Here is a 115343-nt window from a genome sequence, read left to right on the forward strand (position 1 = left end):
CATAAAGCGTCGGGTCATCAACCATGCTTGCCACCGCGAGGTAGCCACCAAAACCACCACCCGAGATCGCCACCCGCTTCTCGTCGATCATGCCCGTGCGCAGCACCGTCTTGACCGCGCGCGACACGTCGAGGCGCATCATCGCAAAGTCCGCACGCGCCTTCTCGGCGAAGAGCCAGTCGTAGCCGGTCGAGCCGCGATAGTTCGGTTGCAACACCGCGTAGCCGCGGGCCGCCAGCACCTGCACCTCGGCGTCAAAACCCCAGGAGTTGCGCGCCCACGGGCCACCATGCGGCAGCACCACGAGCGGAGCCGGGTTGTCCTTCGACGCGCCTTCGGGCAGCGTCACGTAGGCGTCGAGCTTCTTGCCGTCGGCCGTGGTGTATTTGATCACGCTGGTCGGACGCAGGTCGTCTTCGTTGATCCAGGGACGCTCGCTGGCCAGCAGGCCCACCGTGCGCTTCGTGAGGTTGACCGTGTAGTAGGCCGGCGGATTGCGGTCAGAGGACACGGCCACAAGCAGCAGGTCACCCGAGTTGCTGCCATCCAACAGCTGCACGAGTTTGCCCGGGAAGAAGGCACTCAGCACGCCCTGCAGTTTGCGGTAGCTCTCGTTGAACCACACCGAGGTCGGCGCCGCCCGGTCATAGATCGCGCCCACAATCGTGTGGGACGCCGGGTCGCGGTAGATCGCGCCATTGAAGTCGTAGTTCTCGTCGCGCAGCACCAGCTCACCCACTTCGCCCGTGAGCGAATCCATCAGGAACAAGCCCGCCGGCTCACCGTCGCCACTGCGCAGCCGCACCAGCAACTCGCCGATCTGTTGGCCGACATCGACGATGTCGATCTCCTCGAGATCGAGCGCCGACGGGATCCAGCCGGTGCCGTCCCACACGTGCAACACCACGCGGCCATTCTCGTCGGCCGTGTAAGCGAAACCGAGGTTGCCCTCCGCATCGGCGAGGTAACCGAGCTGGGTGCGACCGGCCGGCGTCGGGACCACACGCAGCACGTGGGCGTCATTAAATTCCGCCACCTGCGCCCAGGCCTCCTCGTTTTCTTCGCCCCGCACATCGATGAAACCGCCCTGGTTCAGCGCGGCGTCGAGTTCGACCACCGCGGGTTGGCCGTCCGGGCCGCCGACCGAAACCCACACCAGGGGCTTCATCGGCGAGCCCGCCGGCACGCCCACCACAGTGGCGGCGCCGTATTGGAAAACCGGATAAGCCCCGGCCGGATCGTTGACGTCCACCACCAGCAGACCGAGTTGCGCGCCGCCGAGATTGGCGAGCGTGTAGGCGATATGTTGATCATCGAGCCACCAAAACCCGGTCACCTGCACACCGTTGCCGCCGCCGATGAAGACCTCGCTGCCATCCACGCCGATTTCCTTCACCATCAGCTGGTAGGTCTCGCCGCCGCCCGAAAAGAGCGCCGCGACGTGGGTGCCCGCGCGGTTGAGCGCAGGAACCTGGATGAGCGGAGACCGCAAAAAGGCTTCGACCGGAGTCGGGCCGGCGACGGTGGCTTCGGCCGCCGTCGGGGCGGGAGAGGAAGAGTCCTGGGCGACCACCGGCGCGACGAGCGCGGGCAGCAGCAACCACAGGGACCAACGACAAAAACGCGGGAGTTTCATGGCAGAATGCAAGGGACAGACAGAAGGGGTTGGGTCGGGAAAACGGGAGCGGAACCGCGCCCCCCCCGACACGAGTTCGGGCGCAGGGTTTCCGCCAAGGGAACGTTCACCTCAACAAACCCCGCCCCCCAGCGCACGCCGATTTTTTCAGCAGCGAGCGCCGTTGAGGGTGAGTTGCCGGGCAGCCGGGACGAGCCGGTTACAGGTGCTTAGCGAGGAAGGCCTCGATCTTTTCGTAGAGCTCCACCTGATTTTCGAGATGCTGCATGCCGTGCGACTCGCGGGACACGAAGTGCGTCTCGTGCGGCACACCGTGCTTCTCCAACTGGCTCACCAGCCGCTTTGATTCGAGCCAGGAGGCGACTTTGTCGTCCTTACCGTGGGCGACAAACATCGGCACCTTCATGTTCTCCACAAAATGGATCGGCGAGATTGCCCGGAATTTCTCCGGTTCATCGTCGGGGTTGCCCAGCTTCAGCTGCAACCGGCCGAACTGCGGCGAAAAGTGCTGATTAAACGCCTCGTCGCGGAACACCTCCACCCAGTCATACACCCCGGCGTTGCCCACCGCGCACTTGTAGAGGTCGGGCTCGTGCACCACCCCCGACAGCGCCAGGTAAGCCCCGAACGACCCCCCCATGATGGCCACGCGTTTGGGATCCACGAAGCCGGTTTTGAGAATCGCCTTCGTCGCCGCCGTCACATCGGCGTGCATTTTCAAAAAGTCCCACTGGTCGGATTCCGGAAACATCCAGTCGTAGCCGGGTGAGCCCCGATAGTTGGGCTGCAATACGGCGTAGCCTCGACTCGCCAGAAACTGCGCCTCGCCATCAAACCCAAAGGTGTCGCGCACCCACGGCCCGCCGTGCGGCAACACCACCATCGGCACAGGGGACTCCTTTGAGGCGCCCTGCGGCAGGGTCAGGTAGGCGTCGAGCCGTTTGCCATCATCCGTCTTGAATTTCACAATGCTCACGCCCGCCATCCGCGCCGGATCGATCCACGGCAGCGCCGCCTTTAACGGCCCCAACGACTTTTTCTCCAGGTCTACGATGTAATAGGTGACCGGCTCCCGATCCGAATAAACCGAGAGCACAAACACCGTGTTCGCCTCGTTCGTGCTGTAGATTCGCACAACTTTCTTCGGGAAGCTGCTTTTGAAAATCTTGTCGAGCGACGCATACCCTTCATCGAACCACACCGACGCCGGAATCGCGCGATGGTATTGGAACCCCACGACCCGTCGGGAACCACGATCACGGAGCGGCCCGGACGTCACATCATACCCCTTGTCGCGCAAAATCTCCGCCCCGTATTCCCCGGTCTGCGCGTCCACAAACCGCACCGCGCTCGGCTGACCGTCGTAAAGCTTCTGACTCACGATCAATTGCCCCGGCTCGTCCGCTGTCGCCAGCACCTCGTTGGCCTCCATGTCGATCGGCGAGGGTTCCCAATCCTCCCCATCATAATGATGCAGGGTGAACACGCCCTGCCGGCCGGTGTAGCTGTAGGCCAGGTGCCCCATGCGGTCGGAGAAGTAGCCCGCGATCAAACCACCTTCCGGCACCGGAAAACGCCGGCGCACCACCCGGCGGTTCTGATCCTCCGCCACGCTGTAGAGGTTAAAATTGTTCGGATCGAGACTCACCCAGCGCCCGTTCTTGATATCCGTATTCACCGTTACGATACCACCGTCACGCCCGGCCCCCTCACCCGAAACCCAGACATAGGGCGAGAGCGGATCGTCCTCCGGCCGGCTGATAAAACGGTGCATGCCGTATTGTATCACCGGATACGGTCGCGACATGCTCTTGATCTCCACCGCGCCCAGCGCCACACCCCAGTATTTCTCCGCCGAGACCGAATAGATCAGCCGTTCGTCGTTCAGCCACCGCACGCCGCCCACATCGGAGTCGCCCAACCCGGTCATGACCTTGGTTTCATTGGTCTTCAGATCGATCACCATCAGGCGCGAGACATCCAAACCGCCCGACACGATCGCGGCCACATGCGTGCCGGAGGGGTTGAGCTGCGGGCTGCTGAAATAGGCCGGGCGGAAAAAATCCTGAATCGGCACCGGCTCATTCGCCGGCACGGGGTCCGTGCGCTCGAGGTCAAGTTTGTCGGCCGCCGCGGCGACCAGACAGGCAGACAGATACAGGGCGGCAAAGCGACCGCCGCGGGAAGACGCGAATCGAAACATGGCAACTTCGGTTTTGGGGTGGGCTGAGGGGGTAGTGACGGCCAGTCGGGGCCATCACGCCGGATCTCACCTCCCCGCGCAAGCCTCCGCCGTTAACTTCGAACAACTCACCCCTTCCCCTTCGCGCCGACTTCGCCACCGTGTTCATCGTTCTACCCCTCTCCGCTCATGAAATCCTTTCGACTCTCCGTTCTGCTCGGCCTGTCTGCCCTGCTCGCCTTGCCCTCCCAAGCCGCCGATGCGGACAAGCCCGCCGCGCCGACCGTGCCGGAATATGAACTCGCCCTGCCCATGTATGACAACGGCCTGCCCGGCCGCGGCCCGCTTCGCCGTCACACTTGGTTTCAAAACCTCTGGCAAAGTCGCCGCGCCAAATGGGCCAAGCAGGTCGAGGCCGACCAGGGCGCCGTCGTCTTCTTCGGCGACTCCATCACCCAGGGCTGGGAGGACGACATGGCGACCGCCTTCCCCGGCCTGAAACTCGCCAACCGCGGCATCTCCGGCGACACCACCCGCGGCCTGCTCCTGCGCCTCCAACACGACGTGCTCGCGCTCAACCCCAGCGCCATCGTCCTGCTCATCGGCACCAACGACATCGAGGAAGGCGCCCGCAACGACACCATCACCAAAAACGTCGAGCTGCTGGTCGAGCGCATCCAGGCCCACAGCCGCGCCGTGCCCATCATCCTCAACCTCGTCTTCCCCAGCTCGCCCAAAAAGGAACGCCCGCCCCACTACATCACCGATCTCAACGCCCGCTACCAAGGCGCCTTCAAGGGCGACCCGCAGGTCATCATCCTCGACACCTGGACCCTCTTCGCCGACGCCGAGGGCAACGCCAAACTCGCCGAGATGCCCGACCTCCTTCACCCCAACGAGATCGGTTACGCCAAGTGGCGCGACGCCCTCTGGCCCATCTTCGCCACGCTCGGCCTCGTTGAAACCACCACCGATCTCGACTGGCAACCCGACCCCGGTTTCACCGCCCTCTTCAACGGCCACGACCTCACCGGCTGGGGCTACCGTCCGACCTCCGCGGCAGACCGAGAAGCCGCGCGCGGTTGGCAAGCCGCCGATCCCAATGCCGCCCCCTGGCCGTTCGTCGAGGAAGCGGTCAACTTCGACGGCCTGCGCGAATCGCCCGACGGTCGCTACCGCGCCGTCAATGGTCGGCTCGTGGTCACCACCCCCGCCGAAGGTCGCCTCATTCAACAGCTCTGGACCCAAGCGGAGTTCGGCACCGACTTCGAACTGCGCCTCGAATTCCGCGCCACCCCCAACGCCGACAGCGGCGTCTACGTGCGCGCCCCCCAACTCCAATGCCGCGACTACCAGCTCGCCGGTCCGTGGAAGGACCTCCCGCACTACCGGCCCGGCGATTGGAACGAGCTCATCATCACCGTGCGCGGCAACACGCTTCACGCGACCTGCAACGGTGACGAACTTGATGCCGGCCTCACCCTGCCCGACACCGGCCCCATCGGCCTCGAAGGCGACCGCGGCCAGATGGAATACCGCCGCATCCAACTGCGCCCGCTTTGAAATTTCAGCCGCGCCGCTTTCCACTTTCGCGATGCGGCGCACGTGAAATTTCAACCCGCGCGTAAATCCGTTTGAAGGGTTCCGCGCCACCCCGGGGTTCTCGCGCCGGATGCCTGCAATGTTTTTTTGAATACATCCGCTCACCCCGTATTCGCGTGCGATTTAACGTTCGTCTAATTGACATCGTTGGCGCACTGCGGATTCATCACTCCCTCTTCGGCTCGCCTCACCACTACCCTGTTCGTTCATGCCCGCTTTACCCCGACTGCGACATAACGTCGGTCTCGCGTTGGCCTGCGTCATTCCTTGCACGCTGCTGACTCCCGCCTTCGCCGACACCGCCCTTAATGATGTGCAAAAAGCCGCGACCGAATGGGCGCGACTCCGATCCGAGACCACCCGTCTCGAAAAAGCCTGGGACTCCGAGCGCGACCTGCTGACCGCGTCACTCGCCGGTCTCGGCGTGCAGGCCGATCAACTCGCCGGCCAGCGCGACACCCTCGCCGCCCAGACCGAATCCGCCCGCACCGAGATCGACGCGCTCACCGCCACCAATCGCGAGACCGCCGCTCGCATCGAAGAAGCCGGCACCCGCATCGACGCGCTCTCCGCCCAACTCATCGCGCTGCGCCCCGCGCTCCCGCCACGCCTCTCCGCCGCGCTCGAGTTGCCCTACCGCAGCCTCGCCAGTCCCGACCTCACGCCGGCCGAACGCATGCGGCACACGATGACGATTCTCAACCAGTGCAATCGCTTCAACCAGACCTTCGTCCTCTCCGAGGAAATCCTCGCCGTCACACCCGGCGGTGAAGAGCGCCTTCTCGAGGTGCTCTATTGGGGCCTCGCCCAAGGTTGCGCGCTCGACCGCTCCGGCGGCGAAGCGTTCGTCGGCCGCGCCGTCGATGGCATCTGGTCCTGGCAACCCGCACCTGATCTCGTCGGCGAACTGACCGACCTGATCGACATCCATCAGGACAAGGAAGCCCCCGCCTTCGTCACCATCCCCGCGCAGATCACGGAGGGCGCCCAATGAGCCGCACGCACCTCACCGCCGCGACCACGTTCGCCGGCCTCCTCCTCGCGACCGCCGCCTCCGCCCAGACCGCCGAGTCCATCGCGCGCTACGACGCCATTCTCCGCCAGGCCGCCACCGCTTACACCGCCCGCATCGAACAGGCGACCCAGACGCTCAACGACACCCGCGTCCGCATCGGCGAAGAAAAGATCCCACTCCTAAACGACCTCCGCGCCCTCGAAGACCGCATCCTTAATCTCCGCGCCGAGATCACCACCTTCCAAACCAACACCGCCAACTTCGCCAACGACAAGGCGCGTCGCGAACAGGAAGCCGAGGCCCAACGCCTCAACATCTCCTACTTCGCCGGCACCGCCGCCGAAGGCCTCTCCACCCTCACCAGCTCGCTCGGCAACGTGGAAGCCGAACACTGGGCCGAGCAGGTTGGCACGCTCCGCAATCGCCTCGATCCCGTTGGCGGCATTCCCGACATCTCTGCCGCCGTCGAAACCGCCGAGATGCTCTACGCCCGCGTCGAGTCGCTCATCGGCGGCCACGCCCGCGCCGGCGTTGCCGTCTCTGCCGAGGCCCACGAACTCGTCAACGGCACCTTCGCCTTCTTCGGCCCCGAAACCTTCTTCGTCGGCGACAACGGCATCGCCGGCACCGTGCGCGCTCGCGACGAAGGCGCCGCGCCGATGGTCTATCCGCTCGCCGGTTGGGACGCCGCCGACGCCGCCGCGTTTGCCGCCGGTCAACCCGCCGCCATCCCCGCCGACGTTTCCGGCGGCAAAGCCCTGCAACTCGCCGAGAGCCAGGGTAACTGGATCGATCACATCAACAAGGGCGGCATCGTCGGCTACTCCATCCTCGGCCTCGGCGCCTTTGCCCTGCTCACCGCCTTCGTCAAGATGGTCGACCTGCGCAACCTCTCGGTCGACGCCCCCGCCGCTACCCTGCCTGTGCTCACCAGCGTGACCGAGGAGAGCCCCGCCGCCGCTGAGGGCAAATTGAGCGGCCTGCGCATAACCAGTCGCGAGCTCTTCGCCACCGGCATCCGCCACGCCGCCAAACCCAAAGACGTGATCGAGGAGCACCTCCACGCCTTCATCCTCCGCGAGCGTCTGCACCACGAGCGTTGGTTGCCCATGCTCGCCGTCATCGCCGCCGCCTCACCCCTCCTCGGCCTGCTCGGCACCGTCGTCGGCATGGTGAAGACCTTCACCCTCATCACCGTCTTCGGCACTGGCAACGCCGCCAAACTTTCCAGTGGTATCTCCGAAGCCCTCGTCACCACCGAGCTCGGCCTCACCGTCGCCATCCCGACCCTCGTCCTCCACGGTCTGCTCTCCTACCGCACGCAGAAAAACCTGTCGCTGCTGGAACGCTACGGCGTCGAGTTCATCACCGCCAACGAGGACCGCAAGGTCACCCACCCAACGAAGTCCTGATGGCTACCTCCGCTACACCCATCGCTGTAGCCGGGGTCGGTGCCCCCGGTCCCCACCCCGTTTCGACCTGACTCATGGAAGCCCTCCGCGATCTCCTGCAGCAAGGTGGCCCCGTCATGGTGCCGCTCATCCTGCTGTCGATCGTGCTCTACGAGCGCTGCTTCGGACTCTACTTCAGCGTGCGCCGCGCCAGCCGCCTGCTCACCCAGGATCGCGCCGCCGGGCTCGATTCGCTCACCGCGGTGCGCATGACCCGACTCGATCTGCAGGAGACCTTTCGGCAGCAACGTTTCATCATCAGCACGCTCATCGCCGCCGCGCCGCTCATGGGTCTGCTCGGCACCGTCACCGGCATGATCTCGACCTTCGAGAGCCTCATCGATCGCAGCGGTCAAAAGTCCTTCGAAGGCCTCGCCGACGGCATCTCCGTCGCCCTCATCACCACCGAGACCGGCCTGGCGATCGCCATCCCCGCCGTGATCCTCCTCCACTTCGCCCACCGCCATGTGCAGCACGGCGAACAATCCCTCGTCAAACGCGAGAGCGACCTCATGGCCACCGCCGCCTGACCCTTTCACCGCCGTTTGCCTCACGTTCACCCCGCTTCCGGATGCTCAAAACCACTCGCTCCGATTCCCGTTACCAGGCCGTCGCCATCGATCTCGCCCCCATGATCGACTGCGTGTTCATCCTGCTCATCTTCTTCATCGTCACTTCGGTTTTTGTCGAAGACCCCGGCGTCGAAGTGGAACGCCCCGACACCCGCGGCGAAGCCGTCACCGATCGCAACGCCCTGCTCCTCGCCATCTCCGCCGACGACGGCATCTACTTCGACGGCCAGCAAATCCGGATGGACCAAGTCGCCGCCACCCTGCGCCAGGCGTCGTTCTCCGATGAGGCCACGGTGATCATCCGCGCCGACCGTCATGCCAGCCACGGCACCTTTGCCGGCGTCTACTCCGAAGCCAAACGCGCCGGCCTCGCCCACGTCCAATTCGCCACCGCCCGCCTAGGCTCCGCCCAACCCTGAATACATGTCAGATGTAGGATGTAAGATGTAAACCATCACACACCCTACATCTTACATCCTACATCACACATCTTACATCTCCCGCCCGCCATGCCTTCCTCCCCCGTCCCCCTCGATCTTGATCCCGCCAGCGGGCTGGGTCGTCAGGTCGCCAAATGGGGCGCCGGGTTGGGCATGAGTCTGGTCATTCTCTTCGTCCTCGCTCACGTGCAGCGCACCGAGATCGTGCCGCCGCCCGCCCCCATCGCCGATCTGCAGACCATGGTGCTGGAAGACCCGCCCCCACCGCCGCCCGAGATCGCCACCCGCGAGCCCCCACCGCCCACCGTGCTCGACCTCGAACCGATCGCTTCCGACAACGTCGTCAAAGTCGCCGTCGCCCCGCTCACCTACGAGATCCCGCTGCCCGAAGCCACGCCCCTGCTCGAGTTCAACCTGGCCGACTTCAAACCCGACATGGATTCGGGCGAGAACAACCCCGACCACATTTTCCAATTCCGCGACGTCGACCAGCGCCCCGTCATCGTTCATCGCAAAAAACCCGACGTATCGAACGACTTGATACGCAAGGTTCCCGACCCTCGCGTGGTCGTGAGCATGGTCGTCACCCGTGGTGGCTCCGTGCGCAACATCAGCATGGTCCAGTCCTCCGGTAACAAGGAGCTGGACCGCATCGTCGCCGACGCCCTCGCCGAATGGCGTTTCCGTCCCGCCATCCGCAATGGCGTCGCGGTCAACTGCCTCGTTATCCAATCCATCGTCATCAAACAGTCCCGCGGTGGTTCACCCTTCAGCATCTGATCCCCCGCTCCCCTTACCCGCTCTCATGACTGCCCGCCGCCTGCTGCCCCTGCTCGTCGCCCTCACTGTCTACCCCGGTCTCACTCACGCCCAGCTCGCGGGCAGCGCCGACGCCGCCACCCCGGAACTGTCCCCACAGGAACAGCTCGCCCAGATTCTCGGCGAACACGCCAGCCAGCCCGACGTCGACCCCGGCCGGGTCATCAACGAGTCGATGAACTTCCGCAAAGAGCGGGAGCCCGATATGACCTCGGCCGAATACGCCCTCTACGAACGCATCTCCAGCATGGTGGAAACCAACGCCGCCTTTGCCCTCCAGTTGCTCGAGACCATGCTCGGCGACGACCAGGAGGACAGCGCCGCCTTCGACCTCGCCCTCGGCAACCTCTACTTCGCCGAAGAACGCATCGACGACGCCCTCGAGCGCTACGAAAGCGCCGTCGGAAAATACCCCGAATTTCTCCGCGCCTGGACCAACATCGGCATGATCCACTACCAGCGCGAAAACTGGCCCGAAGCCGCCAAAGCTTTTGCCAAAGCCGTCAACCTCGGCGACCGCGATGCCCAGACCTTCGGCCTGCTCGCCTTCGCCATGCGCCAGACCGGCAACACTCTCGGCGCCGAGATGGCCTTCATGCAGGCCATGACCGCCAACCCCGAAGACACCAACTGGATCGGCGGTCTGCTCGAGCTCTACTTCATCAACGGCCGCCACGCCCAATCCGAATCCCTCGTGCGCGAGCTCGTGCGCCTCGAGCCCGGCAAAGCCGAGAACTGGATGCTCTACGCCTCCCTGCTCGTCCAACTCGAGCGCCCGCTCGAAGCCGCCACCCAGCTTGAGATCGCCCGCCAAATCGGCGCCGTGAACAAGGACTCCCTCGGCCTGCTCGGTGACCTCTACGTCGGCCTCGGTTTCATCCCCGAAGCCATCTCCGCCTACGAAGCCATCCCGGGCGATACCGACCAACTCGCCTCCGCGCGCCTGCTCACCTACGCCCGTTCCATGATCAACGAGGGCAAACTCGACATTGCCCGCGACATCCTCGGCAAGGTGCCGACCTCCACCGAATGGGAGATTGCCAAACCTCGCCACTTTGCCGTCGCCGAACTCGCCGTCGCCGAGAGCGACTGGGCCGCCGCGCAGGAATCCTACGAAGCCATCATCCAAACCGAGCCGATGAACCCCTACGCACTGCTCGGACTCGGCAACGCCCTCAACGAAGCCGGCGAAACCGCCCGCGCCGAGTTCACCTTTGAGCACGCCCTGCAAGTTCCTCAGGCCGAAGCCCGCGCCTGCCTGGAGCTGGCCAACATCGCCCTCGTCGACCGCCGCTTCCAACGCGCCATCGAGATGCTCAACCGCGCTGACCGCCTCGAGCCCTCCTCCGCCGTCCGCGCCCAAATCGCCCGCATCAACCACCTCGCCGCGCAATAGGTCCTCCTCGCCAACTGTAGGCTGCGAGCTTGCTCGCGCTACGCTGCCTCTCAGCGCCCCCCGCTGTAGCCGGGCTCCTTGAGCCCGGTCCCTATCTGCCCCTCCGCCGCCCGGGGTCACCGCACCGCCGCCGCGTCGCGTTCGCGCAACCACCGCCGCACGCGCCAACGCTGATGCCGGGCCACGATGTAACCGACACACGAGGGCGCGCCACACCGACACGGATGCCCCAAACCGTCGCGAAAGGTATAGCCGTAATCGAAGCTCAGTTCCTCACCCGCCTCGATATCCCGCGACGCCACGATCCACACCCGGTCATCCCAAATATCCGACGCGCAATTCGGCTCACAGTGGTGATTGATCAAGCGCGCCACATTGCCGTCCCCCCGCCCGTCGATGGCCCAGGCATCATCCAGAATATACAAATAGTCGCACACTACATCGCCGGTCTCGCCAGCCGCCTCCCGGGCTTGCCGCAGCTGCTCCCGCCGCACCGCCTCGCCAAGCGGAATCCGTTCGCCGGTGTATTCCATCACGACCTCCCCTTCCGCGATGAAACCGCGGGCATACACCCCGCGGCCGTGAATCACCGACCCACGGGCTTCGATCAGATCATCCGGCACCGTAACCATCCCCGAACCACCGTCACAGCGCCTAACTGGCGTCAAGCTCAGGCAGAACCGACTGCTACAGCACCAGCACCGACCACAGGACACCGGCCGCAATCGCCGAGCCGATCACCCCTGCCACATTCGGCGCCATCGCCTGCATGAGCAGGTGATTGTCGGGATCCGCCTGGCGCCCGATCATCTGCACCACCCTCGCCGAATCCGGCACCGCCGACACTCCGGCCGCGCCCACCAGCGGGTTGATCTTATCCTTCAGGAACAGATTCATGAACTTCGCAAACAAGACCCCGCTGGCCGTCGCGATCATGAAGCTCAACGCCCCCAAACCGAAGATGAGCAACGACTGCGGCGTGAGGAAGGTGTCGGCCTGGGTGCTCGCGCCCACGGACACGCCCAGCAGAATCGTCACGATGTCGATCATGGCATTGCGGGCCGAGTTCGCCAATCGCTCGGTCACGCCGCTTTCCTTGAGCAGGTTGCCCAGGAAAAGCATGCCCAGCAACGCGATCGAACCCGGCGCGATGAGCGCGCAGATCAGGAACGCCGTAATAGGAAACAGAATACGCTCCCGCTTCGACACCCGCCGCGGCGCCTTCATCCGGATCTTACGCTCCGCCGGCGTGGTGAGCAGTTTCATGATCGGCGGCTGAATCACCGGCACCAGCGCCATGTAGGAATAAGCCGCCACCGCAATCGCACCCAACAGATGCGGCGCCAGTTTCGCCGAGAGGAAGATCGCCGTCGGTCCGTCCGCACCACCGATGATGCCGATCGCGCCTGCCTCCATCGGCGTAAAACCGAGACCCAGCGCGCCGATCAACGTGAGGAAAATGCCCATCTGCGCCGCGCCGCCCAGCAGGATGAGTTTCGGATTCGACAACATCGTCGAGAAGTCGGTCATCGCGCCGATACCCATAAAAATGAGCGGCGGGAAAATGCCCTGCTTCACGCCGAAGTAGAGGTAGTAGAGCACGCTGCCTTCGTCATACACGCCCAACGGCATGCCGTCGGCATAAGGGATGTTGCCGAGCACGATGCCAAAGCCGATCGGCACCAGCAGCAGCGGCTCGTAATCCTTCACAATCGCAAGCGTCACAAACACCAGCCCCACCACGATCATCACCGCGTGCCCGAAATCCAGCCCGGCAAACCCGGTCGTCGGCAGGAACTGTTGAAACGTATCCATTGTCCGGTGACGCGTCGCCCGCTACTCGATGGTCAGAAGTTCGCCGCCTTGCTCGACGACCGAGTCCTTGGCCACGTCGACCTTGGTGACCTTGCCGGCCACCGGGGCGGAGATGGTGTTCTCCATTTTCATCGCCTCCATCTTGAGCAGCGCCTGCCCCGCCTTCACCGCGTCGCCCACGCGCACAAACACATCCAGCACCGCACCTGGGATCGGCGCCCGCACCACGCCGGGCGCATCCTTGCCCTTCATGGTCGGGACGGGTTTCCCTCCCGGAGTGGTCACCGGGCGAGCCGCCGCCGCGCCCGGTGACCCGACCCCGGCCGAGGTCGCTTCACTCGGCAGAACCTCTTGCCGGGTGAGTCTGACCGCATACTCCACCCCATCCACCTCGAGCCGGCTTTCGTTGGGGCAGAGCGATTTGACCGTGACCGTCAGGGGTTGGTCGTTGATGACGAGTTGGTATCGGCGCATGGGGCAGCGGGGTCGTTGTAACGCGAGGTGTTGAGGATCGACCACAGGCCGGCGGATCGCACCGGCTTGAAGGTGAGACGCGTCTGATCACCCAATCGAAAAACTTCCAACTCCCGCAGCGCCACCCACGCCAGCGCCGCCCGCACTTCCGGCGAGGGCAGGCCGTCGTCCTCCTCCGCCCCAGCGGCCGCGGCATCCGCTGGCTGGCCTTTACTCCGCCACGCATCCCACCGCTCCAATACCCGTGGTAACACCGTGATGTAGGCCGCGATCAACACCAGCCCGCCAAAGACGATGGAGATGCCCGTGATGGCCAACGGTATGCCGTCGCCATCGACGATGTTCTGCCAGTTGAAGGCGAGCAGGAGCGGAGTCATCGGAGCGGCGCCTCCTCTTCACAGCGGCATGTTGCCGTGCTTCTTGCGGGGGTTGCTGTCCTGTTTGTTCTCGAGCATCGTCAGCGCCTTGATGACGCGCAGGCGGGTGCGGCCGGGCGTGATGATGTCGTCGATGTAGCCGCGACGGGCGGCCACGAGCGGTGTGGTGAAGCGCTCGTTGTAGTCCTTTTCCTTTTCCGCCAGCAGCGCCTTCGGATCCTCCGCCTTGGCGGCTTCGCGGGCGTGCAGAATTTCGACCGCGCCCCGCGCGCCCATCACCGCGATCTCCGCGGTGGGCCAGGCGTAGTTGATGTCGCCGCGCAAATGTTTAGAGCTCATCACGCAATACGCCCCGCCATAGGCCTTCCTCGTAATGACGGTGACTTTCGGAACAGTGGCTTCGGCGTAGGCGTATAACATCTTCGCACCCTCGCGGATAATTCCACGATGTTCCTGCGCGGTTCCCGGCAGGAACCCGGGCACGTCGACTAACGTGATGAGCGGAAGGTTAAAACAATCGCAGAAGCGCACGAAGCGCGCCCCTTTGATTGATGAGTCGCAATCGAGCACGCCCGCGAGATGCGTCGGCTGATTTGCCACAATGCCGACCGGCTTTCCGCCCATGCGGGCGAAGCCAGTGACCAGGCTCGGGCCGAAGCCCGCCTGCGACTCCATGAAGTCACCATTGTCCACGATCGCCCCGATCACTGCCGTGATGTCGTAGGGGTGGTTGGGGTTCTCCGGCACGATCGCATCGAGGCCGGCATCGTAACGGTCCGGCGGATCCTGCGTCGCGCGTTGCGGCGGCATCTCCAGATGATTGGAGGGCAGAAACGCCACCAGCCGCTTGATTTGTTCGAGCGTCGTCAGCTCGTCCGGACAGGCAAAGTGCGCCACGCCACTACGGGTCGTGTGCACCGCCGCGCCACCGAGATCTTCGGTGGTGACGTCCTCATGTGTGACCGTTTTGACCACCTTGGGTCCGGTCAGGAACATGTTGCTCTGTCCCTCCACCATGAAGGTGAAGTCCGTCAAAGCCGGCGAGTAAACCGCCCCGCCGGCGCACGGCCCGAAGATGGCCGAGATCTGCGGCACCACGCCCGAAGTGAGCACGTTGCGCAGAAAGATGTCGGTGTAACCCGCGAGGCTTTCGATGCCTTCCTGAATGCGGGCGCCACCGCTGTCGTTGAGGCCGATGACCGGCGCGCCGTTCTTGAGCGCCATGTCCATGACCTTGCAGATCTTTTCGGCAAAGGTCTCCGACAGCGAACCGCCGAAGACGGTGAAGTCCTGCGAAAACACATACACCAGACGCCCTTCAATCGTGCCGTAGCCCGTCACGACGCCGTCGCCGGCGAAGTGTTTGTCGCCCATGCCGAAGTCGCCGCAGCGATGCTCTTTGAAGAGGTCAAATTCCTCAAAACTGCCCTCGTCCAAAAGGACGGCGAGGCGTTCGCGGGCGGTGAGGCGGCCCTTTGCCTTGTGCTTGGCGATGCGGTCGGCGCCGCCGCCGAGCCGAGCGGTTTGTTTCAACTCGGCCAGCTCCTGCAAACGTTGGAGGGGTGACGGCATGGCGCCGCGGGGGTTGGGGTGGGGGTAAACTAAACGTGCTGATAAACCTGATACAGCGTGGTCTCCCCCAACAGCTCGTCGATCTTGGCTTGGATCGCCGCCCGCTCGGGTTTGTTGAGCCACTCTGTCCATTGCGCGAGAGTCGCCCAGGTGCTGATCACCAGATACTCTCCCGGCGCTTCAATATTCAAAAAAGTCTCTCCTGAGACGTAGCCCGGTTGGGCGAGTGCCATCGCCCGCAAGCGCTGTAAGAGCGGCTTGAGTTCCTCGAAGCACCGGGGCGTGCCTCTGCGGACAATGAGCACTTTGACGGCCATTTTCGTTGGGGTAGGACGAAATTTACCTGACGCTGCCATGCATAGCCGATCCGCCGCCAGACTGCTCATCGTTTCTTGCCAAAACCTTCGCCCTTCGTGGCACGTGCGCCCGATGAACAAGTCGGCCCGCCTCCGGTCTTATCTCCTCATCATGAAGTCGCCCCTGCGCTCCCTCGCCCTGCTCTCGCTCCTCCCCCTGTTGTTCGGAGGTTGCCTGGCCGTCGGCACCGGCGTGACCGAACGCCAATGGAACGCCGCCCTGAAAGCCCTCGAACCCGGCCTCACTCAGGCTCAGCTCCTGCGCATGATGGGCGAACCGCGCGAACGCGTCCCCGCCGAGACGGACGACAACTTCGACACCGTGTGGATCTACTCGCGTCCCGAAGTCATCGGCACACGCCCTGAGCTCGTCGGGGAGCACGACATCATGCTGCCCAACGGCAAACACACCATGAGCGTCCCCGACTACGAGGACACCGACATCACCGTCATCGCCGAATACCACCTCCACTGGCGCGGCGAAACCCTCGTGGACTGGGAACGCGTCGAGCTGAAGTAAACGCACCGGCCCCACGCCTCCCTCGTGGCCACGGCATCCTGCCGTGGTGCGTTGCCTCTCCGCCACCGCCCCGTCTTCCCGCGGACGGCCCGGCGGTCCGTCCCTACCTACAACGTCACCATCAAAATGTAGCAGCGGCCGTCTCGGCCGCTCCACTGTCGCCCCTCAGCCCTCTGCGCCCATCAGCGATCTCTGCGGTTGTATCCAATCCGCGTCCCTACTCTTCCGCCGTATTCACCTCGATGGTCACATGCGGAAACCGCGCCGCATCCAACCGCGCCCGATACCCATCCGGCGACTCCGGAGTCGGGCTGGCCACGGCTACCACCACACTCACGGCATTCGGTGCGATCGACCACACATGCAGATCCGTCACCTGCGTATGACCGTCGCCCTCCAACGCCGCCCGCACCTCGCTCGTCTCTCGCTCCGAAGCCTGGCGATCGAGCAACACTCCGCCGGTTTGTTTCAACAGTCCGATTGACCAATGCGCGACCAGCACGGAACCGGCGATGCCCATCACCGGATCCATCCAAATCCAACCGAAGAACTTGGCCGCCAACAACGCCACGATGGCCGTCACCGATGTCAGCGCATCCGCCAATACGTGCAGGTAAGCCGAGCGCAGGTTGTGATCATGATGGGCATGTCCGTGCCCATGCCTGTGCCCGTGGTCGTGATCATGGTCATGCGCGTGGTGGTTCTCATGCCCGTGGTCATGGTCATGCTCCTCCTCGCCGTGGTCATGATGATGGTGGTGGTGATGGTCGTGATTGTCGCCCAGCACGAAGACCGAAATGCCGTTCACCACGAGCCCGACCACCGCAACCAGGATAGCCTGGTTGAACGCGATCGCCGTCGGCGAGAGCAGCCGCTCCACGCTTTCCCACGCCATCAACAGGGCGAAGAGCGCCAGCACCACCGCCCCGCAGAAACCGCCCAACGCATTCACCTTTCCGGTGCCAAACGAGAACGCCGGATCATTCGCATGCCGCCGCGCATACACGTAGGCAAAGGCCGTGATGCCCAGCGCCACCGCATGGGAGCCCATATGCATGCCATCGGCCAACAGCGCCATGGAGCCGAAACCAATGCCGGCGGTGATCTCGATCACCATCATCACCACCGTGATCGCGATAACGATCAGCGTGCGTGCTTCACCGGGCTTTTTCTCATCCTGGCCAAAAGTATGGCCATGTTTCCAACGACTCAGGTCCATGGTCTGGTTCTCCGCAGGGTGGTTATTTCAAATAGCTGCCGACGATCTGCCGCAGCTCCTCCGCCGCCTGTTGCACCGGCGCACTCGCACTCGGCTCCCGCACCAGGTGGTGTTCGATGTGATCGGAAATCAACTCCCGGGTAAGCGCATCAAACGCGCCCCGACACGCCGCCGCATTCTGCAACACCTTGTAGCAGTCCGCCCCCTCCTCGAGCATACGCTCGATCCCCTCGATCTGCCCCTTCAGCCGTTTCACCCGGTTGACCAGCTTCTTGTTATGATGATGCAAGTGCGACATATACTATACCCCGGTATAGTATTTGAATCCGACCGCAAGCCTATTGCGCCAGCCCACCTAGGCCCGACCCCATCTCCCCACAGCGTGCGGAAATCAACCACCTCCCGGCGCGCGCAGCGACTCCCGCAAGCGCTGCGGCGAGACACCGTGCACGTGCCGAAACACGCGCGAGAAGTGCAGCGGATCATCGAAGCCGACCCGTGCCGCCACTTCCTTCACCATGAGGTCCGTGTCGATCAACGCGTGCGCGGCTTCATTCATCTTTCGCCGCGTCAGGTATTGGTAGGGCGTCACGCCTTGGTAACGCCGAAACAGCCGATGCAGCGTGGGCAGACTCACATGCGCCACCGCCGCCAGCTCACCAAGTGACCCAAACCGCTCCGGCCCGGCATCGATCAAGCGCTTGCAGCGCGTGAACGTCTCGAGCTGCGGATCCCGCGTCTGCTCGCCGCGGAGCTGCGCCTGCTCCAGCTTGAGCAGGAGCCGACAAAACGAGTTCCAACACAGCGCCTCGGTGCGGGGCCCGTGCTCCTTTCCCTCCTGCAGGATCAGGTCAAAAATCTCGCGCAATTCCGCGTGTCCGCCGAAGTGCTGCATCCGCCCCATCAACGCCACCGGCTCCTCCAAGACCCGCCGCGCCTTGTTCCCCACCAGACAGAGGAAGTATTTCGTCATGGCTTTCCCCGCCGTCGACATACTCACCGGCATTCCGGGGCCATAAGCAAACACACACCCCGCTCGCAGGGACTGCACCGGCCCGTCGCCCAAGCGCAGCTCCCCCGCGCCCTCCGCCACGAACTCCAGCGTTGTGAACGGATAGGTGCGGCGCTGCACGCTGTATTCACCTTTACAATACTCCCGCCCGCCCAGCGCCACCGCCATGGGGCCATGGTGACGCTCCGCCAACTCCCGGAAAAAGAAATCCCCTGGCACTTTGCCGTGCAGCAAATCCTGCTTCGTCAGCGTCGAACCCCGCCGGACCGTGTTAGAAATATCCATGCCTTCTGACATCAATGTCCATTCATCCCGCCGCTGGCAAATGGTATGATCGAGCCCCCCCTCCTCCCCTTCCGCTGTTGCGGTTAATGCTTTATATCCATGTCTACCCAATCCCCCACCCGTCCCGCCGTCACCCTGATTGCCAATGGTGACCTGCGCGTCTCCGCCAACCAAGCCTGCTGGGCCGCCCAGCAGGAGATGGAACGCCAACTGACCCAAACCCTCGCCGATCTCGGCTGGGACGTCCGCCGCGCCCATCCCTACAAGGCCGCCCAAAAACACGGCTTCATCGGCTCGCAGAAGGAGGGCATGGAGGTGTTTGCCACCATCGATCCCACCGCGCCGCTCATCGTCGCGGAGAGCGTCTGGCAATACTCCCACCACATCCTCCACGGCCTGATCACCCACCGCGGCCCGATCCTCACCATCGCCAATTGGTCCGGCACCTGGCCGGGCCTTGTCGGCATGCTCAACCTCAACGGCTCTCTCACCAAAGCCGGCGTCAAATACTCGACCTTGTGGTCGAAGGATTTCACCGACGACTTCTTCCTCACCGCCCTCCGCCGTTGGCTGGAGAAGGGCAAGGTCACGCACCCGACCCGGCACGTGCAAAAGCTCGCCAAGGCCAAGGTTCCCGCCCGCGCCCAAAAGGTCGCGCAACAACTCGCCGACGAACTGCGCACGCGCAAAGCCATCATGGGCGTCTTCGACGAGGGCTGCATGGGCATGTTCAACGCCATCATCCCCGACCACCTCTTGTTCCCCACCGGCGTCTTCAAAGAACGCCTCTCCCAATCCGCCCTCTACTACGCGGCCTCCCAAGTGACCGAGGCCGAAGCCCGCGCCGTTCTCGACTGGTTGCTGGCCAAGGGCATGACCTTCCACTTCGGTCAGGACGAAGCCACCGAACTCACCGAAGCCCAGGTGCTCGCCCAGTGCCGCACCTACATCGCCGCCCTGCGCATCGCCGACGAGTTCGGCTGCGACACCATCGGTATCCAATACCAACAGGGCCTCAAAGACCTGCTCCCCGCCTCCGACCTCACCGAGGGCCTGCTCAACAACTCCGAGCGCCCGCCGGTCAAAAACGACCGCGGCCGCATCATCCGCCGCGGCCAACCGTTGCCGCACTTCAACGAGGTCGACGAATGCGCCGGCCTCGACGGCCTGCTCACCTACCGCGTGCATCAGGCCCTCGGGCAACCGGTCGAAAACACGCTGCATGACCTGCGCTGGGGCGATCACGATCAGAGCGGCACCGTCGACGATTTTGTCTGGGTCTTCCTCATCTCCGGCGCCGCGCCGCCCGCGCATCACATTGGTGGATACAAGGGCACCGACTCCCTGCGACAGCCCCCGATGTATTTCCGTCTCGGCGGCGGCACCGTGCGCGGCATCGCCAAACCCGGCGAGATCGTCTGGAGCCGCATCTTCATCGCGAACGGCAAACTCAAGATGGACCTCGGACGCGCCAAGGTCATCGAGTTGCCCCGCGAAGAAACCGAACGCCGCTGGCAGGAAACCACCCCCGAGTGGCCCATCATGCATGCCGTCACCTACGGCGTTTCCCGCGACCAAATGATGGCCCGCCATCAGGCCAATCACATTCAGGTCGCCTACGCCAACTCCGCCCGCGAAGCCGACCTCGCCATGTATGCCAAAGCCGCCCTCGCCGCGGAACTCGGACTCGAGGTCAACCTCTGCGGCACCCGCGCCAACGGCAAACCGTTCTGAGCATGGCCGACGCCCCCGCCCCGGACGCCATCGTCGCCCAACTGGTTGAACTCTCCCACGAGCTCGGCCAGGAGGCCCGCGACTTCGCCCTCCTGGGCGAGGGCAACACCTCCGCCCGCGTCGATGAAACCACCTTTCTCGTCAAAGCCAGCGGCTCTTCCCTCGGCACGCTCACGCCCAAGGGTGTGACGCATTGTGCGCTCCAGCCCCTCGTGGAGCTGCTGGATCAGGACCACCTGAAGGACGCCGCCGTCGAGACCGCCCTGATGGACTCACGCGTGAGTGCCGACAGCGCCAAGCCCTCCGTCGAAGCCATGTTTCACGCCTGGCTGCTCACCCTACCGGGCGTCGACTTCGTCGGTCACGTGCACCCCGTGCACGTCAACGCCCTCCTCGCCTCCCCGCACGCAGCCGCCTTTGCCCACCGCCGACTCTTTCCGGATCAAATCGTCTGCTGCGGCGCCAAGTCCGTCCTCGTGCCCTACTGCGATCCGGGACTGACCCTCGCCAAAGCAATACGTGAGGCCGTCGAAGAGCACCTCGCCACCGAGGGCCACACACCTCGCCTTATCCTGCTGGAAAACCACGGCCTCATCGCCCTCGGTTCATCCCCCGCCGCCGTCCTCGCCACCACTCTGATGGCGGAAAAATCCGCTCGCATCATGATCGGTGCCATCGCCGCCGCCGGCCCCCGCTACCTCAGCGACCAAGACGTCGCCCGCATCGCCGGCCGCGCCGACGAACACTACCGCCAAAAAGCACTCGGACTCTGATCGCCCAAAGCAGCCTCTCGCCCCTCCGGGATTCGCCTCCCCGTCGGCGTTCCGGAATGCAAAAAGCCCTCCGACTTTTGATCGTCAGAGGGCTTTTCGAAAGTGGCGTCCCCACGGGGATTCGAACCCCGGTTTGGCCCAGTGCCATTTTGGCACAAGGCCATGTGTTGATTTTCAATAACTTAACTTTCGGCGACATCCCCGTTTTTCGACGTCATTGTCACTTTCATTGTCACTGACCCTAAAATCGAGGGGGGATTCGAAGTCATTTTTAGGGTTCGTGCTAAGATCGAGCTTGACGGTTTAGACTGGGTGACCGGCGAACACCAGACGGTGAATCGTCTAAGCTGAGGCAGGCCGACTAGTCTGCCTTGTCTCCGGCGGTTGGTTCGCCCTCTGACCTGATCCCCCGAAGCTGGAGTGGCGAAATGGCAGAAACCGGGTAAACCGAAAGGACCCGAACGCCACGTTTTACAGGTTAGGGGGCATTCGCCGAGGCGGTATGCTCGCCCTCGAAAGACTCCGAATTACGAAGACCAAATTTTCGCCCTCCCACGCTTCGTTGGTCCCCGATACCGAAATCCAAACTCAATCGGCAGAATGCTCGCTGCTGCCCGCGGGCACCGCCACGCAGTCTATTTCGAAGTGCAGCGTCTCCGGCAGACAATTTGTGATGGTCGTGCGGGCGGGATGCGGGGCGCTGAAATACTCGCGATAAAGCTTGTTGAACTCCGCCACATTCGCCGGATCGCGCACGTAGTTGCGGGTTTGCACCACGTGAGCCAGATCACTGCCGGCCGACTCCAGCACCGCCCGCAGGTTTTCGATCGATCGACGCACCTCCCCTTCGAAGGTATCCGGCACGATCGTGCCCTTCGCATCGACCGAGGCTTGCCCGGAAATAAAGATCAGGTCGCCGACCTGCACCGCCGGACTAAACGGCAGATGCGAAACCGGAGTGGACTCATCACGTGGATAACTGACTGCAGGATGGTTCATAAAAACGAAAAATGTGGATGGCTGATCGGATCCAGCGGGAAGACGGGTCGTCGCAGGTGCTGCCAGTCGAATCGTGCCAAACGACTGCTGCAGGGCCCTGGCGTTTCCACCCAGAAGGAGGTGCCGCCCAAGCGGTCATAGGCCCGGCGATGCGCGACCGCCGCTTTAACCCCAATCACGTCGAAATCCTGTGGTTCCAACCCCTGACTGCGCAGTTGGCCCAGATCAAAGGGCGGCGTCTTGCGACTGGTCAGAAGCACCGTCACGCCTCCCGTCGTCACGACCGCGCTCGGTCCCATATCGATGTTTTCTCCCAACATGGAAGCGAGGTGGCTTTGTTTGTCCTCCAAGGCAAAACGACCGTCACTGCGAGAGCGCAAAATCACCTCCACCGCCACCGGCCCCTCATCCAATCGCGAGGTCTTGCCGCCAATGCACAAGGAACAGGGTTCCCCCGGATTCACCGCTCGCAACTGCTCGACCGAGGTCGGGTCATTGATCACCACCAAGGCATTCTGAACGTCGGCCCGCAGCAGCGCGCGCAGGACTCCGGTGCCATCGCCCGGAGCACCACCACCGATGTTATCGGAAGGCTCCACCAACAACACCGGCTTTTTCAGCCCATCCAGACCGGCGTCGAGAACATCATTCACGTCCTGATACTCCACGCACCCTTGCTCGCGCAGCGCCCAGGCCAACTCCGCGCCTTCCCGCAACACCGCCCGCACGCCGGCATCGTTGCCATCGTGAATGATACCGAGCGACACGCCGGTATCGCCTGTGTCGGCAAAAGCGTAGCCGCCAACCACATTGGCCGCCCACACGCCCTCGACCTTCTGTTCCCACTCGCGGGCCCGCTGCTCCAGCTCAAGCATCGGCGACGACGCTGTGCCGGTTCCCGGCGGTGGCCATACCATCGGCAACTGGCACACCGTCATTCGGGGCACCGTGCCGTCCCTCAGGCAACGCTCCAGCAGATGCGCCGCCCGCACCGCCGCTGCCCGCGCATCACTGTGCGGATTTTCCTGATACGCCACCAGGCCTTGCGTCAGTTTGGCCATGCGGAAGCTGAAGTTGGCGTGCAGGTCAAACACGCCGAAGATCGGCTTCGCCTCCGCGCCGGACAGGCTGCGCAGTCGCGACAAAAACTCGCCTTCGGCATCGCGATGTCGACCCGTGACCATCGCCCCGTGCAGGACGAGATAGATCGCATCCACGCCCTCTGCCAACGCGGGCTGCGCTCGTTCTTCAAAGGCCCGCCAATAGTCCTCAAAAGCCGCGTCTTCCACCATGCCCGAGGGCATGGCGCGCGCGTCGATGGTCGGGATCACTTCCCAGCCGGCGGCGTCCGCCACTTCCAGAAAGCCGTCGGTCGGCGAGGCGTCACCTCGCTTGGCGAAGATCGCCTCGCCCATCGCGACATCAAAGTCACGCCAAGCGGTGCGCTCCTCCAGAAACGTGTGCGTCTCATGGAACAGGCCGGCAAAAAGAACACGCGCAGACATGGGCAGGGGCGTCAGGTCGGGATGCTTAGGCCGGTGCCTGCCACTCGGCCGCGTGGCGGGCAAAGGCACGAGCCGCTCGTTCGAGCGCGTCACTGATATCCTGTTCGGTGTGCACCAAACTGATCGACCAGAGCCCACGTTCGATCGCCCGCACTCCTTCCTCCAGCAGGCAACGCCGCAGATGCGCCCAGCGCGGTGCGTCGTGCCGCAGGACATAGTCGCGATAGTCGAGCACTTTACCTTCCTTCGCACCGGGTTTCAGCATGACCGTATGGAAGGCAAGCCCGGGTCCCTGCGGGCGCAGCGGCACGCCATGTTGGTCGGCCAACTCTCGCAAACCTGCCATCATTTGCTGCCCGAGCCGATTGGTCGTCCGCGGATGCTCCTCCCCCAGCGCAATCACTTCGTCCAGACACCAACGGCTGGCGGCCAGACACAGTGGATTGGCGTTCAAGGTGCCAGCGTGAATCGACTCGCCGGAGATGATCTTGGCCATCGCCGCCTTGGTTCCCGCCAACGCCGCGAACGGTGTGCCTCCGCCGATCGCTTTGCCAAAAATCGTCAGGTCCGGCCGCACGTCGTAATAGGCCTGCGCGCCACCCGCGCCAAAACGGAATCCGGTGATCGTCTCATCCGCGATCATCATGATGCCGTCTTCATCACAGACCTCGCGGATGGCCTGCAGGAATCCGTCCTCGGGCTCAATGCAGCAGGTGTTGCACACCGCCGGCTCAAAGATGATCGCCGCGATTTGACCACGGTATTCCGCCACGCGCCGACGCAGGTGCTCGGCGTCATTCCACCGCGCCACCACAAAGTGCTCCGGCACCTCCGGAATGATGCCTTTGCTCGGATGCGTGCGCGCCGGGTTCTCGTCATCGCCCCAGGCTCCGGGGGGATTGGCAAAACCCACCAGACCTTCGTCGCTCCAGCCGTGATAGTGGCCCTCAAAACGCAGCACCAGCTGACGTCCGGTGTGGGTGCGAGCCAAGCGCAACGCCGCCATCACGGCCTCCGTCGCCGAGTTGTTGAAACGCACCAGCTCGACCGATGGCACCATCTGCTGCAGGCGCTCCGCCACCTCGATCTCGAGTTCACATTGCGCCGCCCAGTGCAGCCCCAGTCGAGCCTGCTTGGCCAATTCAGCCGCCAAACCGCTCGGAGCATGCCCATAGAGCAGCGCGCCCTGACCGAGCTGGAAATCGATGTATTCGTTGCCATCGACGTCCCACACGCGGGCCCCCTCACCTTTCTCAAAATAAAGCGGCACCGGCTGCTCGAGCTTGCGAATGCCGCTGTTGATACCACCGGCGATGCTGTTCTGCGCGCGGGTGAAGAGTTCGGTGGAACGAGGGAAAGTGTAGGCCATGGAAAATTCTGGGAGTTGCGATTGATGGAAACGAAGGCGGGCTGCGCTCAGGCGCGGGCGCCACCTTCCGCGAGATCAGCAGCGGTCGCCGTTTGGCAAAGGGCACTGCTCAAAGCTTGTCGGCGCTTGGCCGGAAAACGGGTTACCGGCACCGCCACACTGATACCGGCCAGAGGTTCAGCATGGGCTGCCAACGAGATCGCCATACACGCCACGCCCTCCACGGTTTCCTCTTCTTCGAGCGCATAACCGCGCTCACGGGTCGCCTCCAATTCCGCCTCCAGCCGTTTACGGGCCGCTGACCGCCCGCGCGCTGGCATATCAGCACACACCTTGGCCACCAATCGCGCCTGCCGCTCTTCTGGCAGGTGCGCCACGATCGCCCGCCCCAACGCCGTGGTGTAAAACAGATCGCGCGCGCCGGGCTTCACAATCCAACGCAAAGCCTGATCGGTCTCCACCACATGGGCGTAACGCACATAAACCCCTTCGAGCAGCCCCAGATTGACCGTCTCATCAAAGGCATCGCGCAGACGCTCCATCGCCGGGTTGACCTTGGTGCGCAACGCCGCATCCCGCCCATGCTCCCGCAACGACGACAAACGCTCCGACAGGATAAAACTCCCCCGCGCAATCCCCGGCTCCAGATAACCGAGCTCGCGCAGACTATGCAGAATACGATGCACCGTCGGCTTCGGCAACCGGCTCTCTTCCGCCAGCTCCGCCAAGCTCAAAGGCCGCCCGCTGCGGGCCATGACCTCTAGAATGGAAAATGCTCTGTCCAGGACGGCGATACTCATCGTTTTTCGCTTTACACCCCGTTTCACAATGTGGAACTAAAGTTCCGTCAAACAAAATATCTGACATGGTTATCGACTGCCACAATCATCTCGGGGTTGACCTTCTGTTCTACCTCAACGCCCACCAGCCCTATGCTCAGGACCTCCCCACTCTGGTGGAAATCGGGCGCTCCCACGGGGTCGATCGTTGGCTGGTCTTTCCGATGGTGAGCAACCTCACCTTTGACCTCCAACGCATGCGCCAGGGCGAGCTGGCTCCGGGCGGCTTCGAAGCCATCCCTTACGCGTTTGAAAACGCCCGCATGATGACCGAGCTCTACGACCGTTACCCCGATCTGGGGCGCGACACGATTCCCTTCGCCATCATCGATCCCTTGCGTGAACCCGCCGCCCAGATCGAGCACCTCCGCCGCCTCCACGCCCAACATCCGTTCCGCGGGCTCAAGCTACAGGCCACCATCATCAAATCCGATGTGCGGGCTTTGCTCACCACTGGACGCAGCTTCCTGGAATTTGCGGCCGAGTTCAACCTACCCTTCATCATCCACTCCAGCATCGCGCCCGAAGATACGTGGTCCCAGGCCTCCAGCATTCTGGAGGTGGCTGCCGCCACGCCGGAAGTCCGTTTCTGCCTCGCCCACTCCTGCCGCTTCGACCGTCCTTCCCTCGATCGGGTGGCCGAGCTGCCCAACACGTGGTTCGACTGCTCCGCCCACCGCATCCATTGCCAAGCCGTCGAGCAGGGTCTGCCGATCATCGCCCGCCCTGAAAATCGCCTCGCGGCCGACTACCGCGACCCGGCCGCCGTGCTCCAATGCCTCGCCGAAACCTACCCGACGAAGTTGATCTGGGGCACGGACTCGCCGTTCCAGTCCTACATCGATGACGAGATCGCCCTGCGCTCGACCTACGCGGAGGAGGTCGCCTGCCTCAACGCCCTTTCGCCCACCCTGCACCGTGCCGCCACCTGCGACAACCTGCTCGCCCTGCTCCAACTCCCCGATGAAACGCTTCTCTCTGGCAACTGATTCCGCCCTCGTCACCGGCTCCTCCCAAGGCATCGGCAGTGCCATCGCCCACGGGTTGGAGTGCGCCGGCGCGCACACCGTCGTCCGCCACGGCCACATGCCGCGTCCCGCCGATTTGGCCGAAGCACTCCCCTACCTGCAGGCCGACCTCTTCGACGCCGCCGCCCCCGCCCAACTCGTAGCTGAAGCCTTCACCGCCGCGCCCGACCTGAACCTCCTTGTGTGCAACGCTGGCAGCTTCTTCGACCTGCCGTTCCTCGACAACGATCTCAACGCCTGGGAGCGCACCCAAAACCTCAACGTGCGCGCTGTTTACTTTACGGTGCAGGCCTTCGCCCGCGGTTTGATCGAACGAAAACGCCCCGGTGCCGTGGTGATCGTATCATCCACCAACGGCTTTCAATCCGAGGAGGATTCCACCGCCTACGACACCGCCAAGGGCGCCCTCGTCATGATGACGCGCACCCTCGCTCAGGCGCTCGCCCCCCAAGGCATACGCGTCAATGGACTCGCCCCCGGCCTCATCCGCACCCCTCTCACCTCCTCTTGGCTCGACGGCGACGACGGTGTCCGCGCCCACTACGAAAAGAAGGTTCTGCTCGGCCGGATCGGCGAACCCGAGGACTGCGCCGGCGTCGCCGCCTTCCTGCTGTCACCAGCCGCCAACTACATCACCGGCCAAACCCTCATCGTCGATGGCGGCCTGACCGTCGGTCAAATCGGCCGTCCCTGATTTATGATGCTCAATCTCGACGACCTTCGCACGCCCAGCCTGCTGGTCCACCGCGATCGCCTCGAAGCCAACCTTCGCAGCATGCAGTCCGCCTGCGATGCCGCCGGCTTCGCCCTGCGCCCCCATATCAAGACGCACAAACTCGTGCCCATCGCCCGCCGTCAGCTTGAGCTGGGCGCCGCCGGACTCACCTGCGCGAAGTTGAGCGAAGCCGAAGCCATGTTGCCCAGCGGAGTGCGCGAGATGTTTGTCGCCCACTCCCTGGTCGACCCGCGTCAGGCACCACGCATCGATGCCCTCGCCGGCCAACTCGATGAGCTGCGCCTCGCCGTCACCAGCGAGGCCCACGCCACCGCACTGATCGAGCTGGTCGCGCGCACCGGCCGCCGCCTCCCCGTCATGCTGGCCATCGACACGGGCCTGGACCGCGAGGGCGTCCGCTCCATCGAATCCGCGCAACGCACCGCCGCCTTGCTCGCCAAATCCGACGCCGTCGACCTCGCCGGATTCTACACCCACGAGGGTTTCTTTTACACGACCGACCCCGCCGACCAGACGGCTGCAATCGACCGCATGTTGGAACAACTCCACGCCGTTCGCGATGCGGTCGACCCCAGCCTGCCGTTGTGGCCGGGCTGCAGCGTGACCGCCCGCGCCCTCGCCCAACGCTCCGACACCGGCATTCAAGCCGTTCGCCCCGGCGCTTACGTTTTTGGCGACCTCTCGCTCTCCACCTCCACCCACGTGATGCCCTTCGCCGATGTGGCGCTCGAGGTGCTGGCCACCGTGGTCGATCGACCGGCGCCGGACCTGGCGCTCATCGACGCCGGTTCCAAAACCTTTTCCTCCGACCGCACCGCCGCGGGCATCAGTGCCATCGACGCGGCCGGGCGCGACCTTGCCGTCGTGCGCACCAACGAAGAACACGGCTACGTGCGCGGTGCCGATGTGGACCAACTTCAAATCGGCGAACGCCTGCGCCTGGTGCCCGCCCACGTTTGCACCGTCGTGAACCTCGCCAATGAGGTCTGCGTGCTCGAGGCCGACTCCAGCATCCACGCGGTGTGGTCCATTGAGGCACGCGGCTGCACCCAATAACATCGCATTCGTCCGCCCCCCGCTCTCCCCTCCCAACCTTTTTGCACCCAGTTCCATGAAAATCATCCGCTACCGAGACTCCCAAAACACCATCCAATACGGCTGCCATCAGGATGATGGTTCCGTCTTCCGCGCTGAGGGCGATCCCTACACCGGAATCACCGTCACCACCGAGACGGCCGACATCGCCAAACTCCTCGCCCCCATTGAGCCCACGCAGATCCTCTGCATCGGCCTCAACTACAAGCACCACGCCGCCGAGTCCGGCATGGCCGCCCCGGAGCGTCCCGTTCTCTTCGTCAAGGGCATCAACACCCTGCAACACCCCGGCGATCCGATCGAGATTCCGACTCACCTCGCCAGCCACGAAGTCGACTACGAATGCGAACTCGCCGTCGTCATCGGCAAACCCTGCAAGAACGTCAGCCGCGAGGAGGCCTTGTCCTATGTAGCTGGATACACCTGCGCCAACGACGTCTCCGCCCGCGATCATCAGATCAAACTCGGCGGCGGCCAGTGGTGCCGCGGCAAGTTCTTCGACACCTTCGCCCCCCTCGGCCCGTGGCTCGTCACCACCGACGAGATCACCAATCCGAACAACCTGAAGATCGCCACCATCCTCAACGGCGAGCGCGTCCAGGATTGGAACACCAACGACATGATCTTCGATGTCGCCACCATCATCTCCTATCTCAGCGGCAGCACCACGCTCGTGCCCGGCACGGTCATCATGACCGGCACGCCCCACGGCGTCGGCATGGCCGCCAAGCCCTCCCCGCGCTGGCTCCGCCCGGGCGACAAGGTGGCCATCGAGATCGAGGGCATCGGCACTCTGCACAACCCGGTTGCCTACGAATCGGTCAAGGCCTGAGCCCTGTCGCGTCTAACCCATGTCCTCCGGCGCGCCTCCTGCTTCGCCTCTTGATGCCGAGTTGCTGGCCGAGCTCCGCCAACTCGTCCCCTCCGATGCGCTGCTCACCGCGCCCGAGGACCTGATTCCCTACGCCTTCGACGGCACCGCCGCCCACCGCGCACGGCCGGCCGCCGTCGTCATCCCCACCGATCGCGATCAACTCATCGCGGTCGTCCGCGCCGCCTTGCGCCGTGAGGTGCCCATCGTCACCCGCGGCAACGGCACCGGCCTCAGCGCCGGCAGCCTGCCCTCCACCGGCTCGCTCGTGGTCTGCCTCAACCGTCTCGACCGCATCCTCGAGCTCGATCCGGCCAACCTCACCATGATGGTGGAACCCGGCGTGGTCACCCAGACCATCAGCTCCGCCGCCGAGGCCGCCGACCTGTTTTATCCGCCCGATCCGGGCTCCATGAAAATCAGCACCATCGGCGGCAACGTGGCGGAGAACTCCGGCGGACTGCGCGGACTCAAATACGGCGTCACCCGCGACTACGTCATGGGCCTCGAAGTCATTCTCGCCGATGGCTCCGTCTGCTGGCTGGGCGGCAAATGCGTGAAAGACGTCGCCGGTTTCTCCCTCCGCGACCTCTTCATCGGCAGCGAGGGCACCCTCGGGGTCATCACCAAGATCCTGCTCAAGCTCGTGCCCAAACCCGCCGCTCGCCGCACACTGCTCGCCACCTTCGCCAGCATGGAAGACGCGGCGTCCGCGGTCTCCGGCATCATCGCCGCCAAGGTCGTGCCCTGCACTCTCGAGTTTCTCGACCAGAAAACCATTCGTTGCGTCGAGGATTTCGCTCACGTCGGCCTGCCTGTATCCGCCGGGGCCCTACTGCTGATCGAAGCCGACGGCAACCCGGCCGCCGTCGATGCCGAGATTGCCGTCGTCGAAGCCACCTGCCGCGCTCACCACGCGACCGACATTCGGGCCGCCGCCGATGCTGCCGAAGCGACGCGCCTCGCCACCGCCCGCCGCAGCGCGTTCTCGGCACTCGCCCGGATGCGCCCCACCACGATTCTCGAAGACGTCACTGTGCCGCGCAGCGAACTCGCCCGCATGGTGCGCTTCATCGAAACCGTTGCGACCAAACACGACCTGCAGATCGCCACCTTCGGCCACTTCGGCGACGGCAACCTGCACCCCACCTTTTTGACCGACGAACGCGACGAAGCTGAGATGGTCCGTGTGCACACCGCCATGCAGGAGATTGTGACCATGACCCTCGAACTCGGCGGCACCATCACCGGCGAACACGGCGTAGGCCTAGCCAAGCGCGAGTTCCTGCCGCAGCAACTCGGCGACGCCAGCTACCAGCTGCATCGCCAGATCAAGCGCACCCTCGATCCCGCCGGTTTGTTCAACCCGGGCAAGGTCCTGGCGCCATGAAGACCGGCCCCGGATCCTTGGCGGAGATGGACTACTCCGTCCTGCAGCAATGCATGCACTGCGGCATGTGTTTGCCGACCTGCCCGACCTACGAGGAGACCAAACGCGAACGCCATTCCCCGCGCGGCCGCATCGCACTCATGCGCGCCATCGCCGATGGTGAGATGGAAGTGTCCAAGGCTTTCGGCGAGGAGATGTATTATTGCCTCGGCTGCCTTGCCTGCACCACCGCCTGCCCCGCTGGCGTCGATTATCCGCAACTCTTCGAAGCGGCCCGTGCCGAGGTGGAGGAAGCCGGCGTGCTCGAGTCCCCCAAACGCAACGCCATTCGCGCCAGCGTGCTGCGTGGACTCTTCACCCGCCCCCGCCTCCTGCGCCTCATCGGTCGCCTGCTCTGGATCTGGCAGGCCAGCGGCGGCCAGTCGCTCTTTCGTCGACTCAAACTCAACCGCCTGCTGCCCGCCAACCTGCGCCGCCTCGAGCCCCAGGCCCCGGCCATCAACCGGCAGTTTTCGCACCAACTCATCCGCCCCGTCGAACGCCCCGCTGCCCCCACCCGCCGCCGCGTCGCGGTGCTCACCGGCTGCGTGCAGGACCTCGCCTTCAGCGACATCAACCGCGCCACCGTCGACGTGCTCCTGGCCAACGACTGCGAAGTGCACACCCCGCCGGTTCAACCCTGCTGTGGTTCGCTGCACGCGCACAACGGCGACCTCGCCACCGCGCGTGAGCTGGCTCGCCGCCAACTCGACCTGATCGATCCGGATCAGTTCGACGCCATCATTTCCAACGCCGGCGGCTGCGGCTCGCACTTGCGGCACTACGACCACCTCTTGACCGACGACGTGCGCTACGCCGCCAAGGCCATCGCCTGGTCGGCCAAACTCCGCGACATTCACGAATACCTCGTCGAGATCAGCTTCCGCGCACCCACGGCACCAGCCGATGCGCAGACGGTGACTTACCACGAGTCCTGCCACCTTTGCCACGGCCAGAAAGTCAGCGCGCAACCCCGCGCTATTCTCCAAGCCATTCCCGGTGTCGAACTGCGCGAATGCGCAGAGTCCACCTGGTGCTGCGGCAGCGCCGGCATTTACAACATCACTCAACCGGAGACCTCCGCCCGCCTGCAGGAGCGCAAGCTCGGCCACCTCGCCGCCACCGGTGCCGGCACTGTCGCCACCGCCAACCCCGGTTGCCACCTCCAGATCGCCAACGGCCTCAGCGCCGGCGGTGACACGACCACCACCGTCGAACACCCCATCGTCCTCCTCGCCCGCGCCTACGCCGCAGAGCATTCTCGGCCGTAAACCGTGTGACCGAGCCATCGCGGTCTTACCGCCGTTCCATCAGCCCGCCGCTGAACGGTTGCGCCCCCCACCGGCCAATGCCGTAAGCCCCAACGCCATGGCCACCGTGACCACCGCCGAGACGGCCGACACCCACAGGTTCGCGACGTCCGAGTAGGCGACCGCAAAGCCGGCAAGGCTGCCGATGAAGAGCGACGCAATCAGCGCCCCCGGGCGCACCGCCAGCGGCGCAACCGCACACACCATGCAGCCGAGCAGCGGTCCGAGGAAGATGCCGTAGAACGCGTTCATGATGTCGAACAAGGTGCCCATGTCCTCGATGAGACCGGCCACCATCGTTGCCAGCACGCCGATCACCGCACTCGTCAGCCGAGCATAGCGCAACAGGGTGCGCGGCTGCACCCGTTTCGAGAAGGGATAAAAATCACTCAGCAGCGAACCGGAGAGCGCGTTGATGCCACTGGTGATGCTGCTCATCGTCGCGGCCAGAATCGCCGCGATCACCACGCCCATGAATCCGACCGGCAACTGCGTCGCCACGAAGTAGGGAAACACTTTGTCGGCGTCCGCCGGCAGCCCGGCATCCGGATGCAGACTATACCAGGTGCCCACCGTGAGCCCCACCGCCGCGAGCATGGTGAGCACCATCACCATCGACAGCATGCTGGCGCCAAAGGCCCGCGAGGCCGACTTCACCCCGCCCGCCGCCAGGTAACGCTGCAGCGACATCTGATCGGCCGTGAAAGTGCTCATGTTCTGCAAGGTCGCGCCAATCGCCATGCCCCACACCGTAATCGTCACCATCGGACTCAGCGACCAGTTGAGCTGCAGCAGATCCGTTTCCTGCGTGAGGTAGTGGCCGACTTCGTCCATCGTCAGCGGAACCTTCAACATCACGTAAAGAATCGTCCCCGCCAGCACCGCGATGATCAGCAGGAACTGGATCGCATCGGTGATGATCACCCCCCGAATGCCGCCCACCACGGTGTAGGCCGTGCTCACCAACCCGATGGTCAACACCAGCGGCCAGAACCAGCGATCGTCCAATTGGCAACTCGCCATCACCACCAACACCGGCGCGTAGATCAGCGCCGACATCCAGCACAGCCGCAGCAGCACAAACAGGCCCGAGGCCACCAAGCGTGTCGGCGTGCCGAAGCGCCGCTCAATGATGTCGTAAGGGGAGCTCGACTTCGTCGCCAGATACCGGGGTAAAAACCAATAACGCAGCACCACGTAGGCGACCGGAAAACCCACCATCGACATCAGCACCGTCGCGCCGTGCGTGATCACGATGCTGGGATAAGCCACAAAGCTAAGCGCACTGAACACCGTTGCCCCCAGACTCAGGCCCACCAGCAGCGTGCCGAGCCAACCACCAAACCCACTCTGCGCCGTGAAGTAGTCGTTGATGTCGTCCTGCCGACCCCGGAAACGAATGCCCACTGCCACGATGCCGGACAAATAAACGATGACGATGATGCTGTCGGTGATACTCATAGGCAGGAGGCGCGGCCCGTCGTTGGGCTCGGTGTCACGATTCCACGACCGGCCGAAGGCGCAACCGGTCGAGAGTGGTCATAGCTTTTGCCCACCGGGGAAAGTTCGCCACCGGTGGCGGGTTGGCCAGAGTCGATTCCGTGTCATCCCGTCCCCTCAAAGTGTTGATCATCGGTTGTGGTTCCATCGGCACCCGCCACGCCCGCACCTTTCACGCCACGCAGCGCGCAGAAGTGATCGCCTGCGACAATCGTCCGGAACTTACCGCCGCCGTGGCCGAGTCCCTCGGCCTCGCCACCACCGACAACTGGGAAGCCGCGCTGACCGACGAGACGCTCACGCACGTGCTCATCGCCACCCCCGCTCCCCTCCACGTGCGCATGGCTCAAGCCAGCCTGGCCGCGGGGAAACAGGTGCTGATCGAAAAGCCGCTCGCGCTGGACCTGACCGGCATCGACGAGCTCATCGCCACCCGTGACCGCTCCGGCTGTTTCGCCGGCGTCGCCTACGTGCAACACTTCGCGCCGGCCCTGCAGGGCGCCCGCGCCTTTCTGGCCGACCGGCCTTTCGGCCCCGTCCGCCATGTCACCGTCACCGCGGGTCAGCACTTCCCAACCTTCCGTCCCGCGTATCGGGAAATTTATTACAACAACCACGCGCAGGGCGGCGGCGCCATCCAGGATGCCCTCACCCACTTGGCCAACGCGGTGGAGTGGATCATTGGACCCGCCACGCGCTTGTATTGCGACGCCGCCCACCAAGTGCTGGAAGGCGTGGAGGTGGAGGACACTGTCAACCTCGTCGCCCGCCACGGCGCCACCCAGGCGGTTTACGCCCTCAACCAGTTTCAGGCGCCCAACGAGATCACCTGCGACTTCCATGCGGCCGGCGGTTCCGTGCGGGTGGAACTCCACCGGCAGCGCTGGGGCGTGCTGCCGCTGGGCGCCGACGCCTGGGTCTGGCACGACGCTCCGATGGTCGACCGCGACCAGCAGTTTATCGCCCAGGCCCACGCCTTTCTCGATGCCGCTCCGGGGGACACTCAGCCGCTCTGCACCCTCGAGGAGGGCGCGCAAAGCATCCGGTTCAATCTTGCCGCCCTGCAATCCGCGCGCGAGGGGCGCGCTGTCGACCTGTCATCGTGAGCCTCACCTTCAGCCCGATCTGCCTCGGCACCTCCACCTTCGGCCGCGAGATCGATCAAACCGCGGCGTTTGCCCTGATGGATCACGCCGCCGCTCGCGGTATCACGGTTTTTGATACCGCCGCACTTTACGCCGACGGTGAATCGGAGCGGATCGTGGGCGCCTGGCTCGCTTCGCGTCAGACTGCCCCCGGCGCACCCGCCATCGCCACCAAGATCTACCCACCCTACACGCCCGATGCGATCCGCTCCGCGGTCACCGCAAGCCTGGAGCGCCTGGGCCGCCCGTCGGTCGACCTGCTCTACCTCCACAAATGGGACCCGTCCGTCGAGGACACGTCCGGGTTGACCGCCCTCCACGAACTGGTGGTTGCAGGCACCGTCGGCGCGCTTGGTGCCAGCAACTTCGATGCGGCTCAACTTCAGGCCGCTTTGGCGCTGCAACACGCCCACCAGCTCACACCTTTTTCTGTCCTGCAGAACAACCACAACTTTGCCGTGCGTCACGTTGATCGGCCGTTGATCGACCTCTGCGCGCAGCACGGCATCGCGCTCGTCACCTACAGCCCCTTGGGCGCGGGTTTCCTCACCGGCAAACACCGCCAAGGGGTCGCCGCCGGATCGCGTTTCGCCGTCTCTCCCGCGCACCAGGACATCTATTTCAACGACCGCGCGCTCGCCCGTCTCGACCAACTCGACGCCGTCGCCCAACGCCACGACGTCCCGCTCGTCCGCCTCGCCCTGGCGTGGGCACTGCACCGTCCGGGCATCACCTCCGTGTTGGTCGGCGGCCGGCATACCGGTCACCTCGACCAAGCCTTTGCCGCCCTCGCCTTCGACGATCCCGCCGTATGGCGCGAGTTGGACTCCGTCTGATCTCCGTCCCCACTCCGTTTCGATGCACGTTGCCCTGCTCGGCCTCACTCACCCCCACGCCAGCCCGCTGCTGCGCACCCTTGAGCTGCTGCCCGAGGTGAGCCGGATATCCCTGTGGGATGCCGCCAACGATCCCGCTTCGCTCGCCGCCCTGCCGCCCAGCGCCAAGGCCACGCCGGCCACCACCAACCTCGATGCCGTGCTCGCTCAACCGGACCTGCGCGCCGTCGTGTTGTGCGAGCGCCACGACAAACTCGCCGCGCTGGCGCTGCAGGTGATCGCTGCCGGCAAACACCTGCTGGTGGAGAAGCCGGTCGGGCTGACCGCGGCGGAAGTCGATCAGGTTGCCCAAGCCGCCGAGCGTCAGGGCGTCGCAGCCTCCGTCCTCTATGTGCGCCGCCACCATCCCTGTGTGCTCGCCGCCCGCGATCGAGTGCGCTCCGGGGTGCTTGGCGCACCGCTCTGCATCGAGTCGCGTTTTCTGACGACCCAGGTTCAGTTTCGCCGCCCGGAATCCTGGTTGTTTAAACGCGCCCAATCCGGCGGTGGCATCCTGCTGTGGTTGGGCTGCCACTGCCTCGACTTGATGCAGTATGTCGCGGGCGAGGACATCGTTGAACTCAGCGCCATGCTGACCACCCGCTCCGGGGCCGACATCGACGTCGAGGATCTCGCTGCACTCACCCTGCGCTTTCGCTCCGGCGCGATCGGCACCTTTCATGCCGGTTACACCCTCGCCTACAGCGGCGCCGGCTACGTCAACATGGCAGGCTACGATTCCTACTTTGGCTACAATGCCCGTCAGGGTCGCATCGTCTGGCCCGATCTCGAACCGCGCCTCTACATCGAACAACCACGCCCGGCCGGCGAAAACCCGGGGCAGGAGGAAACGTTCCCCCTGCCCGCCTCAGCTGCCTACGGCGGCGCCGGCGGCGAACAGTTTTTCCGCCAGTTTTTTGCCGCCATGGAGGGTCAGGCCACCCCACCCGCTCCACTCTCCGCGGCGGTGCAGACCGCGCGTCTGGTTGAGGCGGCCCTCACCTCCTCTCAGGAAAGCCGCTTCGTGAAAATCGGTTCCACCGCCTCCGTGCCCCATATGCCGCCCTTCGCCGGGGAAGGTTACGCCCTGCGTGAGGTGCGTCGCCACCTGCGCCCGTCATGACTTCGACGCACCGAGCTCGATCCAACGACGCTCGGCCGACGAGCTCAGGATAGCGTCACACACCCTCACGCCCGCCTGCCCATCGAGCCATCGCCCGATGTCCGAGGGACGCCCTTCGATTGCGGCAATCATCGCCGCATTCTGATCCGCATAGGCCTGCATACGCACGTCGCCAAACGCGGTCTCGGCGCCCTCGTATCCAATCGCTGGTTGCGTGGAAATCGTGCGCTGCCCGTCCTCGTCCGCCACCTGCACCTCGCCCATCGGGTCGAGATCCATCATGCCCTTGGATCCCATCAGCCGGAAGCGAAAGTCCTCCCCCGGAAACGCCGGCGCCGGCAGGGCTCGACTGGAATACAACGAGGCGATGGCGCCACCCGAAAACGCAAAGGTCGCCAGCGTGGAATCCTCCACCGTGAGCTCCGGCAAATAGCTGCGGCAAAACGCCGAGACGGTTTCCACCTCCTCCCCGGTGAACCAGCGCAACAAGTCCACCGCATGCGGCGCGCTGTTGAAGATGTGGCCGCGACTCGCCGGATCATTCCACCAGCTCCAGTCCCCGCCAAACCCTCCCGCCTGCAGGTTGCGCGCAAAGGTCGGCATCGACACCTGCGCCATCTGCAACGCTCCCAGACGCCCTTCGCGCAACCATGCCCGCGCCGCACGATTGTTGCGTCGAAAACGCTGATGATAGCCGACCGCCAGCACCCGCTCGCATTCGGCGGCCACCCGCGCCAGGCGAACACTGTCCCCCACCGTCGTCGCCAGCGGTTTTTCCACCAACACATGCTTCCCGGCGCGCATCGCCGCTTCGGCCTCCTCGAGGTGCAGATGATGCGGCGTGGTGATGATCACGACCTCGATGTCGGCCCGATTCACCAGCGCCGTCAGGTCAGGCTCGCACGCCACGCCACAGCGTTGAGCCAAACCTTCCGCCCGCCGCCCCAACGCGACCGCCCGCAACTCGGCCCCCGCGGTGCGTTGCACGGCCTCGGCATGGGTGCGGCCCATGAAGCCCGATCCCAGCACCCCAAAACGCCACGTCTTCAACGCGCCACCTCCAGGTCCGGCGGGATCACGCCCAACGTCTTCGCTTCGTCGCTCAATCGATTCCATAATTGCCGCGGCACGCGGAAGCCCTGCGCCGCTCGCTCGCGCGCGCAGCGCTGCTCCGGCTCTCCGGCCACCAACACCTCCTCGACGCCCAACGCCGGCGCACAGGCCTTGACCAAGCTCACCAGCCGGTCGAGCTGTTGCTCGAAGTCTCCCGGCGGCAGGAACCGCCGCGGGTCCAGCGCGATAAAGGTATGACTGATGCCCAACGGATCTCCGCCGGTGCGGTAGACGGGCAGATCGGTCGCCATGTTGCCGCCACTCAGACCCGCGGTGAGCAGCTCCACCATCATGGCGAGGCCGGTGCCCTTGTATCCACCAAGTGGAGTCGGCGCCCCGCGTTGAGCTTCGGCCGCGTCGGTGGTGGGATGGCCTTCTCGGTCCAGAAATCCCCACGACGGCGGAATGGTCGTTTCGCCGCGATGCAGCGCGTCCGAAACCTTGCCGAGCGCCACCGTGGTCGTCGCCATGTCGAGCACCCAACGCACCTCGCCACCACTCCCCGGCACGGCCACACACCAGGGATTGGTGCCCAGCGTCGGCGTGCGTCCCGCCCACGGCGCAACCGCCGGACAGGCATTGCTCATTACGATACCGATGAATCCCGCACGGGCCAGCTTCTCGCCCCACCACGCGCCCGTGCCGAAGTGGTTGGAGTTGCCCGCCACCACCACCGCCACGCCATGTTCTGCGGCCAACTCGCCCGCCAGTTCCGTGCAGCGATGCGCGACGACCTGACCGAGCCCGTTGCCGCCATCAAAACGCAAACATCCTCCGTTCACCCCAAGCACCCGCCCGCCGGCCCGCGGATCCATGCCGCCCGCCCGCAGTTGCTGCAGATACACCAACAGCATCTGCAGTCCGTGCGAATCGACACCGCGCAGGTTGGCCGCCAGCAGGGACTCCATCACGATCTCGCCAAACGCCGTCGGCACGTCCCGCGCCTCCAGCAGCGCCACCCCAAACCGCCGCACCACCATCGGGTCGCGACAAAGCAAGGGGAGCAGTTCGGGCGAGGTGGGCATCATGTCTCCGGCGGCGGTCACGCGGAAGCTCCTCCACGTTCGTCGGTCGGCTCCGCCGCACTCAACCGCCGGCAACTGGTCACAACCCCTGACCGGTGCGTCGGGATGGTCATCAGCACCACGATGCTCCAACGTCACGCCAGCCCTGCCGCCCTCCCCCGATTCACCTTCCCCGTCCCATCCCCACCGACCTATGCGCCCTTCTTTGGCTCGTGCCCGACTTCTGCAGCAGCGTCCCGTTCGCATCGTCTGCATGTATTACCCCACCGCCATGCTGCCCGCCCACGCCGCCAAAGCCGGCTACGATGCGGTCTGGCTCGATACGGAGCACAACACCTGGGATCCCGGCGAACTCCGCCGCGTGATCCAGCTCCACCATCTCGCCAACATCGACTGCATCGTCCGCACCGGCAGCCGTGACCCTGCCACGCTTTACCACCTCCTCGAAGACGGCGCGACCGGCCTCATGGTGCCATTCGTGAACACCGCCGCCGATGCGGCCGCGCTGGTGCGGGCCACCCGCTTCCCGCCACTCGGGGAACGCGGCCTCGATGGCGCCAGCCTCGACAACCACTTTTATCTCAACGGCACCACCGACTATCCGGCTCAGGCCAACGCGCAGACCCTGCTCATCGCCCAAATCGAAACCCCCGAAGCCGTCGCCAACGTCGACGCCATTGCCGCCACCCCCGGCATCGACGGCCTCTTCATCGGCCCCGGTGATCTGTCGCTACGACTGGGCTGCCCGCTCGATTGGAACGAACCCGCCATGATCGCCGCCGAGGACGCCGTGGCTGCCGCCGCCAAGCAACACGGCATCGCGTGGGGCCGACCCGCTGGCAGCGCTGAGCAGATCACCGCCATCGCGGCCAAGGGCGCTCAACTCATCGCCCACGGCAGCGACTTCGGATCCGTGTTGGTGGGCCTGCAGCAAGGCGGCGCCACCCTGCAGTCGGCCTTGCCCGCATCATGAATCGGCGTCGCTTCGTCTGCACCGCTTTCGCGCTCGCTTGTGCTGTGTCCGCCATCCGCGCCACCCCATCACCGGAGCCAGCCTCGGCCGACCTTCCGGTCCTACAGGCTCGCCTCGCCGACACCACGTCCCCGCTCACCTGGGTCATCACCGGCGACTCCATCACCCAAGGTGCCAAGTGGCTCGGCCCGGCCCGCTCCTACGGGGAGTTGTTCTCCGAATTCGTGCGTTGGGATCTCGGCCGCCGTCGCGATTTTTTCATTAACACCGCCATCTCCGGCGAACGCACCGGCGGTTTGCTCGCCGACTTCGATTGGCGGGTCCGTCGCTTCCAACCCGATGTCGTCTCCCTGATGATCGGCATGAATGACGCCGTCGCCGGCGAGGCGGGCCGAGCCGACTTCGAGGCCAACCTGCGGACGCTGCTGACGCGTGTCCGTGACCTTGGCGCCATCCCGATTCTCCATCGCACCAACCCGATCGACGACGCCGCCGAGGGTGCCCGCACCCGCGCCGACTTGCCGGCCTACAACGCCATCATCGCCCGCGTCGCGGAGGATACCGACACGATCCTGATCGACCATTGGACGGACTGGATGCAACGCCGCCCCACCCTCGTCGAACGGCGCGCCTGGCTGGCGGATCCGATTCACCCGAACGCTGCCGGGCACGCTGCGTTTGCAGACGCTATGCGCTCCGAGCTCGGTCTCAACGAGTAGCGCCGACGCGATCCGCCCAGTGCTCCCACACCGCAGCCAGCGCCGCCGCTCGCGCGGGATAATGCTCCGCGAGATCCTTTGTCTCCGCACGGTCAGTATCTAAATCGTAGAGTTCCCAGCGCTGCTTACCGGCACCCCACACGAGCTTCCAGCGACCATCCCGCACCGCGCGATTACCCATCAGCTCCCAGCACAAAGGCTCCGCCCGCACGTCCGACTCCTCTCCCCGCCAAACCGGTAGGAGATCGCGTCCTGCCAACGGCGGAGCATCACGCTGCTCGGCCAATGAGCCGTAATCCGCCTGCGCCGCTGCCAGCAGCGTGGGCATGAGATCCACCACATGACCGAGGGTGGAACTTATGGTCCCCGGCACCAACTGCCCCGGCCAACGCACAATCATCGGGGTGCCGATGCCGCCTTCGTAGGTCCATACCTTGTGACGGCGAAACGGCGCGTTCTGCGCCCAACCCCAGGCTGGTCCCACAAACTCATAGCTGTCGACCGCGCCGATGCTGGAAGCCGCCGCATTGTAGGCCCGATAATCCGCCATGCGGGTCGCTTCCGGTAGACTGGCGCAGCCGCCGTTGTCGGAAAAGAACAGCACAATGGTGTTTTCTGCCTGCCCGGTTTCCTCCAACGCCGCCAGCACCTCCCCCACGCCGTGATCAAGCCGCTCGACCATCGCCGCATAGACTTCCATGCGCCGTTCCTCCAACTCGCGCTCCGCTGCGCTCAGTTCGGCCCAGGGCGTCACGGCGTAGTCGTAGCGAAAATCGCTGGTCTGCGGATCCGGGGCCGTGAGCGTCGTCGTATCCGGATCAACGATACCGAGTTCAACCTGCCGCGCAAAACGTCGCTCGCGCAACACCGCATATCCCGCGGCATAACGGCCGCGCTGCCGGGCAATGTCCGCCGCCGGTGCCTGCAGCGGAAAATGAGGCGCGGTATAGGCCAGGTTGACGAAAAACGGTCGTCCGGCCGCCACCGCCGCCCGGATCTGATCCGCCGCCTCCGCGGCAAAAGCGTCGGTCGTATAGAAGCCCTCCGGGAATTCCGTGATGGGCTGACCGTCGCGCACGAAGGGACGGAAATGACCGGGATGGCCGGTATAGAATTCCGGGTCCGGTTGCGCCGGGTCGAAGAAGTTGCAGGCCCCGCTGAGCACGCCGTAACTGTGCTCAAATCCACGGTCGATCGGCCTTCGCGGGGCTTCGTCGCCAAGATGCCATTTGCCGATCAGGCTGGTGGCGTAACCGGCGGCGCGCAGGGCTTCGGCCAAGGTCACCGTATTGGGCTGCAGCAACGGTCGCGTCGATTGCCGGGGATACTGTCCGGTGTAGACGGAGATGCGGGTGACGTTGCAGACCGCGTTGTTGTAGAACTGCGTGAAGCGCGTGCCGTCAGCGGCAAGTTGATCGAGATGCGGGGTCGCGATTTCGCCGCCGTAGGAACCGAGATCCGAGTAGCCCAGATCATCCGCGATGATCATGACAATGTTGGGCCGGGTCGGCTCAGCAGCCCGGGTCGTCAGCGCCGCGATTAGGAAACCGATCAGGAGGCACAGGGGTTTCATCGCGACGGTTTCGGCAGCTACGGCCTACGGTTGAAACTGATACGCGTAGAGGTCGGCATCGCTCAGCGCGAAGACGAGCCGCACCGACTGACCGGCCAACGCCGAGACATCACTCGAACCATTCCAACGCACCGCCCGATCCACCGTGTCGCCGAAGAGCGGTTCACAGTCTGCGAGCGCATAACCGGGCAGCGGCTTGCCGTCGGCATCTTGAATCTCGACCCGCACCGCACCGGCGGCCGAAGTCGCATAGTTCAGGGACAAGGAAGCGCCCGCAAACGTGATCGGCTTGGTGGTCAGGCTGCCGCCCGCCAAGGGCGCATGCAGCGACACAAACCCGTCGAGGCGCAGGGTGTAGCGGCGAAGCTCGCTGGAGTTGTCCGTCCAATAACTTTCGACCGCGTAGAGGGAGAGCTCGTTGGGCGCACCGGCGACAGCGGAGGCCGTTTCGACGACGTGCCAGGCCAGGTATTGCTGGCCATAGTGCCAGGTGCCCGGGCGCTCGATGCCGGGGCGCAGGAAGGCCTCGTCCCAACGTTTGAAGGAGACACCGTCGCGACCCGCGATGAGCAAACTGTCCGTGATCGCCGAGCCGTAGCGTTGCGATGCCATCGCCCGCATCACGCGGTGTTCCGCTTCCGGCAAATCGCGCAGGGCCGGTGTCCAGTTCTCGATCAGCGTCGCGTTGTCGACTTCGGCGGCATCCTGCCCCTCCGGCTGCTTGTATCCACGATCGATATACCGCGCGGGAAACCCGATCAGGATGTGCGGCGCACGGTAGTAGGGTTTGATCTGGTTGGTGTAGAGCTGCATCCGCGCGGTGTCGTCGTAGGCGAGATTCTGCTGGTTCTCCCAATGGATGAAATCGGTCGAGGTGGCGGTGCGGATTCCCCGCACGCCGCTGTAGCGGTGTTCGGCCGACTCTTCGTCGAAATAACGCCAGTAAGCGCGGTAGACCTCGTGCTCCGGATCCCAGAAAGCGAGGTTCTGCGAATCGAAGGCTCCGTCGGTCAGCACCGGCTCGGCGCTCATCGGCGACCAGTCCAAGCCGTCGGGTGACTGGTAGGCCAGCAAGCCGTGCGGTTCCTTGGTGAGGAAGAAGGCCTTGTAGCGGGCTTCCGGCGGAGCGGCCGGGTTCTCGTCTTTAAACACCGCGACATGGCCGGCGTTCACGTTCACGCCATCCTGCGGTCCGCTGACCATCACGATGCTGTTGGCGGTGGAGCCCTTGAACTCGTGCAGCCCGAGTGCCGGTTTGCGCCAGTGAATGCCGTCATCACTTTCTGCATACGCGGTGAACAAGGGATTGCGGGGCGCGTCACGGTGGGCTTCACCGAGCGGATTGATCTGCCAGGACTTGTAATACATCCGGTAGAGCTCCCCGTCCTGAAAGACGCTGTGGTAGCCACTGCCACTGCCCTCCCAGGGAGCGTCATGCACAATTGCGATCCCGCGGGGTTGCGGTTGATGCAGGCGGAGTGAAGCCTCGCCTTCCATCTGCGCAATGAGTGTGTCGTCCACAAACAACTCGCGCCGACCGCCGATATCCGTGGGTTCGGCGGCCTCAAGGGCCGGGGCGAAACCCGCTGCCAGCGTCAACGCGAAGGCCAGTGTGCCGTGGGCTCGCATCATTTGAATTGGTAAGCGTAGAGATCGGCGTCCTCGACGACGAAACGCAGGCGCACCGCCTTTCCGGCCAAGGTGGAAAGGTCGGCCCCTTCGCCCCAGGTGACGCGCCGTTCGATGGTGTCACCGAAGAGCGGTTCACAATCCTCGAGGGTAAAGCCGGGGATCGGCTCGCCGTTAGCATCCTGCAGCTCGACCCAGACCGTGCCGGCCGCGGAGGTGGAGTAGTTGAGCACCAGTTCACTGCCGCTGAAGGTGACGGACTTGGTGGTGAGTTCGCCGCCGGCCAAGGGTGCGTGCAGCGATACAAATCCGTCGAGGCGCAGGGTGTAGCGGCGAATCGCGCTGCCCTTGGCGCCGGTCCAATAAAACTCGGTGACGTAGAACGAGAGATCGTTCGGCGCACCGGCGATCGGCGACTTGGTTTCAACCATGTGCCAAGCGATCTCCTGCTGACCGTAACTCCAAGTGCCATCGCGTTCCATGCCCGGACGCAGGAACGCTTCGTTCCAGCGCTTGAAGGTCACCCCATCGCGGCTGGCCATGAAGAGTGAGTCAGTGAGCGCGGTGCCGAGCCGGGTGGCGCGGGAGGCGCGCCACTCGCGGTGCTCGGGATTGGGCAGCTCTCGCATATTGTCCGACCAACCGCGGTCGACGTAACGCATGGGGAATCCCATGAGGATGTGCGGGGCGCGATGGTAAGGCTTGATCGCGTTGGTGTAGAGGGCCTCTTCCGGGGAATCGACGTAGACCAGATCCTCCTGCTTTTCCCAATGAATGAAGTCTTGGGAAACGGCCGTGCGAATGGCACGCGTGCCGATGGGATTCATATCGCGATGCACGTAGGGATCCCCATCGTGGAAGAATCGCCAATAGGCGCGATATTCACCTTTGGCGGCATCCCAGAACGCTAGGTTTTGCGAATCAAAAGCACCGTCGGTGATCACCGGCTCATCGGCCATGGGCTCCCAGTGAATTGCATCGGCGGACTTGAAGGCGAGCAGACCACGCGGATCGCGGGAGCGCAGGATGGCTTTGTAGCGGGCGTCGGGCGTGGCGTCGGGATTATCGTCTTTGAAGAAGGCCGGATGGCCGGCATCGGCGTCGACCGCCCCCACGATGCCGCTCACGAGGACGATGTTGTTGGCCTTGGTGCCGGCGATCTCATGCAGGCCGAGGGCCGGCTTGCGCCAGTGAATGCCATCGTCGCTTTCGGCGTAGGCGGTGAGCAGCGGATTGCTGTCGGTGTTGGGCTCGTCGGGTCCGATCCACCGCTGCCATGCTTTGTAATACATGCGGTAGAGGTCCCCGTCCTGAAAGACGCTGTGGTAACCACTGCCCGCGCCTTCCCAAGGCTCGTCGTGCACAATCGAAATTTCCTGCGGCTGCGGCTGGTGGAGGCGGAGCTGCGCTTCACCGGAGACAGACTCGATCAGCGAGGTCTCCACAAAAAGCTCCCGCCGGGAACCGATGTCGGTGGCGGCGGAAACGCCGGTGGCCGCGATGGCCAAGGCAAAAGTGGGAGTCAGCCAGGAACGAAAACGTGAGTGCGACGAGGAACGGGTCATGAGCGAAGGATCAAAAGGTTGGCAGGGCGGAGAGATGCCGTGGCACGCCTCCAGAAGGTGACTAAAAAAGGGGGCGGACGGACCCTCTCCGTCCGCCCCCATCGCTTACTAACTACAGCACGACTACCAGCGGTAGGAAACCGTCAGTTTGGCGCGAAAGGTATCGGATGCCTGGACCAGACCGTTGGCCGCAGTTTGCACAATGTAGCGCTCGTCGGTCAGGTTGTTCAGGTTGAGTTGGGCGTCCCAGGTTTCGTTGAACGTGTAGCCCACGAAGGCATCGGCCAGCAGCGGACGATCAAGGATGAAGGCGCCGTAGCGCTTCTTGGATTCATCTTCGATACCGAGACCGGCGCGTAACCCGGAGAGCGGTCCTTCGGTCCAGGAATACTTGGCCAACAGGCTGATCTTTTCCGGCACGAAGGCGTTGGTCTGGCGAACGTAGTCCTCGCCTTCGTCATCGGCGATGGCGGAGTCACCGTTGAAATAGGTCAGGATGATGTCGGCGCGACCACCGGCGGTGTCCAACTGGAAGCCGAGGTCGGTTTCCCAACCGTCCGCAGAGTCTTTGGCCGACTGGATGAGGCCCATGTTGCCCGATTCCGGCAGAATGCCGAAGGTGCGGATGTTGGTCTGCTCCATTTCAAACGCGACCAGCGAACCGTAGATGCGCAGGTTCTCGGTGAGCTCGTGGTTAAACTTGAGACCCACTTCGCGCAGCTTGCCTTCGGAGTCCCGGAACGGTTCACCCAGCTGGTCGGATTGGTCGAAACGGTCGGTGAAACCCGGAGCGGCGGGGAAGACGTTCTGTGCATCGGTGGCGTAGATCGAGAGACTCGGGGTGATTTTGAAAACGACACCATACTTGTGCACCTTGAAGTTGGTGGGATCTGCGTGGGTCGTTTCACCCGTGATGAAGTTATCGGTGTAACCATCGGTCTCAAACCAACGCAGGCCGCCAACAAACGTCAGACGCTCGTCGAGGAACGAGATGTTTTCCTGGAAATAGTAGGAGAGATTGGTGTTGTGCGACTTGCGGCGCGTCGGCGAGCCCGTGACGCCAGCCGGCAGGTTAACGAAGTAGGCATCGTCGTTCGGGAACTGGGCGAACCAGGCGGCATCGGCCGTATAATCGGGATTCCGCGTGTCGAGGGTCGGCATGGTGAGCACGACCTGGTAGAACAAACCGTCGTTCACACTGCCATCGACACCCAGCGTGGAGTTGATCGTAACCCAATCGAGTTCGAACTCGTGCAGGTAGTCGATCTGGTAGCTGTGACTGTTGCTGGTGTTGTTGTTGCGCACGTCCTGCCGGTTCAACGTGTAGTTGTCGGCCTGCACGGAAATGCCACGGTTGTTGCGGCGACGGTCATCGTGGTGGGCGTAGTAGTAAGCCGCGCGCAAGTTGCTGTTCTCCGTCAACTGCGTCAGGAAAGTCACATCGATCGTCGAACTCTCCAACGGCCAAAAGGCATCCTGCGCGCGACCGGGTCGGAAGTCCGGCGTGGAGTTTTGATTGAACACGGCCGGAATCAGTCCGGAGACCGGATCGGGGGTCTGGGTGATATCGAGGAAGTCGTGCAGGTAGAGGTAGTCGTTGTTCTCCCAGTAGTAGCCATTGATGGTGAGGCTGGTGCCGTTCTTGTTATAAAAAGCGAGCGCACCACCGTAGAACTTCTGGTCCTCCCACTCCATCGCCTTGCCCCGAGGTTCGTCCGAATCGAGGTAGCCCAGAGTGACGCGATAGTTGACATCGAGATCGTCAAAACGGAGGAGCGGCCCGGAAACGTTGGTCTCCATGCGCACCGCTGACTGATCCGTGAACGATAGCTGGACCTCTCCCTGCGGCGTGGCGGTCGGTTGGCGGGTCACATAGTTCACCGTGCCACCGATACCGCCGTTGGAGCCGTTGAGCATCGCACCCGGTCCCTTCAGGACTTCCACCCGTTCCACATCGAAGAGCGGTGCTCCTTTGTTGGTGGCATTACGGAGGGCGCCATTGCGCAGCGGAGTCCCGGCGCGAAAGCCGCGGATGTTGACGTCGTCGTTGAAAGACTGGTTTTGGGTCACGCCGCTCACGCCATAACGCAGCACGTCGTGCACCGAGGTTGCGGCCAGATCCTCGATTTGTTGCAGGTTGATGATGCCCACGCTGGCGGGCAAATCGATGAGGTCCTGCGCCGAGCGGCTGCCGACCACCGTTTGTTGCGCCTGATAACCTTCGTCGTCACTGGTCGAGGTGACGAAGGGTGACATTTGAACCACATCGTCCGAGGTCTCGGAGGACGTGTTCGAGGAAGAGACCGCTTGAGCCTGGCCGTGATGAGCCGCGAGGAGGGATAGTGAAAGCACCCCCAGCTTGAGTCGTTTATTCATAGTTAGAACTACAGATGAGTATTCTTTGGTAGCAGATGAGTTGCGACGGAGGGGTTACGACGCCGTCGATGCCGCAGCAGACGGGAGCGCATGGTCACCGTCAAAGGGCACCGTCTGGTAACATTTCTTGCCCATCGCCGCTGCCGACGAAACCGCCCCGTCACCCCAACTCACTCCGAATTCGTCACTTTGGCTACGAAGTCCATCCAACCGCCCACCGTGGGCGTCTCGTCGACGCCAGTCATTCGCAATACCGAGCGTTCATCTTTGAACCCCGACCCTGTCACCAGGCAAACCACCGGCGCATGTGTATCCACATCCTCGTTACGAACGGCCTCGACCAGTCCCGTCAGCGCCACCGCGCCAGCCGGCTCACAAAAGACCCCCTCTTCCCGCGCCAACCGGGCCTGCATCGCCCACACCGCTACGTCACGGACCACATGTCCCTGCCCACCCGAAGCACGACAGGCTGCGATGACTTCGTTGCCATCCAGCACCGCACCAACCTGCAGACCACTGATCTGGGTCAACGAGTCCTGAGCTATCGCCTTAGTTTCGCCGCGACGCAAAGGCCCGGCAATGGTGTCGTTGCCTTCGGGTTGAACACAATGGACGGCCGCCCGCGCGCCCGCCGTCCGCAAACCACGGGCCACCGCGAGGGTCAGACCACCGCCGCCTGCCGGACTGAAAACTTCAAAGTTCCGATCCTGAAGCGCTGCCGCCAGTTCATGCCCCAGCGACTCCACCCCCGCCATGCCGTGTGGCGACAGGGCGTAGGCACTGACCTCCACCCCGCCATTCAAATCAGCGGCCAACTTCGCCAGCCCCTGCATCACCTCCTGCGTGACCGCCGGCGAGGTGCCGAAGCCGCGGATGCGCAAAAGGTCCGCCCCATAGGCCCGCATTTGCCGCAGTTTGCCTTCGGGGGCCCCCTCCACGATCGCCAGGTGGCAGCTGATTCCGGCCCGTGCGCAGTAGGCCGCGACAGCCGCACCGGTATTGCCGCTGGACGTGCCAAGACAGAGTCGTTTGCCCTGCTCTACCAGCCGGGAAACGGCCGCCACTGCAAAACGATCTTTGTAAGAGCCGGTGGGATTCGCGCCTTCGTATTTAAACCAAAGCTCCCGCAATCCCAAGGCCGGACCGATACTACGCGAGCGGATCAAAGGCGTATTGCCCTCCCCCATGGATAGAGCCGCCGGATTCCGTGCAGCTGATGCGATAGGTGGGTGTGATGAGTTCGTCATGTGGAATAGCGATCAATGCGGGCGTCACTCTCCCGCGAGACGAATGCAGTGGTAAGAGTTGTTGCGATGCTCTCGCCTCCATCAACAAACAGCACCTCATTCCCAGCGACCAGGTCATCAAATCGCCCCACCGGCGAGGTGCTCGGCTGTAAGGTAAGAATATGGCCTTCTCCCCACAGCGGGTAAGTGGGAATGCCGCCTGCTGAATTCCAGGACCAAGCATACGGAAAGCGTTCCGCATCCCACTCGAGCGCAAACCCCAGATTGCGGGCTTCGTTCCACACGCAGCCCCAACCCTCGCTCAAATGCGTCAGCTGCACCGAATGATCTCCGCCCGATCCGGCTGCCGGGACGACGCTGCAATCCCGCAGTGTGCCGTCCGCCCGCTCCGGCACCCAGGGCCATGCCCCACTGTATCCGGATTCCAATTGCAGAGCGTCAGGATCATCCGCCGCAAATACCCGCACGGTTTCCGCTGGGACCAGCAGCCGCGCTCCGTCCACCAGAGGTCCACCGAAGGTCGGATGTTGCAGCCACGCTACCGGCAAACGCAGCGAGGACCGGTTGTGGATCCGTTCCTCCCAGTGCATCCGCGGATCATCTCGCCGCACCGTAAGCTTGCGATGATAGGCGAGCGGCGTGCGCACCGAACGCCCGACCAGATGCACCCGCACCGCGTCCGTTTCGACCTCCAGCCCCACCACCTCCCACGGCAGACTGCGCAGTTCACCGTGGGTTCCAAGAGGAGCACCGAAGTAGGACCCGGCAAAAAAACCGTTCGGCAAGGATACATACCAACTACCGTCCATCACGTCGTAGAGATCACTGCCGCCAGCCATGGGCTGGTCCAGCGGACGCAGCCGCGGCGGGTGGCCATAGGGGTTGCGCCAGATCACATCGATCCCAGTCGCGCGATGCTCATAGCGCGTGATCGCGCCTCCTTTTTCCGGCCAGATTTCGACTTCAAAAAGTCCGTTCCGGAGCACCAGACGACGAGCCGCGCCATCGCCACTCCAAGTGGCCACTGGTTCGGCCCCCTGCCCAGTTCTCACACGTTGTCCTGCCGCGCTCGCGGCGGTCTGCTCAAGGTCAGCTTTGTTTTCGTCGTTTTTCATCATGTCCAATGTCGCTTCCAAAATTGGCTATTCCTTCAAGTCCCTCGGGCCCGGGTTCCATCACCATCGCTTCACCTCCGGCGACGTGGGGTTCGATGCCTGGATCTGGCGTGGCCAACCCGGCCCCGTCCTGGTGCTGAACGGCGGCACTCACGGCGACGAATACGAGGGGCCCACCCTGCTCCGCCAATGGATCGACAATTGGCGTCCCGGCGACCTGCGCGGCACGGTGGTCATGATTCCGGTGCTCAACGAGGGCGCATTCTTTGCCGGGGCCCGTTGCCACCCATTTGACAGTGCCAATCTCGCCCGCGCGTTTCCCGGTTCCGCCACCGGCACCGAAACCGCGCGTCTGGCCCACCTCTTCGAGTCCGCGGTGCTCGCGCAGGCGACGCACTACGTCGACCTGCACAGCGGTGGCAACGCCTACGAGCTGCATCCATGGGTTGGATACATGATTGCCGCCGGCAAGATCGACCGCGAACAGCGCGCCATGTCCGCGTGCTTTGATCGTTTCTGGTGTTGGGCCGCGCCCTTTCTGCCGGGCCGCACCTTGAGTGCCACCCACAAGCGCCGCATTCCCTCCATTTACGTCGAGTGTCGCGGGGCTGGCGGCGTTCGCCCGGAAGACTTGTCGGCGCTGGATCACGGATTGCACAACCTGCTCCGCCATCTGGGCTGCGTGGCCGGAGAAATCGGCCCGCTGGCCAAACAACGCTTCCGGAGTTCGCGGGATGCAGGTGAGGCTCACCTGCAGATTCACCATCCCGCCCCACACGACGGTCTGTTCGCATGCAACATCAACCTCGGTGAGTCGGTGCGGGCCGATCAACCGATCGGCTTGGTCTGGCCGTTGTCGGAAGGAGATCCGAGCGTCATTCGCGCCGAGCGGGCGGGCACCGTGGTCGCATGCCGCCGTCAACGCTCGGTGCGTCGGGGTGACGCGTTGTTCACCTTGGCCCCACTTTGAAACCATCGGCAGCCTTTCAACCGATCCAGCCGCCATCCACCAGCCAAGTGGTGGCGGTCACATACTTTGCCTGAGGACTACAGAGAAACGCGACCACCTCGCCGACGTCGCCGGGCTCGCCACTCCCCAACGGTGCACTGCCTGGTGCACCACCCGCCATTTGCTCGGATTCCGGGGTGCGAATGTCTCCCGGTGCCACCGCCACCACCCGGATCCCGTCCGCCGCCAATTCGGCCCCCATCGACTGAGCCAGCGACGAGACACCGGCTTTGGTCGCCGCATACAGCATGGCACCGCGCTGCGGCCTTATCGCGTTGACCGACGAAATGTGAATGATGACGCCTCCACCGGCGGCACGCAGGTGCGGTGCGGCGGCTTGGGAACAAAATACCGCTCCGCCCAAATTCACCCGCACCAGACGGTCGAAATCTGCGGCCCTTACCCCCTCCAGGGAACCAACCACCGCAGGCCCCGTGATTGCTGCGTTGTTCACGAGCACATCCAGCCCCCCGAGCTTCGCGACCGCCGCGTCGACAAAGTTTCGACACTGCTCTGGATCCCCCACATCGACCGGCAATGCCGCCACCCGCTCACCGTAGCGCTCAATCAACGGACGCGCGACCGCTGGCTCCGGCTGCCCGATCACGACTCGCGCACCACGTTTCAAAAACGTCTCGGTTATCGCACGGCCGATGTTCGTGGCACCGCCCGTGACGATGATGCGTTGGTCCGGGGAATTCATGGGGAAATGCAGGATCCGGTGCCAGGTTGAGGCAGCTCAACCGTGGTGTTGCACTCGAGTATGGCAGCATGCCGCTGATTCGGACCACCAAACAAAATTGGACAACTGGTCATATTATTTTACCAGCTTGGGGAGGTTCCCCTGTTCCGCCACCTGCCGCATCAAGGCGCAACTGACCCGCTCAGCCATGAATTTTTCGCTGCCGCAGTTTCGTCCGATCGATTCACGCCGACTCAGCAGTCAGCTGCTCGATAAACGCACGGCAATCATCGGTCAGCGGATAGCCCAGAAAAGAGGCCTCCGACGTAAAGAGCCCTCGACGCACCAAATAGTGTTTCAAGCCGGTCAACCAACACGTGATGGCGGAGCCGCCGTAGATGCCAAACAGCACCTGACGCATGGCTTCATCCTCGGCTCGCGCGGTCTCCAAGTCCCCCTCGACCCAGCGGGAGGCGATGCGGTGCATTTGCGCGGCAATCGCAATGGCACCACCAAACATCATGCCGGTGTAACCCGCTTCAAGGTATTCAAGACAGCGAAACTCGTCACCGTTGAAGAGCTGCAAATCGGGTCGCTCGCGGGCCACGGCCAACGCTTGTGCCCGTCGCTCCACGTTGCCCGAACTGTCTTTGACCAAACACACCTTCGGCAGGCGGTAGATCTCAGCCAATCGATCCACCGGCAGATGCACCGGCCGATGTTCGCCAAGGTCATAAACCCCCACCGGCAGTTCGCTGGCATCCACGGCACCCGCAAAAAAGTCGACGATGCGATCCGCCGTCGCATTCAGAAAGGTGGCCGGCGAACTTACGATCGCCACATCGGCTCCGGCGTCCGCCATCTGCCGGATATTGTCTCGCACTCGCGGAACGGAGTTATCCGAAACCTGCGCCGCCAGACACAACCGCCCGTTGGCCGCCTTGGCGGCCGTCTCGACCAAGCGACGACGCTCGACGTCGGGCAACCACGGTCCCTCACCGCACGTTCCACCGAGGAAAAGGCCGGCCATGCCCGACTGCACTGCGTCGTCAATCACGCGCGAAACCGCATCGGGGTCTACAGTCAGATCATTCGTCAACGGAGTGGGCACCGCGGACCAAAAAACGGGACGGGGGTTTTCAGGCATCACACATCAAGGTGCGCATTCACTTCTCTCAAACTAGCCGCAAGCACTGGTAACATATTATGATAAGCTCCCGCGTTCCGATCGAGATCCCGACCCGCCGCTCACTGTCTTCGCAAGCTGCAGCGGCGATTCGGAAAGCCATTCAAGAAGGAACCTGGGAGGAATTTCTACCGAGCGAGCGGCGCCTCTGCACCTTGTTTCAGGTGAGTCGACCAACGGTTCGCACCGCCCTGCACCTGCTGGCCAAGGAGGGGCTGATCGACATTCGCCAAGGACGTCGCAACCGACTGCTCAGCAAGCCCGCGCCGGAGGAGCGTTCCCGCAGTCAGCTGGTTGGATTCATTACGCATGAGCCTCTTTCGCACATGGGCACGCCTTTGCAACTCAGCATCGGCACCTTGCGGGCCCACCTCGCGGAACAGGGATTCCTCACCGAGGTGTTGGTTTGCCCGAGCGGCAGTGGGAAAAGTCAGCAGCGGAAGCTCGAGAGCTTTATCCGCCAGAACCGCATCTTCTGCTGTGTCATCATGTCGGTGAGCCGCGACCTGCAGGAATGGTTGGCGGAGAAAAACGTGCCCACGCTCGTGCTCGGCTCATGTCATCCTGAGGTCAGCCTGCCATCACTCGATATCGACTACCGCTCCGTCTGCCGCCATGCGGCCGGCGTGCTACTGAGCAAGGGCCATCGTCGCATGGCGTTGATCGTCCCCAACAGCGGCGTGGCTGGCGACCTCGCAAGCGAAGAGGGATTTAAGGAGGCGGTCGCCCAGCGCCCCAACGCCCAAAACGCCACCGCCTTGGTGGTGCGACACAACGGCTCCACCGCCAACATCATCACCAAACTCAACGGCCTGTTTAAATCCACCCGACCGCCCACGGCCCTATTGGTCGCCAAACCCCAGCATGTGTGGGTGGTCATCATCTACCTGCTCAAACGGGGGCTCGCCGTGCCGCAGGACGTCTCTCTGGTAGCACGCGACTACGACCGTATATTCGAAACCGTGAGCCCGCCGATCACCCACTACGGTTTTGCCGAAGCCACCTACGCGGAGCGACTCTCACGCCTCATGTTACAAATGGTGACCCAGGGCTACCTCTCCTCCGAACCCCTGCTCATCTTCCCCAAGTTCTTCCCCGGCCAAACCGTGCGCCGGCTGGACTGACTGTGTCCCCCCACTGCGCCTACGTCACGGAGTGCCCTCAGGCGAAACCGGGTTAGGGGCATCGCGGTCGTTCCGCCAGGCCTTCATCCCCTTGCCGAGGGCAAGAAGGTGCGGAATTTTTCGTAGTCTGCGTCGGTCGCACCGACATAGGGCGGCAGCAGGCGCAGCGGAAACTCGGGCAACGCACACCGCGCGATCATTTTGTCGAACGCACCATCGATATGCATCCCACCGGCCGCGATTTCACGAATCCCTCCACTGAGGAACTCCAAAGCCGGCAGCATCTGTTTTCGCCGGAAGGCATCGGCGCTGACGAAGTCCCGCGCGAAAGCAAAATCGACGGCAGCCAAGGATATCAGCAGTCCGACCTGCGGAGTGATTCGACGCGCGAGCTCGTAGCCAAATTCGGTGAAAAAGAACTTCAATCGCGGAGACATCGTCAGCAGATCCGCCACCACCGCCGGGTCCCGGGTGCTGGCCTTCACTCCAACCAAATTGGAATGCGCGTCCGCCACGCGGCGATACTCCACCGAGGTCAACAACCGACCACTTCGGCGCAGGTTGTAATGATGAAACTCGCAGTCGGGAAACCGCCCGCAGGTCTCCGCAAAAAACCGATCCAACTCGACATCGTTCAAAACGCCCCAAGCCGGCAGCGATAGTTGAAAGGTCCTACAGCCCAAATCCCGACCTTGCTCAATGCGTCCCTGAATGGTGGGCAGCGACAGCGAAATGATCCCAATCATGGGTTCCGCTCTGTGCTCCCGGCAGGCGCCCAAAAAGGTCTGCGATATCCGAGCATATTGCTGATCCGAAACCGCGTAACCTTCACCCGCGGTGCCGAAGATGTAGAGCTGCTTTGTCAGCCCCTTGGCCAACGTGGCCACCAGCTGGCGAAAACAGCCTTCGTCAAATTCTCCGTCACGGTTCCATGGAACCACCGCCGTGCCCAAGATGCCCCAAGTGTCGTCCGCGTTTTTCACTGCAGTTGTAGTCATAAGAATTCTCGCATGAGCTAGTCTCCCAGCAATCTCCCACCAAACGTGATCACGAAGTAGGCGCCCAACAGCAGCAGGAAGCCGTAGACCGCGTTTTTCATCTGATCGCTGTTCACTTTACGGGAGAGGAAAAACCCACCCGAAAAGCCGACCAGCACCGCGCCACATAGACCCGCCAAAGCCCCCCATCCCACGGGCAGGTGCAGCCCCGCCGGACCACTCAGCACGAGTCGGTAGACCGACATCAGAAACACCATCGCGGCAAAACGCTTCTTACATTCGAAGAAGGGCTCATCACCGCGAAAGCAGTGATTCACCAACGGAGGTCCGCCGGCATTAAACCCACCCCCAAAAAAGCCCGACAGGCCACCCGCCAACCACGCGTTGCCCACCCCCGGGACCGGTCCGCCCCGCAATTTCCGCCATAGGAACGTGCCCGCCGCATAGACCAGAAAAACACCCAACAGAACGAAGAGGATGCGTTCATCCAGAAGCGTCACCAAAAACATGCCTGCCGGCACCCCCACCGCCAGACCACCGATCACGCCGCCGGTCCCCTGCCAGGAGAAGCGCAGACCGTGAAAGGCCAAGTTGCAGAAGTTGATGAAGAGGTTGAGGACCACCAACAGCGCCAGCGCATCGCGGTATCCAATCACAGGAGACAGCAACGCCATCCCCAACATCCCAAACCCAAACCCGCTAAGCCCCTGCACCAACGCGCTGAGGGCCACCAGCACCAAAAGAAGGGTCATTCCGACAGTCCTCCCCGCCCGGTGCCACTGGGCACAGAGCATGTTACCAAAGGGAGCTCGAACGGGGGTAACAGCATAACCGTGAGCCACCTCAACGTGTATACACAATAAGTCCACCATCTTCGCACCCGGTAAGACGAGCCGCTCCAGGCTACCGCTTGCCTGAAGTTGAAGAATTTCGGCAAAAGCGTCCCGCCCATTGTCCGGAGCATGCTTTTTGCTAGGAAACCCACCGTTGTGGCCTCTGCTGTCGCCAGCGGATGCTTCCGCCAACTGGCTCGGCCAACTTAATTCGATTCACACTGGACCTTTTATACACGTGTATACTTTTATCCAAGCAGCCAGCACCCAAGGCCGTCGCCCTGCTCTGCTCATTTTTCGTCACCGCCTTTGATTCGATGCCACGTCTGACCCGTTTTTCCCTCCTGTCCTTCATCGGTTTTACGCTGGCGCCCCTGCTTCAGGCCCAGTCTTCCGTGGCTACCGATGAGGTGCTGCCCGCGCTTCACACCGGCCTGCACTGGCTCGATTGGTGCATCATCGCTCTCTATCTGGGAGTCGTGCTGTGGTTGGGTGCCAAGTGCGCCAAAGGCGATTCGGGCACGGCGGAATACTTCATCGCGGCGAAGCGGCACATGAACCCGGTGCTGATCGGCATCTCCACCTTCGCCACGATCCTGAGCACCGTCTCTTACCTCTCGAAGCCAGGCGAAATGGTGAACAAGGGTCCCACCATTCTGTTGGCCCTCATCATTTCGGCCCCGCTCACCTACTGGGTGGTGTCCCGATGGTTGATTCCTCAACTCATGCGCCTGCGTGTCACCAGTGCCTACGAATTACTGGAGGAGCGTCTGGGTTACGGCGTGCGCGTGCTCGGCGCCGTCATGTTTATTCTCCTGCGCCTGGTCTGGATGGGGCTGCTGGTCTACCTCGCCTCGCTCGCTCTCGTCATCATCATCGGGCTCGATGAGAAGTGGACTCCCCTCATCTCTGCTCTCACCGGCATCGTCGCAGTGGTCTACACCTCGATGGGCGGTCTGCGCACCGTGGTCATCACCGACCTGATTCAATTCTTCCTGCTACTGGGTGGCGCCCTCATCACCATCGCCATCGTTACGATCAAGCTCGGAGGGTTTTCGTGGTTCTCGCTGTCGTGGAATCCCAACTGGGACACGCAGCCGCTCTTCACCTGGGATCCGACGGTTCGAGTGTCACTCTTTGGCGCCGTGCTATCGGGCATGCTCTGGCAAATCGCCACGGCCGGCAGCGATCAGACCGCAGTGCAACGCTACATGGCGACGGAGGACAAGAAGGCGGCCAGCCGCTCGTATTTGGTTTCAATGGTGGCCCTCGCCGGTGTCTCCACCGTGCTCGCCCTCCTCGGCATGTCCCTCCTGGCGTTCTTCACCGAGTATCCGGAGCTCCTGCAAGGCGGGCTCACCTTGTCCGCCGACGGCGACAAAATCTTCCCCTACTTCATCTCCCATTTCCTGCCGATCGGCATCACCGGTCTGGTCGTATCGGGCGCAATCGCCGCGGCCATGTCCAGCGTCGACTCCGGGGTAAACTCCATCACGGCGGTGGTCATGACCGACTTTCTCGATCGCAACGGCAAGTCGTTCAAATCCGAGGCCCAGCACCTGCGCTTTTCCAAGTTTCTCGCTGCCGGAATCGGCGCGATCGTGATCGTGACGAGCCTGTTCGTGCAATACGTGCCGGGCAACTTCACCGCCATGACGAGCAAGACCGCCAACCTGCTCGTGACTCCGATTTTTTGTCTCTTCATCCTCGCGCTTTGGGTCCGCGGTGCGACGCCCCTCTCCGCCTTCCTAGGCTTTGCCTACGGGTTCGCCGCCTCCGTCCTCATAGCCTTCTGGGAACCCATTACCGGCCAGCCCCAAATCAGCTTTCAATGGGTTGGACTCGGCGCCTTGGTCGCCAACCTCGGGATCGCGCTGCCGCTCGCGAAATTTGGCCCTCGCCGCGAAGACACCCGCGCCACCCGCAACACCGCCATCGTTGGCTTGGTGATCCTCGCCGCCCTGCTGTTCTGGCTGCTCTGACCCGAAAACCCGCCCCCATCTGCGTCATGTCCGATTTGTCCCTCCACCCACTGCGCGTCGCCGCCGCATCATTCTCCACCAAAATCGCAGCCGGTCTGCCCACCCGGGGCCGCACCGGGGCCCGCGTCGAACGCGTCGTCTCCGACCTCATCACGACCGTGGCCTTGTTCGAGCAGGCTGACCGGAGAATCTGCCTCGTCGAAAGTCCGCTCGACATTCGCACCTTCCCGTTCCGCCTGCTGCTCAAGCCGCGCTTGGCCGCAGTGTTCGGGATTCCGGAAGACCAGATCATCCTCTTCTGCGACCACAATCATTGCGTGCCCTGTCTTTCGGAACGGCAGGCCAATGATTGGGAGGTTTCTTCCATCCCGCCGCTCGATGCCGACCCGCTCAACGCCCTCGGCGAGGAAGTGTTGGACGCCATCGTCACTGCCGCCACTCCGCTGCCGGACCGTCTGGAGCCTGCCACCGTTTCCTGGGGCACCGCTCAAGAGACCCGAGTGTCCTACAACCGCAAAGGCCACTGGCCCGACGGCTCCACCTACTTCATTCGCGAAAAAGAACGCCTGGACCTGGGCGAGGACTACATCGGCTTGATCGATCCCGATGCCGATGTCGTGACATTTCACAATGACGCCGGCCAACCCTTGCTGGGGCTCTGCCGCTTTACGGCCCATCCCGTCACCTCCTATCATCCGGAACGCATGACCGCCACCGGTGAGTGGAGTCAGTTCGCGGCTGATCACCTGCGCCGCGAGTTTGGCGGCGATACTCCGGTGGCCTTCCTGCAGGGCTGCGCCGGCAACATCAACTCACGCTATTTTCTCACCGGCGACATCGCCAAATCCGCCGAACTGGGTGACCTCCTCGGCGAATCGTTCCTGCAAGCCTACCGGAAACGCCAGCAGGTCGCCGTTCCGGAACTCGGCCTGGACCTCCTCGATGTCCAGGTCCCGCTCGCCGCCTTGCCGTCGGTGACCGATCTCGAAGCAGAGCTCGCCGAAATCGACGCCTTCATCGCCAATCCGCACCTCACCAACACCTACGGCGCCTACACCTGCGTAGGCCTTAATTTTCCCGAGGTGCTCAGCCCGCGCTACCGCGCCCAATTGGTGAAGGAGATCCGCGGGTGGTATGAATGGGCGCTCTCCATGCACCGGGAGAACCGCCTCCCCGAAATACCTCCCACCCTGCCCATCCGTTGCCCGTTGCTCCGTTTTGGCGACCTGGCACTGATCGGACTTCCCTTTGAGCCCTTTGTTGAAATCGGTGAGCACCTCAAAGCCGTCTCACCCTTCACCAAACTGTTGCCCTGCGGTTATGTGAACGAGAGCGAAGGCTACATCCCTCATGCGGATGGTGTCGGCGACCGCGAATACATGAGCAGCTTTTACCGCTATTCGCACTACAACCCGCCCTTCGCCGCCCCGGCCGGCGACGCCGTGACCGACGCCCTTCGGGCTTACGCCGAACGTCGGGCCTAACTCGCCCGCGCGGACGCCCGCGCCGCCGGTCGATAGGCCTCCGCCAGGACCGTTGCCCGCCAGTTACGCAGATCGACCTGAACTTGATCGTAGGAACGTGGTTCGCCCGTCTCTTCGATCATGACCGGGATCCACTTGGTGCTATATCGCACGTGCTGCGTCTCGTCGGCGATGTCGTAACTCCACGCCATCGCACTCGTGGCATCTTTCTCCGCGACCGCCTCCTTGAGACCGGCGTGTTTGCCCGGAAAGGCATCAGCCTCCTGAGTGGTCAACGCCGCATAGCGATCGAGCGGCGTCAGCGTTTGACGCATGGCGTAAGCCTTGGTCGACAGGCCCGACGCTTCCACCGACACACCGAGCTCCGCCAGCTTGCGGGCCCCAAACAACGCGTGCCGGCATTCATCCCACATGTGCCGACTCGCATCGAAGAAGAACTCCCACGGCATGTCCGGCGCATCAAACAACAGCGCCGCACAGGAATCCGCCGCCTGCACTTCCTGGAGAAAATTCACCGCGATGTAGCGCGAACGTTCGGTGTAGTCTGCATCATCAGCCGGCGCTTCCGGCCCAAATTCCAGCAGCGTAAACCCAGCCGGAATTTCGGCATCCGGCAGCGGCAATCGCCCGATCCGCCGCCCGCCACGACAGACTTCGCCGGTCCGTCCCGCATGCGTGCTCAATACGACCACAAGATCCTCGAGGAGCGCGTCAACTTCGACGCCAAACGCCTCACTCTCCGGACTTGGTTCCGCCGCACGCCACGCCGACGCCTGCTCGGCCAAGGCCCGGAGTTCATCGCGATCGGTCTCGAGCAGAGGTTGGCTGGGTTGGTCGTAGATCGTCGCGTTTTCCCGCAAGTATCCATCGATGGCAGCAGCCAAAGCAGACGGCACCGCCTGTAGCGCGGTGCGCACAAAAGCATCGTGATCCGGGGCATGACAGAGCCGATCCAACAGGGTCCGCCCGGCACTCCAACTGGCCACATGTTTGGCCGGCCAAGACAACCCGAGCTCGCGGCCCCGTTGCCGCAGGTCCTGCACCCGTCGAAACTGTCGGAAAATGATGCCCGGCAGCGTCTGGCGAAGTTGCCAATCGGTGATTCCCGGCAAGAAGCCTGCCTGCAGGCGGGCCAGCTCCGTCTGGAAATCGGCCAGGTTTTTGATGAAAAGCCCGCGCACGCGCGGGTTTACTTCACGGGCGAGGGGGTCGGTGGGTCGGCTCATGTTGAATGGTGTTGGGCGCAGAGTTTTGAGCCGCGTTGGCTTCTTCAGTCGCAAAAGCAAAGGCGAACAAATCGGCGTCTTGCAGTTCGATGCGCAATCGCACCACTCGCCCTGCCAAAGCACTGAGATCGACCTCGCCCTGCCAATCGACCCAGCCCGCGATTTCGTCCCCCACCACCAGTCGGGAGTCCGCCAGCGCAAATCCATCGATCGGCTCACCGGCTGCATCTTGCAGCTCAAACCGCAGACTGCCCGCCGCCGAAGTGGCGTAGTTGATCTCAAGGCGATTGCCGCTGAATCGAATCGGACGGCTCAGCCATTCGCCAGTTTTGTAGCCGGCGTGCAACGAGGCGAAACCATCCGTGCGCAGCGTGTAGCGCGCCATGTGTTGATCGGGCTGACCGTAACGGCGCTGCACAAAAAACGACATCTCCCGCGGTCCGGTCGGAATGATGCCCAGCGCTGGATAGTTGTTGCGCGAAGTCCAGTTTTCCCAGCCCGGCCCCGGTCGCAAAAAGCTCTCCACAAAGGTCCGCTGGTAAGTCAGGTCCCCCCGGGTGGTCAGTAACACCCCATCGGATACGTCGCGGTAATAGTCGGGATCGACGCCAAGCCGCGCGGCCATTCCATCGGTGACCACTTGCCGGCCTTCGACGAGGCGCCCGGCAATGCCGACGTAGAGGTGCGGCGCACGGAAGTAAGGCGTCGTTTGGTTGGTGTAGATCTGCTCGGGCGGAGCGGCATCACCGTCGGCATCAAGAAACGCCATCGGCCCCTCATCATGCCACGTCACAAAATCGAGACTGGTGGCCCGGGACACCCAACGCACACGCCGCCCGTCCTCAAAATCACGGAAGCTTCGGTAATAGCAGACATACTTAGCCTCCGCTTCCGACCAGAAGACCACGTTGAGCGAATCGTAACGATAATCGTCCGTGATCGGCATCATCGGCTCGCCCGCCATGAACGGCGTCCAGTTAACCCCGTCCGCGGAAACGAAACGTCGCAGACCACTCGTCTGGATTCCTCCGACCGCTTTCCAACGCTCCTCCGCCGGCGCCGCCGGATTGAGATCGTAAAACACATTCAGGTTGTGCGATGCCGGTGCATGCTCCCGCAGCACGATATTGTCCGCCGGCTTTGACCACGTAACCCCGTCGGTTGAAGTCGCATAAGCGGTCACATCGAGGCCTTCCGCCGCCCGCGACGGCGTGGGCAGCCCACGATAATAGGCGCGAAATCCCTCGCCGGGCACGGTCACGATACTCACGTAGCCGGCAAAGGCTCCTTCATGCGGTCGATCAAAGTTAAAGGCCCTTCCGGCCAAACGCGGCGTCTGTGCCCGCCACTCCACGTGCTCAGCTTTAGCAGTCAGAAAGTCGTCAACAAAGAGTTCCCGCCGCGTGCCCAAATCAATCACCTCTGCCGACGCGAACGTCCCCGCCAACGCACTTATGATCAGCCCGGCCTTCCGTCGCCATGAGCACCGCCGCTGTATCCACTTTAGCACCACATTGCCTCCGCTCATGCCTCCGCCGAGGGGTCGAAGCCTTCGGGCCAGGGTTCGGGATTCGGACGCTGGTCCCACAGATCGGCGCCGCCAAAGATCTGGGCCGGGTCATTGCCGGCGCCAAATTCAGCCGGCAAGGGACGCACCTGCGCCGGACAACCGAGGGCCAGGGAGTTGGGCGGCACATCCTTCATCACCACCGCACCGGCGGCGATGAAGGCATTGTCCCCGATGGTGACGCCGGGACCAATCGTCACGCCCCCGCCGATCACGACATGGTTACCGATCATCGGCCCCTGCACGCCGGCTTTGCGCATGGGCAGCTTGGCATTGAGCAGGTTGGTCCCCGGGCCGATGAACACCATGTTGCCGATGGTCGTCGTGCTGGGGATATAGACATGCGCCATGATCTTCACTCCGGTGCCAATGGTGACGCGCCCTTCCAAGGTGGAGCCATGCAGGATCACCACCCGATCGCCAATGGTGCATTCCGCGCGGATCGTGGCGTTGTGACCGCAGCTAAAATGGTCCCCGATCACCGTGTCGGCATAGACCACCGCGCCACTGTGAAAGCGCGCCCGTCGCCCGATGCGAGCGGGTTCACGACAGCCGGGGTAACGATAACCGAGCTGCACTTGGGGAGCGACCTCACTGTCGGCTCCCAGTTCGTAAAAAGCTTCGGAAGACATGACGGGACGCTCAGCCAAAACCGTTACCGATGCAAACTGCGCAGCGCGGCCACCGCATCGTCCGCCGCAGCATCTGCGCCCGGTTCCGCGTAAGGTGGTCGTCCGTGCAGATAGCGATAAAACCCGGCCTGATATTCCAGGTCACCCACCGCCGTGGCATCGGGAATGTAGCCTTGCGCGCCTTCCACGTAAGCCGCGGTCAACACGAGTGCCTGCGGTGCTTCCTGACGGATCTTAAAACCCGTGCGCACGAATGCCTCAAAGGGCAGACCCACGATCCCCACCCCGCCCAGCTGTGCGGCGACGATGCCCATCTCCACTTCGCGTGGCAGCTCATCGGCCGTGCCGGCTTGGCGTTGTTCCAACGCCCATGCATACCAACGCCGCACCGGAGCGACCAGCTTTGAACGATAGATCGGGCTCAGCGCACGAGGAAAGTTGAGTCCGACGCAGGACAGAGTGTCCTCGTCGCCGGCTTCCGCCCGCACAACAAAAGCATCAATCTCAGCGAGAGATGCCTGCAGGCTTTCGATCGTCGGCAGCGGAGCCAACGGCACGGTGGCAGTCGCCCGCTTCCAGACAAAATCACTGTCTGTCGCCGGGCGGGCGGCATCGGCCGCCTTGATGAAGGTTTCGCTCAAATACGCCGCCATTTGATGCGCCTGCTCCATCGTGCCGGTGAGCATAAACTTCGAATTAATGTCGCCCGCGCAGCCTTGCAGAAACGCCACCGGAGCGCCGCCGAGATGCTCCGAAAGCGCAGTGGTCGCGAGCTGCGGCCACTGGCCAAAGGCCATCGGATCCTCGGGGTTGTAGGCCGTCACCGGGTGACCGGTGAACAGTGCCAGTGCCGCCACCGCCGCACCATCTTTGCCGCGCAGGAGCACGACCGGAGCCAGCGGGTCGATCTGCCCCACAAAATCCTCCCCCAACAACGCCCGGTCTTCCTCGCGCATGAAATAGGTGCTGCCGTCTTCACGCTGACCGCGGCGATTGTAGGTCATGCGGTGTTCTTCCGCTACGCCCCAGGCGACCGTCACCGGCACGAGCTTCGCCCGCAGGCCACTCGCACTGCGGCGCAATCCATCGATCATCGCCTGACCAATGTCATTGGCCTCGCCCGTCGGATCCCCATCAGGTCCCGGCGCAATGTGCATCGCCGGCACCGAATGATCGTGGGACGACGCGAGCACGATCTCAGCCGGCGTCAAATCAAGCGCATCACTCAGAATAGCCTTGGCGGCGTTCTGCAGCGGCCGACGCGAATCAAACGGAAACGGCGTTGCAAACAACGCCATGCGCTGGTCGCCCTGCTCAATCAGGATGATCGTGCTTTTGAGATCACTCTCCACTCGGTTGATCTTCATCCCCGTCGCGGTGAAGTCGGCGGGCACGCCGACCTCGGGTTCCAGAGCAAACGTTACGGCAGCAGCCTGCAGCGACGGAGACTTGGCTTGGGCAAGTGAAGTCATGGCAGTAAAAGCGAAGAGAACGGTCAGGCTACCGACGAGGCGGCGCCACGTTGAGCGGGAAGGGACACACATCGGAGTCAGCGGTGAAAGCGATAGGCGTAGAGATCGGCATCCTGCAGGGTAAACCGCAGGCGGACTGGCTGCCCGGCGAATTCTGCAACGTCATCGCGACCGACCCAGGTGACGCTGCGATCGATATCGTCGCCAATGAGTTCCTCGCTCGTGGCCAGCGTTTCACCATAAATATCCACCAACTCCACCGTCACCCCACCGGCGGCGGAGGTGGCAAAATTGAGGTCCAGGTTTCCCCCTGCAAAGGTGATCGGTTTGGTGAGCAGGGTGCCGCCTTCGTAGCCACCGTGCGCAGCGCTGAAACCATCCGTTCGCACCACGTGACGACGCAGGAAACAACTCGGCATCATGTAGTGAGTCACAGCGTAGAATGACATTTCGCCATCTCCGGTCGGCACCACACCGAGCGTCGGCGAGTTGTTGCGCGCATGCCACGCGTAGGGATCACGTCCCGGACGCAGGAAGGACTCCATGAAGGTGCGATCATAACCCAATCCGCCGCGCGAGGTCATGAAGACCGCATCGGACACCCCGTGAGCCTGCGACGGGTCGACGCCCCACTCGATCTGTTGTTCCGGCGAATAAGCCTGACGGTCCGGCCAAAAGCGGAAGGGCAAGGCGACCAGCAGATGCGGCGCCCGGAAATAGGGATGCGTGCCATTGGTGTAGAGGTGTTCCAAAGGCGCGTCGCCGAAATGCATGCGCTCGGGTTCCGACCAATTGGTGAAGTCCTTGGACACCGAACGGCTCACCGTGCGAATGCCCGCATAAGTCGGCTTGCCGGGCACCCCACCCTCGCTCCAAGTGCGCAGGTAGATCGCGTATTGCTCCTCGGCCGGCACCCAGATGAGCACGTTTTGTGAATCCAGCGCGTAGCCCGGCAGGATGGGTTGCGGCGCCGCAAGCTTCCAGTGGATGCCATCGGCCGAAACGTAACGGTAGAGTCCGCCGCTCACGCTGGCCTGGGCCGGGTCGGGCACCAAGTCACTGTTGTCGTGAAACACGCCACCCACGCCCTTGTAACGCTCCGCCGCGGGCACTCCGGGACGGTCATCGAGGAAGGGCGAGAAGTTGTGGGAAACCCGTTTGGCGAGATCGGGCGCCAGGATGACATTGGTCTTACGCCCCTTGTATTCGAAGATATCGAGTTCCGGCTTCACCCAGTTCACCCCATCAGTGCTTTCCGCATAACACGTGACCTCGAGCGGGGTGCCATTCTCGCGCTCCGGCAACATGCCCCGGTAATAAAGCCGGTAGAGGTCCCCGTCTTTAATGACCGTGGTGTAGTTGACCGCGTGTTCCCACGGTTCATCAAACTGCATCACCGCTTCGGCTTCGCGGGTGCGAGCCAACTGCAGACGCACGCCGTTCATCGAATCAATGAGCGTGCGATCCGCGAAGAGTTCACGGCGTTCGCCGATCGGCGTGGCGTCGGCAGCAAGGGAGAGGTGGGCTTGGGCAAGCAGGAGAGACAAAGCAGAGAGGATGAGCTGGCGGGAACGAGGGAGGAAGGAACGCATGAGGATCGAGGGGGGTCTTAGGGTTGAAATTGAAACGCGTAGAGGTCGGCGTCTTGCAGCGTGAAACGCAGTCGCACTGGCTGGCCGGATTGGGCGGCGACCACGGTCCCGTTGCTCCACGTGACGATCCGTTCCAGGTCGTCACCAATGAGCTCATCGCTGCGGGCCAACACTATGCCGTCGGCGTCCAGAAGTTCCACCTGCACGAACCCGGCCGCAGAGGTGGCAAAATTGAGATTCAACCGGTCTCCGGTGTAGCGAAACGGTTTCGTCAGCAAACTGCCCGGAGCGTAGTCTGCGCGCACGGCGGCGAAACCATCCGGACGCAGGGTGTAGCGCCGCAGCTGCGCGCTGGGCATCGTGTAGTGCGTGGTGGTGTAGAACGAAATCGTGTCGCCACCATCGGTCGGAACCACCCCCACCGCCGGCGCATTGTTGCGCGCATGCCAGTTGAACAGATCGCGACCGGGGCGAATGAAGGACTGCATAAACGTCCGATCGTAACGGGTGCCGCCACGCGAGGTCATGAGCACGGCGTCTGATACGCCCTTGAGCTGACCGGGATGCACCCCGGCTTCGACGAACACCTCCTCCGCGTAAGCCCGTCGCTCCGGCCAGAAACGAAACGGCAGAGCAATCAGCAGATGAGGAGCGCGAAAATAGGGCGTGGTCGCGTTGGTGTAGATGTGCTCGGGCGGCGCGTCTCCGTAACTCATGGGCTCCGGCTTCGACCAGTGGATAAAATCCCGCGACGTCGCCCGGCTCACCGTCCGGTAACCGGCGAAACCGGGATTGTCGGGCGTGCCTCCTTCCGTCCACGTGCGCAGATAAACCGCGTAAACCTCTTCCTCCGGCAACCACGTGAGCACATTGAGCGAGTCGAGCGCATAACCATCAAAGAGCGCCGGCCCTGGCAATACTTCCCAGTGTATTCCATCGGCGGATACGAGACGCTGCAGGCCACCGGTCGCGACCACTTCGTCGCCGCTGCCGTGCTCAAAACGACCGGTCTCCACGCTGAGCACCGGCCGGTTGCCCCCGCGTCCGCCCACCGCTTTGTAACGCTGCGAGGCGGGCACCCCGGGGCGGTCATCCAGCATCGGCGAAAAGTTGTGAGAAATCCGACGGGCGTCGGGCGGCAGGATGATATTGGTCTTCCTCCCCGCGTAGTCGTGGATGTTCAGCTCCGGTTTCCTCCAGTGAATGCCATCCGTGCTCTCGGCGTAGCAGGTGACCTCGATGTCGGCCGGGTCTGTCAGGCCCGCCGCCGGCACACCGCCGCGGTAATACAGCCGGTAGACGCCGCCATCCTTGATTACCGTGGTGTAAACCACCGCCTGATCCCACGGATCCTCGAAGATGAGCACCGGGCCCTCGTCGCGCGGACGGGCCAATTCCATGCGCACCCCATCCATCGATTCGACCAAGGCCCGGTCTACAAATAGTTCCCGTCGCGAGCCGATATCCGGCCAAGTCTCAGCCACCGCCGGAGCGGTCACCGTAGCGACGATCAGGAGCGAGAAACAAAGCGAGCGAAGGGAGTTCATGAATCAGAAGCGACCGGGGTGAAGCGGAACGAGTAGACGTCTGCATCCATCACCTCGATACGCAGACGTATGGGCGTGGCCGTGTAGGCGTTGAGCGAGGTGCGTCCGCGCCAGCTCACCACGCCGTCGATGCGATCGCCAATCAACGGATCACAGTCTTCCAGCGCGAACCCCGGCAACGCTTCGCCGGCGGCGTTTTGTAACTCGACTCGCACCTGCCCTGCCCCGCTGGTCGAGAAGTTGAGCTGCAGCACGTCACCGTCGAAGGTGAACAGTTCGGTCAATACTTCGCCGCCTTCATAAGCCCCGTTTACGGAGGCAAAACCGTCGGTGCGCAGCGACATGCGACGAATGTGATTGGTCGGCTGCAAGTGATGGCGGGTCAGATAAAAGGAAAGTTCACTCGGTCCGGTTTCCAACAAACCGCCACTGAGCGGTGCGTAGCTGTTGCGTGAACTCCAGTTGCCCAGTTCCGTGCCGGGACGCAGAAACGCCTCCATGAAAGGACGGTCCAAGTGCGTGGAACCGGGTTTGCTGAAGAGCAAAACAAGGTCGTTCGCATCGCTCGCAAAGGTGTAGGACCGAACCCGAGTATTACCCGGAAACTTGCGGATCTGCAGCGCTTGCTCCTCCTCCAGGGTGAGCGCGCGGCGGCCCGGATTGAAGCGATTGGCCAGTGTGATGTAGAGCGACGGATTGCGCGGATACGGCACCGTGCAGGGCTCGTAGATGTGCTCACGCGGAGTATCCCCGTATTCCATCGCCTCCGGTTCCGTCCAACTGTGGAGATCCGACGACACGGAGCGGAACACCGACCTCACCCCTTTGCGGTCAATCATCCAATCGTGCAGGGAGCGTTCGTGGGTGGGCGCATCGATATCCCACCAGCGAAAGTAGCCGACAAATTGCTGTTCCACTTCGGACCAAAATACGCTGCCGCCATCAAAAGCGTTGGGCCAATCACTGACGAGGTCGGCCGCGTAACCGAGCTCATGCCACACCGCCCCATCGGCCGATCCGAGCATGAACGCACGCAGACCCTTGCCTGCGCCCCCCGCCCGTCGTTCGCCGTCGCGCATGTCGATGGCTTTGATGCGTTCGTCGGCCGGCACATCCGGTCGCGGATCGAGAAACGTAAACATCCAGGTAGTGGAAGCACCGTCGGCGAAGCCTGTGATGTTGTTGGCCGTGCTACCGTCGAACTCCACCAGTCCGAGGTTTGGTTTCTCCCACACCAATCCATCTTCACTCGTCGCCAGACAAAGATAGACGCTGGAGGCGGACTCGTCGCCCGTGCCTTCATTGATCCCGCGATAAAGCATGTGGTATTTGCCCTCGTGCTCAAAAATCGAGCTGATGAAGAGCGCGCTGCCCTCCCACGGCTCGTCCGCGCGCAAAACGATTTCGCGCTCGACCGGTTGGCCCTGTTGCAACCGCGCCGCGCCCGAAATCTCACCGATGATGGTGCGGTCTGCAAACAGCTGCAACTGATCGCCGAGTTCGATCGGCGCGATCGGGGTTTCGGCGGCGCTGCCGGACGCACTCCCGCCCAGGGTCAGCGCAAATGAAATGAGTAACGAAGAGAGCCGGGTCATGGGCATAAGGGATGAAACGAGGGGACAGGCGAAACGTTCGCGGCCGAACCGAAGATTGCTTGCATCGATCTCCTGCAAGGGTGGGCCGGCAAATCGGCGCCGCGGCTTGCAGCCCGCAAAATAGAAAGGGGAATTCTAACGGGAAAGGGGGCGATGGTGAACTGCCATCGCCCCAGCTTAACTACTACGACTACCATACCAACGGAGGGGACGGGCGCTTACTTCCCGCCCCCACCGAAAAAACACGTCCGGCTTACCAGGAGTAACCGACGGAAAGCCGCACGGTGCGCGGCTGCGAGGTCTGCACCAGACCGCTCAGCGCCACCGCCACGAGGTAATACTCGTCGGTCAGGTTCTCGGCATTGAGCTGGGCGGACCAGCTTTCACCCCAATCGTAGCGGGCGAAGGCTGAGTAAGTGGTCGGGAAATCGAGCCAATAGCCGCCATTGTATTTCTCCGTCTGATCGTAGGCGCCACCACCGAACATCAGGCCCTTGAGCGGGCCATCCGTGAAGGAGATCTTACCCATCAGACTGTAAACGTCCTCGGGCGCGTCTACCGTCGCACGGCCCGTGCCTGCCTGTTCGGTCTCGGCGTGATAGTAGGTGGCGATGAGGTCAGCGTGAGCGCTTTCGCTGAAGTTGAAACGCAGGCCAATGTCCGCTTCCCAACCCTCGGATGAGTCCTGCTCCGACTGGATGTAAATCTGCTCACCACGAGAGTTGAAGCCCACGCCCTGCGTGCGGACGTTAGTCAGCTCCATGTCGAACAGAGCCGCCGTCATATTGATGCTGACGGTATCAGAGAGATCACGGCTCCACTTAACTCCAAACTCCGTGAGGTTGCCCTCCTGATCGCGGTAAGGCTGCGGCACTTCTTCAGTGGTGAAGCCCGACTGCGGAATGAGATTCTGCGCTTCGGTGAAGTAGAGGGAAAGGCCGTCCACCGGCTTGTAGACTACACCATACTTGTAGGTGCGCACCCAGGGGTTGTCATTGATCGAGGTTGAATCTGTAGCGAGATTTTCACTACGACTGTAGGTGTCGAACCAACGGAAACCACCGACGAGAATCAGCTTATCGTCGAAGAAGTAGGCATTGTCCTGAATGTAGAGCGAAGCGTTGGTGCTTTGGCCCCGGCTGCGATTCGTCCGCGGCGTGTTTGGATCAAGGCTGTCGTCATTGGAGAAGTCCGGGTTACGGACGTCGATCGGGTCCGCCACGACCACTACACTGGAACCATGGCTGCGGCCGTGGGACACGTCACCGCCCATGCTGATGTCATGACGCATGAAGTCGGTCTCCCAATTGTAGAGGAAGTCCAACTGCCCCAAATGGCTCGAGCTGTAGCTCTCATACGGGATATATTGACGCTGCAGCGTGACGTTATCCGCGCCAATCGCCGAGCCACGCAGGATGAGGCGCTCATCTTCATGGTCGTTGTAACTGTAGCGAATCCGCACGTTGGCGTTGTCCGTGAGGCGAGTCATGAGATCGACCGTGCCGAACCACTCCTCGTCATCCCACTTGGCATCCTCACCCCGACCCACCGAAAAGTCGCGGGTCGAATACGGGTTGATTATCGGATTCTGCGCCGTGGAACTGGCATCGAGGAAGTCGGCCCAATAAAAGTAACCATTGTCGACGCTGTTATAGAGGCGAAAATTGATCGTCGTGCGCTGATCCTCACCAAAGTGGAACATGAGACCGGTGCCGAAGAAGCGGTCGTCATCTGCCCAGATATCCTTGGTGGTGTCGCCGCTGGTCGCGCCGAGTGTCACCCGGTAAAGTGCAGTGAAGTCGTCGGACTTCACGATCGGACCGGAGCTGTTCACTTCGAGACGCATGTAGCTATCCTCCCCCAACGACGCCTTGATCTCGCCCTCCGGATTCAAAGTCGGTTCGCGGGAAACGAAGTTAATCACACCACCGATGTAACCGTTTTGACCGAGCAACATACCGGCCGGGCCCTTGATGACTTCGATTCGCTCGACGTCATACATCGGGTTACGCTTGTAGAGCGCCTTCAAGACACCGTCGCGCATGGCCTGGGAGGCACGGAAACCGCGAATGTTGGTATCGTCGTTGATCGTTTGGTTTTGCGTCACGCCGGACACACCAAATTTGAGCGCCGAGCTGGCTTCAAAAGCACCGAGGTCGGTCAAGAGTTCGTGGTTTAGTACCGTGAGGGCCGCCGGGATGTCGGCAATTTCCGTCACTGAACGACTGCCCACCAAACTGGCTTGGGTCGCATAACCCTCAGCCTCTTCGTCATGCACCACGAACGGCGACATCACGATGGCTTCTTCGGAATGGGGCTCTGCCTCAGCGGCTTGCTGGGCAATGGTCGGCGAAAGCGCCGCCGCAAAAAACGGCGCCGCAAAAGCCAGACGCCGGAAGTGATAGGGTGAAGAGTTCTTGTTCATCAATTGAGCTTGGGAGGTTCGTGGGGTAGTGAGCTTGAACAATGCCAAGTATCCTCGTGTATGTTCCGTGTATACACTTTACAAGCCTAAGTGCACAAAATCGCCCACAACGGGCAAATCTAGTCATCCGGCCAGCGCAAAACTGCACTCAGGTCGTGTAGAGCAATTCCTCTTCAGATAGCTCCGGGCCGCGCGTGCGCGCCGAGGCTCGCGCCATTAGGCGCACATGGTGATCTACCATTTCCCGCAGGTGCTCCTCCATCTCGGCTTCCGCCTCCTGCACCGCCCGACGCTTGATCGCGTCAAAAATCTTTTCATGACTGGCCAAAACCGCCCGTCGACGCTCCCCCTGCTCATCCTCCGGCAACGGCTCCTGCCCCGATGGCTTGTCCGAGACAACTCGGTTAATTAAGTGCAAGCGAAGGATTTCCCGCTTCATGAGCTCATTTTGGGCCGCAGTCATGATCGCCACATGGAAGCGCACGTCCTCTCGCACCAAGGCCGCAAAAACCTGGTCACTGTGCCCTTCTGTGACGATCTGCTCCGTAAGTTGACGCATGCGCTCCAAGGGCAGCAGGATTTCCTGCAGATCAAAACTCGAGTGATGGCGTGCCGCCAGTCCCGCCGCATAACTCTCCAAGGCTAAACGCATCCCACAGAGTTCCTGGAACTCCTTGAGTTCCATCTTCTTAACACTAGCACCCAACCGCGCTTCGATCGTCACCAGCCCATCCGCCTCAAGCTGCCGGAGTGCGTCCCGCACCGGAGTGCGACTCACCCCGATCTCATCCGACAAAGCCTTGGTCATCAAGGGATGAGCCGGCGGAAACTCTCCGCTCAGGATCCGCTTCCGGATGTAATCATAGGCAATATCGGAATTGACACTCTTGGTTTGCACGATGGATACCTGTGTATACTTTTTTAATCTATGGCAAACTCGTTTATCCCAGCGGATGAACGACTCGCCTCGTTTCTGAAAATTCGACCACCCCCTCATGGCATCCCATTCGGCTCTGATCATCGGCTGCGGCAGCATCGGCGAGCGCCACCTGCGCTGTTTCCAGCAAACGGGGCGGGCCACAGTCATCGCCTGCGAAGCCAACCCGTCGCTGCTTGAACGTATCACCGCCGACTATGCGGTGCCTGGCATCAGCGACTGGCAACGCCTCGCCCCCGACGAACGCATCGACTGCGCGATCATCTGCACGCCTGCGCCATCCCACGTGGAGATAGCACGCGCCCTGCTGGCTCGGGGTATTCACGTCCTTATCGAAAAGCCCCTTTCCCACTCCCTGCAAGACGTCGATTCCCTAATTGCCGCTCGTGATCGATCCGGGTGCCAAGCCGGAGTCGCCTATGTATACCGAGTGTTCCCTCTGCTGGAGGCTGCCGCGTCCTTTCTGCAGGCCGGCTCACTCGGACCGATCGTTCAGGCTCATGTCACCACCGGCCAACCCTTCCATCTGCTGCGCCCGGCCTATGCCTCCACCTACTACCGGGACCATGCCTCCGGCGGCGGTGCGATCCAGGATGGCCTCACCCATGTGGCCAACTGGATCGAAAGCGTCCTCGGCCCCACCCGCAGTTTGATCTGCGACAGTGCCCATCAGGTGCTGGCCGACGTGGAGGTCGAGGATACCGTGCATGTGGCCGCCCGCCACGATGGCGCCTTGGTGAATTACGTCTTCAACCAGTTCCAGCTGCCCAACGAGATGACCTTCCAGTTCAACGCCGCCCGCGGCAGTGTGAAGGTCGAACTCCACGCCAATCGTTGGGGCGTCTGCACCGATCCCGCCGCCGGCTGGACCTGGCACGAGCTGCCCCAACCCGAACGCGATACCCACTTCACCGCACAGGCGAACGCTTTCCTCGACGCCATCGAAGGCACCGCTCCGGTGCGCTGCACGCTCGAGGACGCCGCCCACACGCTCCGCTTCAATCTCGCTGCCCTTCAGGCTTCCCAACGCGACCAACGCGTTCACCTCGCCGACCTTCATGCCTGACGACGCTGCCAATCCACCCCCCCTGCGCCTCGCCATGATCGGCATGGTGCCCGGCAACGGCCACCCCTACTCGTGGTCCGCCATCATCAACGGCTACGACCGCGACCTGATGGCCGCCTGCCCCTACCCGGTCATTGGCCAATACCTCAACGCCCAGCCGGCTGGCTCCGTCGGCCTGCCCCACGCAGCGGTCACGCACATTTGGACCGACGATCCCGCCGACGCCCGCCTCGTCGCGCCCGCTGCGCTCATTCCGCACATCCTGGCGTGCCCCGAAGACGCCATCGGGCAGGTGGACGCCGTGTTCATCGCCACCGACGACGGCTACACCCACGTCGCCCGCGCCCGCCCCTTCATCGAAGCCGGTCTTCCCGTCTTCATCGACAAGCCCCTCGCCCTCACCGTCGAAGACCTTCGCACCTTCATCGCTTGGCGCAGCAACGGCGCCCGGCTGCTCTCCTCCAGCGGTCTGCGTTTCGCTCCGGAATTTGATGCCCTCCTTGCCGACCCGAGCCCACTCGGCGAACTCCGTTGGCTCTCCGGCCTCACCTGCAAGGCGTGGGAAACCTACGGCATCCACGCGCTGGAGCCCCTCTTCCGCTTCACCGGCCCCGGCTACTCCTCCATTCTCCTGGAAAGCCAGCCCGGCCTCGAAGTCGCCCACCTCCAGCACCACTCCGGCGTCCAGGTGACCATCCCGGTCATTGCCGATGGCGGCGCGGCGTTCGGCACCTTTCAACTCACCGGCACCGCCGGCCCCCAGCGTATCCAACTGAAGGATACCTACACCGCGTTTCATCGCCAGATCGTGAGTTTCCTCGATTACGTGCGCACCGGCACCGAGCCGTGCCCCTTTGCGCACACCATCGAACTCATGGCCCTCCTTATCGGGGGTATCCGTAGCCGGGAAGAGGGTTCCCGCCGCGTGGATATCCCCGAACTCCTTTCCCTCCTAAATCACCGCTCATGAATCTCCGCCCCAGCCGTGTCCTCGGCCAACTCAATGCCGGGAACTATCCCAGCATCCTGAAAATCAATCTCTCCGACCCGCGCGTGATCGAGATTGCCGGCCTCTCCGGCGTCGACGCGGTGTGGCTCTGCACCGAACACGTGCCCAACGATTGGATCGGTCTCGAAAACCAGATTCGCGCCGCCCGCCTCCACAACATCGACTCCCTCGTGCGCGTCGGTCGGGGCAGCTACAGCGACTACATCCGCCCCCTCGAAGCCGACGCCACCGGCATCATCGTGCCGCACGTCACCACCGCCGACGAAGCCCGCCAGATCGTCAACTGGGTGCGTTTCCATCCGATGGGGCGCCGCGCCCTCGACGGGGGCAACATCGACGGTCGCTTCTGTCACGTGCCGATGGCCGAATACCTCGAACACAGCAATCAGGAGCGCATCATCATTCTCCAAATCGAATCACCCGAGGCGCTGGCCAACGTCGAAGAAATCGCCGCCGTGCCCGGCTTCAACGGCCTGCTCTTTGGCCCCGGCGACTTCAGCCACCTCATCGGCAAAGCCGGCCAACTCGACGCGCCCGAGGTCGTCGCCGCCCGTCAGCGCGTCGCCGCCGCCGCTACCGCCCACGGCAAGTTCACCATGACCGCCGGGCTCATCGCTCCCTTTGACACGCTGGTCAAAGAAGGTTACCGGCTCTTCGGCGTAGGCGCCGACGTCGTTGGCATTGGAAGCTACATCGAAGAGCGCCTGAAGCTGATCAAAAATCCGCCCGCCGCGCCCGCCTCCTCCTCGTCTCCCTATGTCTGATTTTCCCATTTCGTTGGCCGGTAAACTGGTCGTGCAATTCGGCGGCAGCGGCCTGCTCGGCCGCGCCCTCGCCGCCGACCTCGCCCGCGCCGGCGCTCACGTGATCGTGGCCGGTCGCGACCCATCCAAACTCGCCGACCTGCAGACCGACGCAGCCACCGCCGGCCATCTGCTTACCGCCACCGCCGTCGACATCACCGACGAAGCGTCACTCGCTGCGCTCCGCGACGGCTTGCTCGACCAACACGGCCGTATCGACGGCGTGGTGTTTAATGCCGTCAGCCGCCCCATGGCCGGTCTCAACGATCCGGTCGCTGCCTGGCGCGACTCCATGGAAACCAACGCCACCGGCCTGCTGCTCACTGCGCGCACGTTTGGCAACGCCATGGCCTCCGCCGGCTCCGGCAGTCTCGTGAACATCGGCTCCATTCAGGGCATGGTTGGCCCCAATGGTTTTCTCTACGAGGGCACCGAGATGATCTCCCCGCCCGACTACTTTTTCCACAAGGGCGGTATGGTGAACCTCACCCGCTACCTCGCCGCCCAATACGGCCCCAAGGGCGTGCGCGTAAACACCGTCAGCCCCGGCGGCATCTTTAATCCCGCAAAGCCGCCGCCCGACGCCTTTCTCCAGCGCTACGGCCAGATGACCATGACCGGTCGCATGGCGCACGCCCATGAGATCAGCGGTGCCGTCGCCTTCCTCCTCAGCGACGCCTCCACCTACGTTACCGGCACCAATCTCCCGGTCGACGGCGGCTACACCGCTAAATAATCGAATTGACCCTCCTTCGCTTGTTCCGAGGAGCCGGTTTAATTGAATACGAAGCCTCTGAAACACCGACTGTCCTTCGGGCCGGCGAGTTCTTCAACCGAAGCCCCGATTGCTGCCTGTTCATGGCATAAAATAGGCTAACCGACCCTACAGCCCGGAAACAACAGCAAGGCGCAAATGAAAGAGGCGGCCACGGCAGCCATTTCAGGGGGAAAAGTTTTGAGACGGTCAGCCACCCAATCTAAGAGCGCCGGCGCCCGACTCCTGAGTCTTCCATCAGGTTTCAGTGCATAAACTCAGTGCGAAGCACATTCATTTTCCCCAAAGCGTGTCGCAGCGGCACCTCGTTGAACCCGTCCAGCGTTCGAACCTGGGCTACGCCCAATCCAACTCGCTCAGCCTAATGCCGCGGGTTGCACTGCCTCGCAACTGGACCACATGTGAGCGGACAAGAGGTTGAAAGCCGTTCGCTCGGCTAGGAACGATCAACTGATTCAGAGTGCTGCGTGAAAGCCCCGTGAAAGGGCAGCGCTGACCCGCCCGGGGCAATCGAACGAAAACCGGACGCTGTGGATGGGTGGCGACGGGAACCGCGATCCGAGTTCCCTCGGAGGTGTTTTATGAGGAGGAAGACATTGGATCCTCTACTTAGCACAGGTCCTCTCAGCCCCTTTTCTGCCGGTCCCCGACGTCCTCAGCGATAGACGTCATTGTCAGTTTCATTGTCACTTTGAGGCGCCCCGAGAAACCAAAAGCCCCGTAACTCATTCGAGTTACAGGGCTTCCGAAAAGTGGCGTCCCCACGGGGATTGGCTTCGGCGTTTCACGCCTGCGGGGCTACGCCCTCCGCGCCTTCGCGCGGCCCGTTCCGCTTCACGCCACTCTACAAGCAACGCGAGTGGCCAGACAACCCCTCCGGGGTTCGCCTCCCCGTCGGTTCGCCGGAATGCAAAAAGCCCTCCGACTTTTGATCGTCAGAGGGCTTTTTAAAAGTGGCGTCCCCACGGGGATTCGAACCCCGGTTTGGCCCAGTGCCATTTTGACACAAGGCCATGTGTTGATTTTCAATAACTTAACTTTCGGCGACATCCCCGTTTTTCGACGTCATTGTCACTTTCATTGTCACTGGCCCTAAAATCGAGGGGGGATTCGAAGTCATTTTTAGGGTTCGTGTTAAGATCGAGCTTGACGGTTTAGACTGGGTGACCGGCGAACACCAGACGGTCGATTCAGATCAGACACGAGCGAAGGCGCGCAGCGCCGTAGCGAGTTGTCTGGAGCGACTGGATCGGCATCTTCATTCTGGTGGCTTGGGTTCACGTCGGTCCTCCGACGACGGAATGAATCGATAGACCTTCTTCGCGTCGAAATCGAATCGACCGAGATAGTCTCGCTGCTTTCGTCCGCTTGCTAGCAGCGCCTCAGAAAACTCGATGCCGCCAATGCTCGTGACTTCAAGTGCACCACGATTGTCGGCGATGACCAGCCACGCGAATCCTCCCGTATCGGGGAAGATCTCCTTCTTCTCGAATTCACCGGCGTGCTCAACCTCAAGAAAGCGCTTATACTCTGCCAGGAACGGGTGGCTGTGCTTGAGACCGACACGCACCGTAATGCCTTCGACCGTCGTCTGGGCAACGTAGTCATACTTCGCAGCGCAGCCCATGAGCGAAGTGCAGAGGAGTAGGAGAAATGCAGACTTCATTTCTGCCGATCGATTCAAGTGAGCCGCGGCGGGCGCAGCCCGACGTTGGCTCGACTGGCTGGATATGCCTTCATTCTAAAGCCTCCCGAATCCTATCTTCAAAATTGAGGGTCTGAAGTGCGCGTTCGGTATTCATCCCGTAGTTCGGGACTGAACTGTCGAGAATCCAAAACCCTTCATATCCTGGATCGTGATACTGAAGCCCCGACAGTCGAATCTCGCCGGCAGTGCTTGGAACGACCAGCTGGATCGTCTCACCCGCCTTTATCTCAGTCTTTTGGTCGCGGTTCTTGAGCACTTCCCTTATTTCGATCGTAGCGAGTTGGTCGGGAAGCTCAGCTTCTCTGGCTTGAGTCTGCGAAGTCCTCTGTTCCCGCTCGATTTCTTCAATTTTCAAGACGACGCCGCGAAACACGATATCTCGCTTCGATACAAACTCACCGAACGACTCATTGTAGACGATCGTGGTGCCGGAAACACAGGGCAGTAGAGCAAGCGCAAGAGCGTGAAAAAACAGTCTATGCATCGATTGAACTCAGCCGCGACTGACAGCGGAGCTGTCAGTCGTTGGCTGCGGTGGCTGGATAGCCCTTTTCTTCATGTCGTGATCAGACCTACGATTGCGGCTGCGAAAGCCAAAAGGTAAGCGAATACGAACACCCGCATCGCGTCTAACTTCTTTCTGAGCACCGGGCCAACACTGTTGGTGTATGCACCAGACAGTAAAAACCTAGAAAAGCTGATATCATTCGCCATCTGGACGTTCGAACCAGAGACCCGTGCAAACACACTAGGATGGTCACGCTTCAGGATGCGCCTCAGCGACATCATGCGAATCATTCCGCCGATACACATCGCGGCCAAAATCAAAAATAGAACCGGTAGACCTGAATTCATCGGCTACGTTTGAAGTCAGACAGGCCGACTTGTCGGCCTTGTCTGCACTGACTGGTTCGGCTTTCTACCATTTGTCGAGTATCCAATCACGGTCGAATAGGTGCTGGTCGAGATAAAGTAACGGGCGGAAAAATGACGCGAGAAAAACGTCCGATCGCGACAACGAATCAAAGAACGTATACGCGCCTTTCTCCTCCGTGGTCTTATCGAACCACCAATGCGTGTGGGTGTTTCTGACGATGAGATATGATCCCGCATATGCGACGGCGCAAAGTCCGAGCCAGCGCAATATGGAGTATCGTCGGCTTCGATTCATGGTTTGCCGAACGCCTGAGCTCAGAGACGGCGACTTGTCGCCGTTCTCTGCGGCGGTTGGTTGGACCTTTGTTTCATCCGAAAAGCCGCCCCCAGAGGCCCTTCTTTTTTGGTGCGATTTCAGCTACGGACTCGGATGTGAATCTCACCAGCATTCCTTCTACTTGCGCAGGAGTCTGCGAGTTCACGAATCGCGAAAAACTGCCGGACTTTAGATGCATGTCATAGGATACCGCATCGTCTGTCCAAATCGCGATCTCCTCCCGATCTGACTTTCGAATGAAAGTGATCGTAGGAAACGTGGCTCCGTCCATTCCCTCGGCTCGCTTGATTTCGTCCGCGAAGGGGAATGCATGAAACGCATCGACCAACTTATCTGCGGGCATAGAACCACCCGATTGGCTTTGATCCACCGGTGAATCGACCAACTGCAGCGTGATTTCGAATTCGGTCATTGTATGTCCAACGCTAAAGCTGAGCCGCGACGGCCAGCGAATGAAATGTCGAGTTCGATTGGAGGACAACGGAACGACCAACGGCGGCCCTGGCCGTCGTTGGCTCCGGCGACTGGATGGGCTCTATTCTTTTATGCATCACGCTCGGCCTTCCATTTTCGGTATGTGTAGAACGCCTGCGCTAGTGCTGCCAAAATCGCTGCTCCGATCCAGAGGTCTCGTGGGATGCCCAGCACACGAAAGTCTGAGGAAACGAGAAACATCGCAGGAATGACCGCCATCATCCAAAGGGTCCGGACGAACTTCCGTCGATAGCTCAGCTTCGAATACTGGATGCAGAAGCCTTTGTCTATTTGTTCGCCCATCGTTTCAAGTGAGCCGCGAGTGCCGACGCGGAGCGGCGGTGCTCGTTGGCTCGGGCGACTGGATGGGCTCTTTGATTTTCTCTGGTGATCGCCATGTGATTTCGTCGACCTTGGGACTCATACCTTCATTGTTCTGCTCGAACGCGCAAATGATCTCTTCGTCCGTGAAGACCTGCCCCGAAGCCATCGCTTCCAACATCGGGATAAACCATTCGGAATTCGTGTCTCGGAAGAACCTGGAATACCGATCTAGCGCGGTAGAGGGATCGACACTCGCACCCGAAGAGTTCGGCCCGACCGGGGCATCCTGCCACACCGTAATACATGGCGAAAGCTCACACCACTTTTGGGAGTAGGTGACACCCACTGGACTAGCCCCTCTTCGGATGCCGATCGTGATTCTCTTCGACGTCATGATCCCGCCCATCGTTTTAGCTCAGCCGCTCAGGTCAGCGGAGCTGACCTGAGTTGGCTGCGGCGGATGGATAGGCTTTCTCATTCTGATGTGGAATTCGCTGCCGACCTGAGGTCTTCCAGCTCTTGTCGACACTTCTTCAACTCGGCTTCGATCGGCCACTCAGTGACCGCTAACACAACGAGATACACAAGGTTCACGCCGGGGATAAGCATCACCATTCCGACCCACGCAGCTCGTCCGGTCTTCTTCACAATCGACGTCCAGATTCCGACGTAGATGAAGAGCGCCAGTAGGACGAGGATGCTTCCCAGAATGTTCAGAAGTATGTCCATTGTCGGATTGATTGCCTATCGTTTGAGCTCAGCCGCGGCGCAACAGCGCCGTTGGCTGCGGCGGCTGGTTGGCCTCTTTCTTCATATCATCGCTTCTTGGCGGGGTATGAAGCCATCGGCCGAAAGGTCTCCAGGCTTCATGAGATCGCCAGAATCCCATCCCACAAGCATCCCAACTCTATCGATATCGGGATTCAAAGCCTGATAAGTCTGGGAGGACATGATCGAAGCGACGAGCAGAGCTGAATAGGCCATGCAAAACATGTAATTCCCTTCGTTCCCGAGACCTTTTCCATCTTCACGGTTGAATGTCTCTCCCGCGATCCGGAGCGAATCCGTCGGAAGGCTGGCCCCCTCCGGGTAATGTCGAAGATCTCCGAAAACCCATGCAGACTCCTCATCATCGGCATCATACTGACCCAAGAAGCCGACATAGAGATCGGCGAACTCTTCATCTTCATCGTTCGCCATCTCAGCCAAACCGAAATACAGCGCTCGAATCCCGAATGGGCAGGGCTGCGAACTCAGCAGCTCTGGAATCCAACGCTCGGCAGCCGAAAGATCGGCAGCAAGCGGTAGCGCTCTGACAATCGACCAATCGCTATGAGGCATTTGGTCCTCACACCAACTGAGCATGCTATCCATGGCCTCAACGAACGGAAGCTGCGCCCGAACTTTGGCGCTCAAGACCTCGAAGAATGAATCAGGATCGAATGACATAAAATGTATAGTATTCGGCCAACGTTTCAAGTGAGCCGCGAGTCACAGCGCGGAGCGCTGTGGCTCGTTGGCTCGACTGGTTGGTTGGACCTTTTCCTTTTCGATTTCATGGGCGGGTCGAATACACATCGGAGCTCTGGGGGATGCGTCCACCGCGCAAAACGTGAAGAGCCCACAAGATCACGTTCCGCATTCGAGCAGCGACCTCGGCATCGGGACAATGCTGATCTACACCCTCCGCGCATCTCTCCAAATGCCGTTCGAATTCATGCTTCCCGCCAAAATACGGAAAGAATGCTGAGAGATCTATCTGGAGTCCCGACACACCGTAGCAACCGGCGATCGCAGGCTCATCAGTGAACACGGCGGAAATATCGCGACCGGCGACCTTCTCGCGTTCCACAACAATCTCGCAAAACAGGTCTTTGATCCCGTTTGAGACCCACAAGTCGGTATTCCCTTCGAACTCAAGCGGAGCGCCCATCGATTCCTCTACGTCCAACGTCTAAGCTGAGACAGGCCGACTTGTCGGCCTTGTCTCCGGCGATTGGTTGGACTTTTGATCTTTCATTCGTCTGCAGGCGACTCAGCAATCGCGGAGGAGATAGTCGAAAACGAGTCGCACTTCGGGATCGGCTCCTCAGCTGACATCCCGATGTAGGGAAGTGTGAATACGGAATCGTCGCCGCGGCGAAGATCGAAGCAAAGCATCTCGTCCCCGCCGTCGGATCCAAATGGAAACCACTCGTCCGACATAAACTCGTCCATCTGATAGGACTGCCATCGATCTTGGATCGTCTCCTTCGACCAGATCACAACGTAGCCGATCTTCTCTCCAAGATCGCCCTCCCATCCATCGCAGCTCTCGATGAACTCGACGTATGCACTGGGAAGTTCGAGGCGCTTGTCGAGGTAGCGGTCAGCCATGGCTCATTTCCGTCCAACGTTTCAGGTCAGACAGGCCGACTTGTCGGCCTTGTCTGCACCGGTTGGTTGGCCTCTTCAGTCACAAGTAACATATCCGATCAATTTGAGGCTCTCGACTTCGTAGGTGAACATCCGAACGTGAGCAATCGGAAGCCATTCTGGCGGATCAACCTTCCGTGGCTCCAAGTCTTCGAATGTCTCCGGATCGACTCCCCGATACTCTTCGGTAATCGGGTCGGCATATTCCCATAAGCAGAGCAGCACCCAAACGTCGGTATCTCCTTTCTTACCTCGGTAAGCGGAAATCGGAAGATACGCGATTTTCTGGTCGGAATAGTCCGTCCAAACTTCCGATTCTACCAATAGATCCAGACATTTATTCAGCGCTTCGAACTCAAGATCTTCTGCCTTGGCTTTCGTCAAGAGCGCATCTCGAAACCCGGGAACGCGACTTTCCCAATCCTTGGTAGAATGGCCGTTGAACCGGGAAATCTCCGGGCGCTTGGTGAAGAAGTCCCAAACGAACTTATCTGCCTCAGTGAATGATGGTCCGACGTAGCGATCAGAATCGGGGATCGGAGATGGCAATTTCGCGACGACCACCTCGGACGCTGCGGCCGCTGACTCTTGGGCAACACCGGTCGTGACCAGCAGGAAACTGAAAGCAAGGGTAAGCAGGGGACGCATTTGGTTTGGTTCGGCCAACGATTTAACTCAGCCGCGGCGGCTTGCCGCCGTTGGCTGCGGTGACTGGATGGGCTCTTTTTTCTTGAAAGAAGACGAGCGCATTATTTCGGGGCTCTTCATATCCTGCCAATCAACAGAAACAAACTCTCGATCGTCAGAAAACACGACTTCTGTGCCGACCAACGGTGATGTATCAGGTCCCAGAATTCTGATCGTGAGCGGCGACTCGCGCGAAACCGTCACCAATCCGACAAACTCTTCTTTCCCATCCGCGACGTAATAGATTCGACCGTCAGATCCGATGATGAGCGACTCGCCACGCTGTGCGTCGAAGCTTCCGACTACACGCTGGTCAGGACGATAGGCGACGCAGCCGGACCAATATACACAAAGGGCTATCGCGAACAGGATTCTCATACTTCGCCCATCGATTTAGCTCAGAGGCGGCGACTTGTCGCCGTTCTCTGAAGCGGCTGGTTGGACTCTTTGCTTTCGGTGGATTCCGCGAGGCGTGCGAGAACCTCAAGCTTCTGATCAAAAGTCATGCCGTAATATTTGTCGTTCGCGCGGGCTTCACGCTCCCGTGCCTGCATCTCGGCATACTCTTTCTCTTTCTTCTTGGCGTCGATCTCGGACCAAATCCACAGAGGGACCACAACCGGCCATGCAGCTAGCGCAAGAAGGACAACAAGAAGACCCGGCGCTTCGGTGCCGAGAAGCCAAAGTGCTGCGCTCCCAGGATCTCCCGACTTGATGCCTCTCCTCTTCAGCGCACGCGGCGCATACCAGAGGTAAGCGAAGAAGCCGATAACTCCATATGCGAGGATCGCGTAATTCATCTAGCTACGTCCAACGTTACAAGTGAGCCACGGCGGGCGCAGCCCGACGTTGGCTCGACTGGCTGGTTGTGCTCTCTTCTTTATTCATCTGGCCAATTGTCGCCCGCTCTGCGGCAAACCCAATCGTAGTAGAGCTGCGTGTCAAAAGGCTCATGCGCCATCTCGATTCCGCCTTCGCGGAGACGTAGGCCCTCAATGGCCATGCGATCATGCAGATAAACAAGCGTATCGTGAATTCCTCCGTCGCGGGCCTCTTCGAGCATCTGGACCAAGACTTCTTTCTGATCCGGTCTGAGCTCCGAAAGGAACTGATTCTTTTCTCTATTTTCGGGCAGGTCGGGAAATCCACGCTCAGTCACCCAAACTCGATGCACGCCCTCGTGAATCTGGGCGAAACCGTCGACGACGCTTTTGTAGAGCTGCAGCGCTGGATCACTCATTTGGCTTTATGCACAACGATTTAGCTGAGCCGCGAGCGCCGACGCGGAGCGGCGGTGCTCGTTGGCTCGGGCGACTGGATGGGCTCTTTTCTCATGAAATGACCTCCGCGTCATTTAGCTGGTCGAGTTCTTCACCTTCGATGCGCAAACGCGCAGTCAAACCGGCATCCAGCTCTTCGAACGTGTGCCTATAGGCTTCGATACCCACTAACGTAAACGAACAATGCTTTCCATCTTCTTTGACTCGCCACGCATCCACGCGATCGAACATCTGCGTGAAACGGTGTCCCGTCTTGAGCGCGGAATCGCCGATCCGCCCATCCACGAGTGCGAAACCCGCTCCGACCTCGACTCGACTGATCAGGAAATATGGCACGCTCATCTTTGTTCGCCCATCGTCTAAGCTGAGACAGGCCGACTTGTCGGCCTTGTCTCCGGCGGCTGGTTCGCCTCTTTTCCTTTTGAGGCAAAAGGGTATACGACGCTCTGGAGACAGCTTCGCTCCGTCAGGTTCCGTTTCATCCTGCTGGTCGTATTCATTTCGGGGTTACGCTTCAGATCGATCGCTCGAACTCGGGCTTCTTCTTTCGGGGAATTCGTCCGCTTCCTATAACGCGCTTCGATCACTCAATCTTTCTTTCGTTTCAGTGGCGTGGCCTTTTTCGAACGTCATCTCGCTCACGCATTCAGGATCACTTCCGGCGAACGATTAAAGTGAGACACGGAGGTCAGTGCGGAGCACTGACCGGAGTTGTCTCGACTGGCTGGTTAGTCCTTTTCCTTTTCTCGGAGTCGGACGGGGTTGGGGCTCGGAAAGCTTCATCATGAAGGCGAATCGGGGACTTCTCTTTTTGGGGAATCTGCTCAGCGGCACGACTTCTTTCTTTCGGGCGAACGGCATTCCGAATCCTCGGGAAACTCCAACTTCCTTCGTTTCAGTGGAGTGGTTCTTCCGAATGTCATAGCGTCTCGGAATTCTCGATACGACTAACGATTTAGCTGAGCCGCGAGCTCCGACGCGGAGCGGCGGTGCTCGTTGGCTCGGGCGACTGGATAGGCTTTCTACTCATTTGCGAACTCAATCCAAGCGCTCGAATCGGTCGAGAACAGCGTGTCATGCTTTTGGCACCAAGGCTCCAACTCCGCAAAAATCGCTGCCCATTTATCGTGGAGATGCTCGGGGACCGAACTCTTCCACTTTTCTTCGTTTGGGAAGTAGACGTGCAAACGTCCCATGGTCATCTCGACCGTGAACTTCGCCCATGGCGTCTCGCACACGAGCTCCTCTTTCCACTTTGGCGTGAAGCTGAAACTGCCGCGTGCGGATATCATCATCTGCCTATCGTCTAAGCTGAGACAGGCCGACTTGTCGGCCTTGTCTCCGGCGATTGGTTGGGGCTTCTCTTCATCCTGTTTGGTAATTTTCGAACTCCCATGCGAAATGGCGATTCAGCTCCGATGAAATAGCGGACCAGTCGTGACCTTCAACCGAACTGAGGATTTCCTCTACGGCCCCTATCACCCGGGACCACGAATACGATTTCAGGACGATCTTCTTTCTTTCGACGGCGTCCGCACCAGCAAGACTGCGCAGAGAATATTCGGTGATGACATTCACGTAGAAGAAGTCCGCACCATCCTCCTCATCGGGGCCGATATGCAAGCACAGCCAGTAATCGACGAAATCGGGGTCCTCCGGGCGCCACTGATCGATCGGATCATGGTCGGTGCAATCAAACGCTTTGAGCACGGGAGTCATTGATTCCCCAACGTCTAAAGTGAGACACGGAGGGGCGCCAGCCCCGGAGTTGTCTCCACTGATTGGTTAGGGGTTCTTCTCATCGAATTGGCTGCCGGGTGCGATCGCCATTCCACTCATCGACATATTGCTCGGAGCGTCGTCCGGAAGGACAGAAATCTCGATATCCCCCAAACCGCCTTCCCCTCGGTAATCGCTCGAAAGATGAAAGTGCTGCTCGGGATCGCTCTTCAATCCTTCGAGCAAGGTGATCAAACGGTCGATCTCCTCCTTCTTCAGAGCCAGTTCGACCCCGAACCAACCATTCGACCAGTCACTGAGCTTTGAATACATAATGTTTCCCTAATCGTCTAAGCTGAGACAGGCCGACTTGTCGGCCTTGTCTCCGGCGGTTGGTTAGCCTCTCTATTCATTTCCGAACGTCCCCCAGCCATCCGAAAATCCATCGAAGGGTGCGCTGATTTCATCCAGCTCCTTCTGGCACTTCAGGAGTGCGTCGTATTCGAGCAACATCGTCCGAGAACAGGAGCAGGTCCATTCCTGCAGTTCCTGATCGAAGCTCAGATCGGGCTCATATCCCCTCGACGCTACGATCTCGGCGAAGGCTCTTCCGTTCTTTTCGTTCGGCATAGCGACGTGAAAATCGACCTTCATCGGCCTCATTGGATCTGAGCCGTGGTCGAACACCCGACGGATCGCATCTCCGTCGGCATCATTCGGTATCTCAGAAACCTTCATGGCTAACGAGACTGTCGGGAAACCCGCTGCTGTCGAGGTTGGGGTGGGCTTGGTTGGGATTGATATAGGGGCACGGGATTTTTGCTACAGGGGCGCGGTTTTGGGGAGGATCTGGGGATTTGAGGGGAATGATGCGATAGGATGCCTTGGCGGCGGCGTTGCGCGCCGCGATCGCGGGCTGGATTGCGCCCCTTCGCTCATCTTATGGGTCTGCCGTGGCGGGCGATCTTCTCCAGGTTGTGCACCAGGCAGTAGAGTTTCCATTGGGTATCCACTTTGGCCCTACCGCGCAGCGTCGATCGGTTCATGCCTTTTTGCGCGCCGAGGTTGCCGAAGACCGGCTCCACGATGCCGAGGCGGCGGCTGTAGATCTGTCGGCCCTCAGGCGTGTCGATCTTGTCCTTCATGCGCGAGGTGAGGGTCTCGGTGACGCGTCCGTGGAAGACGCGCACTTGGCGTGGGTTGCCGCTCTCGGGGTGTTGCAGGCAGCGGTCACGCAGCTCGCAGCTTAAGCAGGCGGTCTTAGGCGCGCGGTAAGAGGTGGCGCGGTAACCTTGCGCGGTGACGTGGTCGTGGCCGCAGCGATACAGGCGCTGGCCGGCGGGGCACATGAGGCGCTCAGTGGCTTCGTCGAACGTGAAGTCGTCGCCACGGAACCAGCGACGTTTGGAGCGGTAGTCCTGTTTGCGGCGGTCGGTCGGGCGACGGTGCCGCTTGGCGGTGGCCAGTTGCGGGTCACGGGAGCGGAACTTCGGATCGGGCACGTAGGCGTCGACCTCGGCGGCCTCGAACGCTTCGAGGTTTTGGTTGGAAAAATAGCCGGTGTCGGCGCTCACGATCTTTTGGCGCAACGGGTCGTCCTCGCCGGTGGCGTGAGTGAGGTGGGTGGCGGCGCCGGCCAGCATGGCAGTGGCCACCGCGCCGTCGTCGCCGACGCCAAAGGCTTCGCCGTGCACGATGACCTGGTGCTTCGCGTCGACCATGGCGTTGGCGTTGTAGCCCTGGATGATGCCGTGGCTGCTCTTCATCTTGGCCGACTCGTTGTCGGTCACGTTGCTTTGGATCTCGGTGCCACTGCGGCCCTGGCGGGGTTCGTTTTCGTTGAGGAATCGTTCGATGCGCTCGGCCTGGCGTTGGAGGCGCGCGAGGCGCTTGGCGGGATCGCGGGGCAGCAGGGACGAACTGCCGCCGCCTTTGCCGTCTTCACTGCGACGGTCGTTGTGCTGGTGCGTGCGCACGTGTTCGCGCACCAGCTCCTTGAGCTTGTCGCGCTTTTTGCGCAGGTCCTCATGCGTGCCGCTCGATTCCTTGGCCGCGTTGCTGGAGAGCTTGTAGCCGTCGATGGCGAAGTGGGTCCCTCCGAGTAGCTCGGCCTCATGGCAGACCAAGAGCACCTGTGAGAACAGCGTGCTGATGCGTTCCTCGCCCATGCCCGAGACAAACGTCGCGATCGTGCTGTGATCCGGCCGTTGGCCGCAGCACAGGGCCATGAACACGATCTGTTCGCGGCACGCCGCCTCCAGCTTGCGAGAACTGAGCAGCCCCCGCGAGTAGCCCAGCAACACGACCTTGAGCAGCACCCGTGGATCGTAACCCGGGCGGCCCCCATCGTCGTTGTGATGCTCGGCGTCAAAGGCGCGCAGATCGAGTCGCTCCTGCACCACGTAGTGGATCGTGTGTTCCAGTGTCCCCGGCTGCAGTTGGTCCGCCAGCGACACCGCCACCATCATCGTCTGCGCGTAGTCATAAGGTTTATACTTCGCCATGATGTGCACGCCTCTTTCGGGCGTGCCCATAACCCATCATTTATCAGGCCAACCGTGTATCAAATAATCACCGACAAACGGGGTTTTTCGACAGTCTCAACGTCTAAGCTGAGACAGGCCGACTTGTCGGCCTTGTCTCCGGCGGTTGGTTAGCCTCTCTATTCATTTCCGAACGTCCCCCAGCCATCCGAAAATCCATCGAAGGGTGCGCTGATTTCATCCAGCTCCTTCTGGCACTTCAGGAGTGCGTCGTATTCGAGCAACATCGTCCGAGAACAGGAGCAGGTCCATTCCTGCAGTTCCTGATCGAAGCTCAGATCGGGCTCATATCCCCTCGACGCTACGATCTCGGCGAAGGCTCTTCCGTTCTTTTCGTTCGGCATAGCGACGTGAAAATCGACCTTCATCGGCCTCATTGGATCTGAGCCGTGGTCGAACACCCGACGGATCGCATCTCCGTCGGCATCATTCGGTATCTCAGAAACCTTCATGGCTAACGTCTAAAGTGAGACACGAAGGGGCGCCAGCCCCGGAGTTGTCTCCACTGGTTGGTTGGGCTTTTGATTCATTTGGTCACGTAAGGTTGCCCCTGCACGTCAATAATCCGCTCAACCCGAGCACGCCCAAAGCCACCTACAAGCACCGGATATGCGGAGAGAATGACTCTTTTGGTGCGCCGATCTTTTTCGAGAACCATCCAAGGTTCGGACCATATCCGACGGTCGTCGTCCGCACTAATCCGAAACGCTTCACCGTCTACGAGTGAAAGACTCTCGGTCCCCCAAGGCCAAGCCTCCCACGACCAGTATCGAAGAGTGCCGTCCCCAAAATCTAGCATCTTCCACATGACTTCACCTTCGAACGTTACTCGCCGGCCGACGGGCATCCGAAACAATAACGCTCCGAACGCAAAGTATACGAGCGAAGCAAACCCGATTCCGAAAACGACTTTGCGAAGCGGCTTCATTCTGTTGCCCAACGATTTAGCTCAGAGGCGGCGACTTGTCGCCGTTCTCTGAAGCGGCTGGTTGGACTCTTTGCTTTCGGTGGATTCCGCGAGGCGTGCGAGAACCTCAAGCTTCTGATCAAAAGTCATGCCGTAATATTTGTCGTTCGCGCGGGCTTCACGCTCCCGTGCCTGCATCTCGGCATACTCTTTCTCTTTCTTCTTGGCGTCGATCTCGGACCAAATCCACAGAGGGACCACAACCGGCCATGCAGCTAGCGCAAGAAGGACAACAAGAAGACCCGGCGCTTCGGTGCCGAGAAGCCAAAGTGCTGCGCTCCCAGGATCTCCCGACTTGATGCCTCTCCTCTTCAGCGCACGCGGCGCATACCAGAGGTAAGCGAAGAAGCCGATAACTCCATATGCGAGGATCGCGTAATTCATCTAGCTACGTCCAACGTTTGAGGTCAGACAGGCCGACTTGTCGGCCTTGTCTGCACCGGTTGGTTAGCTCTTTTCTGCTTTTCGGGCCAGACTTCTGGGAAAGAATCGTATGCATCCAAGAAATCGTCGCAGGCTATGGAACTGACCTTTCGTCCATGCATGTCGTAGATCGTCACCGTCGCGATACTTGGGCGAATGGCGGCCGAGATTCCGAGGATCGGAACCAGCGAGAGGGGGAAAGGATACCCTCTGCGCAGGACGTAAACGTGGCCGTCGACGGTTCGCTCGGAAACCGGTGAAAAGTGAAGATACAAAGCCGCGGATGTTTGAAGCGCCGCGACTGCGAGCGTCGAGATCACAAACACTAGAACGAATCGCCTCAGCATTGCAGCTAACGAGACTGTCGGGAAACCCGCTGCTGTCGAGGTTGGGGTGGGCTTGGTTGGGATTGATATAGGGGCACGGGATTTTTGCTACAGGGGCGCGGTTTTGGGGAGGATCTGGGGATTTGAGGGGAATGATGCGATAGGATGCCTTGGCGGCGGCGTTGCGCGCCGCGATCGCGGGCTGGATTGCGCCCCTTCGCTCATCTTATGGGTCTGCCGTGGCGGGCGATCTTCTCCAGGTTGTGCACCAGGCAGTAGAGTTTCCATTGGGTATCCACTTTGGCCCTACCGCGCAGCGTCGATCGGTTCATGCCTTTTTGCGCGCCGAGGTTGCCGAAGACCGGCTCCACGATGCCGAGGCGGCGGCTGTAGATCTGTCGGCCCTCAGGCGTGTCGATCTTGTCCTTCATGCGCGAGGTGAGGGTCTCGGTGACGCGTCCGTGGAAGACGCGCACTTGGCGTGGGTTGCCGCTCTCGGGGTGTTGCAGGCAGCGGTCACGCAGCTCGCAGCTTAAGCAGGCGGTCTTAGGCGCGCGGTAAGAGGTGGCGCGGTAACCTTGCGCGGTGACGTGGTCGTGGCCGCAGCGATACAGGCGCTGGCCGGCGGGGCACATGAGGCGCTCAGTGGCTTCGTCGAACGTGAAGTCGTCGCCACGGAACCAGCGACGTTTGGAGCGGTAGTCCTGTTTGCGGCGGTCGGTCGGGCGACGGTGCCGCTTGGCGGTGGCCAGTTGCGGGTCACGGGAGCGGAACTTCGGATCGGGCACGTAGGCGTCGACCTCGGCGGCCTCGAACGCTTCGAGGTTTTGGTTGGAAAAATAGCCGGTGTCGGCGCTCACGATCTTTTGGCGCAACGGGTCGTCCTCGCCGGTGGCGTGAGTGAGGTGGGTGGCGGCGCCGGCCAGCATGGCAGTGGCCACCGCGCCGTCGTCGCCGACGCCAAAGGCTTCGCCGTGCACGATGACCTGGTGCTTCGCGTCGACCATGGCGTTGGCGTTGTAGCCCTGGATGATGCCGTGGCTGCTCTTCATCTTGGCCGACTCGTTGTCGGTCACGTTGCTTTGGATCTCGGTGCCACTGCGGCCCTGGCGGGGTTCGTTTTCGTTGAGGAATCGTTCGATGCGCTCGGCCTGGCGTTGGAGGCGCGCGAGGCGCTTGGCGGGATCGCGGGGCAGCAGGGACGAACTGCCGCCGCCTTTGCCGTCTTCACTGCGACGGTCGTTGTGCTGGTGCGTGCGCACGTGTTCGCGCACCAGCTCCTTGAGCTTGTCGCGCTTTTTGCGCAGGTCCTCATGCGTGCCGCTCGATTCCTTGGCCGCGTTGCTGGAGAGCTTGTAGCCGTCGATGGCGAAGTGGGTCCCTCCGAGTAGCTCGGCCTCATGGCAGACCAAGAGCACCTGTGAGAACAGCGTGCTGATGCGTTCCTCGCCCATGCCCGAGACAAACGTCGCGATCGTGCTGTGATCCGGCCGTTGGCCGCAGCACAGGGCCATGAACACGATCTGTTCGCGGCACGCCGCCTCCAGCTTGCGAGAACTGAGCAGCCCCCGCGAGTAGCCCAGCAACACGACCTTGAGCAGCACCCGTGGATCGTAACCCGGGCGGCCCCCATCGTCGTTGTGATGCTCGGCGTCAAAGGCGCGCAGATCGAGTCGCTCCTGCACCACGTAGTGGATCGTGTGTTCCAGTGTCCCCGGCTGCAGTTGGTCCGCCAGCGACACCGCCACCATCATCGTCTGCGCGTAGTCATAAGGTTTATACTTCGCCATGATGTGCACGCCTCTTTCGGGCGTGCCCATAACCCATCATTTATCAGGCCAACCGTGTATCAAATAATCACCGACAAACGGGGTTTTTCGACAGTCTCAACGTTTGAGCTCAGCCGCGACTGCCAGCGGAGCTGGCGGTCGTTGGCTGCGGCGGGTGGTTCAGCTCTTTGGGTTTCATGACAGCTGTGCGAAAGCGAACCAACCCAATGCTTCAATCGGGACGCCCACAAGCAGGACGATCAGACCTCTTTTCAAGGGCAGAAGGTTCGCAACTTTGTAGCTGCGCAACAGCTCCTCTCTTTTGGATCGTAGCTCGGGATTCGACTCAGAACTCAGGAACCGATCGCGGTGGAAAAACATCTCGATCTGCGCAGACGCCATCAGTCCGAAAGGGAACTCCACCCCAGCATCTCGGTAAGCGCGCTCCACTCCCGCGTAGACTCGGCAGTGCTCGCTCGAACCTGCGAGTATCGAACAGGCGACCACGATGAATGCTAAAGCCACACTGATCATTTACGCTGAACGTTTGAACTCAGCCGCGGCGGGCGAAGCCCGACGTTGGCTGCGGTGGCTGGATGGGCCTTCTTCTCATGCTAGGGGCTGATTCGCTACCTCGACCAACTCGCCTTCGGGGGTAAAGACGTAGATATAACGAGTGTCAGTTCGGTCTGTGGCTTCGACTACGAAATAGATCAAATCGTCTCGGCGCTTGGGAGTCGAAATATTCGCTTCGATGTTCGCACACCACAGGTCTCGTCGTATCTGCCGGATCGCGACGTCCATCCCACTGACTGGAACGTTCGCCTCTCGGTAAAACTGAACGAACTCAGACTCATGAAACCGCTTCCTCTTCTCACCGGCAAGCGCTCCAAATCGATAGGTAACTCGTTCGCGGTGGCTATATCCGTAACCGAGTAGGAGGCCGGCGAACAGCACACCGATTATCGAAACCGCGATACTCTTTTTTCCGCCCATCGTTTCAAGTGAGCCGCGAGTCACAGCGCGGAGCGCTGTGGCTCGTTGGCTCGACTGGTTGGTTGGACCTTTTCCTTTTCGATTTCATGGGCGGGTCGAATACACATCGGAGCTCTGGGGGATGCGTCCACCGCGCAAAACGTGAAGAGCCCACAAGATCACGTTCCGCATTCGAGCAGCGACCTCGGCATCGGGACAATGCTGATCTACACCCTCCGCGCATCTCTCCAAATGCCGTTCGAATTCATGCTTCCCGCCAAAATACGGAAAGAATGCTGAGAGATCTATCTGGAGTCCCGACACACCGTAGCAACCGGCGATCGCAGGCTCATCAGTGAACACGGCGGAAATATCGCGACCGGCGACCTTCTCGCGTTCCACAACAATCTCGCAAAACAGGTCTTTGATCCCGTTTGAGACCCACAAGTCGGTATTCCCTTCGAACTCAAGCGGAGCGCCCATCGATTCCTCTACGTCCAACAGTGTTATTCACCCGCGAAAAACACGAGAATAACGGAATGCAGGAGTCTGGCATTAACACTGTTTTTATTTGGTATAATACTCATGGATAGTAAGTTAGAGAATTGATCGATCTCTTAACTTCCGACGATCATTTCCCGAAAACACATAAAGTCCCATGTCTTTTGGGGGAAATGATTGTATGAGCAGAAACGCATTTAGGTGCCTACTTATCGCCATCCAGAGTCCTAAAAATGAGGCAGAGCAGTTCTCCCGAACGTTACGAAATACGTTGGGATTGAGGATCTTTGGGCCTTCACAAACACGGAAGAATGACTCCCTCCTCTAAAAACCGTGCGAAGTCCGCCGAGCAAAACAACTTGGTCATCGATTTTCGGGACTGGTCCCGTGTCTTGGAAAAGGACCTGAGCGTTCAGCATCAGCGCTCGTTCTTCCGCCAGCAGATCATCGCGCTGCTCAAGGCATGCAAAACCTACCGCCGGAGTGCTTCGACGGCCTTCATCAAGTGGTATCTGAAAAATCGGTTCAATCACCCTCAATCGCGAGAACGCGCCCGAGAGGCGCTGCTGTGGTTTTACCAAACCGCATTCAAATGCCGCGCAGTCAAACCGGACGAACGTGAGTTCATACCTCCGCCTGAAACCAAGCTGCTCCCGATGGCGAATGCGGCGGGCCTCCCCCCTCCCCCGGCAGCGTCTGACCAAGGGAACTCTGATTGGGAGAACGCGCTGATCACGGCCATTCGCGGCCGACACTTTACTTGGCGAACCGAGCAGACCTACCGCAACTGGTCCAAACGCTTCGCGAACTTTCTGGGTAATCGGACGCCCTGGGACGCCACCGATGAGGATGCCGAAGGTTTCCTGGCGGATCTCGCGACCCGGAAGCGTTTGAGTTATTCGTCGCAAAAGCAGGCGCTCAACGCCGTCGCATTTCTGATGGCTTCCGCTTTGGGTCGCCCTCTCGGTGTGCTGGATTTCCGGCGAGCCAAAAAACGGCCGAAAATACCGGTGGTACTCAGTCGGGATGAAGTGGAGCAACTGCTGGGAAAGCTGGAAGGTACCTACCTTCTCATGGCCGAGGTAATGTATGGATCGGGTATCCGCTTGAACGAGCTGCTCAATCTGCGCGTGCAACATCTAGACCTAAGCCGACGACAGTTGTCTGTCGTAAATGGCAAGGGAGGCAAACACCGAACCACCGTCCTGCCCGCGAGGCTGGTGCCCACCCTCGAACGACATCTGGAGAGATTACAGGACCTATTTAGAGCAGACCGCCAAGATCAATTGCCCGGTGTATGGCTGCCAGAGGGATTGAGCCGCAAATATCCGCGAGCTGGTGAACAATGGCACTGGCAGTGGGTGTTTCCCATGCGCAATCCGTCCTTCGATAAGCAGACTGGGATCAGGCGCCGTCACCACATGCTGCCCCAGCCCATTCAGGCCACGGTCAAAGCAGCCGGAATGGACGCCGGGCTTTCGAAGCGTGTTACTCCCCACGTGCTGAGGCATTCCTTCGCGACTCATTTGCTGGAAGCCGGCACCGACATTCGCACCCTCCAAGAATTGCTGGGGCACTCCAAACTCGATACCACCCAAATCTACACGCATGTCGTACGTTCCGGCACCGGTGTTGTTTCTCCTCTGGATCGGCTCCCCAGCTGAGACCAAGCGGTGCAGCGTGGCCTCATGGATTTCTTCGCCACGATCAGCGTGAGCTTCGCCCTGTCGGATTCCGGAGGATTCGACCTGGGGCGGATTTCGCGGTGACATCGACGCATCAACCCAACACGGCGTGGGGGGTTGCGGGCGGGGAGAAACTTGTCAGAGCCCGCGCCATATAAAACGCGGTTCCGGGCCAGGTAAGGACAGAGCTACCTACGGTGCTCCGGCTTGTCCATACTTCAGTGGTACTGACGAATTCGTTGCGCCGGCGCTACTGTCCGCTCTTACGCACGAAAGCCAACTTCTTGACTACGGCTCCGCCGCACCGACTTCACTCTTCAGTCGCCGCAGGAAAACCACCTCGCGGCCAGGCCTGCTATGATCGTAGCGATGCTAAGCGCCGACTACAGCACCAGGTTTTCAGCCGCAGGACCAGCGAGGGTGGATTCGCAGCTTGGGGAGATGGAAAACATGGAGGTACCGCGTGGCTAGCGTTCGTCGTAAACCCCGTTCGAAATACTGGTATGCCTGCTACACCGACGGATCCGGAGTGCAGCAGCAGATTTCGACTAAGCTCACGAAGAAGACCGAGGCATTTCAACTGGCCGTCACGTTTGAACGTGCCGCGCACCTCGATCTGGCGGAAGCGGAGGCGCTGGCAGAAATTGGCAAGATATTCGCCCGTCTGCGGGGCGACAACATCACCAAGGTGACCATCAAGGAACACTTGCAGAAGTGGCTGGAAGAACGCCGGGGTGAAGTCGAAGCCGTGTCGCTTGAACGTTACCGTTCCTCCATCGACCGATTCCTCAGCTCCCTCGGGAGTGAGGCCCATGTTCCAGTCCACCGCTGCAGCGAATCGCATATCCGCAAGTTCCGTGAAGAACGGGCAGCGGAGGTGGCCCCATCCACCGTCAACGCCGATATCAACGTGCTGCGATTCGCCTTCAAGCGAGCAATGGACAAACGGCTGATCGTCGTCGATCCAACCGAACAGGTGCAGAATCTCGCCGCCCGCACGAAACGCGGTTCCAGCCTGCGGCGCCCTTATACCCGCGAAGAATTTCGCCACTTGCTCGAGCACGCCAACACCGAATGGGAAGGCATGCTGTATTTCGGCCTCTACACCGCCCAACGGCTCGGCGACATCGCCCGGGTGCGTTGGCGCGACCTCGAGAACGGGGTGATGAAGATCATCCGCAGTAAGCAGCAAAGTGCCGCAGTGGTGCCCCTGCATCCCGTGATCCAGGCTTACCTGCAACAGATCCCCCGGGGCCGCCCCAACGACCCGGTGTTCCCCGACATCGCAGAGACGGTCCGAAAAACCGGCCGAACCGGAGGCCTCTCCAATCAGTTTCACAAGTTGCTGGTCGCAGCCGGCCTCGCCGCGAAGCGCTCAAAGAAGAATACCGGACGCGGCCATGACAAGGCACGCACCCAATCGGAACTGAGTTTCCACTGTCTTCGCCACACCGCCAACAGCTGGCTCAAAGAGGCGGGTGTCGGCGAAGCGGTGGTGCGCGACATCGTAGGCCATGAGAGCACGGACGTTTCGCGCGTCTACACTCACATCGATGACGCGACCAAGCTTGCAGCCATCTGCAAGCTGCCGTTCCTGCAAAAAGGCGGCCAAGAAACATAAGCCACCTTCCATGGAGTTATCCGCCTCAAACCGCTTTCGTATCCCTCCTGGCACTACACCACCATGCCCCACGCCAAACCGAAAATTGCAACCCGCCCCAAACCCATGAACCAGCCACCCCCGCAGGATGCATCGGGCGCAGAGGCCGGACGATCACCCAAGGCTGCCGGACCTCGGGAAAACCGCGAGCCATCCCAATTGCACGTGTGGCTGCACTTCGATCCGCAGCGCACTGAAGCTGACACCCTGCTCCGAGGCATCCGCTCCCTGCCGGGGGTGGTGACGGCAAACCCCAAGGTCGGCACCTCACAGACCAGCGCGCAGGAACAAATTCGCACCGCCGCGAGCGGATTTACGGGCGCCGCGGAGGAGCTGGTGGTGGCGCTGGCTTCGGTAGCTGAAGAAATCGCGACCGAGCTGCCCCTCGGGCAGAGCGCAAGGAGCATCGCTCAGATCCGTGCCATCGGCTCGGCGGACCGGTTGCTACGCACCGAAGGCGCGGCCCTGTCCGCGGCAGACTTCGCCCACCAGGCGGGGATCACCCCGGCAACCCTACGACGTTATCAACGAGCGGGCAGAGTGATTGCCGTGCCCCGGGGTCGGACGCAGGTGCTCTACCCTGCCTGGCAGGTCCACCATCATCGTCTGCTCCCGGGACTGGTCCGCGTGCTTGCTGCTCTGCGCGGACTCGCTGACCGGCCATTGAGTCTGGTGGCGTTTTTTGTCACCCACCAGGAGGCGCTGCGCGGAGCCAGTCCACTCGAGTTGCTCCGCGCAGGCGGCGCCAGCAACCTCGCCCGCGTCGAGCGGGCAGCCGCCGTTTGCAACGAGAGGTTCGGCCCCGGCTCGGGCTCCGACGATGCCACCCGCGATGGGTGAGGCGCACTGAGACCGCGCCATCAATCGACCTTGGTCGTTGAGCCACCCGGACCAAACCAGGTCCGCAAACTCTGCGTTGTATGTATCGCCCAACTCGTCCCCGCCCTCCCCGCTTGGAAACTGCCCTGCGCATCCAGGTGACGTTCGCCCTGCTCGCCCACGGCATATCATGCACTTGGGAATGGCTGCGCATCGGCGCCCAGTCGCTGATGCTCGCAGCCATCATCATTGTGGCCAGCGGAGGAGCCGAAACTGACCGGTCCCACCCCATCCGCTGGAGTTTCGCCGGCGTGTACCTCGGCCTGCGCATCCTCCGTCTGCTGCGCCGGGAGGTCGGCTCATGAGCAGCCACCACAACGCCCTGCGCACCCTGACAGTGTGCGTGCTGCAACTGGGCCTGCTGCCCCTGAGCCCCTTGGCGCACGATCGGATCCAGGCGCATCAAGCGCTGGAGCGAGCGCTCGCCCAACAGCCTGGAACCACCCTGTCCACCTCCGCCCAGCTCGGGCGAAGCCTGCTGCGTGAGGCCGCTCGGCGCCAGCGACGCCTGAACCGCAGTCGCGCCCAGTGGTATTACCCCCTGCGCGCCTTCGGTCACACCCGGCGCTACGCCTACCGCCTTCACGCCCGGTTGCTGGCCGGCGCGTTGGCGTGGGTCATTGGTGCCCGTTGCCTCGATGAAGTGCTCAGCTCGCATTGTCCCCAAGTGTATGCCCAGCTGTCGGTCCCCGCGCAGGCACTGAGCGAAGCCGTCGACACGCTCATGCGCGAAATCGCCGAACGCTTCGAGCGTTAGTCGGCAACGGGGCCCCTCCCCCAAATATGACATTTTGGGCGGTCTGACAGATTTGGGCGGATTGGCGGCAAATCGAAGCCGCTGCGTTCTTTGAAAGATCTTTCACGTCGGCCGGGCCGCCCCCGGGTGCGTTTCGTTGAAAGATAAGGTCCGGTGGATTCGTTTCAGGTTGCGATGAAACGGTCGCTCCTACTCGCCCTCCTCTGGTTTGGTTGCGGAACCTTCGCTGGTGCCGAGCCGGCCCCCGCCGAATCTATTGCGCTTGGTGAACAGGCCACGCTGGTCAGCGCCCATTTCGGCGCAATCAAGATTGCCGACGGTGCACTGGTGGAGTTTCGCGAGGCGACCATCATGCCCCACCGAATCGGGTTCGCCTACGGATGGATGCTCCTGGTCGAAGGTGATGCCAAAGGGGTGCGGCTCGAGGAAGAGCTGGTGCTACCCGGTCCGGCGCTCAATTGGGGTGCCGGCGAAGACCGCGGGACCACTGCCGTGTCAGACAACCGGGCCAGCGCCACTCAAACGGTGTCTCTGAACCCCGGATCGCAAGGTTGGACGCTCACCACGGTGTGGTCGGTGGTCGAGGGTGATCCGCTAGGCACCTACCGCTCCCGGCTGAAGCTCAATGGGAGAACTATCGCCGAGCGAAAATTTGTGCTGGCTGCGCTGCCTCCCGGAACTGGCCCGATCGGAATGCCTCCCGGCACAAACACCCTCATTCTGACTGGAGGCAAACCTCCTCCCGAGGGAGGCCCCGACCAAGAGCCTTCCGGCAGCGAGTTGCCCTGAGCGTGGGAGCTCATGCCGCGAGCGAAGCGATGTGGTTTAGCAGCGAATTGAGGTCAATCAGCCTGACTCCTCGAGTCGCCAAACCGCGTATCTTAAGCACGTGTGACACTACCGGAGGCGCAAAGTCGTTGGCCGGCGACGGAATGCTCAGTTCGTTGAGGGTGGTGCGAGACAAACCCGTGTAGGGGCAACGGCATCCGGCCCTGGGCAGGCGGATGTAAGCCGGCAGCTGGGTTGGCAATGAGGGCGGAAACTCCGCGAGGGAGCTGGTCGAAGCATGGTCGAGATGGATCATGCTTCCTACATAGCACACCAAAACGCGTGTGCGTTTTGGTCACCCGCCCCATCAAAGGACAGTGCTGAAAGATCTTTCAGCGCTCCCGTAGTCGCACCTTTCACCCATCATGGGAGTTGCCCGATTCATCGAAAAACCCGAACGAGAGTTGCTGCTGCAGACGCTGACGCGTGCGCGTGATCGACTGCTGGTTGAGCTCGGTCTGAACACCGGCCTGCGAGTAAGCTCAATGCTGTCTTTGCGCTGGAAGCAGCTCTGGCGTGATGGAGACATTGTCAGCGTCCTGGAGGTGCCACGGCGTTATCTCAAAGGAGGACAAGGAGCTCGGAAGAAAGCGATGATGTCGCGCCGGATTCCTGTGAACGAGTCGTTGCGTGGTGCCATTCTGGAGCACCTGCGGGAGGAATTTGGGGAGCTCCCACCTCTTGCTGAGGGTTGGGTATTCCGGTCGCAAAAGCGGTCGCCGGGAGTCATATCGCGGCAGCAGGCTTATCATGTGATTAGGTCCGCCGCCCAGCGTGCCGGACTGGATCATGGAGTCGCCCCGCACGGCTTGCGGCGATCGTTCGCACACGACATCTATGATGCCAGCGGCCACGACCTGGTGATCACTCAAAAGTTGCTCGGCCACGCGAGCGTCGAGACGACCGCACACTACTTACGGCCTGAGGAGGAGAAGCTGGACTCACTCGTGCTGGGCCTGCCTTTCTCAAACCCTAAACCAGCCCCCCTCACCACTGAGCATCGGACTACTTCATCGGTGCCGCAGCGTTCACTACAAAGGTAAATCATCCTGCATTTCTTGGACGCGAGGGAGCATAAAACGCTTCTCCAGTCGCACTCTCAAACCTGGCGCAAGCTCGGGTTTCAGGAGCTCCAGAACTCGCCAGACTCTGGGGTCCGAGATCCGCGTAAGAGCCATCTGACCAATCGCAAACGCGAGCTTACGTTCTTCCAAATTATCCCTTCGTTTGAGATCAGCTCGCAGGGCCTTTTCGCGCTGCTTGAGCTTATCTTTTTTGCGGAGGAGTTCTTCGAGGCGTTTTTCTTCGTGGTTCATTTCGTTTGGATACGCACCTATTCTAACATACGGCCAACTCGTTCTTGATCCCCGCCCTCCCACTGCGATCTTGGCGAACTTTACGATAAGCCCCCCCGAACAGAAAACCCGCGGAGAGGGAAGCAATGTTGGGGTCCGGGAGCTGCCTAGACTAAACCTCAGCGCACAATATGCATTGAGCCTCAGCCGCCCCAAAAAAAAGGCCTCCAGAATAATGTGCTAAGAAGAGGGATGCCGATTTACCACCTCGCCGTTAGCACCATTCGACGGAGCCAAGGACGAAACATCGCCCAAGTCGTGGCATACGTGACCGGACTTCGGCTGAAGGACCAAAACTCCGGCAAAACATTCAGTCGAACCTCCAAGACGGATCACGTCCGATTTGGGTGTATCGGCACGGGGTTCCTAGACCTTCAAACTCTTTGCTCCAAAGCAGAAGCTGCCGAGCGCCGAAAAGACGCCGTAGTGGGGCGACACATTATTCTGGCTTTGGCTCGTGAGCTTGACCCTCAAGCTCGCAAGCAGGTGACCGAAGAGTTTGCAGATCGGCTCGGCAAGGAACTCCGCGTCCCAGTTGTCTGGGCGATCCACGAACAACAAAAGCTAGACTCGAATCCACACGCTCACCTCGTCTTCGCATCGCGCCGATTCAACCACTCGACCCAGGAGTTCGGGGAGAAGACTCGGGAATTGGATGTTCGTCGTTCTGGCGGAAGAATAATCCGCCAGTGGCGTGAAAACTGGGAGAATTCGATCAACTCAATTTTGCCTCCAGGAACCCCAAGGATCTCTTGCGCTTCCCACAAGGACGCGGGGCGAGACAGAACCCCACGACGTCACTTGGGTGAGGTTGCCTGGGCTCTCGAAAAAAGGGGATACCCGACTCAAAACGGCAGCTACAACCGGACCCTGGACGAGCTTGAGCAGATTCGATTGCAGACCCAAACCCTAGATAAACAGATCGACGAAGAGAGGACGGCACTGAACCCTCCATCGATCGCCAAGAGACACTGGGTGAGTCCCGAGGCACCCGACTATGCCGAACTGATCGCGGCGCAACTCACCGCAGATTTCCTCAACCCTCCCGATGCCGCAACAGACCGTGCGATCGCCCGAGAGGCCGTCCCCGACTTTCGCTACGGCCCCCTGAAGTCCGTCAGCAAAGAGCCCGAAGTCAGCAGCGATCTGAAAGATCTTTCAGCCATACCAGACTTTTTTGACGACGAAGAGTCCCTTACCGAAGAAGAACGCTGCGAACTAATACCATCGTTGCGCCCAATCCAGGGCCCAAACTCTGTAGATGAAGCAGCTAACGCGAGGGCAGAGATCGAAGAATCCGAACGCCTGTTGGCCGAACGTCTCGAGGAGATGGAGCCAGACGGAATGGACTGGTAATACTATGGAGGGTCCTTCCCGATGAACCAAGGACCACACCCTGTTTTTTGCTGGCCGCTGACAAGCCCGGCGCAAAACGCGGCGGAAAATCAACGTGCTACAATTAGGGATGAATGAATACACCATCCTCCCTCCAACCTGATTCCGCCTCCAGAAAGTCCCCGACCCGGCGGACCTCCGCCCCGAAGACTGCTTTCACGGCAAAAGCAATTGCCCACGAAACACAAATAGTAAACTCGATTTACGACGTCGTAAAGTCGATGGACGGTAGCCAGAAAGCCCGAATCGGCTATGTTTACGGCGGCGGTGAGTCTGGCGATTTTAACCTACCGGCCGATGAGATCATCTATATTGATCTGCTCGTCTGCGGAATCCTCTACGCCGAGAAGTTCCTACTTTGGGCGAGCCCCCAAAAACTGCCAGACGTGCGAATCAAGAATGCGCTGAGCAAGGCAGCCACTTGTATCCGTCTGATTGAGAATAGTAGCAGCTCCGAAGACCTTAGCGAAATTCTCAAGAACCCCGACAGTCCCGACCTCGAAGCAAGCAAAGGTCTGCTGGCCGAATGGGAAAAAAAAGTCTGCCAAGGAATTCAAAACTGGACGGAGCGCTCACAGGCGGATCCGGACGAGGAGGCTGAAATCAGACGTTTTCTGCGCGACCTCGAGAAACTGGCCAATAAAGCGCGGGAACAAAACTGGCCGCCTAACAAATACGCCGACCCGTTGCTCGACATCCACGACAGGATAAAGTCCGACCACGACATCCGCATTCATCACGCCAAGATGCAAAAAAAACGCCGAAATCGAACAAAATCTAGCTAGCGCGGGCGTGGTGCGTTCTCTCAGTGGATCGGAAGGTTGTTTAAGAGACCGCGAGTGGACCTCCAACTGCCGAGATGGCAGTTCATCAGCTCTTGAAAACGCGGGCCATGTGTCGGCTCCAGCAGATGAACCATCTCGTGGACGATCACGTATTCCAGGCACTCTTTGGGTTTCTTCGCCAACTCAGTGTTGAGACGAATGTTTCGCCGTTCGGGTGAGCAGCTCCCCCATTTGGTTTTCATTCGGCACACGAAGAATTCCTTCACCGCGACGTCCAGGATCGGTTCCCATTTGCGAATAAACTCCGGAACAGCGGCTCTGATCTGGTCACGATACCAACGCTCCAAGATAGCGCGTCGGATATCCGCGGTGGTTCCGCTGCGAACGCCGAGAACAATTCGCCGCGGGTGAAGCTCCACAAAGGAGCCACCTTCTGTTTCCTCCACAGACATCAAATAGCGTCGCCCCCAGACGTAGTGGCTCTCGCGCTCAACGAAGTCTCGCGGAGTCTCACGCTCCTGCGCCCGAAGCGTGCCTTGTTGACGCTTGATCCAGTCCAGCTTGGAAATGGCGAACAGACGAATACGGTCAAATCGCATGCGCTCCGGCGCGGATATGGTCACCCGACCTGTGGGCGGGTGTGCGCTAAGGTGAAGATTCTTAATCGGCTTGCGCCGCACGGTGATCGTCACGTCACCGAGTTGGAGATTCGCATCCATCAGTATTCCGACTGCTGTTTGATGATTTCGAACATGCGAATCACTGCGCTCTCGCTGTTTCCGAGCTCTGGCAACATCGCCTCTTTGATCAACATCTCCTTGGCTTGATTGCCGCGAAATCCGTCCTGCTTGACGCGGCGGACGGCGCGGTCGATCCGTTCCGCTATCCACAAACGCAGGTCGGTGATGCCCTCCGCGGCTAACGAGGGAGCCATGGCATCGACTTCGGTGTCGCTGAGGTTGTTGTAAATCGCGCGAAGTGCCGGACTACGCTTGAGCGCCGCGGGAGTCTGATCGTCCTGGCCGGTTTGCACCTTGGTCGCGATCTCGCCGATGCGTTTGAGATACTTCTCGTAGTCCAGTGCCTTCTCTTTGCGTGCCTTGATGACCTCGTCGAGCAGCTCGGACATTTTCTCGTAGAATGCCGGATCGCTCAGGTGCTCCTTGATGATCTTTTTGCGAACGTTGTTTTCAATGGTTTCAGCGACTGCCTCTTGGTTCTGACGCAGATCGCTCAGCTTCTTGGCAATCGCGTCCGCTACGCCGGTTTTCACGATCAGTTCGAGGAGTGGAATATCGTCGAATTCCGAGATCTTGCGGGGTTCCCTTGCTTCGATGTAGGTGTCGATGAGGTGCCGCATGTCGGCTTCGTAGGCCTTGAGATCAAGGGTCTCGCCACTCGCCTTGCGAATGGTTTCGCGGAGCTTCACTGCACGACCGACCTCTGATTTGAGCAAGTCCTGGGCATTCGTGGTGTAGCCGGCTGACTCCAATTCATCGGCGAGGTTGGTGTAGGCCCGAACGAGTGATGCGGTCGCCTGATAAAGTGCGACACGTTGCGGCTCGCGGTCCTCCAAGTCGGAGGCGATTTCCGTGTTGCCGCAAAAGTAGTGGATGTGACGCAGCTCGTCTTTGGGCGGTTCCACCGGTTCGCAGATCAACGCAACCTTTTCCCGCGCGGCCTCCAGTCGCTCCTTTCCCTTTTTCAATCGATCCTGAAGGAGCACCTGGGGATCGGCACCTCCGGCGGTGTGGTCGAGTTCGTCGGACGAGTAGACGGCGATGGCATTTTCGACCTTTTTGAACAGGTCCTTGTAATCGACGATGTAACCGAAGTCCTTCTCCTCGCCGTCGAGTCGATTGGTGCGGCAGATGGCTTGGAACAAGCCGTGGTCCTCCATCTTCTTGTCAATATAGAGATAAGTGCAGGCGGGTGCATCGAAGCCGGTCAGGAGTTTGTTCACGACGATGAGCAGCTTCATCGTGGCCGGTTCCTTGATGAAACGGTCTTTCACCCGATCCTCGTAGGTCTCGGTACGTGACTTACCGGGCTCGGGGGAGACCTGTTCCAACACCTCCTGATAGACGCGGTAGATGAATTGCTTCTCGGTCTCCGAATCGGCGCCTGTGTCCTCCTTGCTCACGTCCTTGGCCTGAGGATCGTAGGACGTGACGATGGCGCAGCGGTTCTTCAGAGGGGTGTGCCGAAACAGATCAAAGTAGCGGCAGGCTTCGTAGATGCTGGATGCGACCAAGATGGCGGTGCCCCGCTCGCGACTCAGTCGTGGCTTCACGCTGAAATCGAAAACGATGTCGCTCACCACGCGATCCATGCGTGACGCCGAGCTGAGCACCTTCTGCATGGTGCCCCACTTTTTCTTCAGTTCCTCGCGCTGCCATTCGTTCAGTCCCTTGGTCTTCGCGTCGAACCAAGCATCGATCTTTTCCTCCGAGCCGAGCTTCTGATCGATATCGCGGGCTTCGTAGATGAGGTCGAGCACCACCTTGTCCTCCACGGCCTCGCTGAACTTGTAGGTGTGGATGTAACGACCGAAGACCTCGAGGGTCGTTTGCTTGTCGCGCTTGAGCAACGGCGTGCCGGTAAAGCCGATGAAAACGGCGTGCGGCAGAATCGCCTTCATCACTCGATGGAGTTTGCCGCTCTGGGTGCGGTGGCACTCATCGACGAAGACAAACACCTCACCGTGAGTTTTGGTCGGCTTGCTCTCGAGGTCCTTGATGAAAGCCTCGAAATCATCGACGTCGCGCCGGCCGAACTTGTGCACCAATGAGCAGAGCAACCGTGGCGTGGGCTTCTCCAATCGCTTGATCAGGTCGCGGCCGCTTTGGGTGCGATAGATCTCCTCCCCAGCGTCGCCAAACACGCCTTCGATCTGCTTGTCGAGCTCGTCGCGATCAGTGATGACCGCGACGCGGGCGTGGGGGTTATTTTCCAGAATCCACTTGGCCAGCAGCACCATCACGATGCTCTTTCCGCTGCCCTGCGTGTGCCAGATGATGCCGCCCTCTCGGCGACGCACGTAGTCCTGGGCCGCCTTGATGCCGAAGTATTGATGCACGCGCGGCACCTTCTTGGTGCCGCCGTCGAAGAGAACAAAATTGTGCACCAGTTCGAGCAGTCGCGGCTTGTTCGCCATCTTGGCGAAATACTTGTCGAGCTTATAGCCGTCGTTGTCGGCTTCGTCCTCCTTCCACTGCAGGAAGTATTTCTCTTCGGTGCCGACGGTGCCGTAGCGCAGCCCTTCGCTGTCGTTGCCAGCGAAAACCAACTGCACGGTGGTGAAGAACCATGCGTTGAACGCGATAGTCTGGTTGGAAATGAGCTGGCGCATGCCCTCACCGATGTCGGCCACGCTGCTCTTCAATTCGATCACCGCCAGCGCGATGCCATTGACGTAGAGCACCAGATCGGGACGCCTTTCATGACCGCCCTTCAGCGTCACCTCCTCGACGACGGCGAAGTCATTGGCGGTCGGTTTCTCCCAGTCGATCAGGCGCACCCATTGGGTCACTTCGCCCGCTTCGACCTTCACCGGCACACCGTAGCGCAGACGTTCATACACGCGCAGGTTGGTGTGATAAAGACTGCGACCCTGCAGCTCGGCATCGCGTTTGAGCAAATAGATCGCGCGGTTTATCTGATCGGCCGAGTAGCCGCGCGCGGTGAGCCACGGTTCCAGCAGGTGTTCTTCAATCTGCCGGTTGTCCACCCGGTCGGTCCAGTCGCCAAGATAGCGGTAGCCGAGTTGCTCGGTGAACAGCTTGATGACGCGTCGCTGGGTCACTTTCTCGGGTTTGCCGATCTCGTCGCTCATGACTCGGCCGCTTTGAGGGAATTGAGAAACGCCCGGACTCGATTCGCCGAACTGTGGCGTATATTTGGACTTGTCGGCTTCTCCGGCAGGGTTCGCTCCAGCCAGTCGGAGTCGACCAACGGCACCAGATAGGCGACCCGAAAATGCTCGCGATCCACGATGCCCGCTGCCTTTTGCAGTTCTTCTCGTGAGGCCGGAGATGGGGCGGCTATCAGGACTTGGCTGACTTGCAGCGCGATTTGCGGGGTCGTGCCCTGTTTCCCGTCTACTTTGGCGAGGTGCGCCGGGTTGGCGGTGAAGGTCACCATGAGTCCCGAAAGGCGAAAGTCGAAGGTCGCGGGCGGGATGTCGTGTTCGCGGCAGGCGCGGTTGATCTTCTCGATGCCGCGGCCCAAGGACTCGATGTAGCCCGACCGGAGACAAGCCCTCTGGGTTGACCCGATAAGTCGGACCTTTGTCCGTTCGGTTTGGTGCAATACATGCATGTGGGCAATTGTCGGCCTACTGTTTAAGTTTTGAATAGGTAAAGACCTGATCGCCAATTGCTATGCAAAAGACAAAAGGCGCCACCACGGTATGCGATGGCGCCTCGTTGATTTACTCGATTCAGCCTTTCGGCGGAAAGGGATCGTTGCCGTAGCTCCACGCCTCACGAATCCGGTTATCGGTTCCGTGAATGCGCAGTTCGCCACCGGCGTTTTGAGCCAGTGGCCGCGCGGCCGCGATCGCCGCCGACTGCGTCGAGTGGAGGGAAGAGGCGCGGCTGTTGCCGGCCCCTTTCACCGCCCACCCGTCGGTTCGGCGGGTTACGTGATAATTCTTAGCCATAATAGAAAAGAACTGGGATTCATGCCTTGGTAGCGCGCCGCGCGCTTGACCCCACCCCAGTCTTTTGGCCCTCTCCCGCGTCTACACGTTAGATTGCCTCTGGCGCAACGTCTTCCCCTTGGAAGGCTTTACCCGGAGAATTGCCGCTCTTGGTTGCAGCCGAGAGCGGCATTTTTGTCACAAGTTGCCTCGCAACGAGTCGATACGTTGGGTTGACAAATCGATTGGTCAAGATGCTTTCTGTAAACATGGGCGATGAACTGAAAGACGTGTTTCCGCGTCGGCTGCAACAAGCGCGCACCATGCGCTGCCTCTCTCTCCGGGCGTTGGAGGCTGCCATGCACGGGGCGGTCTCGCACAACGCGCTCGCGAAGTATGAGCGCGGCGACATGCTGCCGGGCAGCGAAGTATTGATCGCATTGGCCGATGCCCTGGTGCAGCCGGTCGACTTTTTCTTCCGACCGTTTCAGGTGGAAGTGAGCCAGGTTCGCTTCCGCAAGAAGTCTCGTATGAGCGTCGGGCGCCAAAAAGCCGTGCGGCAACTCGCATTGGATTACTTGGAGCGCTATCGGGAGGCCGAGGAATTGGTCGGAGATGTGCGAAGATTTGAGGTCCCATTGCAAGGTGCGCCGATCCGGACCGAAGCGGATGCCGAGCGGGCTGCGGAAGAGTTACGCGAGGTCTGGAAGCTCGGACACGATCCACTACCCAACGTTTTCGAGTTGATGGAGAGCAAGGGGATCAAGGTCCTCGAACTTGAAGATGAGGACGATGCCTTCGATGGGCTATCAGCTGATACCGAGGTCGGTCCGGTTGTTGTGATCGCGGCGCACCTTAACCAAAATCTTCCGCGCAAGCGAATGACTGAAGTGCACGAACTCGGCCACGTCGCTGTTCCCGTCGCTGAAGAAATCGATGAGCCGACCGAGGAAAAACTGATCGGTGCATTTGCCGGAGCGTTTTTGCTGCCGGCCGATTCCTTTACTGAAGAATTTGGCCGCAACCGCAGTCGAATCAGTGTAGTGGAATTGATCGAAATGAAGGCTCGGTTTGGGGCCTCCATTATGGCGATCATGCGCCGGGCGCTGTCGCTTAAACTGATCCAAGCCTCGGCCTACAAAAACTTCTGCATCCTCGCGAGTCAGCACGGTTGGCGCCGCGCGGGTGGTGAGCCTGGAGACGACCAATACAAGGGCTGCGAATCTGACGGACGTTTCCGTCAACTCGTGCGCCGAGCGGTGGTGGAGGACATCATCAGCGTTTCGAAAGGCGCGACCCTGTTGGGGGAGCCGGTGGGACGCCTGCGACGTGAACTCGAACAAGTGGTGGGCTGATCGCAATGCGCATCGCGGTCAAAGACGCCAGCATCCTGATCGACCTCGCGGAGGGCGATATGCTGGGGCTTTGGTTTCAACTCAGAATCGAAACGCATACGACGGATCTTGTGCTTCGTGAAGTCAGGAGGGAGGCACAATGGCAGCGAGTTTCCACCTTCTTGGATGCGGGTCTGTTGACCAGCCACCGCGCTGAAGGGGCTAAGGTCTTGAGCGCCGCAGTGTTCGCGAATGCCAACCGTATCAGCTTGGCGGATGCGTCCGGCGTGCTCCTTGCACGTGAGCTTGGGGCCATGCTGTTGACGGGAGATCGCCGCATGCGGCTCTCGGCCGACGCGGAAGAAATCGAAACCCATGGTCTGCTTTGGATCATGGATCTTCTGGTTGCCCGAAACGTGCTGGTCGGAGCCGATGCCGCGACACGACTGGAACGTATCCTCGCCGCGGGTAGTCGCCTACCCAAAGCAGAATGCGTCGCTCGGTTGAGGAAATGGCGCGGATCTTCCGCCTGACACGGAAGCGCCATGGCCTCTTCTGAGATTCCAAACCTTGGTGATGAAATAGAGGACGCGGTCGCTACGTTGTGTAGGAACAGCTTCTTTCCCGACTTTGTGGTTCAAGGTCCGAAATACCGCAAAGCCGGTGGGCTGGAAAAGGAGGCTGCCGACATCTTGGTTGTCTTCAAGGGCACCGCCTTGGCGATTCAGGTAAAAACCCGAATCATGCCTCCCACCACGGCAGAGGAATGGCCTGGGGTCGAAGAACAACGATTCTTGAAAGTCATCGAGAAAGGACTGGGACAATTTCGGGCTTTGGTTGAGGCGATTAACAGCCCCGAGGGCGGCAGGTGGGAAAGCTCCCGAGGAACGCCGCTAGATCTGAGAGAAGGCTTACCTCCGAGGCTTTTCCTGATCTTGGTCTATGCATTGAAGCTGCCCGATGGTTCAGAACCTGAATTCAAGGTTCGGTGTTCAAAATCCTGCTCCGCCGATGGGCCAATTCCTATCCACATATTTTCCCTGACGGAATTCGGGACGCTCCTTCGGATGGCCGATACCTTTCCCGACTTCGTGGATTACCTCCAGCTACGGGGTGATTTGCAGGAACAAAAGTTGATCTCGAAAACCGCCGATCCCATCGATGTTTGGGCCTTGTTCGCTTTCGGAGCTGATCGCGTCAGGACAGCCTTGCAAGGCAACACCCTCATTGAAACGGATCGCCTGCATTCGGAGTGCCTGTCGGAGGTCGAGAAATTAGAGGAAGTCGAGAAACCCAGTTACCTGGTGGATTGGCTGATCAACGAGCTCTTCGCTGGCAGCGGTAGGACCCTGCCGGTGAGCGATAATATCCGATCCAACGCTACCGAAGAACCTGGTTCGCTGGCGGCCTACCAGCGGGTGGTGCCTTTCCTGTCCCAGTTGAACCGCAGACAACGAGCACGTCTGGCTGAAGAGTTTTTCATTCGCATTGGGCGAAGCCAAGATGGTCGCGACAGTTTCGGATCCGTGAAGTTCAAGGAACACGAGGAAGCGTATCTCTTCCTGTGCTCAATGGAGCCCAAAAAAGAGTGGCACGTCTCACTCGCGAATCTGGGTCTTGGGCTGGCCCACATCATTAATGTGCCCCGAGTGGTCTGTATCGCGACCGGTCCCCAAGGGCCATTGGAAGATGGCTGTGCGGCGATGATTATCGAAAGGACCGACTCCAAGCCGTCGGATAAAATCATTGCAGAAGCGCGACGTTGGTTTGGCCCGCCCAAAGAAGAATCCAATGAGCGATAGAACAGATTATACCAGTCGCGTTTGGCCGGTGAGGAGTTGGTGCATCATGGTCCGCTGCTGGGCACTATTTTTTGACGCGGCGTGCCCAAATGCCCGCCAAGTCTCCTTCCACTCGATGTGCTGCGATTCGGGCATGGGTCAGGTGTTCGCCAAAATTTCTCTTTCAACATAGAGCTTGAAGCTTTCCACGGTAGTAAAGCACCGGAAGCCCGCCCCACTGGCAACGGTCACAAGCTCACTCGATTCGTTCAACAGCAGCGCCACTGCTTCTGTCAGCTCCTCCTGCATTCCCTGCGGCCAGGCTAGATCCAACACGGCTCGTTGTTTGCCTGATTCGGGATCCGCGAGTTCATAGGACAGTTCACCCGGCGCCAGACCTTGCGCAGTTACCCATTCCCGGAGGGTCCCGAGCTGCGCCTCCTCATCCTCATCAAGGATGCTGCCCAACACTTCCGTCGCGTCCTCGTCCGATTTCGACTCCCCTTCATCCTCTACTTCGTCGAGCCAGCGATCGTCGCCATGCAGCAGCTCCTGCATGCGCTCGTTGAGCGCGTTGGCCAGCAGCTCCTCCCGCGCCTTCAGAAACTCGAGGTAGTTTTCGATTTTCCACAGCTTCGGGTCCTCAGGAATCCACTGCGACTTGAGCGCTCCGGGATGGGCCGCCTCGACTTTACGGAAATACTCTTCCGGCAGCCGGTCTGTGATATCCAGATTCGTGTCCTTAGTCAGGAAACAGAAGTTGGCCAACGCGTTCACCTCCGAGCGGCCGAAGTTGCGCTTGTAGAGCTGCGCCTTGGGGAAGATGTGATGCACCTCCAGCCGGTTCATCTTGCCGCGCAAGCTCGCCTTCAGCGGTAGTCCGGTGCCCCAGTCGCGGGCTTCGCCCATCCGCGTCAGTAGATACAGCACAGGGTAAAACCGCGCTCCGAGGCTGGAGGATTGAAAGTTCTCGGGCTCGGCCCAGAGCCCACCGGCCCACACCTGCAGTTGCTTCAGCAACCTGTCCAAGCCCCCGTCGGGTCCTTCGAGCGCCGCCAAGTCCTGGTCGATCATCGACTCCGTCGATCCGGAATACCGGCCCCACATGCCAGCGTTGGCGAACCAGAACAGCAGCTTGTCGCGTTCCCGCTCGTCGAGCACGCCGCTCCGCTGGTCGAGATAACGCACCATGACCGGAATCGCGAAGCGACCAAACAATACCCGGGCGTGATCGAGTCCCAGTCGGCCGCTGATCAGATTGAGGCACGTGTCGATGTGTCGGATCGCCCGCTCCAACGCTGCCTGCACCTCCGCGGCGCTGCGGTCATGCAGAAACTGAAACTTCGCCTCGCCAGTCAGCACCGTGTTCACTGAACGCAGCAGCCAATCAAGGTTGAAGTCGTAGTCGTCTTTGGCCCACTCCCGGAGCTTGGCCTGCATGGTGTCGCGGGCAGTGGGCCAGTCGGCACAGATCTTGGCCAGGGCAAGGTCACCCTTGGAGAGTTTGGTGCCCCCGCTGTTCACTCGGTTGAAGATGTCGACCACGACATCCAACGTTTTGTCCGCTCCCGTGATCTCATCGATATGGAACTGGATTTCCAGAATCCCCAGCAGGCGTGAAATGCGGGCCGAATAGCGAACCGCCTTGGTGCCGATCGTCGGATCTTCCGCCAGTTGTTCCACCAATGCCTCGTGGCCATCCTGTCCTTTGCTGAGGAGGTCCGTGACATCGATCCAAAGCGGATCATCGCGCATCTTCACCGGCTGATAAAAGGCGAACACCTCCTGCTCCAAATGAAAGCGCAGGTCGGTGAAGGCCCGCGCGTTCCCATCGAAGAATGCCGGCGGTTTCCCCCGCGCCACGCCGTAGAGCGAGGTGATGCGTTGCTGGCCATCGAGCAGCAGTTTGACAACACCAGGAGCCAACGCGCCATCGCCCCGGTGTTGAGCACTGCTCGCCTCCGTCGCCCATACGAGCAATCCACCCACCGGATGCCGCCGATACAAGGAGTCAAACAAGCCCCGCACCTGGTCCCGGTTCCACACATAACCGCGCTGAAATTCCGGCAGTGCCATGTGTCCGCTATCGATATGGTCGAGGAGGGTAGAGATTTTCATGGGGTAAAAACTGAGCGTCGCGTTCCTTGGGGGAGTGCCACTGCGTTGAACTAAAGCGACGAATCTACTATTCGGTGAATGTGTTCAATTTTCGTTCCGATCAAGCAGCGTGCTTCTTGGTCCCAGCGATGTATCACGCCGACGATTCTGGCATCAGAGGCTTGCCACCTCGTGCCGATCTCACAACGACGTGTATTCCAAACTGCACTACCGCTCATCCCATCTGGATCTGGTAGATGCGCTTTGTCACCGTTAACATACCGCGCGTGCGTGGGATCAAAACCGATAGCGAAGTGTAGATTCGGATCAAAATCCTGCCATGAGGATTCAACCGTGACGGTTGCCCACGGGAGTGATTCTGAGTGAATACCTGGACCCAACATTAGAAACTTGCTGCGCTTTCCAGGATATCCATGGACAAATAAGCAGTCCGACAATTGCCCAGCCTCCTCAGCAATTGAACTGGTCGAACAAGCTTGCCGTGGTAAAGACGCCGAATGATCGAGAGTAACCGGTGCGATCGCTATATCGAGATCGTTATCCAAACAGAATGGAGCCGTAATCAACTGGTAAGGATCGTTGCTGCCGCTAGCGAACGCCGCACCCCATTTTGCCCTATGTAATGCGTCCATTGCAACGTGCATTGCTGTAACGAGAAAAACCCTCCCTCCGAACACCATAAAGGAACCGGAGCCGACAAAGTCTCCTTGGTTGGAATCGGTCGTTCTTGCGATGGCAGTAATGAATTTTGAAGAAGCGTTTTTAAGTTCTTCGATGACGGATCTAGCGACCTCGAGCCGCCGCTGCTCTTCTTGAGAAAACGGTCTACGTTTATCTTCGTGGCACATTGCTAAACTAAGCGCGTTTGGCCGGTGAGGAGTTGGTGCATCATGGCCTGCTTGAGGGCTTGGGTTTTGGTTCGGCGCGCCTCCAGGGCCGTCAGCTCCGCGTCCATCTCGGAGAGCACCTCGGCGATGGCGGTTTGTTCGGCTTTGGTCGGCGGGAGTAGTATTTTGATGTTAGAAATTGGACCGAGGTTGATCTTTTTCGGGATCGCCGACGCCAATGAGTTGATTTCAACCTCTTGTTTGAAGGCGTTCGTGTTCGAGTATTGGGCCACGAATCCAGCTGAAAAATCTGGATGCACCTTCAGCAGCGCGAGGCTGACGTAGAAACTTGCGTCAACATCCCAGTCCACGATTTTGCAGTCTCCGACCGACCCGATACGAGTCATGAGGATGTCTCCCTTTTCAATCCTGAATGAACGAGTGAGAAATCGGTGTTCTGCTTCGGAAATGAATTTGGTGTTCGTAAAGTCACCGCTGGTAACGTGCTCGACGCTGTAAAATGGAATTCCAGCTGGAACGTATTTAGGGGTTTGGTGTGTGCCGTCCCTAATTTCGGATATTTCTCCAAGGCTGGTCGTCACCCACTCGCCCCTGAAGCCGGGGAGGCGGGTTTGGGCGGTGAGGAGTTGCTGCATGGCGGCCTGTTTGAGGTCGCGCTTCTTGGCGAGCAGCCGGTCCAGCCCGCTCAGCAGCCCATCCATGTCGCTCAACGCCTCCGCGATGGCGCGTTGTTCACAAAGTGTTGGCGGCAGCGGAATTTGGAATTTCTCGATATCACCGCAATTCAAGCCAGGTTGCGCCGCTCCTTTGAGGTAGTTCGTCACCTGCCTTTGGCCAGCGGAACTTTGGAGGAAGAATTTGCAGAAACCACCGGAGGCACGCGTTGGGCTTATCGCTAGTCTAGCCGTTGTCTGTGTGAGATTCGCTCCATCTAGCCAATCGGGTATCACTTCTAGGTGACCAGTGCTGGCGCCAACAATAGTGATGACGACATCGCCAGCTTTCACCCTGGCATTCTTGAACGGCTCTTCGACTTCTTTGCTGACTCGGAAAAGCTCGGACGGCTCAACCCATCCTCTTGAGTAGTCTTGCCCTCTAACCATGAAGCGACCACTGGGATCAAATTTCCCGGGCTGAACGATGCCGTATCGGATCCCCCTAGATTCATCGATTAGATCAACAAGATTGTATAGATCCCAATCCTCCGGAATCATCCCTACCTCGGTTTGTTTGTAGCCCGGCCTCATGTGCGGGCTTCCTCTATCTTCTTCAGGTGGGCAGCGACCTTGGCGGCGAGGGTGGCGACTTCGGTTTCCAGGTCGGGCAGCGGGGTGGCGTAGCGGTCGACGAGGGTGCGGAGGCGGGTGGTGAGGGTTTGGGCGACGCGGTCGAGTTCGCCCTGCACGGCGGCGGCGAGGGTGGTCATCCACTTGTCGTCGACCACAAGGGTTTTTACTTCGGCATCGATGAGCGTGGGATACTTGGCGTAGGCGCGTTGATCGAGGGCGTCGTCGGCGTCTTTGATCTGCTTCTTCAGCTTGGTGGCGCGAGCGGTGAGGTTGAGCCAGGTGCGCAGGACTCGTTCCTCGTCCTGCAATG

At 61.2% G+C, this 115343-nt stretch carries 110 protein-coding genes (2 of these 110 cut by a window edge); 41 read left to right on the top strand and 69 right to left on the bottom strand.

Translation table 11 applies throughout. The annotated features are described in order from the left end of the window. Positions 1-1636, bottom strand: the 5' portion of a protein-coding gene (locus K1X11_RS11655) for an alpha/beta hydrolase family protein (protein WP_221032011.1). 365 nt of this gene lie to the left of the window's left edge; the window shows 1636 of its 2001 coding nt (coding positions 1-1636); the start codon lies at positions 1634-1636; the stop codon falls past the left edge of the window. A 199-nt stretch (positions 1637-1835) separates the two neighbouring features. Continuing rightward, positions 1836-3839: an alpha/beta hydrolase family protein gene (locus tag K1X11_RS11660; RefSeq protein WP_221032010.1), complete on the bottom strand. Its 2004-nt coding sequence runs from the start codon at positions 3837-3839 to the stop codon at positions 1836-1838. Positions 3840-4007: 168 nt separating this feature from the next. Between K1X11_RS11660 and K1X11_RS11665 the strand changes: the two genes are divergently transcribed. The 7 genes from K1X11_RS11665 to K1X11_RS11695 all read left to right on the top strand — a co-directional run bounded on the left by K1X11_RS11665 (position 4008) and on the right by K1X11_RS11695 (position 11113). Continuing rightward, positions 4008-5381, top strand: a complete 1374-nt coding sequence (locus K1X11_RS11665; RefSeq protein WP_221032009.1) for a GDSL-type esterase/lipase family protein — start codon at positions 4008-4010, stop codon at positions 5379-5381. A 247-nt stretch (positions 5382-5628) separates the two neighbouring features. Beyond that, a complete protein-coding gene (locus K1X11_RS11670) occupies positions 5629-6414 on the top strand; it encodes a DUF3450 family protein (RefSeq protein ID WP_221032008.1) in 786 nt (261 codons plus the stop codon). Next, positions 6411-7847 carry a MotA/TolQ/ExbB proton channel family protein gene (locus K1X11_RS11675; RefSeq protein WP_221032007.1) on the top strand — a complete coding sequence of 479 codons (1437 nt, stop codon included), beginning with the start codon at positions 6411-6413 and terminating at the stop codon, positions 7845-7847. The genes K1X11_RS11670 and K1X11_RS11675 overlap by 4 nt, the downstream gene beginning before the upstream one ends. A gap of 74 nt (positions 7848-7921) precedes the next feature. Next, positions 7922-8416, top strand: coding sequence for a MotA/TolQ/ExbB proton channel family protein (locus K1X11_RS11680; RefSeq protein ID WP_221032006.1), 495 nt, complete (start codon positions 7922-7924; stop codon positions 8414-8416). Between the two features lie 41 nt (positions 8417-8457). Then, complete coding sequence (locus K1X11_RS11685; protein WP_221032005.1) at positions 8458-8877, top strand: ExbD/TolR family protein; 420 nt, start codon at positions 8458-8460, stop codon at positions 8875-8877. Positions 8878-8967: 90 nt separating this feature from the next. Beyond that, positions 8968-9678 (top strand): energy transducer TonB, encoded by a 711-nt coding sequence (locus K1X11_RS11690; RefSeq protein WP_221032004.1) that lies wholly within the window; start codon positions 8968-8970, stop codon positions 9676-9678. Positions 9679-9703: 25 nt separating this feature from the next. Further along, positions 9704-11113, top strand: coding sequence for a tetratricopeptide repeat protein (locus tag K1X11_RS11695; RefSeq protein WP_221032003.1), 1410 nt, complete (start codon positions 9704-9706; stop codon positions 11111-11113). Positions 11114-11229: 116 nt separating this feature from the next. On the opposite strand, the gene K1X11_RS11700 is transcribed toward K1X11_RS11695, so the two are convergent. Genes K1X11_RS11700 through K1X11_RS11725 form a run of 6 tightly spaced genes read right to left on the bottom strand, consistent with a single transcriptional unit; the run spans position 11230 to position 15737 of the window. Further along, positions 11230-11745, bottom strand: coding sequence for an SET domain-containing protein (locus K1X11_RS11700; RefSeq protein WP_221032002.1), 516 nt, complete (start codon positions 11743-11745; stop codon positions 11230-11232). Positions 11746-11800: 55 nt separating this feature from the next. Beyond that, positions 11801-12928 (bottom strand): sodium ion-translocating decarboxylase subunit beta, encoded by a 1128-nt coding sequence (locus K1X11_RS11705; protein WP_221032001.1) that lies wholly within the window; start codon positions 12926-12928, stop codon positions 11801-11803. Positions 12929-12949: 21 nt separating this feature from the next. Next, positions 12950-13402, bottom strand: coding sequence for a biotin/lipoyl-containing protein (locus K1X11_RS11710; RefSeq protein ID WP_221032000.1), 453 nt, complete (start codon positions 13400-13402; stop codon positions 12950-12952). After that, the gene (locus K1X11_RS11715) at positions 13363-13779 is read right to left on the bottom strand and encodes an OadG family transporter subunit (protein ID WP_221031999.1); all 417 of its coding nucleotides are present in this window, start codon (positions 13777-13779) and stop codon (positions 13363-13365) included. The genes K1X11_RS11710 and K1X11_RS11715 overlap by 40 nt, the downstream gene beginning before the upstream one ends. Before the next feature lie 18 nt (positions 13780-13797). Beyond that, positions 13798-15351 (bottom strand): acyl-CoA carboxylase subunit beta, encoded by a 1554-nt coding sequence (locus K1X11_RS11720; protein ID WP_221031998.1) that lies wholly within the window; start codon positions 15349-15351, stop codon positions 13798-13800. A 29-nt stretch (positions 15352-15380) separates the two neighbouring features. Continuing rightward, the gene (locus tag K1X11_RS11725) at positions 15381-15737 is read right to left on the bottom strand and encodes an antibiotic biosynthesis monooxygenase family protein (RefSeq protein WP_324726166.1); all 357 of its coding nucleotides are present in this window, start codon (positions 15735-15737) and stop codon (positions 15381-15383) included. Between the two features lie 82 nt (positions 15738-15819). Between K1X11_RS11725 and K1X11_RS11730 the strand changes: the two genes are divergently transcribed. Further along, entirely contained in the window at positions 15820-16227 is a 408-nt protein-coding gene (locus K1X11_RS11730; protein ID WP_221031996.1) for a hypothetical protein, read from the top strand. A gap of 217 nt (positions 16228-16444) precedes the next feature. Here the strand turns inward: K1X11_RS11730 and dmeF are convergent, their stop codons facing one another. From dmeF to K1X11_RS11745, 3 genes are all read right to left on the bottom strand, one after another. Next, a complete protein-coding gene (gene dmeF, locus K1X11_RS11735; RefSeq protein WP_221031995.1) occupies positions 16445-17446 on the bottom strand; it encodes a CDF family Co(II)/Ni(II) efflux transporter DmeF in 1002 nt (333 codons plus the stop codon). A gap of 22 nt (positions 17447-17468) precedes the next feature. Continuing rightward, positions 17469-17744, bottom strand: a complete 276-nt coding sequence (locus K1X11_RS11740; RefSeq protein WP_221031994.1) for a metal/formaldehyde-sensitive transcriptional repressor — start codon at positions 17742-17744, stop codon at positions 17469-17471. 93 nt (positions 17745-17837) lie between these two features. Then, positions 17838-18743 carry a helix-turn-helix transcriptional regulator gene (locus K1X11_RS11745; protein ID WP_221031993.1) on the bottom strand — a complete coding sequence of 302 codons (906 nt, stop codon included), beginning with the start codon at positions 18741-18743 and terminating at the stop codon, positions 17838-17840. 99 nt (positions 18744-18842) lie between these two features. Between K1X11_RS11745 and K1X11_RS11750 the strand changes: the two genes are divergently transcribed. Next, positions 18843-20477, top strand: a complete 1635-nt coding sequence (locus K1X11_RS11750) for a fucose isomerase (protein WP_221031992.1) — start codon at positions 18843-18845, stop codon at positions 20475-20477. A gap of 2 nt (positions 20478-20479) precedes the next feature. Further along, complete coding sequence (locus K1X11_RS11755; protein ID WP_221031991.1) at positions 20480-21250, top strand: class II aldolase/adducin family protein; 771 nt, start codon at positions 20480-20482, stop codon at positions 21248-21250. A 588-nt stretch (positions 21251-21838) separates the two neighbouring features. On the opposite strand, the gene K1X11_RS11760 is transcribed toward K1X11_RS11755, so the two are convergent. The 4 genes from K1X11_RS11760 to K1X11_RS11775 are packed head-to-tail and all read right to left on the bottom strand — an operon-like array spanning position 21839 to position 25923. Beyond that, the gene (locus tag K1X11_RS11760; protein ID WP_221031990.1) at positions 21839-22249 is read right to left on the bottom strand and encodes a RidA family protein; all 411 of its coding nucleotides are present in this window, start codon (positions 22247-22249) and stop codon (positions 21839-21841) included. After that, positions 22246-23823 (bottom strand): M81 family metallopeptidase, encoded by a 1578-nt coding sequence (locus K1X11_RS11765; protein ID WP_324726167.1) that lies wholly within the window; start codon positions 23821-23823, stop codon positions 22246-22248. The genes K1X11_RS11760 and K1X11_RS11765 overlap by 4 nt, the downstream gene beginning before the upstream one ends. Further along, the gene (locus tag K1X11_RS11770; protein ID WP_221031989.1) at positions 23780-25123 is read right to left on the bottom strand and encodes an aspartate aminotransferase family protein; all 1344 of its coding nucleotides are present in this window, start codon (positions 25121-25123) and stop codon (positions 23780-23782) included. The genes K1X11_RS11765 and K1X11_RS11770 overlap by 44 nt, the downstream gene beginning before the upstream one ends. A 47-nt stretch (positions 25124-25170) precedes the next feature. After that, positions 25171-25923, bottom strand: a complete 753-nt coding sequence (locus K1X11_RS11775) for an IclR family transcriptional regulator (protein ID WP_221031988.1) — start codon at positions 25921-25923, stop codon at positions 25171-25173. A 65-nt stretch (positions 25924-25988) separates the two neighbouring features. On the opposite strand from K1X11_RS11775, the gene K1X11_RS11780 reads away from it, so the two are divergent. From K1X11_RS11780 to K1X11_RS11805, 6 genes are read left to right on the top strand one after another with little or no spacing between them, the layout of a single operon-like run. Then, on the top strand, positions 25989-26951 hold the full coding sequence (locus K1X11_RS11780) for an amidohydrolase family protein (protein WP_221031987.1): 963 nt from the start codon (positions 25989-25991) through the stop codon (positions 26949-26951). Continuing rightward, on the top strand, positions 26926-27684 hold the full coding sequence (locus tag K1X11_RS11785; protein ID WP_221031986.1) for an SDR family NAD(P)-dependent oxidoreductase: 759 nt from the start codon (positions 26926-26928) through the stop codon (positions 27682-27684). The genes K1X11_RS11780 and K1X11_RS11785 overlap by 26 nt, the downstream gene beginning before the upstream one ends. Before the next feature lie 3 nt (positions 27685-27687). Further along, complete coding sequence (locus K1X11_RS11790; protein WP_221031985.1) at positions 27688-28782, top strand: alanine racemase; 1095 nt, start codon at positions 27688-27690, stop codon at positions 28780-28782. 55 nt (positions 28783-28837) lie between these two features. Beyond that, on the top strand, positions 28838-29653 hold the full coding sequence (locus K1X11_RS11795; protein ID WP_221031984.1) for a fumarylacetoacetate hydrolase family protein: 816 nt from the start codon (positions 28838-28840) through the stop codon (positions 29651-29653). A gap of 19 nt (positions 29654-29672) precedes the next feature. Further along, the gene (locus tag K1X11_RS11800) at positions 29673-31082 is read left to right on the top strand and encodes an FAD-binding oxidoreductase (RefSeq protein ID WP_221031983.1); all 1410 of its coding nucleotides are present in this window, start codon (positions 29673-29675) and stop codon (positions 31080-31082) included. After that, entirely contained in the window at positions 31079-32392 is a 1314-nt protein-coding gene (locus K1X11_RS11805; RefSeq protein WP_221031982.1) for a (Fe-S)-binding protein, read from the top strand. The genes K1X11_RS11800 and K1X11_RS11805 overlap by 4 nt, the downstream gene beginning before the upstream one ends. Before the next feature lie 39 nt (positions 32393-32431). Here K1X11_RS11805 and K1X11_RS11810 read toward each other — a convergent pair whose 3' ends face one another. Further along, a complete protein-coding gene (locus K1X11_RS11810) occupies positions 32432-33892 on the bottom strand; it encodes a sodium:solute symporter family transporter (protein ID WP_221031981.1) in 1461 nt (486 codons plus the stop codon). A 140-nt stretch (positions 33893-34032) separates the two neighbouring features. On the opposite strand from K1X11_RS11810, the gene K1X11_RS11815 reads away from it, so the two are divergent. The 3 genes from K1X11_RS11815 to K1X11_RS11825 are packed head-to-tail and all read left to right on the top strand — an operon-like array spanning position 34033 to position 37074. Then, the gene (locus K1X11_RS11815; RefSeq protein ID WP_221031980.1) at positions 34033-35037 is read left to right on the top strand and encodes a Gfo/Idh/MocA family protein; all 1005 of its coding nucleotides are present in this window, start codon (positions 34033-34035) and stop codon (positions 35035-35037) included. Further along, positions 35034-35912: an aldo/keto reductase gene (locus K1X11_RS11820; protein WP_221031979.1), complete on the top strand. Its 879-nt coding sequence runs from the start codon at positions 35034-35036 to the stop codon at positions 35910-35912. Before K1X11_RS11815 ends, K1X11_RS11820 begins: the two co-directional genes overlap by 4 nt. A gap of 22 nt (positions 35913-35934) precedes the next feature. Next, complete coding sequence (locus K1X11_RS11825) at positions 35935-37074, top strand: Gfo/Idh/MocA family protein (protein ID WP_221031978.1); 1140 nt, start codon at positions 35935-35937, stop codon at positions 37072-37074. Here the strand turns inward: K1X11_RS11825 and K1X11_RS11830 are convergent. Beyond that, on the bottom strand, positions 37069-38124 hold the full coding sequence (locus K1X11_RS11830) for a Gfo/Idh/MocA family protein (RefSeq protein ID WP_221031977.1): 1056 nt from the start codon (positions 38122-38124) through the stop codon (positions 37069-37071). The two genes, K1X11_RS11825 and K1X11_RS11830, sit on opposite strands and share 6 nt — an antisense overlap. Further along, a complete protein-coding gene (locus tag K1X11_RS11835) occupies positions 38121-39233 on the bottom strand; it encodes an Ldh family oxidoreductase (protein WP_221031976.1) in 1113 nt (370 codons plus the stop codon). The genes K1X11_RS11830 and K1X11_RS11835 overlap by 4 nt, the downstream gene beginning before the upstream one ends. Positions 39234-39405: 172 nt before the next feature. Between K1X11_RS11835 and K1X11_RS11840 the strand changes: the two genes are divergently transcribed. Continuing rightward, a complete protein-coding gene (locus K1X11_RS11840) occupies positions 39406-40185 on the top strand; it encodes an HpcH/HpaI aldolase family protein (protein WP_221031975.1) in 780 nt (259 codons plus the stop codon). Further along, entirely contained in the window at positions 40182-40904 is a 723-nt protein-coding gene (locus K1X11_RS11845; RefSeq protein WP_221031974.1) for an SGNH/GDSL hydrolase family protein, read from the top strand. The genes K1X11_RS11840 and K1X11_RS11845 overlap by 4 nt, the downstream gene beginning before the upstream one ends. Here K1X11_RS11845 and K1X11_RS11850 read toward each other — a convergent pair. From K1X11_RS11850 to K1X11_RS11875, 6 genes are all read right to left on the bottom strand, one after another. Continuing rightward, entirely contained in the window at positions 40894-42477 is a 1584-nt protein-coding gene (locus K1X11_RS11850) for an arylsulfatase (protein ID WP_221031973.1), read from the bottom strand. The two genes, K1X11_RS11845 and K1X11_RS11850, sit on opposite strands and share 11 nt — an antisense overlap. A 24-nt stretch (positions 42478-42501) precedes the next feature. Continuing rightward, positions 42502-44109: a hypothetical protein gene (locus tag K1X11_RS11855; RefSeq protein WP_221031972.1), complete on the bottom strand. Its 1608-nt coding sequence runs from the start codon at positions 44107-44109 to the stop codon at positions 42502-42504. After that, entirely contained in the window at positions 44106-45671 is a 1566-nt protein-coding gene (locus K1X11_RS11860) for a hypothetical protein (protein WP_221031971.1), read from the bottom strand. Before K1X11_RS11860 ends, K1X11_RS11855 begins: the two co-directional genes overlap by 4 nt. Before the next feature lie 123 nt (positions 45672-45794). Next, positions 45795-48047, bottom strand: a complete 2253-nt coding sequence (locus K1X11_RS11865) for a TonB-dependent siderophore receptor (RefSeq protein ID WP_221031970.1) — start codon at positions 48045-48047, stop codon at positions 45795-45797. A 170-nt stretch (positions 48048-48217) separates the two neighbouring features. Beyond that, positions 48218-49294 (bottom strand): threonine synthase, encoded by a 1077-nt coding sequence (locus tag K1X11_RS11870; RefSeq protein WP_221031969.1) that lies wholly within the window; start codon positions 49292-49294, stop codon positions 48218-48220. Next, entirely contained in the window at positions 49291-50412 is a 1122-nt protein-coding gene (locus K1X11_RS11875) for a DUF4432 family protein (RefSeq protein ID WP_221031968.1), read from the bottom strand. The genes K1X11_RS11870 and K1X11_RS11875 overlap by 4 nt, the downstream gene beginning before the upstream one ends. Between K1X11_RS11875 and K1X11_RS11880 the strand changes: the two genes are divergently transcribed. Next, complete coding sequence (locus tag K1X11_RS11880; protein WP_221031967.1) at positions 50411-51379, top strand: succinylglutamate desuccinylase/aspartoacylase family protein; 969 nt, start codon at positions 50411-50413, stop codon at positions 51377-51379. The two genes, K1X11_RS11875 and K1X11_RS11880, sit on opposite strands and share 2 nt — an antisense overlap. 16 nt (positions 51380-51395) lie before the next feature. On the opposite strand, the gene K1X11_RS11885 is transcribed toward K1X11_RS11880, so the two are convergent. Together K1X11_RS11885 and K1X11_RS11890 are read right to left on the bottom strand one after the other, a co-directional pair. Further along, the gene (locus K1X11_RS11885) at positions 51396-52121 is read right to left on the bottom strand and encodes an SDR family NAD(P)-dependent oxidoreductase (RefSeq protein ID WP_221031966.1); all 726 of its coding nucleotides are present in this window, start codon (positions 52119-52121) and stop codon (positions 51396-51398) included. A 223-nt stretch (positions 52122-52344) separates the two neighbouring features. Next, positions 52345-53247 carry a dihydrodipicolinate synthase family protein gene (locus K1X11_RS11890; protein ID WP_225919573.1) on the bottom strand — a complete coding sequence of 301 codons (903 nt, stop codon included), beginning with the start codon at positions 53245-53247 and terminating at the stop codon, positions 52345-52347. 59 nt (positions 53248-53306) lie between these two features. Between K1X11_RS11890 and K1X11_RS11895 the strand changes: the two genes are divergently transcribed. Then, positions 53307-54410 carry a GntR family transcriptional regulator gene (locus K1X11_RS11895; RefSeq protein ID WP_221031964.1) on the top strand — a complete coding sequence of 368 codons (1104 nt, stop codon included), beginning with the start codon at positions 53307-53309 and terminating at the stop codon, positions 54408-54410. A gap of 83 nt (positions 54411-54493) precedes the next feature. Here the strand turns inward: K1X11_RS11895 and K1X11_RS11900 are convergent, their stop codons facing one another. Further along, positions 54494-55408 (bottom strand): dihydrodipicolinate synthase family protein, encoded by a 915-nt coding sequence (locus K1X11_RS11900; protein WP_221031963.1) that lies wholly within the window; start codon positions 55406-55408, stop codon positions 54494-54496. A 17-nt stretch (positions 55409-55425) separates the two neighbouring features. Beyond that, a complete protein-coding gene (locus K1X11_RS11905) occupies positions 55426-56160 on the bottom strand; it encodes a sulfite exporter TauE/SafE family protein (RefSeq protein WP_221031962.1) in 735 nt (244 codons plus the stop codon). Between the two features lie 398 nt (positions 56161-56558). Here K1X11_RS11905 and K1X11_RS11910 point away from each other — a divergent pair, with 398 nt between their 5' ends. Next, positions 56559-58223 carry a sodium:solute symporter family transporter gene (locus tag K1X11_RS11910; RefSeq protein WP_221031961.1) on the top strand — a complete coding sequence of 555 codons (1665 nt, stop codon included), beginning with the start codon at positions 56559-56561 and terminating at the stop codon, positions 58221-58223. Positions 58224-58249: 26 nt separating this feature from the next. Beyond that, entirely contained in the window at positions 58250-59707 is a 1458-nt protein-coding gene (locus K1X11_RS11915) for a hypothetical protein (protein WP_221031960.1), read from the top strand. On the opposite strand, the gene K1X11_RS11920 is transcribed toward K1X11_RS11915, so the two are convergent. The 9 genes from K1X11_RS11920 to K1X11_RS11960 form a co-directional block, all read right to left on the bottom strand. After that, a complete protein-coding gene (locus tag K1X11_RS11920) occupies positions 59704-60933 on the bottom strand; it encodes a hypothetical protein (RefSeq protein WP_221031959.1) in 1230 nt (409 codons plus the stop codon). The two genes, K1X11_RS11915 and K1X11_RS11920, sit on opposite strands and share 4 nt — an antisense overlap. Continuing rightward, positions 60902-62203 (bottom strand): hypothetical protein, encoded by a 1302-nt coding sequence (locus K1X11_RS11925; protein WP_221031958.1) that lies wholly within the window; start codon positions 62201-62203, stop codon positions 60902-60904. The genes K1X11_RS11920 and K1X11_RS11925 overlap by 32 nt, the downstream gene beginning before the upstream one ends. A gap of 254 nt (positions 62204-62457) precedes the next feature. Further along, entirely contained in the window at positions 62458-63132 is a 675-nt protein-coding gene (locus K1X11_RS11930) for an acyltransferase (RefSeq protein ID WP_221031957.1), read from the bottom strand. 23 nt (positions 63133-63155) lie between these two features. Next, the gene (locus tag K1X11_RS11935; protein WP_221031956.1) at positions 63156-64604 is read right to left on the bottom strand and encodes a hypothetical protein; all 1449 of its coding nucleotides are present in this window, start codon (positions 64602-64604) and stop codon (positions 63156-63158) included. A gap of 77 nt (positions 64605-64681) precedes the next feature. Further along, on the bottom strand, positions 64682-66196 hold the full coding sequence (locus K1X11_RS11940) for a hypothetical protein (protein WP_221031955.1): 1515 nt from the start codon (positions 66194-66196) through the stop codon (positions 64682-64684). 17 nt (positions 66197-66213) lie between these two features. Next, entirely contained in the window at positions 66214-67743 is a 1530-nt protein-coding gene (locus K1X11_RS11945) for a glycoside hydrolase family protein (protein ID WP_221031954.1), read from the bottom strand. Then, positions 67740-69338, bottom strand: a complete 1599-nt coding sequence (locus tag K1X11_RS11950) for a hypothetical protein (RefSeq protein WP_221031953.1) — start codon at positions 69336-69338, stop codon at positions 67740-67742. Before K1X11_RS11950 ends, K1X11_RS11945 begins: the two co-directional genes overlap by 4 nt. Positions 69339-69591: 253 nt before the next feature. Then, positions 69592-71763: a TonB-dependent siderophore receptor gene (locus K1X11_RS11955; protein ID WP_221031952.1), complete on the bottom strand. Its 2172-nt coding sequence runs from the start codon at positions 71761-71763 to the stop codon at positions 69592-69594. A gap of 148 nt (positions 71764-71911) precedes the next feature. Beyond that, positions 71912-72661, bottom strand: a complete 750-nt coding sequence (locus tag K1X11_RS11960) for a GntR family transcriptional regulator (RefSeq protein WP_221031951.1) — start codon at positions 72659-72661, stop codon at positions 71912-71914. A gap of 97 nt (positions 72662-72758) precedes the next feature. On the opposite strand from K1X11_RS11960, the gene K1X11_RS11965 reads away from it, so the two are divergent. Genes K1X11_RS11965 through K1X11_RS11980 form a run of 4 tightly spaced genes read left to right on the top strand, consistent with a single transcriptional unit; the run spans position 72759 to position 76314 of the window. Further along, positions 72759-73766 carry a Gfo/Idh/MocA family protein gene (locus K1X11_RS11965; RefSeq protein WP_221031950.1) on the top strand — a complete coding sequence of 336 codons (1008 nt, stop codon included), beginning with the start codon at positions 72759-72761 and terminating at the stop codon, positions 73764-73766. Further along, positions 73759-74736, top strand: a complete 978-nt coding sequence (locus K1X11_RS11970; protein WP_221031949.1) for a Gfo/Idh/MocA family protein — start codon at positions 73759-73761, stop codon at positions 74734-74736. Before K1X11_RS11965 ends, K1X11_RS11970 begins: the two co-directional genes overlap by 8 nt. Then, the gene (locus tag K1X11_RS11975; protein ID WP_221031948.1) at positions 74733-75539 is read left to right on the top strand and encodes an HpcH/HpaI aldolase family protein; all 807 of its coding nucleotides are present in this window, start codon (positions 74733-74735) and stop codon (positions 75537-75539) included. Before K1X11_RS11970 ends, K1X11_RS11975 begins: the two co-directional genes overlap by 4 nt. Then, a complete protein-coding gene (locus K1X11_RS11980) occupies positions 75532-76314 on the top strand; it encodes an SDR family oxidoreductase (RefSeq protein ID WP_221031947.1) in 783 nt (260 codons plus the stop codon). The genes K1X11_RS11975 and K1X11_RS11980 overlap by 8 nt, the downstream gene beginning before the upstream one ends. A gap of 1297 nt (positions 76315-77611) precedes the next feature. Here the strand turns inward: K1X11_RS11980 and K1X11_RS11985 are convergent. From K1X11_RS11985 to K1X11_RS12095, 23 genes are all read right to left on the bottom strand, one after another. Then, the gene (locus K1X11_RS11985; protein WP_221031946.1) at positions 77612-77980 is read right to left on the bottom strand and encodes a hypothetical protein; all 369 of its coding nucleotides are present in this window, start codon (positions 77978-77980) and stop codon (positions 77612-77614) included. 109 nt (positions 77981-78089) lie between these two features. Continuing rightward, on the bottom strand, positions 78090-78545 hold the full coding sequence (locus K1X11_RS11990) for a hypothetical protein (protein ID WP_221031945.1): 456 nt from the start codon (positions 78543-78545) through the stop codon (positions 78090-78092). Positions 78546-78616: 71 nt separating this feature from the next. Continuing rightward, positions 78617-78916, bottom strand: coding sequence for a hypothetical protein (locus tag K1X11_RS11995; protein WP_221031944.1), 300 nt, complete (start codon positions 78914-78916; stop codon positions 78617-78619). 389 nt (positions 78917-79305) lie between these two features. After that, positions 79306-79686 carry a hypothetical protein gene (locus K1X11_RS12000; protein ID WP_221031943.1) on the bottom strand — a complete coding sequence of 127 codons (381 nt, stop codon included), beginning with the start codon at positions 79684-79686 and terminating at the stop codon, positions 79306-79308. Positions 79687-80546: 860 nt separating this feature from the next. Further along, positions 80547-80801 (bottom strand): hypothetical protein, encoded by a 255-nt coding sequence (locus K1X11_RS12005; RefSeq protein WP_221031942.1) that lies wholly within the window; start codon positions 80799-80801, stop codon positions 80547-80549. A gap of 81 nt (positions 80802-80882) precedes the next feature. Further along, positions 80883-81521 (bottom strand): hypothetical protein, encoded by a 639-nt coding sequence (locus tag K1X11_RS12010; protein WP_221031941.1) that lies wholly within the window; start codon positions 81519-81521, stop codon positions 80883-80885. 106 nt (positions 81522-81627) lie between these two features. After that, on the bottom strand, positions 81628-82005 hold the full coding sequence (locus tag K1X11_RS12015; protein ID WP_324725956.1) for a hypothetical protein: 378 nt from the start codon (positions 82003-82005) through the stop codon (positions 81628-81630). An 83-nt stretch (positions 82006-82088) separates the two neighbouring features. Then, complete coding sequence (locus tag K1X11_RS12020) at positions 82089-82448, bottom strand: SMI1/KNR4 family protein (RefSeq protein WP_221033324.1); 360 nt, start codon at positions 82446-82448, stop codon at positions 82089-82091. 75 nt (positions 82449-82523) lie between these two features. After that, a complete protein-coding gene (locus K1X11_RS12025) occupies positions 82524-83135 on the bottom strand; it encodes a hypothetical protein (protein WP_221033323.1) in 612 nt (203 codons plus the stop codon). A 27-nt stretch (positions 83136-83162) separates the two neighbouring features. Beyond that, complete coding sequence (locus K1X11_RS12030) at positions 83163-83552, bottom strand: hypothetical protein (RefSeq protein WP_221033322.1); 390 nt, start codon at positions 83550-83552, stop codon at positions 83163-83165. Positions 83553-83572: 20 nt separating this feature from the next. Then, the gene (locus K1X11_RS12035) at positions 83573-83974 is read right to left on the bottom strand and encodes a hypothetical protein (protein WP_324725957.1); all 402 of its coding nucleotides are present in this window, start codon (positions 83972-83974) and stop codon (positions 83573-83575) included. 80 nt (positions 83975-84054) lie between these two features. After that, entirely contained in the window at positions 84055-84414 is a 360-nt protein-coding gene (locus K1X11_RS12040; protein ID WP_221033313.1) for a DUF6547 family protein, read from the bottom strand. A gap of 91 nt (positions 84415-84505) precedes the next feature. Then, positions 84506-84790, bottom strand: coding sequence for a hypothetical protein (locus K1X11_RS12045; protein WP_221033312.1), 285 nt, complete (start codon positions 84788-84790; stop codon positions 84506-84508). A gap of 686 nt (positions 84791-85476) precedes the next feature. After that, complete coding sequence (locus K1X11_RS12050; RefSeq protein ID WP_324725958.1) at positions 85477-85749, bottom strand: hypothetical protein; 273 nt, start codon at positions 85747-85749, stop codon at positions 85477-85479. Between the two features lie 70 nt (positions 85750-85819). After that, positions 85820-86173: an Imm8 family immunity protein gene (locus tag K1X11_RS12055; RefSeq protein WP_221033311.1), complete on the bottom strand. Its 354-nt coding sequence runs from the start codon at positions 86171-86173 to the stop codon at positions 85820-85822. Between the two features lie 66 nt (positions 86174-86239). Then, positions 86240-86506 carry a hypothetical protein gene (locus K1X11_RS12060; protein ID WP_221033310.1) on the bottom strand — a complete coding sequence of 89 codons (267 nt, stop codon included), beginning with the start codon at positions 86504-86506 and terminating at the stop codon, positions 86240-86242. Positions 86507-86578: 72 nt separating this feature from the next. Then, positions 86579-86911 (bottom strand): ribonuclease E inhibitor RraB, encoded by a 333-nt coding sequence (locus K1X11_RS12065; RefSeq protein WP_324725959.1) that lies wholly within the window; start codon positions 86909-86911, stop codon positions 86579-86581. A gap of 197 nt (positions 86912-87108) precedes the next feature. Further along, positions 87109-88707: an IS1182 family transposase gene (locus K1X11_RS12070; protein WP_324725960.1), complete on the bottom strand. Its 1599-nt coding sequence runs from the start codon at positions 88705-88707 to the stop codon at positions 87109-87111. Positions 88708-88835: 128 nt separating this feature from the next. Then, a complete protein-coding gene (locus K1X11_RS12075; protein WP_324725959.1) occupies positions 88836-89168 on the bottom strand; it encodes a ribonuclease E inhibitor RraB in 333 nt (110 codons plus the stop codon). Between the two features lie 497 nt (positions 89169-89665). Beyond that, positions 89666-90067 carry a hypothetical protein gene (locus K1X11_RS12080; protein ID WP_324725957.1) on the bottom strand — a complete coding sequence of 134 codons (402 nt, stop codon included), beginning with the start codon at positions 90065-90067 and terminating at the stop codon, positions 89666-89668. A 586-nt stretch (positions 90068-90653) separates the two neighbouring features. Next, entirely contained in the window at positions 90654-92252 is a 1599-nt protein-coding gene (locus K1X11_RS12085) for an IS1182 family transposase (protein WP_324725960.1), read from the bottom strand. Positions 92253-92396: 144 nt separating this feature from the next. After that, positions 92397-92735 (bottom strand): hypothetical protein, encoded by a 339-nt coding sequence (locus tag K1X11_RS12090; protein ID WP_324725961.1) that lies wholly within the window; start codon positions 92733-92735, stop codon positions 92397-92399. A 546-nt stretch (positions 92736-93281) separates the two neighbouring features. Then, positions 93282-93659 (bottom strand): hypothetical protein, encoded by a 378-nt coding sequence (locus tag K1X11_RS12095; protein WP_324725956.1) that lies wholly within the window; start codon positions 93657-93659, stop codon positions 93282-93284. Positions 93660-93988: 329 nt separating this feature from the next. On the opposite strand from K1X11_RS12095, the gene K1X11_RS12100 reads away from it, so the two are divergent. The 7 genes from K1X11_RS12100 to K1X11_RS12130 all read left to right on the top strand — a co-directional run bounded on the left by K1X11_RS12100 (position 93989) and on the right by K1X11_RS12130 (position 100529). After that, complete coding sequence (locus tag K1X11_RS12100; RefSeq protein WP_324725962.1) at positions 93989-95341, top strand: integron integrase; 1353 nt, start codon at positions 93989-93991, stop codon at positions 95339-95341. A 484-nt stretch (positions 95342-95825) separates the two neighbouring features. Beyond that, the gene (locus K1X11_RS12105) at positions 95826-96983 is read left to right on the top strand and encodes a tyrosine-type recombinase/integrase (protein ID WP_324725963.1); all 1158 of its coding nucleotides are present in this window, start codon (positions 95826-95828) and stop codon (positions 96981-96983) included. Positions 96984-97046: 63 nt separating this feature from the next. Then, positions 97047-97862, top strand: a complete 816-nt coding sequence (locus K1X11_RS12110; RefSeq protein WP_221033315.1) for a MerR family transcriptional regulator — start codon at positions 97047-97049, stop codon at positions 97860-97862. 113 nt (positions 97863-97975) lie between these two features. Further along, complete coding sequence (locus K1X11_RS12115; protein ID WP_324725964.1) at positions 97976-98206, top strand: hypothetical protein; 231 nt, start codon at positions 97976-97978, stop codon at positions 98204-98206. Then, positions 98203-98658, top strand: coding sequence for a hypothetical protein (locus K1X11_RS12120; protein WP_221033282.1), 456 nt, complete (start codon positions 98203-98205; stop codon positions 98656-98658). The genes K1X11_RS12115 and K1X11_RS12120 overlap by 4 nt, the downstream gene beginning before the upstream one ends. A 153-nt stretch (positions 98659-98811) precedes the next feature. Continuing rightward, positions 98812-99447, top strand: a complete 636-nt coding sequence (locus K1X11_RS12125) for a hypothetical protein (protein ID WP_324725965.1) — start codon at positions 98812-98814, stop codon at positions 99445-99447. 404 nt (positions 99448-99851) lie between these two features. After that, complete coding sequence (locus tag K1X11_RS12130; RefSeq protein ID WP_221033284.1) at positions 99852-100529, top strand: tyrosine-type recombinase/integrase; 678 nt, start codon at positions 99852-99854, stop codon at positions 100527-100529. Here K1X11_RS12130 and K1X11_RS12135 read toward each other — a convergent pair. Continuing rightward, positions 100518-100802, bottom strand: a complete 285-nt coding sequence (locus K1X11_RS12135; RefSeq protein WP_221033285.1) for a hypothetical protein — start codon at positions 100800-100802, stop codon at positions 100518-100520. The two genes, K1X11_RS12130 and K1X11_RS12135, sit on opposite strands and share 12 nt — an antisense overlap. A 297-nt stretch (positions 100803-101099) precedes the next feature. On the opposite strand from K1X11_RS12135, the gene K1X11_RS12140 reads away from it, so the two are divergent. Next, positions 101100-102197 (top strand): MobA/MobL family protein, encoded by a 1098-nt coding sequence (locus K1X11_RS12140; protein WP_221033286.1) that lies wholly within the window; start codon positions 101100-101102, stop codon positions 102195-102197. A gap of 113 nt (positions 102198-102310) precedes the next feature. Continuing rightward, the gene (locus K1X11_RS12145) at positions 102311-103021 is read left to right on the top strand and encodes a hypothetical protein (protein ID WP_221033287.1); all 711 of its coding nucleotides are present in this window, start codon (positions 102311-102313) and stop codon (positions 103019-103021) included. Between the two features lie 20 nt (positions 103022-103041). Here K1X11_RS12145 and K1X11_RS12150 read toward each other — a convergent pair whose 3' ends face one another. From K1X11_RS12150 to K1X11_RS12165, 4 genes are all read right to left on the bottom strand, one after another. Continuing rightward, positions 103042-103740, bottom strand: coding sequence for a M48 family metallopeptidase (locus tag K1X11_RS12150; protein ID WP_221033288.1), 699 nt, complete (start codon positions 103738-103740; stop codon positions 103042-103044). Next, a complete protein-coding gene (locus K1X11_RS12155) occupies positions 103740-106856 on the bottom strand; it encodes a type I restriction endonuclease subunit R (RefSeq protein WP_324725966.1) in 3117 nt (1038 codons plus the stop codon). The genes K1X11_RS12150 and K1X11_RS12155 overlap by 1 nt, the downstream gene beginning before the upstream one ends. Beyond that, positions 106853-107251, bottom strand: a complete 399-nt coding sequence (locus K1X11_RS12160; RefSeq protein WP_221032900.1) for a Fic family protein — start codon at positions 107249-107251, stop codon at positions 106853-106855. The genes K1X11_RS12155 and K1X11_RS12160 overlap by 4 nt, the downstream gene beginning before the upstream one ends. A gap of 211 nt (positions 107252-107462) precedes the next feature. Beyond that, complete coding sequence (locus K1X11_RS12165) at positions 107463-107684, bottom strand: DUF2188 domain-containing protein (protein ID WP_221032899.1); 222 nt, start codon at positions 107682-107684, stop codon at positions 107463-107465. Between the two features lie 233 nt (positions 107685-107917). Here K1X11_RS12165 and K1X11_RS12170 point away from each other — a divergent pair, with 233 nt between their 5' ends. From K1X11_RS12170 to K1X11_RS12180, 3 genes are read left to right on the top strand one after another with little or no spacing between them, the layout of a single operon-like run. Beyond that, positions 107918-109018 (top strand): helix-turn-helix domain-containing protein, encoded by a 1101-nt coding sequence (locus K1X11_RS12170; protein ID WP_221032898.1) that lies wholly within the window; start codon positions 107918-107920, stop codon positions 109016-109018. A 5-nt stretch (positions 109019-109023) separates the two neighbouring features. Then, the gene (locus K1X11_RS12175) at positions 109024-109530 is read left to right on the top strand and encodes a PIN domain-containing protein (RefSeq protein ID WP_221032897.1); all 507 of its coding nucleotides are present in this window, start codon (positions 109024-109026) and stop codon (positions 109528-109530) included. Positions 109531-109542: 12 nt separating this feature from the next. Continuing rightward, positions 109543-110799 carry a hypothetical protein gene (locus K1X11_RS12180; protein ID WP_221032896.1) on the top strand — a complete coding sequence of 419 codons (1257 nt, stop codon included), beginning with the start codon at positions 109543-109545 and terminating at the stop codon, positions 110797-110799. A gap of 138 nt (positions 110800-110937) precedes the next feature. Here K1X11_RS12180 and K1X11_RS12185 read toward each other — a convergent pair whose 3' ends face one another. The 4 genes in view from K1X11_RS12185 to K1X11_RS12200 are tightly spaced (at most 50 nt apart) and all read right to left on the bottom strand, a layout consistent with a single transcriptional unit that may run on beyond the window. After that, on the bottom strand, positions 110938-112896 hold the full coding sequence (locus tag K1X11_RS12185) for a GmrSD restriction endonuclease domain-containing protein (protein ID WP_221032895.1): 1959 nt from the start codon (positions 112894-112896) through the stop codon (positions 110938-110940). Between the two features lie 50 nt (positions 112897-112946). Continuing rightward, positions 112947-113744 (bottom strand): hypothetical protein, encoded by a 798-nt coding sequence (locus K1X11_RS12190; RefSeq protein ID WP_221032894.1) that lies wholly within the window; start codon positions 113742-113744, stop codon positions 112947-112949. Between the two features lie 2 nt (positions 113745-113746). Next, positions 113747-114991, bottom strand: a complete 1245-nt coding sequence (locus K1X11_RS12195) for a restriction endonuclease subunit S (RefSeq protein WP_221032893.1) — start codon at positions 114989-114991, stop codon at positions 113747-113749. Then, positions 114988-115343, bottom strand: the 3' portion of a protein-coding gene (locus K1X11_RS12200) for a type I restriction-modification system subunit M (protein WP_221032892.1). Its footprint extends 2131 nt past the window's final position; 356 of the gene's 2487 nt are visible here — the last part of the coding sequence; the start codon falls outside the window, past its right edge — the gene reads right to left on this strand; it ends in the stop codon at positions 114988-114990. Before K1X11_RS12200 ends, K1X11_RS12195 begins: the two co-directional genes overlap by 4 nt.

This window comes from Actomonas aquatica (assembly GCF_019679435.2).
Lineage (GTDB): Bacteria > Verrucomicrobiota > Verrucomicrobiia > Opitutales > Opitutaceae > Actomonas > Actomonas aquatica.

Coding starts and splice junctions, on each gene's coding strand:
- dmeF (WP_221031995.1), bottom strand. CDS start 17,446: ATGGACCTGAGTCGTTGGAAACATGGCCATACTTTTGGCCAGGATGAG.
- K1X11_RS11940 (WP_221031955.1), bottom strand. CDS start 66,196: ATGCGTTCCTTCCTCCCTCGTTCCCGCCAGCTCATCCTCTCTGCTTTG.
- K1X11_RS11950 (WP_221031953.1), bottom strand. CDS start 69,338: ATGACCCGGCTCTCTTCGTTACTCATTTCATTTGCGCTGACCCTGGGC.
- K1X11_RS11915 (WP_221031960.1), top strand. CDS start 58,250: ATGTCCGATTTGTCCCTCCACCCACTGCGCGTCGCCGCCGCATCATTC.
- K1X11_RS11680 (WP_221032006.1), top strand. CDS start 7,922: ATGGAAGCCCTCCGCGATCTCCTGCAGCAAGGTGGCCCCGTCATGGTG.
- K1X11_RS11770 (WP_221031989.1), bottom strand. CDS start 25,123: ATGGCCTACACTTTCCCTCGTTCCACCGAACTCTTCACCCGCGCGCAG.
- K1X11_RS11780 (WP_221031987.1), top strand. CDS start 25,989: ATGGTTATCGACTGCCACAATCATCTCGGGGTTGACCTTCTGTTCTAC.
- K1X11_RS12095 (WP_324725956.1), bottom strand. CDS start 93,659: ATGGGCGCTCCGCTTGAGTTCGAAGGGAATACCGACTTGTGGGTCTCA.
- K1X11_RS12000 (WP_221031943.1), bottom strand. CDS start 79,686: ATGACCGAATTCGAAATCACGCTGCAGTTGGTCGATTCACCGGTGGAT.
- K1X11_RS12130 (WP_221033284.1), top strand. CDS start 99,852: ATGGGAGTTGCCCGATTCATCGAAAAACCCGAACGAGAGTTGCTGCTG.
- K1X11_RS12110 (WP_221033315.1), top strand. CDS start 97,047: ATGCCCCACGCCAAACCGAAAATTGCAACCCGCCCCAAACCCATGAAC.
- K1X11_RS12170 (WP_221032898.1), top strand. CDS start 107,918: ATGCTTTCTGTAAACATGGGCGATGAACTGAAAGACGTGTTTCCGCGT.
- K1X11_RS12165 (WP_221032899.1), bottom strand. CDS start 107,684: ATGGCTAAGAATTATCACGTAACCCGCCGAACCGACGGGTGGGCGGTG.
- K1X11_RS11800 (WP_221031983.1), top strand. CDS start 29,673: ATGTCCTCCGGCGCGCCTCCTGCTTCGCCTCTTGATGCCGAGTTGCTG.
- K1X11_RS12190 (WP_221032894.1), bottom strand. CDS start 113,744: ATGTGCCACGAAGATAAACGTAGACCGTTTTCTCAAGAAGAGCAGCGG.
- K1X11_RS11900 (WP_221031963.1), bottom strand. CDS start 55,408: ATGACTACAACTGCAGTGAAAAACGCGGACGACACTTGGGGCATCTTG.
- K1X11_RS11855 (WP_221031972.1), bottom strand. CDS start 44,109: ATGATGCGAGCCCACGGCACACTGGCCTTCGCGTTGACGCTGGCAGCG.
- K1X11_RS11955 (WP_221031952.1), bottom strand. CDS start 71,763: ATGAACAAGAACTCTTCACCCTATCACTTCCGGCGTCTGGCTTTTGCG.
- K1X11_RS11670 (WP_221032008.1), top strand. CDS start 5,629: ATGCCCGCTTTACCCCGACTGCGACATAACGTCGGTCTCGCGTTGGCC.
- K1X11_RS11980 (WP_221031947.1), top strand. CDS start 75,532: ATGTCTGATTTTCCCATTTCGTTGGCCGGTAAACTGGTCGTGCAATTC.
- K1X11_RS11895 (WP_221031964.1), top strand. CDS start 53,307: ATGATAAGCTCCCGCGTTCCGATCGAGATCCCGACCCGCCGCTCACTG.
- K1X11_RS11840 (WP_221031975.1), top strand. CDS start 39,406: ATGCGCCCTTCTTTGGCTCGTGCCCGACTTCTGCAGCAGCGTCCCGTT.
- K1X11_RS11930 (WP_221031957.1), bottom strand. CDS start 63,132: ATGTCTTCCGAAGCTTTTTACGAACTGGGAGCCGACAGTGAGGTCGCT.
- K1X11_RS11945 (WP_221031954.1), bottom strand. CDS start 67,743: ATGAACTCCCTTCGCTCGCTTTGTTTCTCGCTCCTGATCGTCGCTACG.
- K1X11_RS11975 (WP_221031948.1), top strand. CDS start 74,733: ATGAATCTCCGCCCCAGCCGTGTCCTCGGCCAACTCAATGCCGGGAAC.
- K1X11_RS11875 (WP_221031968.1), bottom strand. CDS start 50,412: ATGATGAAAAACGACGAAAACAAAGCTGACCTTGAGCAGACCGCCGCG.
- K1X11_RS12085 (WP_324725960.1), bottom strand. CDS start 92,252: ATGGGCACGCCCGAAAGAGGCGTGCACATCATGGCGAAGTATAAACCT.
- K1X11_RS12055 (WP_221033311.1), bottom strand. CDS start 86,173: ATGACTCCCGTGCTCAAAGCGTTTGATTGCACCGACCATGATCCGATC.
- K1X11_RS11845 (WP_221031974.1), top strand. CDS start 40,182: ATGAATCGGCGTCGCTTCGTCTGCACCGCTTTCGCGCTCGCTTGTGCT.
- K1X11_RS11910 (WP_221031961.1), top strand. CDS start 56,559: ATGCCACGTCTGACCCGTTTTTCCCTCCTGTCCTTCATCGGTTTTACG.
- K1X11_RS11890 (WP_225919573.1), bottom strand. CDS start 53,247: ATGCCTGAAAACCCCCGTCCCGTTTTTTGGTCCGCGGTGCCCACTCCG.
- K1X11_RS12025 (WP_221033323.1), bottom strand. CDS start 83,135: ATGCGTCCCCTGCTTACCCTTGCTTTCAGTTTCCTGCTGGTCACGACC.
- K1X11_RS11995 (WP_221031944.1), bottom strand. CDS start 78,916: ATGAATTCAGGTCTACCGGTTCTATTTTTGATTTTGGCCGCGATGTGT.
- K1X11_RS11715 (WP_221031999.1), bottom strand. CDS start 13,779: ATGACTCCGCTCCTGCTCGCCTTCAACTGGCAGAACATCGTCGATGGC.
- K1X11_RS11675 (WP_221032007.1), top strand. CDS start 6,411: ATGAGCCGCACGCACCTCACCGCCGCGACCACGTTCGCCGGCCTCCTC.
- K1X11_RS12180 (WP_221032896.1), top strand. CDS start 109,543: ATGGCCTCTTCTGAGATTCCAAACCTTGGTGATGAAATAGAGGACGCG.
- K1X11_RS11665 (WP_221032009.1), top strand. CDS start 4,008: ATGAAATCCTTTCGACTCTCCGTTCTGCTCGGCCTGTCTGCCCTGCTC.
- K1X11_RS11785 (WP_221031986.1), top strand. CDS start 26,926: ATGAAACGCTTCTCTCTGGCAACTGATTCCGCCCTCGTCACCGGCTCC.
- K1X11_RS12040 (WP_221033313.1), bottom strand. CDS start 84,414: ATGAGTGATCCAGCGCTGCAGCTCTACAAAAGCGTCGTCGACGGTTTC.
- K1X11_RS11690 (WP_221032004.1), top strand. CDS start 8,968: ATGCCTTCCTCCCCCGTCCCCCTCGATCTTGATCCCGCCAGCGGGCTG.
- K1X11_RS11880 (WP_221031967.1), top strand. CDS start 50,411: ATGTCCAATGTCGCTTCCAAAATTGGCTATTCCTTCAAGTCCCTCGGG.
- K1X11_RS12030 (WP_221033322.1), bottom strand. CDS start 83,552: ATGAGAATCCTGTTCGCGATAGCCCTTTGTGTATATTGGTCCGGCTGC.
- K1X11_RS11810 (WP_221031981.1), bottom strand. CDS start 33,892: ATGAGTATCACCGACAGCATCATCGTCATCGTTTATTTGTCCGGCATC.
- K1X11_RS11805 (WP_221031982.1), top strand. CDS start 31,079: ATGAAGACCGGCCCCGGATCCTTGGCGGAGATGGACTACTCCGTCCTG.
- K1X11_RS12075 (WP_324725959.1), bottom strand. CDS start 89,168: ATGAAGGTTTCTGAGATACCGAATGATGCCGACGGAGATGCGATCCGT.
- K1X11_RS11790 (WP_221031985.1), top strand. CDS start 27,688: ATGATGCTCAATCTCGACGACCTTCGCACGCCCAGCCTGCTGGTCCAC.
- K1X11_RS11710 (WP_221032000.1), bottom strand. CDS start 13,402: ATGCGCCGATACCAACTCGTCATCAACGACCAACCCCTGACGGTCACG.
- K1X11_RS11720 (WP_221031998.1), bottom strand. CDS start 15,351: ATGCCGTCACCCCTCCAACGTTTGCAGGAGCTGGCCGAGTTGAAACAA.
- K1X11_RS11685 (WP_221032005.1), top strand. CDS start 8,458: ATGCTCAAAACCACTCGCTCCGATTCCCGTTACCAGGCCGTCGCCATC.
- K1X11_RS12145 (WP_221033287.1), top strand. CDS start 102,311: ATGAATACACCATCCTCCCTCCAACCTGATTCCGCCTCCAGAAAGTCC.
- K1X11_RS12120 (WP_221033282.1), top strand. CDS start 98,203: ATGAGCAGCCACCACAACGCCCTGCGCACCCTGACAGTGTGCGTGCTG.
- K1X11_RS12100 (WP_324725962.1), top strand. CDS start 93,989: ATGACTCCCTCCTCTAAAAACCGTGCGAAGTCCGCCGAGCAAAACAAC.
- K1X11_RS11760 (WP_221031990.1), bottom strand. CDS start 22,249: ATGAACCATCCTGCAGTCAGTTATCCACGTGATGAGTCCACTCCGGTT.
- K1X11_RS11905 (WP_221031962.1), bottom strand. CDS start 56,160: ATGACCCTTCTTTTGGTGCTGGTGGCCCTCAGCGCGTTGGTGCAGGGG.
- K1X11_RS11750 (WP_221031992.1), top strand. CDS start 18,843: ATGTCTACCCAATCCCCCACCCGTCCCGCCGTCACCCTGATTGCCAAT.
- K1X11_RS12035 (WP_324725957.1), bottom strand. CDS start 83,974: ATGAATTACGCGATCCTCGCATATGGAGTTATCGGCTTCTTCGCTTAC.
- K1X11_RS12005 (WP_221031942.1), bottom strand. CDS start 80,801: ATGGACATACTTCTGAACATTCTGGGAAGCATCCTCGTCCTACTGGCG.
- K1X11_RS11745 (WP_221031993.1), bottom strand. CDS start 18,743: ATGGATATTTCTAACACGGTCCGGCGGGGTTCGACGCTGACGAAGCAG.
- K1X11_RS12090 (WP_324725961.1), bottom strand. CDS start 92,735: ATGATCAGTGTGGCTTTAGCATTCATCGTGGTCGCCTGTTCGATACTC.
- K1X11_RS11865 (WP_221031970.1), bottom strand. CDS start 48,047: ATGAATAAACGACTCAAGCTGGGGGTGCTTTCACTATCCCTCCTCGCG.
- K1X11_RS11660 (WP_221032010.1), bottom strand. CDS start 3,839: ATGTTTCGATTCGCGTCTTCCCGCGGCGGTCGCTTTGCCGCCCTGTAT.
- K1X11_RS12185 (WP_221032895.1), bottom strand. CDS start 112,896: ATGAAAATCTCTACCCTCCTCGACCATATCGATAGCGGACACATGGCA.
- K1X11_RS11990 (WP_221031945.1), bottom strand. CDS start 78,545: ATGCATAGACTGTTTTTTCACGCTCTTGCGCTTGCTCTACTGCCCTGT.
- K1X11_RS12020 (WP_221033324.1), bottom strand. CDS start 82,448: ATGGCTGACCGCTACCTCGACAAGCGCCTCGAACTTCCCAGTGCATAC.
- K1X11_RS12010 (WP_221031941.1), bottom strand. CDS start 81,521: ATGTCATTCGATCCTGATTCATTCTTCGAGGTCTTGAGCGCCAAAGTT.
- K1X11_RS11725 (WP_324726166.1), bottom strand. CDS start 15,737: ATGAGCAGTCTGGCGGCGGATCGGCTATGCATGGCAGCGTCAGGTAAA.
- K1X11_RS12155 (WP_324725966.1), bottom strand. CDS start 106,856: ATGAGCGACGAGATCGGCAAACCCGAGAAAGTGACCCAGCGACGCGTC.
- K1X11_RS11730 (WP_221031996.1), top strand. CDS start 15,820: ATGAAGTCGCCCCTGCGCTCCCTCGCCCTGCTCTCGCTCCTCCCCCTG.
- K1X11_RS11860 (WP_221031971.1), bottom strand. CDS start 45,671: ATGACCCGTTCCTCGTCGCACTCACGTTTTCGTTCCTGGCTGACTCCC.
- K1X11_RS11935 (WP_221031956.1), bottom strand. CDS start 64,604: ATGACTTCACTTGCCCAAGCCAAGTCTCCGTCGCTGCAGGCTGCTGCC.
- K1X11_RS12070 (WP_324725960.1), bottom strand. CDS start 88,707: ATGGGCACGCCCGAAAGAGGCGTGCACATCATGGCGAAGTATAAACCT.
- K1X11_RS11695 (WP_221032003.1), top strand. CDS start 9,704: ATGACTGCCCGCCGCCTGCTGCCCCTGCTCGTCGCCCTCACTGTCTAC.
- K1X11_RS11775 (WP_221031988.1), bottom strand. CDS start 25,923: ATGAGTATCGCCGTCCTGGACAGAGCATTTTCCATTCTAGAGGTCATG.
- K1X11_RS11705 (WP_221032001.1), bottom strand. CDS start 12,928: ATGGATACGTTTCAACAGTTCCTGCCGACGACCGGGTTTGCCGGGCTG.
- K1X11_RS12175 (WP_221032897.1), top strand. CDS start 109,024: ATGCGCATCGCGGTCAAAGACGCCAGCATCCTGATCGACCTCGCGGAG.
- K1X11_RS12150 (WP_221033288.1), bottom strand. CDS start 103,740: ATGGATGCGAATCTCCAACTCGGTGACGTGACGATCACCGTGCGGCGC.
- K1X11_RS11755 (WP_221031991.1), top strand. CDS start 20,480: ATGGCCGACGCCCCCGCCCCGGACGCCATCGTCGCCCAACTGGTTGAA.
- K1X11_RS12050 (WP_324725958.1), bottom strand. CDS start 85,749: ATGATGATATCCGCACGCGGCAGTTTCAGCTTCACGCCAAAGTGGAAA.
- K1X11_RS12135 (WP_221033285.1), bottom strand. CDS start 100,802: ATGAACCACGAAGAAAAACGCCTCGAAGAACTCCTCCGCAAAAAAGAT.
- K1X11_RS12060 (WP_221033310.1), bottom strand. CDS start 86,506: ATGTATTCAAAGCTCAGTGACTGGTCGAATGGTTGGTTCGGGGTCGAA.
- K1X11_RS11870 (WP_221031969.1), bottom strand. CDS start 49,294: ATGACGAACTCATCACACCCACCTATCGCATCAGCTGCACGGAATCCG.
- K1X11_RS12065 (WP_324725959.1), bottom strand. CDS start 86,911: ATGAAGGTTTCTGAGATACCGAATGATGCCGACGGAGATGCGATCCGT.
- K1X11_RS11985 (WP_221031946.1), bottom strand. CDS start 77,980: ATGGGCTGCGCTGCGAAGTATGACTACGTTGCCCAGACGACGGTCGAA.
- K1X11_RS12015 (WP_324725956.1), bottom strand. CDS start 82,005: ATGGGCGCTCCGCTTGAGTTCGAAGGGAATACCGACTTGTGGGTCTCA.
- K1X11_RS11825 (WP_221031978.1), top strand. CDS start 35,935: ATGCACGTTGCCCTGCTCGGCCTCACTCACCCCCACGCCAGCCCGCTG.
- K1X11_RS11885 (WP_221031966.1), bottom strand. CDS start 52,121: ATGAATTCCCCGGACCAACGCATCATCGTCACGGGCGGTGCCACGAAC.
- K1X11_RS12080 (WP_324725957.1), bottom strand. CDS start 90,067: ATGAATTACGCGATCCTCGCATATGGAGTTATCGGCTTCTTCGCTTAC.
- K1X11_RS11740 (WP_221031994.1), bottom strand. CDS start 17,744: ATGTCGCACTTGCATCATCATAACAAGAAGCTGGTCAACCGGGTGAAA.
- K1X11_RS11920 (WP_221031959.1), bottom strand. CDS start 60,933: ATGAGCCGACCCACCGACCCCCTCGCCCGTGAAGTAAACCCGCGCGTG.
- K1X11_RS12195 (WP_221032893.1), bottom strand. CDS start 114,991: ATGAGGCCGGGCTACAAACAAACCGAGGTAGGGATGATTCCGGAGGAT.
- K1X11_RS11965 (WP_221031950.1), top strand. CDS start 72,759: ATGGCATCCCATTCGGCTCTGATCATCGGCTGCGGCAGCATCGGCGAG.
- K1X11_RS11795 (WP_221031984.1), top strand. CDS start 28,838: ATGAAAATCATCCGCTACCGAGACTCCCAAAACACCATCCAATACGGC.
- K1X11_RS11850 (WP_221031973.1), bottom strand. CDS start 42,477: ATGAAACCCCTGTGCCTCCTGATCGGTTTCCTAATCGCGGCGCTGACG.
- K1X11_RS11970 (WP_221031949.1), top strand. CDS start 73,759: ATGCCTGACGACGCTGCCAATCCACCCCCCCTGCGCCTCGCCATGATC.
- K1X11_RS11700 (WP_221032002.1), bottom strand. CDS start 11,745: ATGGTTACGGTGCCGGATGATCTGATCGAAGCCCGTGGGTCGGTGATT.